Here is a 111,978-nt window from a genome sequence, read left to right on the forward strand (position 1 = left end):
GCGGCGGGGATAGCCGGACGAGCGGGAGAACGCCTTGGCCCGGTAGGGCAGCTCGCGCTCCTCCAGCAGGGAGAGCGCGGTCCGCAACGCCGGCGCGGCGTGCGCGGGGGCGGCGAGGTGGACGTAGAGGCGCAGGATGGGCCCGTCGCCGAGCACGGTGCCGGCCGAGCCGTCCACCAGGAAGAAGCCCGGCGAGAGGGTGGGCCGGATGGCGTCGGCCTGGATGAGCGCGCGGCCGATCTGCCCCGGGCCGGTGGGCGCGAAGGCGAGCGAGCGCTCCCCGGGCGCCTGCTCGGTCAGCGAGAGCACGCGGTCGGCGGGCAGCCGCACCCGGACGCCGAGCAGGTCGACGACCCAGGAGGACTCGCCCTGCTCGTAGACCGGCGCCAGGACCTTGCTCAGCCGGTGCGGGACGGCCTCGGTGAGCGCGGACTCCAGCGGCAGGTCACGGGTGCCGGGCCGGATGGTGGGGTCGTTGGCCTGCCCGATGTGGAACCGCTCGTAGAGCGCCCCGCTCAGCGCGGACCACAACGCGCGCGCGCCGTCCGCCTCGATCGTCTCGTCGCCCACGCGGGCGCGGAGCCGGTCGGGCTCGAGGTGGACCGCCTCTGCCACGGCCGCCAGGCCGGCGGCGATCGTCATTTCTTCGACTATGCCCATGCCAGCCAAAGTAAGGGGAATTCCTATTGGTCGGAGGCGGGGTGGCACCACGCTGCTGCGAAATGGCAGCACGGTGCCACGGCACTGGCGCGGGCCCGATCAGGGGGGTGATTATTGAGTTGTCCGCAAGGGCGCCGAAACAAAAAACAAAGAGTTCCGAGGAGAAATATCATGGCTGAGAAGGACCTGGTCGACGGTTACAACGCCTACACCGACTCCGAGGAGATCGCCTTCGACGAGAACGCCAACGAGGAGTCCCCCAGCACCCCGTGGTGCGTCGTGAGCATCGTGGTCACCGCCTCCGCCGGCTGCTGACGACGCCGCTCATTCGAGCCGCCGGCCGGGCGCTCCTCAGCCCGGCCGGCTCCTCCCCGGATTCTCTTTCGACCCACGCGCCGAGCGTGTTCACCATATGCTTCCGGCCCCGCCTGCCCCTGCAGGCGGGGCCGATTTCTCGTGCGCCGGCACGCCGGCACGCGGAAGGGCCCGCACCCCGGAGGGTGCGGGCCGTTCTGTCCTGCGAGGGGGCGGGTTTCAGCAGCCGGCCGAAGCGGTGACCACGATGCTGAGGACACACCACGGGCTGGTGGGGGCCTCCTCCTGGGCGTTCTCGTCGAACGCGATCTCCTCGGAGTCGGTGTAAGCCTTGTAACCGTCGACCAGGTCCTTCTCGGCCATGATGTTTTTCTCCTATGAGTATTTGTTTCTTGTTTTTGTTTTCGCGTCCTTGCGGATAACTCAATGATTGCCTGCGCAGAATCGCCTCCGCAAGCGTCTGGCAGCTTGCGGACACGCCTATTGATGGGGACGTGAAACGCCTTCATCATCTGCGAATATGCTGCGAAAAGAGAGAATCGAGGCCACCTCGCTGGCCGCCGCATCGGAAGTGAACGCGCTGCTGGAGCGGCTGGGCCTGGGCCGGCTGGAGGACGACGGGGTCAGCGCCTTCGCCGGCCGCAACAACAACTGGGCCGGCCAGACCTCGCTCGACGTGCCGGTCTTCGTCAAGCGGCTCGACGGGGAGAGCGCGGAGTCGCTCACCCGGTTCCGGCGGGTGCTCGACCTCCAGGCTCTGCTCGCGGCTCAGCCGGAGACGGAGCTGCGCTGCCCGCCGCTGCTGGCCGCCGACGAGGACAGCCGGCTGCTGGTGTTCCACTGGCTGCGCGAGGCCAAGGCCGGGAACGTGCTGGCCGCCGACGGCGAGTTCACCGTCGAGCACGCCTACCGGGCGGGGCGCGGCATCGGGGCGCTGCACCAGCTTCCGGCCGCCGCCGACACCAGCGCGCACCCGCTGCCGCCGCTGTGGGCGTTCAAGGCGATCCCGCTGTCGTTGTTCTCCGCCTCCCGCGTGGCCGAGCTGCGTTACTGGGCGTTGCTGCAGAACGACGCCGCGCTGGTCGAGGCGCTGGAGGCGCTGCGGGAACGCGAGCGGGAGGTGGCGCACCGGCCGATCCACGGCGACCTGCGGCTCGACCAGTTCCTCCAGGACGACACCGGCTTCTACGTCCTCGACTGGGAGGAGTTCCGGATGGCCGACCCGGCGCGGGACGTCGGGGCCTTCGCGGGGGAGTGGCTGCACCACGCGATCCGGAAGGTCAACTCGGACGTGGAGCAGGTCTTCGGGCCGGGCACGACGCTCTCCCACGAGCTGATCATGGAGCGGGGGGCGGCGGAGATCGCCGCTGTGCGGCCGCTGGTCGCCGAGTTCTGGCGGGGGTACCTCGACAGCGGGGTGCCGGTGGACGCGGAGCTGGCCGAGCGGGCCACCGGGTTCGCCGGGTGGCACCTGCTGGACCGGCTGCTGGCGACGGCCGGCATCCAGGTGCGGCTGCGGCCGATCGACCTGGCCGCGGCCGGGATCGGGCGCACGGCGCTGCTGGACCCGGCCCGCTTCGTCGCCACCATCGGCCTGGCCGTCCCGGTGAGCTAGCCGGAATTCACAGTTGGGCCCGGAGGGCCTTCCGGTCGAGTTTGAGCACGCTGGTGACCGGCACGTTGTCCACGAACCGCACCTCCCGCGGGTACTTCACCCGCCCGACCCGGGCACGGGCCCACTCGACGAGCTCGTCCCCGGAGACCTCCGCCCCCGGCCGGACCTGCACGAAGGCCACGACCTCCTCGCCCACGCGCGGGTCGGGCCGGCCGACCACGCCGGAGATGACCACGTCCGGGTGCTGGTTGAGCGCGTCCTCGACGTCGCGCGGGAAGACATTGAAGCCGCCGCGGATGATCAAGTCCTTCTTGCGGTCGACGACGTAGAGGTAGCCGTCGTCGTCGACGCAGCCGATGTCGCCGGTGTGCAGCTCGCCGTCGACCAGGGCCGTCGAATCGTCCGTGGTCTCGCCCCAGTACCCCTGCATGAGCGAGGCGCCCCGCACGCAGATCTCGCCCACGTCGCCGCACTCCACCGGTTCGCCCGCCGAGTCCCGGATGGTGATCTCGTAGCCGGGCAGCGGCAGCCCCACGCTCCCGACCCGGCGTCGGCCGGGCGGGTTGAAGCTGGTGACCGCGCTGGTCTCGGTCAGCCCGTAACCCTCCAGGATCTGCACGCCGGGCATCCGGCGCTCGAACTCCTCCAGCACCGCGCGGGTCAGCGGCGCCGCGCCGCAGGTGAGGAAACGCAGGTCGGGCAGGGGCCGCAGCTCGTCGCCGAGGGCGAGCAACATCTGCACCATCGAGGGCACGACCGTCCCGTACTGCACGCGTTGCTCGCGGGCCAGCTCCAGGAACGCCTTGGGGTCGAACCAGCGCATCAGCACCGCCTGCTGCGGCTCGGCGGCGTGCATCCCGGCGATGGTGACGATCAGCCCGTAGGCGTGCGAGAGCGGCACCGGCACGATCGCCCGGTTCGCGCCCTCCAGGTGGGACATGGCGTAGGCGTCGCGGGCGACGTTCCACAGGCCGCGGTGGTCGAGCATGACGCCCTTGGCCGTGCCGGTGGTGCCGCCGGTGTACATCAGGGCCGCCAGGTCGCCCGGGTCGCGCGCCACCGGGCCGTGCTCGCCGGCCTGCTCCAGCTCCTCGACGCCGGACAGCACCCGCACCTCGGCGCCGCTCGCCTCGACCGTCGCCAGCAGCTCGGGTGAGGCCACGACCAGCCGGGCGCCGCTGTCGTCGATGATGTGCCGCAGCTCGCCGGGTCCGACGAGGAAGACGACCGGGGTGACGACCGCGCCGGCCAGCCAGACCGCCTGGTAGAGCACCTGCACGTCGGGGGAGGTGGCCATCATCACGACCACGCGGTCGCCGGGCCGTACGCCGAGGGCGATCAGGCCGCCGCAGACGCGCCGGGCGCGGGCGGCCAGGTCGTGGCTACGGTGCCAGACGCCTTCGTAGAACAGCGCCTCGTAGTCGCCGAAGCGCTCCCATGACTCCTCGGCAAGTCGCCCCAAAGTCTGCGTCATGTCGTCAAACTAACGCGCTCAGGACAGATCGGCGACCCCTGTGATCCGGTGGAGGGCGAAGCGGTGCACGGCGGCCCGCGTCTCGTCGTAGGCGGTCAGGTAGCCGCCCTCCAGCCGGGCCGGCTCCAGGACGCGGCTGGTGGCGTTGCCCTGCGAGTCGGTGTAGCCGATCCACACCCGCGCGCCCTGCCGGATCGCCTCCTGCAACGCGGTGATCGTGGTGGTGGACGGCCCGCGCGGGATCTGCCCGTCCGGCGCGTCCACCGGGCCCCGCCGCTCGTCCCCGGCCCGCATCGCCCGGACGGCCGCCGCGACGACCTCCGGATCCGGGCTCCCGTTCGGTACGGCAGGCGGCCGAGCGGGCGCCTCGGTGCGGCGCGCGTCGAGCTGGCTGACGATCACGTCCCCGTCGAGCGACTCGGCGACCGGCGCGTAGCCCATCGCCCGCAGCGAGTCGACCAGCACGGCCCGCGACGTGCGCGAGGCGATCACCGTGGGCGCCAGCCGGCGCAGCCGCAGGGGAGCGGCCCGGCGGTCGGCCATCACCTGGTCGAGCAGCGCCGGGTCGTCGCAGCGCACGTAGGCGCTGGCCGTGCCGACGCGGATCCGGCCGTGCCGGCGGGCCACGTCGGTGACCAGGTAGGACAACGGCTGCGGCACCGGGGTGGCGGAGTGGCGGGCCAGCATGGACAGCAGCTCGTCGGCGCTGTGCCCGGCGTCGAGCGCCCGCCGCACCGACGGCTCGGAGAAGCGGTAGACGGTCGCGCCGCCCTTGGATTCGACCTCGGCGGCCAGCGCGAGCCAGCGGTTGAGGTCGCTGGTCAGCGGACCGGGCGCGACCGCGGTGAGGTCGGCCTGGAGCACCACGTGGTCGACCGGTTCCGGCAGCAGCGGGGCGAGCAGGGTCGCCGCGCGCTCGGTGTCGGTCAGCAGGGCGCGGCCATGCCGGGACAGCACGCCCAGGCCGGTCACGCCGACCTGCTCGGCCTCGCGCAGCGCGAACTCGATGAGCTGGTCGCGCAGCGGCCCGCGGCGGCGGGGCTGTTCCCAGGCCAGGCGTTGCTGCACCGACTCCAGACCGGGGGCGCGGCCCTCGGGCAGCACGTCCAGGGTGGCTCGGCGCAGGCCGGGCGCGGAGGAGCGGCGCAGGTCGGGGTGGAGCGCGTTGAGCGGCCGGTCGCGCTCGTCGCGCTCGCCGATCAGGCCGGGCACCCGGTCGGTGCGCAGCCACGCGGCGGCCAGCCGTACCCAGCGTTCGGCGGTGTCCTTGACCCGCCACTGGTCGTAGAGGGAGGTCGGCAGCCACTCGCCGTCGGCGGCCATCAGCCCGGCGGCGTGGGTGATCTCGACGATCAGCGCGGTGGCCCACTCCGGCCGGTCGAGCAGGGTCGCGGTGCGCTTGAGGTCGCGCACGCCGAGGCCGCCGGTGCGCAGCACGCCCGGCGGTTCGGCGCTCCAGCGCTCGCACAGCTCCTCGACCGAGCGCACCAGCTCGAAGGCCTGCGCGGCGGCGGTGCGGTCGACCAGCGAGCGGTCGCGCTCGGGGCCGCCCAGCTCGGGGGGCTCGGTGGCCAGGTCGCGGTGGACCCGGCCCTCGCGCAGGTAGAGGGCGACCTCGCGGGGCAACGTGACGCTCTCGGGACCGGTGGCGGCCAGCAGGCCGCGGGCGAGCAACTGCTCGATGGGCGAGCGGGCGCTCTCGACGGTCACCTCGCGCCGGGCGTTGGGCACCCGGCCGGTGGGCGGCCCCCAGGCGAGCTGGCTGAGCGCCGCCTGGGCCTCGGCGGAGACCGCGGCGATCAGCTCGGCGGGCTCGGCGAGCGCAGCGGCCAGCCGTTCCTTGCCGGTGCCGGCCGTGCCGGGGGCGATCTCGTCGGCCATCTCGGCGAGCTGCTCGGGCGGGTGGTGACGGAAGACGTCGGCCACCGGCGGCCCCAGCCCGGCCGGGTCGTCGAGCACCGCGGCCACCCCGGGCGCCAGCATGAGCGCGTCGTCGGGGCCGTAGACCAGGGCGAGCTCCTGGAGGTACTCGATCCGCGGGTCGGCGCCCATGATCTCGGTCAGCCGGTCACGGGTCATCGGCTCGCCCAGCACGGCCAGCGTCTCGACCACGGCCAGCGCGAAGCGGTCGAGGCGGTCGAGGGTACGGCCGATCGCCGACGGGCTGGCGGCGCGCGAGGCCAGGCCGTCGAGGTGCGCGGGCACGGGAGTGATCAGTTCGGGGCGCGCGGAGACGAGCGCCCGCAACTGCGCGTCGGAGCGCCCCCGTAGCCACTCGGTGAAGGTCATCGCCCCAGGGCGGGCTTCACCCCCGGGCGAGGTAGAAACCTTCATTCACGCAATGGTATGTCGCTGTAGTTTGAGCATGTGCAGGAGAGTGCCGAGCAGTTGGTCCTCGACTATGTCGCCAGGGTGGCCGACGCCGCGCACGGCGTGCTCCGGCCGGACCAGCGCGTCGACTTCGTCAACCGGTTACGGGCCCGCATTGAGCGCGAGCGGGCGGGCAGCACCAACCCCCGGGAGGTGGCGCGGCTGCTGGCCCGGTTCGGCGAGCCGCGCGCGCAGGTCGAGCGGGAGGTGCGCCGGCTGGCCCCGGCGGCGCAGCCGGAGAACGCGGCGGCCGTGCTGATGGAGAGCTCGGGGAACACCACCCCGTTGCCGAAGGTCGACACCACCAAGTTCCCCCGCATCATCGACGACGTGCCGCCGGGCGTGGCGCGCAGCCGCCGCGAGGCCCAGCAGCGGCTCGACCGCCGTGGCCGCCGGCCCGCGCCGCTGGTGCGCTTCCGGCAGGCGGCGATGTCCACCGCCAACCCTGCCGCCACCGACGGCCGGGACGCCGTGACCATCCTGCGCGCGCACTCGCGCGAGGTGACCGCGATGGTGGTGCTCTTCGTCGCGGCGCTGCTGGTGCCGTTCAACGTCGGCGAGCTGGCCATCTTCGAGGTGCCGCTGGTGGTCTGGGCGGTCGGCGCCTTCCTGGTGCTGCTCAGCGAGACGTGGACGCTGCGCGACAAGCTGCTCGGCATCGCCGCCGCGCCGCTCACCTACCTCGTCGGCGGCGCGCTGGTCGCCGCCGCCCGGCTCGGCGGGGCCGACCAGGGGTTCGGGCGCTTCATCACGGAGTTCTGGGCCTACAGCGGGATCATGTTCATGGTCGGCACCGGTCTGGGTGTCGTACGGCTGGCCTACAAGCTGCTCGACCCGGCCTGAGGCAGCAGCCCCCTGGCCAGGCGCACCCACGCCGCCACGAACTGGTCCTTCTCCGCGTGGCCCGGCGACTCGCCCACGGTCTCCTGGAACAGCCGGTACTGCACCACCGCGCCGCCCAGCACGGCGGCGACGCCGGCCCAGTCGACGTCGGCGTCGGCGTACTCGGGCTGGGCCTTGAACCACGTGACGATCGCGTCGAACATCGGCTGCAGCAGGCCCTCCCTGACCACCGCGACCAGCTCGGGGAACTGGCTCAGGTCGCGGAAGAAGACCCGGGTCAGCTCGCTCTCCTCGCGCACCTTCGCCAGGCCGGCCTTGCACAGCCTGGCCAGCCGTACGTCGAGCTCCTCGGCCGACTCCATCAGCCGCCGGTCGGCGAGCCCCTCGGCGACCTGGGAGCTGGTGCGGAGGGCGTGCTCGTGGATGGCGGCGGCCAGCACCTCGTACTTCGACCGGAAGTGGCGGTAGAGGCCCCCGGCGCCGGGGGACAGGCCGGAGGCGGCCTCGATCTCGGCCACCGAGGTCGCCGAATAGCCCCGCTCGGCGAACAACCTCAGGGACTCGGCGATGATCCGCTCTCGTGTCGGCCTGGTCATAGTCGTCTCAGAATACTCGCCACCACCGAGCCGATGATCAGCCAGACCACGGCGGCCAGACCGTAGTCCACGAGGGTGTTCCAGAGCGGGTCCTCGATCTGGAAGAGCCCTTCGAGGCCGAGGGTGAGCGAGCCGGCGAGACGTTCGACCGTCTGGTACCAGGAGTTGGCCGGGTTGGCCGGGACGATGGTGAAGACCGCGTAGAGGACCAGCACCAGGGCGGCCGCCCGGGTGGCGAGGAGCACGAGCGAGGCGAGACCTTCGCCGAGGCGGCGGAGGAACTGGCCGGGCGGGGGCTTCGCCGGGCGGTAGGGCCTGGCGTCGGTCTGCGGTTCCAGTGAACCACTCATAAGTGCCTCCTTACCCCCGTTCCGGCAGTTCAAAGACGTCGGTGCCGTGGTGCATCCTTCATGCGTGGGGAATGTGGGATTTGATCTGGATATGACGCTGGCCGACACCCGGTCCGGCATCGCGGCCTGCTACGACGAGCTGGCGCTGCGTCTCGGCATCGAGATCGACAGCGCGGCGATCATCACGCGGCTCGGGCCGCCCCTCGAACTCGAGATGGCCAACTGGGTCGCCGCCGAGCGGGTGGCGGAGGCGGTCGAGCTGTTCCGCAGCTTCTACCCCGAGCTCGCGGTCCCGGTGACCACCGCCATGGCCGGCGCGCACGAGGCGATCGAAGCGGTCAGGGCCAGGGGCGGCAAGGTCATCGTGGTGACGGGCAAGAACCTGCGCGACGCCGTCCGGACCGTCGAGGCGCTCGGGTTCGACGTGGACGAAGTGGTCGGATCGGTTTTCGGATCCGCGAAAGGAACGGCTCTCGCACGCTTCGGCGCCGCCGCTTATGTTGGAGACCATGTGGCCGACATCGAGGCGGCGAAGGCCGGTGGCGCCGTCAGTGTGGCGGTCGCGACGGGACCGTACACGGTCGGTGAATTGCGGGAACACGGAGCGGATGTGGCGTTGCGTGATCTGAAGGAATTCACGTCCTGGTTCGACGGGTTTTACCCGGTCGCTCTCCGGGCGTGAGGGGCATAACCTACTTCCACTCAATCATTCCGACAGTCTGAACGAGGTCCCCCTGTGCCGAGTGGCAAGGTCAAGTGGTACGACGCCGACAAGGGTTTCGGCTTCCTCACCCGCGACGATGGCGGTGAGGTCTTCGTGCATTCCTCCGCGCTGCCCGCCGGCGCCCCTGCGCTCAAGCCCGGCCAGAAGGTCGAGTTCGGCGTGGCGGAGAGCCGCAGGGGACAACAGGCGCTCTCGGTCCGGATCCTTGAGCAGCCGCCCACCCTGGCCAAGCCCAAGCCCAAGGCCAAGCGGAAGAACCCCGACGAGATGGTGGTCATCGTCGAGGACCTGATCAAGCTGCTCGACGGCATCTCGGAGACCTACCGGCGGGGCAAGCATCCGGACGGCGCGCACGCCAAGAAGATCGCCCAGGTGCTCCGGGTGGTGGCGGACGACCTCGACTGACCCGCACGGCCGGCTCTAGCGGGCCAGGCCGCCGAGCTTGCGGGCCGCGGTAGCGGCGGCGTCGGCGGGCATGCGGGCGGCGAGCGCCCGCGCCCGCTCGGCGGTCTCCGGCTTGAGCGCCCCGGCCAGCGTGCCGGCCAGGCCCTCCGGCGTGGTGGTCCCGCCCACGCCCAGCTCGGCGACCCTGCGGCCCCAGTAGTGCTGGTCGTAGCTCTGCGGGACGATCACCTGCGGCGCTCCGGCCAGCGCGGCGGCCGTGGTGGTCCCCGCACCGCCGTGGTGGACCACCGCCGCCACCCGGCGGAAGAGGGCGGTTTGGTTGACCTCCTCCACGGTCAGGCGGTCGGGGCCGTCCGAGCCGGGCGTCAGGCCCGCCCAGCCCCGCAGCACGACCATCCGGCGGCCGGACTCCCGCACCGCCGCCAGCACCGCCTCGCCGGTCTCCGGCGCCAGCGCCATGCTGCCGAACCCGACGTAGACCGGCGGCTCCCCGGCGTCGAGGAACCCGGCCAGCTCCGGCGGGAGCGGCCGGGCGTCCGGCAGGAGCCAGGCGCCGCTCTGCCACACCTCCAGCTCGGCGCCCTCAGGCCACGGGCCGAGGACCGGGTCGGCCGCCAGCCAGGGCCGGTCGGTGAACAGGTGGTCTCGCACGCCCTCGACCGGCGGCAGCCCGAGCGCGGCGCGGTGACCGTTGAGCGCCGCGCCCCACATCGCGTCCCAGTGCTCGGCGTCCCGCTCCCACAGCCTGGCGGCCGGCTCGTCCTCCGCCGCGGCGTACATGGGCGTCGGCGCGGGCGGCACCAGCGGGTTGGGCAACCCGGCGGGGCAATACCCCACATAGACGTACGGCAGGCCGAGCCGCTCGGCGACCGACCGGGCGGCGAGCTGCAGGGCGGTGGCCCCGACGAGGACGTCACACCCCTCGGCGGCCTCGGGCAGCGTGGCGAACTGGGTGCTCACCGTGGCCTCGGCGAGCTGCCGCAGCTGCTCCGGCGTCGGCCTCCCCGCCGGGCGCGGGGCGGTGGCGGCGCGCCGCACCTCCGGGCCGATCGGGACGAAGCCGAAGCCCAGGCCCTCCACCCAGGCGCCGAAGTCGGGCGGCGCGCACAGCCGGGCCTCATGGCCGAGCGCGCGCAGCTCCAGTGCCAGGGCGAGCAGCGGCTGGACGTCGCCGCGGGAACCGATCGTGGACAGCAGGGCACGCATGCGGAACTCCCCGGGTGAATGGTGTCGGCCGCGGTGAATTCCGCGCCGGCCCACGATTGTGCGGGGCGTCCCGGGGCTTGTGGCAAGCCCCGGGGTGCGCTATACGGTGAAAGTGGCGGGGAAATGGTCCCCATACGGTGAAAGTGGCGGGGAAATGGTTCCCGGCTTTTCGCGCTTTGCCCTGGGCGGCGCTACAGGCCGTGCGGGCGGGTCAGCGGCTTCGTGGTGTCGATGACGTCCAGCGGGCCGCCGGTGTCGGCCGGTTCGGGCTCCTCCGGAGGCTCGGCGGCCGCTTCGCGTTCGGCCTCGACCCGGGCGTCGCGGGCGCGGATGCGGGTGCGACGCCGTACCAGCAGCCACACCAGGCCCACGCCGAGCACCACGGCCAGCACGATCATGCCCGCCCGGCCGCTCTCGGTGAGCGACAGCAGCAGCCCGACGAGACCGCCGAAGACCCACGCGACCTGCAAGAACGCCTCAACCACGCCGAAGGTGGACGAGCGCACCTCCTCGCCGATCTCCCGCTGGATGATCGCGTCACCGGCGAGCTTGCCCAGCTCCTGGGCGAAGGCGGCGGCGAAGGCGATGGCCAGGGCCCACCAGACGTTGAAGAAGACCGCGGTGACGACGGTGGTGACCAGGGCCAGGGCCGAGGTGAGCAGCACGATGAGCTGCGGCGAGTGGTTGCGCGACCAGTTGGCGGCGGCGGCGCCGATCAGGCCGCCCAGGCCGGCGGCCCCGGCGAGCAGGGCGATGAGGGTGAGCGGGGCGAACCCGGCGATCTGGTCGATCGGCACGCCGGGTGGCGGCGTCGCCGGTTTCATCCCGGGGACATTGTTCTCCTGAACCAGGAAAAGCAGGAAGAACAGCAAAAAGCCGGAAAAGATGCGAATGCCGACGTTGGCCAGCATCGATTCGGTGACCGCGGGGCCGACGTTGAGAATGGTCCGCCAGCGCACCGGCGAAGCACCCTCCTCCTCGGTCTCCGGCGAGTCCACGTGCCGCGGCAGCCGTACCGCGTAGACCCCGGTGACGATGAAGACGAGCATCGCCAGCCGCAACGTCCAGGCCGCGCCCAGCCAGGTGGCGAGGCCGGCCGCCACCGGGACCGCGGCCCCGGCGGCCACCAGGGAGAACAGCGCGACCCTGGCGTTGGCGCTGACCAGGGTGATGTCCGCGGGCAGCACGCTGGGCATGATCGCCGCCCGGGAGACGTTGTAGGCCTTCGACAACACCAGCACGCCGAGCGCCGAGGCGAAGAGCGTGACCAGGTCGTTGGGCCCGACCGCGGCGGCCATCGCGAAACAGAGCAGGCCACGGCCGAAGAGCGTGCCGGCCATCACGTACCGCCGGCCGGAGCGGAACCGGTCGAGGATCGGCCCCACGAACGGCGCCACCAGGGCGAACGGGATCATCGTGATGACCAGGTAGAGCGCCACAGAACCGCGCGCCTCACCCACCGGCAGCCCGAAGAAGATCGTCGTCGCCAGCGCCCCGGTGACCAGCGCGTCGCCGACGCTGTGCACCGCGGTGAGCTCGATCAGCCGGCCCAGCCCCGTCCGGCCCGCGCCCTGGGCATGGGTGAGCCGGCGCGTGGCCTGCCCCACCTTGCGGGCGCCGCGTGCCGTCCCCTGCGCGGCGGCCTTCGTGCCCCGCGCGGCGCCGCGGCCGGCGCGAGCCACGCCACGACCGGCGTCGGCGAGCCCTCGACCGACCCGGCGCGACACCTCTCCCGCCTTTTCCCAACCATCCGCCACGCTTAACAGTCTTACCCGGTCGCTCCGATGGGTGACAATGAAGTGTGAGCCAACCGATGACGCGGACCAGGAGCCGTGCCGCCGCACCCGATCAGGCCTGTGTCGCCGCCGTGGATCTGGCGCGTGAGGCGGCCGAGGAGCTCGCCGCGCCGAGTCCGGTCGGTGAGCACCTCGGCTACGAGGGCGAGGGCGACCGGATCGTCACCCACTATTTCGCCTGCCTCGACCGCGCCTACCGCGGCTGGCGCTGGGCCGTCACGGTGACCCGCGCCTCGCGCGCGAAGAAGGTCACCGTCAGCGAGGCGGTCCTGCTGCCCGGCACCGGCGCCCTGCTGGCGCCCCAGTGGCTGCCGTGGAGCGAGCGGCTGCTGCCCGGCGACCTCGGCGTGGGCGACCTGCTGCCGACCTCCGACGACGACGACCGGCTGGTGCCCGGTTTCACCGATCCCGGCGACGACGACACCGATCACCAGATGGTTTTCGAGTACGGCCTCGGCCGAGCCCGCGTGCTCTCGGCGGTCGGGAAGGACCGCGCCGCAAGGCGCTGGTACACCGGCGATCAAGGGCCGCACACCCCTCTCGCGCACGCCGCGCCCGCGCAGTGCTCCACCTGCGGCTTCTACTGGCCGCTCGCGGGTTCGATGAAGTCGGAGTTCGGAGTCTGCGCTAACGAGTACGCGCCCGACGACGGCAAGGTCGTCTCGGCCGACCACGGCTGCGGCGCCCACTCCGAGGCCGCGGTCATGCCGCCGCCGGTGGAGCAGGCCGTGCCGATCCTCGACGACCTGGGCTACGACCTGCTCGACGAGGGCTCGGTGGACGAGGCGGCCTCGCCCGCCGAGGAGCTCGGCCACTCCTGAGCGCTCGCCCCGCCGCCCGGCGTCTCCGCCGGGCGGCGTTCTTGACGGTGGCGGGCGCTAGCCTTTCGTCCGCGTGGCCGACCCGTGCCACCGGGCGAGAAGGAGAGTCGTGGACGTTTTCGGCACCGATCGGATGCGGGCGGCAGTGCTCGCGGCTTGGCAGGCCTCGCCTGCGCGCTTTCGTGAGGATGCCAACGCCGAGGAGGATTTCGCCCTCGGCGGCTACCGTGACCGGCTGATCGTCGAGCTGGCCCAGAACGCCGCGGACGCGGCGCTGCGCGCCGGGGTGCCCGGCGTGCTGCGGCTGGTGCTGCGCGACGGCGTGCTCACCGCGGCCAACACCGGCGAGGCCCTCGACGCCGCCGGCGTGGAGGGCCTGTCCACGCTGCGGGTCTCGGCCAAGCGCGACGACGCGGGCGCCGCCGGACGGTTCGGCGTCGGCTTCGCGGCCGTCGTGTCGGTGTCCGACGCCCCCGAGATCGGTTCCCGTGGCGCGCCGTCGGTGCGCTGGTCCCGCGCGGAGACCACCGAGCTGGTCGCGGCGAGGCCCGAGCTCGCCGGGCAGCTCGCCGACCGGGGCGGCCACGTGCCCCTGCTGCGATTGCCCTTCGCGGGCGAGCCGCTGGCCGTGCCCGACGGCTTCGACACACTTGTACGGCTGCCGCTGCGCGACGAGGCGGCGGCCACGGCGGTCCGCCGCATGCTGGCCGAGGCGAGCCCCGCGTTGCTGCTGGGCCTGCCCGCGCTCACCCGGATCGAGATCTCGCTCGACGGGGACGAGCGGGTGGTCGAGCCCGGTGACTGGGCGCTCGGCGTGGCCTCCGGCGAGTTCACCCCGGCCGAGGTGGCCGAGCTCTTCGCCGACCGGCCCACCGAGGAGCGGGCCCGCCCGTTCTGGTCGGTCCGCTGGGCCGTACCGGTGTCCGCCGAGCGCGGCGGGGAGCCGGTGCCGCTGCCGCGCAGCGTGCGGCCGGTCATCCACGCGCCGACGCCCAGCGACGAGCCGCTCGACCTGCCCGCCCTGCTGATCGCCTCCTTCCCGATGGCCACCGACCGGCGGCACGTCGCCAAGGGGCCGCTGACTGACTTCCTGGTGGAGAAGGCCGCCGACGCCTACGTGGAGCTGCTCGGCCGGTTGCCGCGCACGCCCAAGCTGCTCGACCTGGTCCCGGCGCTGATGGGCAAGGGCGAGCTCGACGCGATGATCCGGCGGGCGGTCCTGCGGCGGTTGCCGGACGTGCCGCTGCTGCCCGCGCTCTCGGGGCCGGCGCCTGCCGTACAGACGCCGACGTTCGCCGACGCCGAGCTCTACGACCCCGACGCGGAGTGGACGGTCGAGCACCCGGTGCGCGAGCGCGGCGCCGACGGGTGGGTCGTCTCCGGACGGGAGGCGGCGGTCGTGCCCGGCTCGGGAGAGCTGCTGGCGCGCATCGCGGAGATCGTGCCCGGGCTGCTGCCGGCGGGCTGGCCGGCCCGGCACCCGGCGATGATCACGCTGGGCGTCCGGCAGGTCGGCCTGGCCGACGTCATCGACCTGCTGTCCGGCGAGGTCGTCGAGGGCCGGGAGCCGGGGTGGTGGCGCGAGCTCTACGACGTGCTCCCCGGCGACGACCACGAGGCGCTGGGGGCGCTCCCGGTGCCGCTGACCGACGGGCGGCTGGTCCGCGGCCCGCGCGGCACGCTCATCCTCAGCGGGGCCGGCGGGTTCGACCTGGCGCCGCTGGGGCTGCGCATCGTGCACCCCGACGCGGCGCACCCGCTGCTGCTGCGGCTCGGCGCGGCCGAGGCGACGCCGCGCACGATCCTGGAGGACCCGCTCACCAAGGCGGCGGTGGCCGAATCCTTCGACAACCCCGACCACGAGCCGATCGCCCGCGCGGTCCTGGCCCTGGTCGACGCGGCGGCGCTCGCGCCCGGCGAGGCGCCCTGGCTGGGCGAGCTGGCGCTGCGCGGAGCCGACGGCGAGCTGTACTCGGCGGGCGACCTGCTGCTGCCGGGCGGCGCGCTGGCCGGCATCCTCGAAGAGGGGCCGCTGGCCGCCGACGAGCTCGTGGCCGAGTACGGCCCGCGGGTCCTGGCCGCCGCCGGAGTGCTCGACGGCTTCGCGGTGGTCAACGACACCGACGTGCTGCTCGACCACGACGACTGCGACCACGACCTCGACGCCGAGGACGACTGGCTCGACGAGGTGGCCGACCTGACCGGCGACCTCGACCTGCCGCCGGTGGCCGCCGAGTTCAGCGCCGTGCGCGACCTGGAACTGGTGGCCGACTGGCCGGCCGCGCTCGCCCTCCTCACCCGGCCGCCGCTGCGGGCCGCGCTCCAGCCGCTGCGCGTCGGCGGCGTCGAGGTGCCGTCCTACACCGGCTGGTGGCTGTCCGAGCACCCCGTCCTCGACGGGCGGCGCCCGCGCGAGCTGCGGCTGCCCGGCGCCGACCCGCTGCTGCACGGCTTGTACGGCGACGCCCCCGCCGGGCTCGACGACGTGGCGCTGGCGATGATCGGCGTGCGGACCACGCTGGCCGACCTGCTCGACTCGCACGGCGGCCCCGAAGAACTCCTGGAGCGGATGGCCGACCCGGCGATCGAGCTCGACCGGGCGCAACTGCGCGGCCTGTGGATCGCGCTGGCCGCGGTCGACCCCGGACGGGTCTCACCGCCCGAGCGGGTGCGGGCCGTGCTCAACGGGCGGATCGTGGTGGCCGAGGCGGAGGACGCGGTGGTCGTCGAGGCGCCCGACCTGCTGCAGCTCGTCGCCGACCGGCCGCTGGTGCTCGCGCCGTTCGACCTGGCCGAGGCGTTGTCGGAGCTGCTCGACCTGCCGCTGGCTGGGGAGCTGGCGACCGGCGAGGTGACCTCGGCGGGGGTGGAGCGGGCGGTGCCCGCGCAGGTGCGGTCGCTGTTGCCCGCGGCGCCGGACAGCTACGTCGAGCACGAGAAGTTGCTGGTCGACGGGGTGGAGTGCGCGTGGCGGTTCTTCGACGGGAAGGTGCACTGCACCGGGGTCGACGGGCTGGCTCGTGGGCTGGCCTGGGCCACCGGGCAGTGGAACGACCGGCTCGCGGTGGCGGCGCTGCTGCGTGACCCTGATGCGGTGCCGCTGCTGCTGGCGGAGGCCGACCTGAGCTGAGCTTGCTTGGTGTGTGCGACGTGAGCCCGGTCCATGGCCGGGCTCATGGCGTTTCCGGGGGCTGGTTACGGCTGGCCTGGTTTGCGGAAGCGGCGGACGAACCAGAGGCCGAACAGTCCGCCGACGATCCCGGCGACACACGTCCAGACCCACCACGAGTACTGCGGCGCGGGTGGGAAGAGCAGCAGCGCGACCAGCGCGAGCGCCCACAGACCGGTGCCGACCAGGATGGTGGTCTGGTCGTTCGTGGCGATCGGCTCAGGATCGGGATGCCATTGCTGCTTCACGGCATCAACCCTATCTCGATCCGATCACCGGACCTTTCGCTGTTTGGCCACTCCTGTCACTCTTCGCGCGTGAATACACGCCTTGACGGATTCTTTTCGATCACCGAACGCGGGTCGACCATCTCGCGGGAGGTCCGCGGCGGTCTGGCCACCTTCTTCACGATGGCCTACATCGTCGTGCTCAACTCCTTCATCCTCGGCGGGATGGCGGACAAGGACAAGCAGTTCCTGGGTGACGTGGTCACCTCCGGGGCGCAGTTCCCGATGATCGCCGCGGCGACCGCGTTCGTCGCGGGTGTGTTGACCATCGTGATGGGCCTGGTGGGCCGCGCGCCGTTCGCCGTGGCGGCGGGCCTGGGCCTCAACGCCTTCGTCGCGTTCGGCATCGCGCCCAACATGTCGTGGGAAGACGCGATGGGCCTGGTCGTGCTGGAGGGCCTGATCATCGCGGTGCTGGTGCTGACCGGCTTCCGCACCGCGGTCTTCCACGCCATCCCCCCGGCGCTCAAGACGGCGATCAGCGTGGGCATCGGCCTGTTCATCGCGCTGATCGGCTTCGTGGACGCCGGGTTCGTGCGCGCCAACGCCGCCCCGCCGCTGACGCTCGGCATCGGCGGCGCGCTCGTGAGCTGGCCGATGTTCGTCTTCGTCATCGGTGTCCTGATGACGTTCGTGCTGGTGGCGCGGAGGGTCAAGGGCGCGATCCTGATCGGCATCGTCGCCAGCACGGTCCTGGCGCTGATCGTGGAGGCGGTCGCCAAGGTCGGCGGCGCCAACGGCGGCAAGAACCCCGGCGGCTGGCAGTTGAACACGCCGACCTTCGCCGACCTGCAGATCTTCGGCATCCCGGACCTGAGCCTGCTCGGCCAGTTCAGCCTGTTCGGGGCCTTCTCCAAGATCCCGCTGCTGCTCGGCGTGCTGCTGGTCTTCACCCTGCTGATCACCGACTTCTTCGACACGATGGGCACCGTCGTGGGCGTCGGCGGCCAGGCCGGGCTGCTGCGCGAGGACGGCACGATGCCGCGGACCAGCCAGATCCTGTTCGTGGACTCGGTGGCCGCTGCGGCCGGCGGCGCGGGCTCGGTCTCGTCGAACACCACCTACGTCGAGTCGGCGGCCGGCGTCGGCGAGGGCGCGCGGACCGGTCTGGCCAGCGTCGTCACCGGTGTGCTGTTCCTGTTCGCGGTCTTCCTGTCGCCGCTGGTCAAGGTCGTGCCCTACGAGGCCGCCGCGCCCGCGCTGGTCGTGGTCGGCTTCATGATGATGACCTCGGTCAAGAACATCGACTGGGACGACTTCGAGATCGCCGTCCCGTCCTTCCTGACCATCGTGCTCATGCCGTTCACCTACTCGATCGCCAACGGCATCGGCGCCGGGTTCATCAGCTTCGTGCTGATCAAGCTCGCCCGGGGCAAGGCCCGCGAGGTGCACGGCCTGATGTGGGTGGTGGCCGCGCTGTTCGCGCTGTACTTCGCGCTGGGCCCGATCAAGATTCTGTTCGGTCTTGACTAGGTAAGGCAGGCCCTACCGAAATTCCGGGTGCGCGCGGGGTTACGGAGGACGCCGGAAGATCGCGACACTTGGGCGGTGTCTACCACCACTGGCAGTGACTTCGCCCACCTGTCGAGGATGATCAAGGACGCCGGTCTGCTTGACCGGCGTCCTGTCTATTACCTCCTCCGGCTCGCCCTCGTCACCGTGGCTTTCGCCGGTGGCTGGCTGCTGTTCGTGTCCGTCGGCGACTCCTGGTGGCAACTCGCCGTCGCCGTCTTCCTCGCCGTCGTCTTCGCCCAGGTCGCGCTGGTCGCGCACGATCTGGCGCACCGCCAGGTGTTCCGGTCGCGGAGCAGTTCGGCCGTCGCCGGCCGGATCGCCGGGAACCTGGGCATCGGGATGAGCTACGGGTGGTGGATGGAGAAGCACAACCGCCACCACGCCAACCCCAACCACGAGGACCACGACCCGGACGTCGACCCGTCGCTGCTGGTCTGGTCGGAGGAGCAGGCGTCGCGGGCGACCGGGCTGTCGCGCTTCATCGCCCGGCGCGAGGCCTGGCTGTTCTTCCCGCTGCTCACCCTGGAGGCCTGGAACCTGCACGTCTCCGGGCTGCGCAGCCTGCGGACCATCCGCGGGCGCGTCCTGGAGGGCGCGCTCCTGCTCGCCCACTTCGCCTGGTTCTTCGGGCTGATCTTCGCCACGTTGCCGGTGGGCAAGGCGATCGTCTTCGTGCTGCTGCACCAGGCGGTCTTCGGGGTCTACCTCGGGTGCACCTTCGCGCCCAACCACAAGGGCATGCCGGTGCTCACCGCCGAGGACGAGCTCGACTATCTGCGCAAGCAGGTGCTGACCTCGCGCAACGTGCGGGGCGGGGTGGCGATCGACGTGCTGCTGGGCGGGCTCAACTACCAGATCGAGCACCATCTGTTCCCGAACATGCCCACGCCCAACCTGCGCCGGGCTCAGCCGATCGTGCGGGACTACTGCGCTTCGCTGGGCGTGCCGTACGCGGAGGCGGGGCTGATCGAGTCGTACGGCATCGCGTTGCGGCACATGCACCGGATCGGGGCCGAGCTCAGGGCGTCTTGAGCTGCTCCGCCGTACACCCTGAGCAGGCCCGGAGAGCGGGCATCATGGAAGGGCCCCGGAATCGGGGCCCTTCGCCGTGACGGATCTCACACCGGGCGGGGTATCACATGGTGAGACATGTCCGTATTTGAAGGGGAATATACGTGCGCTTTGTGATAGTTAGCAAGGGTAATGAATCATGCTAACGAATCCTCCAAAGTTGGACCTGCGCAGCGACGCGGGCCTGGCCTCGGTCCTGCGCGTGTCGCTGGCAAGGCTGACCAGGCGACTTCGACGACAAGCAGCGGCACACTCCCTGACGCCCACCCAGTTCGCGACGCTCGCCGCCGTGGAACGCCACCCCGGGATCTCACCCGGCGAGCTGGCCGACCTCGAGAAGGTGCAGCCGCCGTCGATGACACGGGTGATCGCGTGGCTCGAGGAGCGCGGATTGGTCGCGCGCACACCGCACCCCAGCGACCGGCGCCAGGTGACCGTGAACGTGACCGAGTCGGGCGAGGCGCTCCTGAAGGAGGAGCGTCGGCGGAAGGAAGCCTGGCTGACACAACGGCTGAAGGAGCTGACTCCGGAGGAGCGGGCAGTGCTACGGCAGGCCGCCCCGATTCTGGAGAAGCTCAGCAAGATCTAGGGGAACATACCCGGACCGGGATGTTCCGGTCGCTCCGTATCCACAACTACCGGCTCTTCGCCATGGGCGGCGTCGTCTCGAACGTCGGCGGCTGGATGCAGCGCACCGCCCAGGACCTGCTGGTGCTCCAGTTGACCGGGGGCAGCGGGGCGGCGCTCGGCGTCGCCACGGCGCTGCAGTTCGCCCCCATATTGCTCTTCGGCATGTTCGGCGGCGTGCTGGCCGACCGCTACCCCAAGCGGCCGTTGCTGGTCACCGCCCAGGCGCTCATGGCGGTGCTCGCCCTGGCCATGGGCGTGCTCACCGTCACCGGCGCGGTGCAGGTGTGGCACGTCTTCGTGATGGCGTTCGCGCTCGGCCTGATCTCCTGCGTGGAGGTGCCGACGCGGCAGACCTTCGTGGTCGAGATGGTCGGACGCAAGGACCTGCCGAACGCGATCGCGCTGAACGCCTCCAGCTTCAACCTGGCCCGCGTGGTCGGCCCGGCGGTGGCCGGACTGCTCATCCACGCCCTGGGGACCGGGCCGATCTTCCTGCTCAACGCGATCTCGTTCGCCGCGGTGATCTCCAGCCTGTTGCTGATGCGCAAGGCCGAGCTGAACCCAGCCGAACCCGTGCCGCGGGCCAAGGGGCAGTTGCGAGAAGGCTTCCGCTACGTCCTGCGAAATCAGGACCTCCTCATGCCGGTGCTGCTGGTCGGCTTCGTGTCGATGTTCGCGCAGTCGTTCTCCATGTCGATCGCGCTGATGGCCACCGAGGTCTTCGCCGCGGGCGCCTCCTCCTTCGGCCTGGCCTCCAGCATGTTCGCGGTCGGCGCGCTCGGCGGCGCGCTCCTGGCCGCGCGGCGGGCCCGGCCCAGCAAGAAGCTGCTGGTCGCCGGGGCGCTCAGCTTCGGCCTCTTCCAGATCGCGACGGGCATTGCTCCCTTCTACCCCCTGTATCTCCTGCTACTCGTGCCCACCGGAATCGCACTGATCACGGTGAACACGGCCGCCAACGCGAGTGTCCAGCTCGCCACCTCGGCCGAGATGCGAGGCCGGGTCATGGGCATCTACCTGCTGGTCTTCACCGGCGGAGCCCCGCTGGGCGCACCGCTGATCGGCTGGCTGTCCGACCTCGGCGGCCCGCGGATGGGCGTGGCCCTGGCCGGTGCGCTGGTCGTGGCAGGCACCGGGCTGGCCGTCCTGCTCAGCCGGGTGATCGGCGCGCGCGTCCAGCGCGCAGAATTGACCGATGAGACTCTTCGCGGCGCTGTTGCCGCCGGATGAGGTGCTCGACGAGATCGAGCGGGCGATCGCGCCGCACGTGGGCGAGGTGCCCGGTCTGCGCTGGCCGGACCGGGCGACCTGGCACATCACCCTCGCCTTCTACGGCGAGGTGCCCGACGCGGTCGTGCCCGATCTGCGGGTACGGCTGGCGCGGGCCGTACACCGGCATGCCGCCCTGGACCTGGCCTTCACCGGGTTCGGGGCGTTCGGCAGCGCGCGGCGGGCCCGGGTGTTCTGGGCCGGGGTCAGCGGCGACTCGGCGGAACGGCTGAGCGACTCGGTCAAGGCCGCCGGACGCCGGGCCGGAGTGCCGCTGACCGACACCAAGCGCTTCCACCCGCACCTGACCCTCGCCAGGGCCAGGGACGAGCAGGACCTGCGCCCGCTGGTCGAGTCGCTGGCGGGCTTTCGCGGCTCGACCTGGCGGGCGGCTGAGGTGCACCTCATGCGCAGCGTGCTGGGACCGCCGCTGGAGTACCGGTCACTGGCCTCCTGGGCGCTCGGCTGAGCCTTTTGGTAGCTGGGTCACCTGGTTGTGCGGGCTTCGGCATCCCGGGGGCTCGGCTAGGCTCCAGGGCGTGGATCGTCCTCGCCTCTGGCTGCTGCCCATCGTGCTCGGCCTGCTCCTTGTGATCGTCGTGGTCGGCGCGCTGCTGCAGTGACCTACCAGGCGTAGTCCTCCGGCGCGGTGCGGTGACCAGGGAAGATCTCGTCGAGGCGGGCCAGCGCCTGCTCGTCCAGGTCGATCTCCAGGGTCCGCATGCTGCCGTCGAGCTGCTCGATGGTCCGCGGCCCGATGATCGGTGAGACCACCGCGCGCTGCCGGAGCAGCCACGCCAGGGCGACGTCCGCGGGCTGCTCGCCCAGCTCGTCACAGAACTTCTCGTATGCCTCGATCTTGTCGCGGTGCTTGTCGAGCTCCTTGACCATGTGCTCGCTCGCCGAACGGCCCTTGTCGATCTTGCGCAGCACGCCGCCCAGCAGGCCGCCCGCCAGCGGGCTCCACGGGATCACGCCGATGCCGAGGTCCTCGGCGGCGGGCAGCACCTCCAGCTCGACCTTGCGGGTGAGCAGGTTGTAGTGGGACTGCTCGCTGACGATGCCGAACATGCCGCGCTTCTCCGCGACGTTCTGCGACTTGACGAGGTGCCAGCCGGCGTAGTTCGAGGTGCCGACGTAGAGGATCTTGCCCTGCTGGCGCAGGACCTCCATCGCCTCCCAGAACTCCTCGAACGGCGTGCTCCGGTCGATGTGGTGGGCCTGGTAGACGTCGATGTAGTCGGTCTGCAGCCGCTTGAGCGAGGCGTCGGCCGCGCGGCGGATGTGCAGGGCCGACTGCAGGTTGTCGTTGGGCCAGTCACTCATCCGGCCGTGGAACTTGGTGGCCAGGACGGTCTTCTCGCGCCGCCCGCCGCCCTGGGCGAACCAGCGGCCGACGATCTGCTCGGTGACGCCCTCGCCGGTCTTCCAGCCGTAGACGTCGGCCGAGTCGAAGAAGTTGAGACCCAGCTCGTGGGCCCGGTCCATGATCGCGAAGGAGTCCTCCTCCGTGGTCTGCGGACCGAAGTTCATGGTGCCGAGGCAGAGGGGGCTGACCTTGAGCCCGCTTCGTCCTAGGTTCACATAGTCCATGCGGTCAACCCTAAAGACCTGGAGTGCACTCCAGGCCAGAGGCCGTTTCCGAGCGACCGCCAGAGGCCGTTCTTGGTAGACCGAGAGTGGCCCGACGGGAGATCTGGAAGTTGCCCGGCGGGTTTCGCTGTTCCATGAGCTCGTTCCGGAAACTGTCGGTGCCGTCTGATGCACTGTCCCGCGTGCCCCGCCCCCAGCCCACGCCTGCGCTGCCCGACGGCCCTCAACCCACGGCTGCGTTGGTCCGCGGCGCTCAGTCCACGCCTGAGCTGTCCCGCGGGTCCCAGCCCACGCCTGGGCCGCCTCGTGGGCCCCACCGCACGCTGATCAGCGCGGCAGTCCCGATCTTCCTGTCCATGATCACCAGCCTGGTCGGCGTGCTGATCGGCACCGCAGTCCTGGGCCACCACGCCACCGCCGCACTGGTCGCCTTCGCGCTCTCCCAAGCGGTCCTCAACCCCGCCACCGCCGCCGTGGCCGGCGCCCTGCGCGGCATGTCGCCCTTCCTCGCCCCCCACCGCGGCAACCCGGCCGCCGCCCTCCCGGTGCTGCGGGACGCGCGCTGGCTGGCACTCTCCCTCGGTACGGCAGGCGCCGTGGTCGTGGCGTGCACCCCGCTCATCGCCCGGGCGTCCGGCGCACCCGCCGAGGTGCTCGCCGAACTCGGCGCACTGCCCTGGTGGCTGGCGGCCTACATCGCCGTCTTCGCGGCCAGCGGCGGGGCCGGGGCGGCACTCATCGCGCTCGGACGCAGCCGCCCGGTCTTCTGGGCCTCGCTGGCGGCGACCATCACCGAGGTGGTGCTCGCCCTGGTGCTCGTGCCCGTGCTGGGGTTGCCCGGGATGGGACTGGCCTTCCTCGCCTCCGCCCTGGTCAGCACCCAGGTCGCCGGCTTCTTCCTGCGCCGCGTGCCCGGCCTGGAGTCCTACTCCGCCTGGCCCGGCCGCCCCCGGACCGCCGAGATCCTGCGGATGGCCCGGGTCGGCCTCCCCATGGCCGGCACCACGCTGGTCAAGTTCGCCGCCCTGGCCGTCGTCACCTACGCAGCCGCCCGTACCGGGGTGGCCGGTGCGGCGGCGCATGCCGTGCTCAGCTCGACGATCGGGTTCCTGTTCCTGGGCGCTTTGGCGGTGGCCATGGCCTCCATGCCCGAGGTCGCCCGCGCCCAGACCGTCGCCGAAGCCCGCCGCGTCACCCGCGCCGCCCTCACCGTCGGCGGTGGGGTTGCCTTGGTGGGGGCCGTGGCGGTGCTCCTCTTCCAGGACGCGATCTTCGGCCTGCTCACACCTGACCCGGCGGTGCGCGGCGTGGCGGCTTCCCTGGTGGGGCTGCTCGTCCTGGCCTCACTGGCTGATGCTGTGCAGATGGTCATGGGATTCGGCCTCAGCGGCCTCAAGCGCTCCTGGTGGAGCTTGGCCAGCTTTGCCGGGTCTTACGGGGTTCTGGTGCTGGCCATCCATCCGGTGGTGTCGACCTGGGGGTTGGCTGGGATCTGGTGGGCCATGCTGGCCAACGGGGTGGTTTTGATCGGTCTGCAGAGCTACGGCTTCCACCGATTCAGCGGCCGCCTCGAAACCACCCCGCCCCCGACCACCACCCCTTCCACCTCCGCCACCAGCCCGACTCCACACTGAGCCCGCGACTCCACACTGAGCCCGGCCGATCCCACACTGAGCCCGGCCGATCCCGTGCTGAGCCCGGCCGGTCCCGTGCTGAACCAGTCGTTCCTTGCGCTGACCCGGTCGTTCCTGCGCTGAGCCCCAAGCCCGCGCAGGCACCTCGTCCATTCCTCCCTCGGCCGCCGGGCGGCCCGCGCTGAGCTCGGCTGAACTCGCGTTGGGCCCCTGGCCCCGCACGGCCACCTCGACTGCTCCCTCCCCTCAGCAGGGCCGATCCCGCGCTGAGGCCAGCCCGCTCAGCCACCTCGGCCCGCGCAGCAACCTCTCCTCCCGGCTACCTGGTCCGCTCAGTTGCCTTGGCCCTCCTCCCGCTCCACGTAGCCCGGTTCATTCCGCGTGAGTCCGGCTCGCCGGATCACCTTCCCCCGAGCCCCCTCGCTGTGCCCCGCCCTTCTCCTCCCGAGGCCCCGACGGCGGGGGCTGGATTGGACTTCGGTTGGTGCGTGCTGGCTCGGTGCTCTCAGTGCAGAGGTGGAGGTGGGCGGAGGCGGAGGAGGGTGAGGTTGGGCGCGGCGGAGCCACGGGGGCGGGTCGGGGGTCGGGCGGGGTGGAGCTTCGAGGGCGAGTGGGGTGGAGCTTCGAGGGCGAGTGGGGTGGAGCTTCGAGGGCGAGTGGGGTGGAGCTTCGAGGGCGGGCGGGGTTAAGGGGTTGGGGGTTGGGCGTCGTGGGCGAGGATGGCGAGTTGGATGCGGTTGACCATGCCGAGCTTGGTCAAGGCGCTGGAGATGTGGGCCTTGACGGCGCCGACCGAGAGGTGGAGGCGGTCGGCGATCTCGCTGTTGGAGATGCCCTCGGCCACCGCCTGGGCGACCTCGCGTTCGCGGGGGGACAGGAGGGACAGGCGGGCGCTGGCCTGGGCGGTGCGGTGGTCGCGGGTGGCGTCCCGGGTGACGTGCGAGATGAGGGTACGGGTGACGCCGGGGGACAGGACCGGCTCGCCGGCGGCGGCTTGCCGTACCGCACGGACGATCTGGTCGGGCGGGGTGTGCTTGACGAGGAAACCGGCGGCACCCGCGCGGAGGGCGGCCAGGACGGTGGCGTCGCCGTCGAAGGTGGTCAACACGATGACCTCGGGGCGGTGGCCTTGGCGGGTGGTTACGGCTCGGGTGGCGGAGATGCCGTCGAGGTACGGCATGCGGACGTCCATGAGGATCACGTCGGGGGTGAGGCGGTCGACGGCGTCCATGACGTCGGCGCCGTCGGCGGCGTCGCCGACGACCTCGATGTCGGGGTCGCCGCGCAACATCAGGCGGAGGCCTGCGCAGACCAACGGGTCGTCGTCGACGAGCAGGACCCGGATGACGTCGGCCATGGTCACAACGTAGCTCGGTGGGGGCGGGTGTGGGGGTGCCGTCTCTATGGAGCTTCGGGCCGATGGGGGGTGGGTGGGCCATCTCGCCCGGCCACCTGGCGTTCCCCCGCCCACCTGACGTTCGCAGGCCCACCTGACGTTCGCAGGCCCACCTGGCGTTCGCAGGCCCACCTGGCGTTCGCAGGCCACCTGGCGTTCGCAGGCCCACTTGGCGTTCGCAGGCCCTCCTGGCTCTGCCCCGCCCACCTAGCCCTGCTCCGCCGCCCTCATTCTCCGGCCGAATCCCGCCCCCCACCTGGCCCGTCCCTCTGGCCATCGGTCTTCCCGCCGCCCCACCTGGCGGCCCGTACCCTAAGCACCGATCAGCCCGCCGCCTCCACTTGAGCCCGCCCCCTGATCACCGATCAGCCCCGCCACCCCACCTGGCCCGCCGTGGGGTGGCGGGGGTCAGGGGGTGTGGGTGGGGAGGTGGGCGGTGAGGTGGAAGGTGCCGTTGGTGTGGCCGTGGGTGAGGGTGCCGCCTTCCAGGGTGACGCGTTCGGTGAGGCCGACCAATCCGTAGCCGCCGTTGGCTGCGGCGGGGTGGGGGCTGGGGTTGGTGATGTGGACGGTGAGGGCTGGGCCTGGGGTGATGGTGACGTGGACCGGCGCGCCGGGGGCGTGTTTGCGGGCGTTGGTGAGGCCCTCCTGGACGACCCGGTAGATGGCCCGTTCGAGCTGGGGGCGGAGACCGTCGAGGGTGGTGGGGCAGTCCAAGGTGACGGGCTGGCCTGCGGCGGAGGCGTCGGCGACAAGCGCGGGAAGGTCGGCCAGGCGGGGGTACACGGGTGGGCCGGTCAAGGGGCGGGGTGCGGGAGCTTCGGCCGGGTGGGGAGATGTGGGAGTGGCGGTCAGGTGGCGGTGTGCGGGAGGGGCGGTTGGGGGGAGGGTGGGCAGGGTCGGGTGAGGGGGGAGGGTGGGGGTGTCGTCACGGAGGATGGAGAGGACCTGGCCCAGCTCGTCCAAGGCCAGGCGGGCGTTGTCGTGGATGACGCGGACGGCGGCGTCGACCTCGGTGGGTTCGAGGGCGGGTGCCTGGCCGGCGCCGGCGCGAGCCGTACGGTAGGCAAGGGCACCGGCGTGCACGGAGAGCAGCGAGATGCGGTGGGCGAGGACGTCGTGCATCTCGCGGGCAAGGCGGGTGCGTTCGGCACGGCGGGTGTCGGCGAGACGGGCTCGGTGCTCACGCTCACGGACCTCGGCCTCACGGCGCAGGTCGATCAGGACGAGGCGGCGGCTGCGCACGATGAACCCGGCGCAGAGCGGGCCGACGAACAGCAGCGCGGTCCAGAGGATGATCGTGATGCGGCTCATGCCGGGCGGGTCGGCGAAGAGGGCGTAGTAGCTGACGCCGAGCAGGTGGAGGGCGGCGACGGCGACGGCGCGGGTCCAGGGCTGGTGCACGGCGAGGGTGAAGACGGCGACCATGGCCGCCCCGAGCGCGGCGCCGGAGAGGAACAGCGCGGGCAGGAGCAGCAGCGCGACCGCGACGGGGTACCGGCGGCGGGCCCAGACGGCCAGGCAGGCGAGCGCGCCGACCCAGGGGTTGATCGCGATCATCCACTCGGGGACGAAGTCGACGCCGGCGGGCGGGTAGCCGATGACGCCGTCGAACCACATGGCGACGGCGAAGGCGAAGAGGGCGGCGTCGGAAGCCCAGTCCCGTGGCGTCCGGCGGCGGCGGCCGGGCACGAGTTCGCCGGGCATGAGCCAGTAGGGCGCCTGGACGGGCTGGTGCCGGGGGGTCATACCGCCGAGCCTACGTTCGCCGGGCCAGGCGCACTCTGGCCGATCGGCCAGGGGTGGTGGCCGGTGGACCAGTGCGCGGCGCGGGCCGTACGGCGTGCACTGGTGGCATGACACAGGTGGTCCTGGCCTGCGAGGGCCTGAGCAAGCGGTTCGGGGATCGGGTGGCGGTGGCGGAGCTGTCGTTCACCATCGCCGAGGGGGAGACGTACGGGCTGCTCGGCCCGAACGGGGCGGGGAAGACCACGGCGATCTCGATGATCGTCGGCATCATGCGGCCGGACGCGGGCGTGGTGCGGGTGGACGGGGTGGTGCATTCGGTGCGCAACACCGCGGTGAAGGCGGTGATCGGCTATGTGCCGCAGGAGCTGGGGTGTTACCCGGAGCTGAGCGCGCGGGAGAACCTGCGCTTCTTCGCCCGGCTGTACGGCTTGCGCGGCCGGAGCCGGGTGGAGGAGGTGCTGCGCGTGGTCGGCCTGGAGGCCAGGGCGGACGAGCCGGTGTCGGGCTTCTCCGGCGGCATGGCCAGGCGGCTGAACATCGGCATCGGCCTGCTGAACCACCCCCGGCTGCTGGTGCTGGACGAGCCGACCGCCGGGGTGGATCCGCAGAGCCGCAACGCCATCCTCGACAGCGTCGGCCGGCTGGCCGGGGAGGGGGTGGCGGTGTTGTACACGACGCACTATCTGGAGGAGGCCGAGCGGTTGTGCGATCGGGTCGGCATCCTCGACGAGGGCCGGCTGCGGGCGGAGGGCACGAAGGAGGAGCTCACCGGCCTGGTCGGCGAGCCCGATCTGGAGTCGGTGTTCCTGCAGCTCACCGGGCGGGAGTTGCGGGACTGATGGGGACGATCCTGCTCAAGGACCTGCGCCAGCAGACGCGGGAGGGCACGGTCGTGCTGTTCGGGCTGGTGCTGCCGCTGGTGCTGGCGTTCGTGCTCGGCCTGGCGCTGGGCGACCAGCCGGCGGGGCCGGGGTTCGATCTGACCACGCGGCTGGCGGCCGGTTCGTCGGTGTTCTTCCTGTTCTTCGTCGTCTCCGGGATGACCGGGTTGCTGCGCGAGCGCCATCTCGGCACGCTGCCGCGGCTGCTGGCCGCGCCGGTCGGGGACGCGGCGATCCTCGGCGCGAAGCTGGTCGCGGGGGTGCTGCTCGGCCTGCTGAGCATGACCGCGCTGGTGCTGATCACCACCTTCCTGTACGGCGCGCGCTGGGGCCCGCCGCTGCAGGTGGCCGCCCTGGTGTCCGCGACCGTGCTGGCCGCGTCCGGGTTGTCGGCGGCGGTGGCGGCCTTCGCCAGGACGGCGGAGCAGGCGGTGAACCAGCAGGGCGCGCTCGCGGTGGTGCTCGGCCTGACCGGCGGCGCGTTGTTCCCGCTGCCCCGGACCGGCTGGGTGGAGTGGGTCAGCCTGCTGGCCCCGCACCACTGGTTCCTGCGGGGCCTGGAGGAGGGCGAGCCGGCGCTGCCGGTGGCGGTGTTGCTGGGAATGGCGCTGGTGACCGGGGCGGTCGCGGTGGCGAGAGCGGGAAGGACGTTGCGGCCATGAAGGTGTGGGCGATCGCGCTGGTGGAGCTGCGCCGGGCGGTGAAGGAGCGCAGCAACCTGTTCTACATGGGGCTGATGCCGCTGCTGCTGGTGTACCTGCTGGGCTCGGTCTTCGGCGACCGGACCCGGGCCGAGCCGCCGGAGCACGTCACGGCGCCGGCGATGGTGTTGATGTTCGTCTTCTTCATGTCGCTGATCGTGGCGATCAACCTGGCGGCGAGCTTCGAGTCGGGGGTGTTGTACCGGGTCTACGCCGGTCCGGTCCCGGCGGGGGCGATCGTGCTGGGGCAGGCGCTCGGGCGGGTGCTGATCGCGCTGGCTCAGGCGCTGATCATCATCGCCGGTTCGGCGGCGCTCTACGGGGTGCGGTGGGGCGATCCGCTGGGGGTGGCGGCGTTGACCGTGCTGTTCGTGCTGGTGGGGGCGGGGGCCGCGCTGGTGCTCGGGTCGGTGCTGCGGCAGCAGGGGCCGGTGTTCGCGGTCGCGATGATCGTCGGGCTGAGCCTGCCGACGCTGGGCGGCAGCCTGGCGCCGCCGCTGGAGCACATGGACCAGCCGTTGCGCACCTTCGCGCACTTGACGCCGCACGCGTGGGGGCATCTGGGGTTCGGGGCGCTTCGGGCGCCGGGGGCGTCGGTGCTCGACATTCTGCCGAGCCTGGGGGTGCTGGCTGCTTATGCGCTGGTGTTGCTCGGCGTGGGGATGTGGGCCTTTCATCGGCGGCTGGCCAGGGTTTAGGACATTTGTCGTGCCGCGCCGGGGATTCTTGGATCTGCCGGGCCGTACCGGCTGGTTCCTAAGGTCGAGGGCATGAGAGCGATGAGTGGATCGTGGTCGTGCCGTGTCCGGCTTCCGGCGCGCACGGCCTAGGTTGGTGCGGTGAGCGCTTGGCTCGAACCGCCGGACGGCCGGCCGTACCACGCCCTCGACCTGCGGCGGCTCAGCCCGTTCTGCCTGATGGTGGCCGGGCCGGTGTGGAGCACCGTCGAGGGGCACTACCGGCCCGTCTGGCTGGCGTGGACGGTCGCGGTGCTCGGCGCGGGGCTCTTCGTGGCGGTGGTGCTGCTGGCCGCCCGTGGCCGGGGGAGGGCGGCGTGGCTGCCGTTGGCCGCTCTCGGCGCGCTGTCGGCCGCGGCCTGCCTGGGCTGGGGTGCTGACTGGTTCTACCTCTTCCCGCTGGTCGGCCTGGGGTGCGGCGCCGCGCTCACCGGCCGGGCGGTGCCGCGGGTGCTGCTCGCCTGCACGGCCTTGGTCGCCCTGCTGAGCTGGCGCGACGGGGCCGGGATCGGGGAGATCATGGCTTTCGCCTGGGGCACCTTCGGCGCGGGCGCGGTGCTCGCCGCCTTCCTGCACCTGCACGCGCTCATCGGCGAGCTGGCCAGGACCAGGGAGAAGCTGGCTCGTGCGGCGGTGGCCGAGGAGCGGCTGCGCTTCTCCCGCGACCTGCACGACCTGCTCGGGCACACGCTCTCGGTCATGGTCGTCAAGGCCGAGGCCGTCCGCCGGCTCGCCCCGCGCGACCCCGAGGCCGCCGCCGGGCAGGCGGGGGACATCGAGGTTCTGGGGCGGGAGGCGCTCACCCAGGTCAGGGCGGCCGTCACCGGGTACCGCGGGCGGGGGCTGGCGGCGGAGTTGGACTCCGCGCGGGTGGCGCTGGCCGACGCCGGTGTCGCGCTCGCCGTGGAGGTGGCCGAGGTACGGCTCGCGCCGGAGACCGACGCGTTGTACGGCTGGGCCGTACGGGAGGGGACCACCAACGTGATCCGGCACAGCCGGGCTAGCACCTGCGAGATCAGCCTCGCGGGCGGAGAGGACGGCACCGTGCTGGAGATCCGGGACGACGGCAGCGCCCAGACGGCACCGGCCGGCGGTGCTCATGGGCATGGGTTGCGCGGGCTTGACGAGCGGGTCGCCGCGGCCGGCGGGACGATGAGTGCGGGGCCGCGGCCGGGTGGCGGGTTCGTGTTGCGGATCGAGCTGCCGTGATCCGGGTGCTGCTCGCCGAGGACCAGGGCATGATGCGCGACGCCCTGGCCCTGCTGCTCGGCCTGGAGCCGGACTTGGAGATCGTCGCCCGGGTGGGCGCGGGGGACGAGGTGCTCGCGGCGGCCCTGGAGGCCAGGCCGGACGTGGCGTTGCTGGACATCGAGATGCCCGGCCGGAGCGGTCTGGAGGTGGCCGCCGAGCTGCGGGAGGCCCTGCCCGCCTGCCGGGTGCTGATCCTGACCACCTTCGGGCGGCCCGGGTACCTGCGCCGGGCCATGGAGGCGGGAGCGGCCGGATTCCTGGTCAAGGACGGTCCGGTGGAGGAACTGGCGGCGGCGATCCGGCGGGTGCTGGCCGGGGAGAAGGTCGTCGACCCGGCCCTGGCCGCGGCGGCGTTGAGCGCGGGGGCCAGCCCGCTGACCGACCGCGAGCGCGACGTGCTGGCCGCCGCGGCGGACGGGGCGACGGTGGCCGACATCGCGGCGCGGCTGCACCTCTCGGAGAGCACCGTGCGTAACTACCTGTCGGCGGCGATCACCAAGACCGGCACCCGCAACCGCATCGAGGCCGCCCGCACCGCCCGGCAGCACGGCTGGCTGTAGGCGTCCCCTGGTCCGTTCCGGCTGCGCGGCTGGTTGGAAGGGCTTTTGGCGGTCCGCTCCGCGGATCGGTGCACATCCCATCGGTGATCAGTGGGCATGATGGCGGGATGGGGGATGTCCTGATTCGGGTGCTTGCCGCTGTCGTCCTGGTCTGTCTGACGCCGGCCGCGGCCTGGGCGGCCGAGCCGGACGAGGCGGGTGAGCGGCTGTTCACCTTCCGGGACGACCGGATCACCGAGTCGAGCGGGCTGGCGCTCTCGCCGACCCACGAAGGCGTCTACTACACGCACAACGACAGCGCCGCCGCGCCGGAGTTCTTCGCGGTGGACGGGCGTGGGCGGACGAAGGCGGTCTTCCGGGTGCGCGGGGCGATGGCCAGGGACTGGGAGGCGATGGCGGCCTCGACCGACCCGGCCACGGGGCGCGGGGTGTTGTGGTTCGGCGACATCGGCGACAACCAAGGGCTCTGGCAGGACATTTCGGTGTATCGGGTGGCTGAGCCGTCGGTGGTGCGCAGTACGACCCTTCCGGCGGTGCGTTACCGGTTCCGGTACGAGGACGGGCCGCGGAACGCCGAGGGGATCATGGTGCATCCGCGTACGGGGCGGCTGTACGTGGTGACGAAGGAGTTCTCGGGGGCGGTCTACGCGGCGCCCAAGCGGTTGCGGACCGATCGGGTGAACGTCCTGCGGCGGGTGGCGGCCGCGCCGCTGATGGCGACCGACGCCGCGTACGCGCCGGACGGGGAGAGCTATGTGGTCCGGACGTACTTCTCCGCCACGCTCTTCCGGGCCGATGGCGAGATGATCACGCGGGTCTCGATGCCGGAGCTGCAGCAGGCCGAGTCGGTGGCGTTCACCCGGGACGGGCGGGCTTTGCTGACCGGGAGCGAAGGGGTGGACAGCCCTGTGCATCGGGTGCCGTTGCCGGATCGGGTGCTGGCTTCGGGGGCTGAGGAGGAGCCGTCGGGGGAGGCTTCGCCGGAGCGGCCGAGCGGGCAGGCCTCCCGGGCGGCGGCCGCTGAGGCGTCGGACGGGTCGGGGGCCGCGCTGTCGATCGGGGATGTGCTGCTCTGGCTGGCCGCGGCGGCTGGAGCGGTCGGGGTGATCGTCTTTCTGGCTCGGCGGACGCGGTGAGGGTACTCGGGCGGAGTTGAGTACCTCTGCTCAAGCGGTCTGCAATCAGGTCGCGGGAGGGTGGGGGCATGCACGCGCGAAAGCTGATTTGTCCGGACTGTGGGGTGGGGTTGCCGCCCGGTGGCGTTTCGGCCTGCCCGAACTGCGGGTTGCCGCTCAGTGGGCCGGTCGCGGCGGAGCTCTGGCAGGTGGACGCGGCTTTGGCGGACCTGCGGGGGCGGCGGAACCAACTGCTCGGGCTGTTGCGGGCCGAACGTGACCGTCTGGCCAAGGAAGCCCCGCCGTTGACCCCGGCCGCCGCCGCGGGAGCTCCGGTGGTCCCCGGGGTTCCGGTGGGTGCGGGGATCCCGGCTGTCGCGCTGCCGGTGGGCGTCGGTGCGGGTCCCGGTGGCGTAGGGTCCGGCGGTGCGGGTGCCGGTGGCTTCCAGCAGGGCGTCGGGCAGGGCGTTGACCAGGATCGGGGGGAGGTGTCGCGGCGGGGGGCGCAGAACCTGCTGCTGATCCTGGGCGGCCTGCTGATGGCGGTGGCGGCGATCATCTTCACCGTCGTGAGCTGGGGCCACATCGGGCTCGCCGGGCGCGCGGCGATCATGGGTGGCTTCACCGCCGTGACGCTGGCCGCCCCGGTGGTGCTCCTGAAGCGCCACCTGACCGCCACCGCCGAGACGATCGGCGTGCTGGGCCTGGCCCTGCTGCTCCTGGACGGGTACGCCGCCCGCCGCGTCGGCCTGCTGCCCGACCTGCGGCCGGAGGTCTACGCGGCCCTGCTGGTCGCGGTGGCCGCGCTGGCGGCGGCGGTGTACGCGAGAGTGCTCCCGCTCCGCGCCCCGGCGCTGATCGCGATCGTGCTGGCCCAGGTCCCGCTCCCGCTGGCGGCCATGCATCCCGCCGGCGACACCCTGTACGCCGCGCTGGCCGCCACCGCGGTGCTCGACGCGCTGATCTGGTTCGCGCTCGCCCGCCGCGGCACGGGCTGGCGGGCGCGCGAGGTGACGACGATGGTGTGCCTCATCCTGATGTGGGGCGCCGCGCTGCTGTTCGGCCTGTTCTCGGCCCTGCTGGCCGAATGGCTCGACTACTCCCTGCCGCGCGCCGCCGGGCTGCTGGTGCTGGCGGCGATCCCGCTGGCCGTCGCACTGGTGCCGGTCCCGCTGCTCGGCGCGAAGGCCCGTGCGGCGGCGGTCCCGCCCGCGTGGCTGGCGCTGACCCTGGCCGCCGGTACGGCGGTGCACCCGCTGACCGAGGAGTTCTGGGTCGTGGTGCCCTTCGTGGCCGCCGCGCTCGCGCTCATGCTGGCCTCGATGCTGCTCCCGGCCCGCCTGCGCAAGACCGGCGCGATCACCGGCCTGGTGCTCGCCGGCGTGGCCGCGATCCCCGCCGTGCCCGGCACGCTCGGCCTGCTGCTCGCCCCGGTCCTCTGGGACGACGGCCGGGCGATCACCCCCGGCCCCGAGCACAGCCACTCCACCGTGGTGATCCTCCTGCTCTTCGCCGCCGCGTTCGCCGCCGGGTCGGTGCGGGTACGGCGGGCGCTCTGGCCGGCGTACGGCCTGGCGGTCCTCGCGGTGTTGTGCGCCCCGGTCGCCTTCGGCGCGCCCAGGCCGGTGGCCATGGCGGTGCCGCTCGTGCTGGCGGTGCTGCTGACCTTCCTGGCGTTGCGCGCCTGGGGGTTCGCCCTCGGCGCCGGGCTGGCCGCGGCCGAGGCGGTGGCCTGGTCGCTGAGCGTGCCGAACCTGGTCTACCTGGCGCTCGGCGTGCTCCTGGCCTGCTGGGCGCCGCTGTACCGGCGTCCGGCGGCGCTGGCCGGGGCCGCGGCGAGTGGGGGCGGGCTGGTCTGGGCGGGGTTGCTGGATCTCGGCGTGCCGTTGGTGGAGGGGTGTGTCGCGGCGCTGGCTGCCGCCGGGCTGCTCGCCTTCGTCGCCGAGTTCCGGCGGCGTCCGGGTGACCAGCACTGGCATCTGGGGGAGATCTTCGCCTGGACGGCGTTCGTGCCGGCCGTTCCGGCGCTGGCGGCGACCATGGAGGGGTATCGCACTCTGGACATCCCGCTGACGTCCGCGCATCCGGTGCTCCTCGGAGGGCTGGCGGTCGCGGGGGGCGTGGGGGTGTCGGCGATGCGCCGCCGCAAGACCGGGCTCTGGGCGGGGGCGGCGACGCTCGTGGGGGCCTTGCTGGTGGCGTTGGTGCCGGTCACGGTCCGCCTGCCGTACGGGCTGGTGGTGGGGTTGGTGACGGCCGGCTGCGCGGGTGCGGCGGCGGTGGCGGTGTGGCTCGGGCGCAACCCGGCGCGGGCGCCGGGCGTGGGCAACCGGGTGGCCGCCGCGGTGGCGGCCGGGTGGCTGGGCACGATCGCGGCGAGCGCGGCCGGGGCCTCGGACGGGGCGTTGCTGACCGTGCTGGCGGTGCTGGCCGCGGTCGCGGCGCTGGCGGCGTGGCTCGGGCCGGTCAAGCCGCTCGGGGTGACGCTCGCGGCGGTGCTGGCGGTGACGGAGGTCGTGGCGGTGTGGGCCGTGATCGACCAGCGGACGGCCAGCCTGGCGTGTGCCGCCGCGGCGGTGGTGGCGATCGGCGCGGGGCTGGCGGCGCGGAGCCGGGCGGTCGGTTACCTGGGCACCGGGTTCCTGCTGGCGGCGTCGTGGATCCGGCTGAGCGCCGAAGGGGTGGAGGTCGTCGAGGCCTACACGCTGCCGTTCGCGCTGGTGTTGCTCGGGCTCGGCTGGTGGCATGCGCGCGGGCGGGTGATGAGCTCGTGGCGCGTGTACGGGTCGGGGCTGTTGCTGGCCTTCGTGCCGTCGGTGCTGGCCGAGCCGACGCCGGTGCGGTCGCTCATGCTGGGGGCGGCGGCGCTGGTGGTGACCGTGTCGGGGGCGCGGATGCGGCTGCAGGCGCCGGCGTTGCTGGGCGGGGTGACGCTGGCGGTGGTGGCGGTGCGGGAGCTGTCGCCGTGGATCGCCGACCTGGTCTCGGTGATGCCGAAGTGGATCCCGATCGCCGTGGGCGGGCTGGCGCTGCTGGCGATCGGGGCCACCTACGAGGCACGGCTGCGCGACGTACGCCGCCTCAAGGCCGCGGTCACGCGCATGACCTGAAAACCCAAGGACTGGTCAGGCTCGGCGGCGGCGCATGGTTTCGGTGAAGCCCTCGCCGCGCAGCGCCCGCTCGACCACCTCGATCGAGCGGGCCAGCCGGACCAGCCGCGGCCCCTCCTCGCGGTAGACGTCGAGCACCGCCTCGACCGCGTGCGGCGGCAGGTGCGGCTTGAGCTCGACGGCCGCGCCGCGGTACCCGGCCCGCGCGGCCTCGACCGCGGAGTTGACGTGATGGATCGCCATCCGCGCCAGCGCGAGCGGGAAGCGGCGCAGCACCTCGTAGGCGCGGTAGTCGGGCGGCACGGCGTCGAGCAGCCAGGTCACGGCGGAGGTCTCCCAGTCGGGCGCGCTCGGCGGCCGGACCTCCGGCGGCCACTCTGGCGGCAGGTACATGGCTCCTATCGTACTCGTGTTCGACTTGAGCGAAGAGCAAGTAAGCGCTAGCTTGCGATCATGAGAGTGCTGGTCACCGGCGCATCCGGCTTCGTCGGCTCGCACGCGGTGGCCGCGTTGCGCGCCGCCGGCCACGACTGCCGGCTCCTGGTGCGCGACCCCGAAAGGGCCGCCCGGGTGCTCGGCGGAGGCGACGGGCTCGTGCGCGGCGACATCCGCGACGCGGCGGCCGTCCGGCGCGCCCTGACCGGATGCGAGGCCGTGCTGCACGCGGCGGCCGACATGGGCGTCACCGGCCGCGCCGCCGACCTGGCCGGGGCCAACGGCCAGGGCCTGGAGAACGTGCTGGGCCAGGCGGTGGAGCTGGGCCTCGACCCGGTGGTGCACGTCTCGACGATCGCGGTGTTCGTCCCGCCGGCCGGGCCGCGCATCACCGCCGCGAGCCCGCTGGCCAGCCCGCGCAACGCCTACGGCCGCTCGAAGGTGGCCGGCGAGCGGTCCGCCAGGGGGCTGGGCCGCGTCACCATCGTCTACCCCGGCGGCGTCGCCGGACCGGGTCAGCCGCGGCTCGACGCGCTGAACGAGGGCATCCGCGCCGGCGTCCGGCAGGGCTGGCCCCTGGTGCCCGGCGGGGTGGGCGTGATCGACGTGCGCGACCTGGCCGACGCGCTGGCCGCCTGCTTCGACGGGCCCGGCGAGCCGCGCCGGGTGCTGCTCGGCGGGCGGTTCGTGACCTGGTCGGAGATGGCCGACCTCTGCGAGGCCGTCACCGGCCGCCGCATCCGCCGCTACCGGCTGCCGCCCGCCCTGCTCAGAGGGCTCGGCAGCACGCTCGACCTGCTGAAGAAGGTGATCCCGATCAGTTACCCGCTCACCCGCGACGCCGCCGAGATCATGCTGACCAACGTCCCGGTCGCCGAGGGCGAGGAGGTGGCGCTCCGCCCGGTGAAGGACACGATTTCGGACACATTGCGCTGGCTCGCCGCCGAAGGCCACCTGAAAGCCTCGGAAATCGGCACACTTGCCCCGTGACCAGAGAGAGGATCGGCGTCGTCGGCGCGGGACTCGTCGGCCTGGCGGTCGCGCGCGAACTCGCCCGCACCCGGGACGCCGAGGTGACGGTGCTGGAGAAGGAGAACCGCGTGGCCGCCCACCAGAGCGGCCACAACAGCGGCGTGGTGCATGCCGGGCTCTACTACCCGCCGGGCTCGCTCAAGGCGACCCTGTGCCGCGAGGGCGTGGCCATGCTCCGGGAGTACTGCCGGGCGCACGGCCTGCCGTACGAGGAGGTGGGCAAGCTGGTCGTCGCCTCGACCAGGAGCGAGCTGGCGGGGCTGCGCCGGCTGGCCGAGCGGGCCAGGGCCAACGGGGTGCCGGAGCTGGCCGAGCTCGACGCGCTGGGGTTGCGCGAGATCGAGCCGAACGCGGTGGGCGTGGCCGCGGTGCACTCGCCGCGCACCGCCATCTGCGACTTCCCCGCGGTCGCGCGGCGGCTCGCGCAGGACGTGGCCGAGCTGGGCGGTTCGGTACGGCTCGCCCACCCCGTGCGAGCCGTGCGGGAGCGGGCCGGCCGGGTCGAGCTGATCGCGGCCCGGCGGCGCTTCGCCTTCGACCGGCTGGTGGTCTGCGCCGGTCTCAGCTCCGACGCGCTCGCGGCGATGACCGGCCGGCCGGGCGAGGTGCGCATCGTGCCCTTCCGCGGCGAGTACTACGCGCTCCGCGGCGGCTCCCGCGACCTGGTGAAGGGCATGATCTACCCGGTGCCCGACCCGCGCTACCCCTTCCTCGGCGTGCACCTGACGCGGCACATCGACGGCGAGGTGCTCGTCGGGCCGAACGCGGTGCTGGCGCTGGCCTACGAGGGCTACCGCCGGCGCGACGTGCGCGATGTCCTGGACATCGCGCGCTGGCCGGGCGCCTGGCGGATGGCCCGCCGGCACTGGCGGACCGGCCTGAAGGAGGTCTACGGCTCGCTGGCCAAGGGCGCCTTCGTCCGGGCCGCGCAGCGGTACGTGCCCGCGCTGACCGCCGCCGACCTGGAGCGGAGCCACGGCGGGGTGCGCGCCCAGGCGGTCGCCCGTGACGGCTCGCTGGTCGACGACTTCGCCCTGGACGTGCACGGCCCGATCGTGCTGGTCCGCAACGCGCCCTCCCCGGGCGCGACCTCGAGTCTGGCGATTGCCCGACATATTGCCGGAATTGTTCCGGCACTCACCCGGTGAGGCATCCTGTAAGCGATGGAAGCGCGACTGCTGGTCGTCGAGGACGACCCCAACATCCTCGAGTTGCTCGCCGCGAGCCTGAGGTTCGCGGGCTTCGACGTCGACACGGCCGGCACCGGCCTGGAGGCGGTGGCCGCCGTGCAGCGGCACCGGCCCGACCTCATCGTGCTCGACGTCATGCTGCCGGACATGGACGGCTTCGAGGTCGTCCGCCGGCTGCGGGGCACCGGCACGTGCACGCCCGTCGTCTACCTGACCGCGCGTGACGCGGTCGAGGACAAGATCCGCGGGCTGACCATCGGCGGCGACGACTACGTCACCAAGCCGTTCAGCCTGGAGGAGACGGTCGCCCGCATCCGCGCGGTGCTCCGCCGTACCGGCGGGGACGCGCCGCCACCGCCGCCTCGGCTCACCTTCGCCGACATCGAGCTCGACGAGGAGAGCCACGAGGTGTGGCGCGGCGGCCGGCCGGTCGCGCTGTCGCCCACCGAGTTCAAGCTGCTGCGCTACTTCATGAGCAACGCCGGGCGGGTGCTGTCCAAGCCGCAGATCCTCGACCACGTCTGGGACTACGACTTCCGCGGCGAGGTCGGCATCGTGGAGTCGTACGTCTCCGTGCTCCGCCGCAAGATCGACAACCGGAACCCGCGGCTGATCCACACCCTGCGCGGCGTGGGCTACGTGTTGCGCACGCCGCCGGAGCCCTGATGCGTGCCCTGCCGCTGCGCATCAAGCTGACCGCCCTGACGCTGGCGCTGCTGGCGGTGGCGCTGGTCTTCATCGGCGTCAGCAGCGTCTCGATGTTGCACACCTACCTGATCCAGCGCGTGGACCAGCAGCTCGACCTGGTCATGCACAAGTCGCAGGCCAAGCTGGCCAAGGCCGTCGGGCCCGACCAGTTCACCGTGCTGGAGGCCGACACCATCGTGCTGCTCGGCCGCCGCGACGGCCGGTGGCAGTCGCTGGTCCGTGACGTGCGCGACGTGGACGGCCTGCCCAAGCCGGTGCTGCCCGAGTCGACCTTCGGGGAGAACATCACCGTCCGGGCGGCCAAGGGCGACGGCGAGTGGCGGGTGAAACAGCACCTGCTCCCTCAGGGACGCCTGGTCGTCGCGGTCGACCTGCGCGAGGTCGCCGACATCACCCGCCAGCTCGTCCTCATCGAACTGCTCGCCGGCGGCGCCATCCTGCTGGTCCTCGCCGTCGTCGGCGTCGCCACCGTACGGCGCAGCATGCGCCCGCTGAACGAGATCGAGAACACCGCCCAGGCCATCGCCGCCGGCGACCTGAGCCGTCGCGTGCCCGACGGCGACCCCCGCACCGAGGTCGGCCGCCTGGCCAGGGCCTTCAACAGCATGCTCACCCAGATCGAGGCCGCCTTCCAGGCCCGCTCGGAGTCGGAGGTCGCGGCCCGCCGCTCGGAGGACCGGATGCGCCGCTTCGTCGCCGACGCCTCCCACGAGCTGCGCACCCCGCTCACCTCGATCCGCGGCTTCGCCGAGTTCGCCCGACAGGACCCCGACGCCGACACCGCCGGCATGCTCAAGCGCATCGAGGAGGCCGCCGCCCGGATGGGCGTGCTGGTGGACGACCTGCTGCTGCTGGCCCGCGTCGACCAGCACCGCCCGCTGCGCATGCACCCGGTGGACGTGCTCGCCCTGGCCGCCGACGCCGTGCACGACGCCCGCATCCTCGCGCCCAGCCGCGACATCCGCCTCGACGTGGTCGGTGGCGCCGCGCTCATCGTCTCCGGCGACGAGGTGCGGCTGCGCCAGGTCGTCGGCAACCTCGTCTCCAACGCGCTGGTGCACACCCCCGACGGCACGCCCGTGGTGATCCGCGTCGGCCAGTCGGGCGAGATGGCCTTCCTGGAGGTCGCCGACCAGGGGCCCGGCCTGTCGCCCGCCCAGCTGGAACGGGTCTTCGAGCGCTTCTACCGCGCCGACACCGCCCGCTCCCGGCGCTCCGGCGACGATCGGGGCAGTGGCCTCGGCCTGGCCATCGTCGACGCGCTCGTCGCCGCGCACGGCGGCACGGTCGGCGTGACCAGCGCCCCCGGCGAGGGCGCGACCTTCCGCGTGGAACTCCCACTCGCCTTGGAGTGAGGCTTCAGCTTCCTCTCAGATCCGTTTGCCATGCTGCGAGGGTGACAGAGGCGTTGATCCTCGTCGTGGACGACGAGCCGAGCATCAGAGACCTGCTCTCGGCCAGCCTGCGCTACTCCGGCTTCGACGTGCTGACCGCCGCCGACGGCTACGAGGCCATCGAGGCGGCCGAGCGCGTCCACCCCGATCTTGTCGTGCTCGACGTGATGCTGCCCGACCTCGACGGGTTCGAGGTGGCCAAGCGGCTCTCGGCGCCGGTGGTCTTCCTGACCGCGCGTGACGCCGCCGAGGACAAGCTGCTCGGGCTCGGCATCGGCGACGACTACGTGACCAAGCCGTTCAGCCTGGAGGAACTGCAGGCCCGCATCCGGGCGGTGCTCCGCCGTACCAGGGGAGAGGTGGTCTCCGGGGTGCGGCTCCAGGTCGCAGACCTGGTGCTCGACGAGGAGGCGCACGAGGTCTGGCGGGCCGGCCGGCAGGTACGGCTGTCGCCGACCGAGTACAAGCTGCTGCACTACTTCATGACCAACGCCGGCCGGGTGCTGTCGAAGGCGCAGATCCTCGACCACGTCTGGAACTACGACTTCGGCGGCGACGCCGGCGTGGTGGAGTCCTACGTGTCGTACCTGAGGCGCAAGGTGGACGACGTCGAACCCCGGCTGATCCACACCTTGCGCAGTGTCGGCTACGTCCTGCGCGAGCCGCCAGCGTAGCGTGGAGCCATGGACCTGCTCGGCGTTCTGCGTGCGCTACGGCAGCGGCTCGGCGGCGAGCTGTTCCCGCTCGACGTCGGCGACGCCGCCGCCGACCGGCGGGCGGTCGCGGAGCTGATCGGGCAGCTCGACGACTACCTGCTGCCGCGCCTGGCGACGATCGACGCGCCGCTGCTGGCCGTGGTCGGCGGCTCGACCGGCGCGGGCAAGTCGACGCTGGTCAACTCGCTGGTCGGCGGCGAGGTCAGCGAGCCGGGCGTGCTGCGCCCGACCACGCTGGCGCCCACGCTGGTGGTGAGTCCCGCCGACGAGCCGTGGTTCATGGCCGCCAACGTGCTGCCCGGCCTGGCCCGCACCACCGGGCACGCCGAGCCGGGCTCGCTCCGGGTCGCGGTGGCCGCCTCGCTCCCGGCCGGGCTGGCGTTGCTGGACGCGCCCGACATCGACTCCGTGGTGACCGCCAACCGCGAGCTGGCCGCGCAACTGCTCGCCGCGGCCGACCTCTGGCTCTTCGTGACCACCGCCGCCCGCTACGCCGACGAGGTGCCCTGGAGCTTCCTGCGCTCGGCCCGCGAGCGCTCGACCGCGCTGGCCGTCGTGCTCGACCGGGTGCCGCCCGAGGCGCTGGAGGCGGTCGCCGCCGACCTGTCCAGGCTGCTGACCGAGAACGGGCTGGGCGGCACGCGGCTGTTCACCGTGCGCGAGGAGGCGCTGCCGAGCGAGAAGGCGATGTTGTCCTTCGCGGCGGTCGCGCCGATCTCCGACTGGCTCGGCGAGCTGGCCCGCGACGCCGCCGAACGTGGCCGCATCGTGCGCCAGACGCTCTCGGGCGCGCTCGACAGCGTGGCCGACCGGCTGCCCGGCCTGGCCGCCGGGGTCGAGCGGCAGCGTGCCGCCCTGGACGAGCTGCGCTCGATCGTCGCCGAGGCCTACTCCGGGCAGGCCTTCGACGAGGGGCTGGCCGACGGCTCGCTGCTCCGGGGCGAGGTGCTGGCCCGCTGGCAGGACTTCATCGGTACCGGCGACCTGATGCGCGCGCTCGAATCGCGGGTCGGCTGGCTGCGCGACCGGATCGTCGGCGTCTTCACCGGCCGTCCCACCGCCTCCGCGCAGCTCCGGGTGGCCCTGGAGAGCGGGGTCGTCACGCTCATCCGTGGCGTCGCCGACCGGGCCGCCGAACAGAGCGTCGAGGGCTGGTCGGCCGCGCCCGGCGGCGCCGAACTGCTCGACCGGGGCGGCGCGGTGGCCGCCACCCGGCTCGGCCGCGCCTCCCCGGACGTCGGCGAACGCGCCGAGGCGCTGGTGCGATCCTGGCAGGAGTACGTGCTCGCCCTCGTGCGCGAGGAGGGCGCGGCCCGCCGGACCACCGCGCGGGTGGCCTCCTTCGGCGTCAACGGGGCCGGGCTGCTGCTCATGCTCGCCGTCTTCGCCTCGACCGGCGGCCTCACCGGCATCGAGGTCGGCATCGCGGGAGGGACCAGCGTGCTGTCGCAGAAGGTGCTGGAGGCCGTCTTCGGCGACCAGGCCGTCCGCACCCTCACCGCCAAGGCCCGCGCCGACCTGCGCGAACGGGTCCGCGGCCTGCTGGCGGAGGAGGCCGGGCGCTTCACCGCGCTGCTCGACGGCCTCGAACCCGACGCCGAGGCCGCCCCGGCCCTGCGAGAGAGCGCGACCGCCCTGCGCGAGCGCGGGGAGGCGATGTGAAGCTGCTGCGCCGCAAGGACGGCCCCTCCCTCGACGACCGCCTGGCCGCCCTCACCGAGGCGGCCGACCTCGCCGACGGCCGCCTGCCCGCCGACCTCGTCCTGGCCGCCCGTACGGTGACCGACCGGGCCGGCGTACGGCGGAGCCTGTCGGTCGACCACACCGTGGCCGCGCTCGCCGGAGCCACCGGCAGCGGCAAGTCCTCGCTCTTCAACGAGCTGGCCGGGGCCGACCTCGCCCAGGTCGGCGTCACCCGCCCGACCACCTCCACCGCCCGCGCCGCGCTCTGGGACGGCGACGGGGCCGGGCCGCTGCTGGAGTGGCTGGCGGTGCCCACCCGGCACGCGGTCGAGGGGGACGACCTCGGCGGGCTGATCCTGCTCGACCTGCCCGACCACGACTCCATCGAGCTCGCCCACCGGCTGGAGGTCGACCGGCTGGTCGAGCTGGTCGACCTGCTGGTCTGGGTGATGGACCCGCAGAAGTACGCCGACGCCGCCGTACACGAGCGCTACCTCCGGCCGCTGGCCCGCCACCGGGACGTGCTGGTGGTCGTGCTCAACCAGATCGACCGGCTGCCGCCCGACGCGGTGGCCCGCTGCCTGGGCGACCTGCGGCGGCTGCTGGAGGAGGACGGGCTGTCCGGGGTGCCCCTGCTCGGCGTCTCGGCGCGGACCGGGGCCGGGGTGGCCGAGCTGCGCGCCATCCTGGCCGAGCGGGTGAACGAGCGCCGCGCCTGGTCGGCCCGGCTCGCCGCCGACGTCACCACCGCGGCCGACACCCTGGCCGGCGCCTCACCCCGCGACGCCGACCCCGACTCGGGCGCGCGACCGGCGGGCAGCCTGGACAAGCCGCTGGTCCGGGCGCTGTCGGAGGCGGCCGGGGTGCCGCTGGTGGTGGAGGCCGTACGCAAGGCGCACACCCACCGGGCGGTGACGGCGACCGGCTGGCCGGTGACCCGATGGCTGCGGCGCTTCCGGCCCGACCCGCTCAAGCGGCTGCGGATCGGCGCCGGCTCCTCCGGCCGGACCTCGCTCCCGGCCGCCTCGGCCGTGCAGACCGCCCGGGTGGAGACCGCCATCCGCGACCTCACCGGCGCCGCGTCGGCCGGGCTGCCCCAGCCGTGGGCGGCGGCGGTCAAGCGGGCCGCCACCGCGCACGCGCCCGAACTGCCGGACGCGCTCGACCGGGCCGTCGGCGGCGTCTCCCAGCAGGTGACGCGGCGGCCCCGCTGGTGGAGCTTCGTGGGGGCGCTGCAGTGGCTGATCCTCGGGGTGGCGGTGGCCGGGCTGTTGTGGCTGGGAGTGCTCTTCGCGGTCGACTGGCTGCGGTTGCCGGAGATGCCGGTGCCCACGGTGGGCGACCTGCCGTGGCCCACCGCGCTGCTGCTCGGCGGTGCGCTGGCGGGGGTGCTGGTCGCGGTGTTGTCCCGGTTGGCCGCGTGGGTGGGCGGCCGTCGCCGGGCCGCCCGGGCCGCCCGCGAGCTGCGCCGGGCCGTCGCCGCGGTGGCCGCCCGGGACGTGCTGGAGCCGGTCGAGGCGGAACTCGGGCGCTACACCGCCTTCACGGAGGCAGTACGGCGAGCAGGTTGATGGTGGTCAGTCGAGGAGGTTCTGCTCGACGGTGAGGTCCTGGGGCGGGTGCCGGGTCAGCTCGTCGAGGAGCGGGCGCAGCAGCGGGTGCTTCTCCGCGCCTCGCCGTACCGCGGCAAAGACCCGGCGCTCGGGGCCCGCCGCCGGCCGGACGACGACCTGCGAGAGGTCGAGGTCACGCAGGGCCAGCCGCGGCACCAGAGCCACCCCCGCCCCCGCCCCGACCAGCGCCACGACCGCGCGGAAGTCGTCGGAGTGGTGCGCGAAGTCGGGTGTGAAGCCCACCCGCTCGCAGGCCACGGTGATCACGTCGTGCACGGGGTTGCCCGGGTAGGGGCCGATCCAGTCCGCGCCCGCCAGGTCGGTGAGCCCGTCGGAACCGGCGTGGTCGTGCGGCAGGACCAGGTCGAAGGGCTCGGAGTACAGCGGCAGCCGGAACAGCCGCGGGTCGGAGGAGTCGGGGGCGCCTCGGTACTCGACCGCCAGGGCCAGGTCGGCGGCCTCGTCCAGTAGCAGGCTCAAAGCCTGGTCGCCCTCGGCGTCCCGGACGTGCACGCGCAGGCCCGGCGCGACCTCGCGCAGCGTCCGGACCGCCGGGGCCAGCACCGCGCCGATCGCGGTGGCGAACGCCGCCACCGTCACCTCGCCCACCTGGCCGCTGGCGTAGGCGGCCACCTCGGCCTCGGCCCGTTCGAGCTGGGCCAGGACCTCGTTGGCGTGCGCCAGCATGATCCGGCCCACCGCGGTCAGCCGTACGCCCCGGCCGTCGCGGGTGAGCAGCCGGTGGCCCACCTCGTGCTCCAGCGCGCCGAGCTGCTGGGAGACGGCGCTCGGGGTGAGGTGCAGGGCTGCGGCGGCGGCCGTCACCGTCCCATGGTCGGCCACCGCGCGCAGGGTCCGCAGGCGCCGGGTGTCTATCACGGGGCTGAGTCTACGGATTCCCCGCTGCAGATCCTCGGTCGTCAGCCGCGGGCTGTGATGAAGGCCTCGACGGCCCGGTCGACGTCCTCGGCCGAGTGCGCCGCCGAGAGCTGCACGCGGATGCGCGCCTGCCCCTGAGGCACCACCGGGTAGGAGAAACCGATCACGTAGATCCCCAGGTCAAGCAGACGGTCAGCCATCGCGGAAGCCTTGGCGGCGTCCCCGATCATGACCGGCGCGATCGGATGGTCCCCCGGCAGGATGTCGAACCCGGCCTCGGTCATCTTCGTCCGGAACCGCTCGGTGTTGGCCCGCAGCCGCTCCCGCGCCTCGCTCGTGGTCTCCAGCAGGTCGAGGACCTTCAGCGAAGCCGCAGCGATCATCGGCGCCAGCGAGTTGGAGAACAGGTACGGACGTGACCGCTGCCGCAGCAGGTCGCAGATCTCCTTGCGCGCCGACACGTAACCACCGGACGCACCGCCCAGGGCCTTGCCCAGGGTGCCGGTGATGATGTCGACCCGGTCCATGACCCCGTGCAGCTCGGGCGTGCCGCGTCCGGTCGGGCCGACGAAGCCGACGGCGTGGGAGTCGTCGACCATGACCATCGCGTCGTACTGCTCGGCCAGGTCGCAGATCTCCCGGAGCGGAGCCACGTAACCGTCCATGGAGAAGACGCCGTCGGTCACGATGAGCTTGCGGCGGGCCGTACCGGCTTCCTTGAGCTTGGCCTCCAGATCGGCCATGTCCCGGTTGGCGTAGCGGAAGCGCTGGGCCTTGGACAGCCGGATGCCGTCGATGATGCTCGCGTGGTTGAGCGCGTCGGAGATGACCGCGTCCTGCGCGTCGAGCAGCGTCTCGAAGACGCCGCCGTTGGCGTCGAAGCACGAGGAGTACAGGACGGTGTCCTCCTGGCCGAGGAAGTCGGCCAGGCGCGCCTCCAGCTCCTTGTGCACCGACTGGGTGCCGCAGATGAAGCGGACCGAGGCCATGCCGAAGCCCCAGCGGTCGAGCGCGACCTTGGCCGCCTCGATGACCTCGGGGTTGTCGGCCAGGCCCAGGTAGTTGTTGGCGCAGAAGTTGAGCACCTCGGCCGAGCCGACGCCGACCGAGGCGTTCTGCGGCGTGGTGATGACGCGCTCGGGCTTGAGCAGCCCGGCCTGCTCGATCTCGTCGAGGGTCTCGCGGAGCTGGCCGCGCACGCTGTCGAACATCAGTTGCTCCAGTCCATGATGACCTTGCCGGTGCGGCCGCTGGCGGCGGTGTCGAAGGCCGCGTCGAAGTCGCGGTAGGAGAAGCGGTCGGTGATGACCGGGGACAGGTCGAGGCCCTTCTCGAGCAGGACCTGCATGTTGTACCAGGTCTCGTACATCTCGCGGCCGTAGATGCCCTTGATGGTGAGCATGGAGGTCACCACGGTCGCCCAGTCGACGGCGAACTCCGCGGCGGGCAGGCCGAGCATGGCGATGCGGCCGCCGTGCGTCATGTTCGCGATCATGTCGCGCATGGCCGCCGGGTTGCCGGACATCTCCAGGCCGACGTCGAAGCCCTCGCGCATGCCGAGCTGCGACATGCCCTCCTGGAGACTGCTCTGCGCGACGTTGAGCGCGAGGCTGACGCCGAGCTTGCCGGCCAGGTCGAGACGCTCGGAGCTGACATCGGTGATCACCACGTTGCGCGCGCCCACGTGCGTGGCGACGGCGGCGGCCATCAGCCCGATCGGGCCGGCGCCGGTGATCAGCACGTCCTCGCCGACCATCGGGAACGACAGCGCGGTGTGCACCGCGTTGCCGAACGGGTCGAAGATCGCGGCGATGTCCGGGTCGACCGGGATGCGGTGCACCCACACGTTGCTCGCCGGCAGCGTCACGTACTCGGCGAAGGCGCCGTCGCGGTTGACCCCCAGGCCGACGGTGTTGATGCACAGGTGGCGGCGGCCGGCCATGCAGTTGCGGCACTTGCCGCAGACCAGGTGCCCCTCGCCGCTGACCAGATCGCCGACCTGGATGTCCTCGACGCCGGGCGCCACCTCGACGACCTCGCCGGAGAACTCATGGCCCACGATCAGCGGGAGCCGCAGGGTGTTCTTCGCCCAGTCGTCGTATTTGCGGATGTGGAGGTCGGTGCCGCAGATCCCCGTCCGGAGGACCTTGATCAGCACCTCGCCGGGGCGGACGGTGGGCTCTGGCACGTCCACCAACCACAGGCCCGGCTCGGCCCTCTCTTTGACCAGCGCTTTCATAGTGAACCATCTTCCTCCAGGGCACCGTGGTGGTGTCCATCGAGGCTTTCTTAACTCCCCCCTCAGATCCGCTTCACGCGCTGGGTTGTCGGGGTTTTGGGTCGCCGTAGGGGGTTCTTGTCGGACAGGGGCAGGTTCCGCCGTACGGGGGGCTCGCCGTATTGGTTGGGTGGGGGGTCGGGTTTCTGAGACCCGCCACCGCCGCACCCCCGCTTCCGCAGCTCCCGTCGATGGATTATTGAAAGTTGTTTTGTTAAGTAGGATGGTCAGGTGCACCAGCAGAGTGGCGACGCCTCCCTCCTGCGGCGGCTGAACACCGCCGCCATCCTCGGCAGCCTCCGCACCGCGGAGGTGGCCACGTTGACCGAGCTGGCCAAGGCCAGCAGGGTCTCCCGGCCGACCGCCGAGGCGATCGTGGAGGAACTGCTGGGCGAGGGCTGGGCGGAGGAGTGCGCGGAGGAGCCGGGGGAACGCCAGCGGGGCCGTCCGGCCCGCCGGTTCCGGTTCCGGGCGGCGGCGGGGCACGTGGCGGGCGTGGGGATCGGACACACGAGCGTCCGGGTGATGGTGACGGACCTCAACGGCGAGCCGGCCGCGGCGGGCCGTACGCCGATGGCGTCGGGAGCCCCGGCGGACGAGCGGCTGAACGCGGTGTGCGAGCTGCTGAGCCGTACGGTCGCCGAAGCGGGCCTGGAGACCGCCCAGCTCGCCTACGTGGGCGTCGGCACGACGGGTGTGGTGGACGGCGCCGGCCGGGTGGTCAAGAGCATCGTCCTGCCCGGCTGGAGCGGCCTCGACCTGCAACGGGAGCTGTCCGACCGGTTGCCGGTCCCGGTGATGGTCGAGAACGACATGCGGCTGGCCGTCCTCGCCGAGCACTGGCGCGGCGTGGCCCGAGAGGCCGAGAACGTGGTCTACCTGTTCACCGGCGACCGCGTGGGCCTGGGCCTGCTGATCGGCGGCCGGCCGTACCGGGGGGCGCACGCCGCCTCGGGGGAGATCGGCCGCCAGCCCAACGACAACTGGGCGGGCCTGCGGCACGTGATCGACTACGCGATGGCCGTGGAGCCGGGGGAACTGCGCGGGGCACGGCAGAGCGCGGAGTTCGCCATCGCGCGGGCCCGCGCGGGTGACGGGAAGGCGCTGGAGGCGGTCCGGTCGTTCGGCCGTGGGCTGGGCGCGGGGCTGATCCCGGTGGTCAACCCGTTCGACCCGGAGATCGTGGTGATCGGCGGCGCCCTCGCCTTCGCCGGTGACCTGCTGGTGGAGCCGATCCAGGAGCTCCTCGACGAGTACTGCCTCTACCCGCCCCGCGTGGTCGCCTCGGGGCTCGGCAGCGAGTGCGTGACGCTCGGCGCGGTCCGGATAGCCCTCGATCAGGCCGAACGCCTGCTGTTTACGCAGACGGCTTGAAAAAATCAGTTACCAAATGGTCTCAGCCAGATCGCTACGCCGCATCAGTTGTCCAAAACGAGCGTATTTACTCTAGTTGCTTGCATAAATGAGCGTTAACCTCCAGGCAATCGTCATGACCTGGAGGTGAGACGTGGCCGCTGCCACGACGGCCCCACCCGTGGACCTGCCGGCGCCGGCAGTGCCCGCGCCGCCGCGCCGGACCCTGCGCGACCGGCTGCGACGCGACTGGACGCTGCTCCTGCTGGCCGCGCCCGGCGTGCTGTACTTCGTGATCTTCTTCTACGTCCCCGTGCTCGGGAACGTGATCGCGTTCAAGGACTACGCGCCCTTCCTCGGGATCAACGGCAGCCCGTGGGTCGGCATCGACAACTTCGTGATGCTCGTGGCCGAGCCCGAGTTCTGGACCGCGGTCGGCAACACCCTGCAGATCACCGCGCTCCAGCTCATCCTCTACTTCCCGGCCCCGATCTGCCTGGCGCTGCTGCTGAACTCGCTGGTCGGCCACCGGATCAAGCGCTTCATCCAGAGCGTGGTCTACCTGCCGCACTTCCTGTCGTGGGTCGTGGTCGTCGCCATGTTCCAGCAGGTCGTCGGCGGCGCGGGCACGCTCACCCAGTTCCTGAACGAGCACGGCGTCACCATCGGCAACCTGATGTCCAACCCGGACACCTTCAAGCTGCTGGTCACCGCGCAGGTGATCTGGAAGGACACCGGCTGGGGCACGATCATCTTCCTGGCCGCGATCACCGCGATCGACGTCAACCAGTACGAGGCCGCCGCGCTCGACGGCGCCGACTGGAAGCGCCGGCTGTGGCACGTGACCCTGCCGGGCATCCGGCCGGTCATCCTCATGCTGCTCATCCTGCGCCTCGGCGACATCCTCAGCGTCGGCTTCGAGCAGATGGTCCTGCAGCGAGACGCGGTCGGCCCGGCGGCCTCCGAGGTGATCGACACCTACGTCTACTACCACGGCGTCATCAACGGCGACTGGGGGATGAGCACCGCCGCGGGCCTGATGAAGGGCCTCATCGGCGCGGCGCTGATCTACGCGGCCAACAAACTCGCCCACCGTTTCGGAGAACAGGGGATCTACCGATGAGGCCGCCGTGGATGGAACGCCCGACCATCGCCGGGCGCACCCTGAAGTTCGTCGTCCTGACCGCCATCACGCTGGCCGTGCTCTACCCCTTCGGCCTCGCGCTCGGCACCAGCCTGACCGGCAAGGCCGAGAGCGTCGCCAACGGCGGCAGCTACGTGCTGTTCCCGAGCGACCCGACGCTGGAGGCCTACAAGGTCATCCTCTCCGGCGGCACGGTCACCAGGTCGGTCCTGATCAGCATCGGCATCACCCTCGTCGGCACCGCGCTCAGCCTGGCCTGCACGGTCTTCCTGGGCTACGCGCTCTCCCGGCGCGGGGTGCTGTTCGGCAAGCCGATCCTGCTGATGGTGCTGGCCACCTTCCTGTTCACCCCCGGCATGATCCCCAGCTACCTGATGGTCAAGGAGCTCGGGATGATCGACACCTACCAGGCGTTGATCGTGCCGGTCCTGGTCAACGCCTTCAACGTGGTCGTCGTCCGGGCCTTCTTCCAGAACCTGCCGGAGGAGCTCTTCGAGGCGGCCCGCATGGACGGCTGCTCGGAGTGGCGGATGATGTGGCGCATCGCGCTCCCGCTGTCCAAGGCGGTGATCGCCGTGGTCGGCCTGTTCTACGCCGTCTCCTACTGGAACACCTTCTTCAACGCGATCCTCTACCTCAACGACCAGACGAAGCACCCGATCCAGGTGGTGCTCCGCCAGTACATCTTCCGCGGCAACGCCCAGGCGGGCGCGGACATCGGCGTCATCAGCAGCCTGCCGACCGCCTCGGTCCAGATGGCGGTCCTGATCATCGCGCTGATCCCGATCGTCGCGGTCTACCCCTTCCTCCAGAAGTACTTCGCCAAGGGCGTCCTCACCGGCGCCATCAAGGGCTAACAGCCCTCCTTCGTCGGTCTGTCAGCCCAAGGGCTGGCTGCGTTTATGGAGAACCAATGCATTCTCGTCGTGGTTTCCTGGGTCTCGTCGCCGCGGGCGTCACCGTCGCCGGGCTCGCCGCGTGCAGCGGCGAGGGCGGTACGGCAGGCGTCAAGAAGGGTGGCGCGGACCTGTCCAAGAAGCTGCAGCTCCCCACCTTCACCGCCGCCAAGATCCCCACCCCCGACCTGCCCATCGACGCCGGCCAGGACCCGGCGTACCTGAAGTACCCCGAGACCCTGGTCAAGTCGGTCGCCACCCCGCCCGGCGACGGCAGCAAGATCACCGCGTTGACCCAGACCTGGGACGTCGCCCCGCCCACCGTGGACAAGAGCGCCTACCTGCAGGCGCTCAACAAGGCGCTCAACGCCCAGTGGGAGATGAACATCGTCGTCGGCGACGGCTATCCCGACAAGTTCAACGCCATCATCGCCTCCGACGACCTGCCCGACCTGGTGTGGTTCCCGCCGAACCAGGGCCTGCAGCGCGTCCCCGAACTGCTCGAGGCCAAGTTCCACGACCTCACCCCGCACCTGTCCGGCGACGCGATCAAGAAGTACCCGAACCTCGCCAACCTGGGTGACACCGCCTGGAAGTCGGCCGTCACCAACGGCAAGATCTTCGGCGTCGCGGTCGCCTACAGCCGCTTCGGCCAGGTCTTCCTCACCAACCGGGAGTTCTGGAAGCCGGTCGGCGGCGACAACGCCTTCACCAGCGCCGACGACTTCCTGGAGAAGGCCAAGACGCTGATCGACCCGAAGAAGAACAAGTACGCGCTGGAGCCGGCCTACGCCAACGCCGTGCACATGTTCAGCCACTGGTACGGCGCGCCGAACACCTGGAAGCTGGAGGGCGGCAAGCTGACCCACCAGTACGAGACCGCCGAGTACCAGGCCGCCATCGAGTTCGCGATCAAGTGCTACAAGGCCGGCCTGTTCTGGCCCGACCCGACCCTGACCACGATCAAGGAGAAGGCGGCCAACGGCCAGATCGGCGCCTACATCGAGTCCTTCCCCGGCTTCCTCAACGACTCGCGCAGCCAGAACTTCGACCTCGGCGTGATCGTGCCGTTCGCGGCCACCCCGACCTCGAAGCCGGTCTTCAACATGGCGCTCGGCTCGGTCGGCTTCACCTCGATCAACAAGAAGGTCGACGCCAAGCGCGTCGAGATGCTCCTGCGCGTCCTGGACTTCATGGCCGCCCCGTTCGGCACCGAGGAGAACCAGCTCGTCAACTACGGCGTCGAGGGCACCCACTTCACCAAGTCCAACGGCGACCTGGTCTTCACCGACCGGGGCAAGACCGAGGTGCCCACCACCCAGCAGCCCATCTCCTTCGTCATCGGCTCGCCCGCCGCGCTGTTCATCCCGGGCAAGGCCGACCGCACGAAGCTGATCCACGACTTCCAGACCAAGGTCGCCCCGATGGTCCAGCAGCGGGTGACCACCGGCCACTTCTCCGACACCTTCACCCAGAAGAACGGCGAGCTGTCGACCATGGGCAACGACATGGTCAAGGACATCGTCGCGGGCCGTAAGTCGATGTCGGACTGGCCGGAGTTCGTCAAGTCGTGGATGGCCAAGGGCGGCGCCGCGATGAAGGCCGAGTACGAGGCGTCGATCGCCAAGGGCTGACGGCCTGCCGTACCAATCGAGAAGGGAACGAAGTGGAAGACCTGCGTATCGGAGTGATCGGCCTCGGCCTGCGGACCAACCTGGCGTTGGCCGCGCACCGGCCCGGCAAGGGGTCGGTGGTGTCGGCGCTGTGCGACTCCGACCCCGCAGTGCTCAAGCGGCAGGCCGAGCGGTTCGAGGCGGACCTCCTCACCGAGGACTACCGCGACCTGCTCGACCGGGCCGACATCGACGCGGTCATCGTGATGACCCCGGACGACACCCACGAGCAACTGGCGGTGGACGCGCTGCGCGCGGGCAAGCCGGTCTACCTGGAGAAGCCGCTGCACATCACGGTCGAGGGCTGCGACAACATCCTGCGCGCCGCCTACGAGACCGGGACCAGGCTCTACGTGGGGCACAACATGCGCCACATGGGCGTGGTCCGGCTGATGCGCGACATCATCCGGAAGGGGGTCATCGGCGAGCCGAAGACCGTGTGGGTCCGCCACTTCGTCTCCTACGGCGGCGACTACTACTTCAAGGACTGGCACGCCGACCGCACCAAAACGACCGGCCTGCTGCTGCAGAAGGCCGCGCACGACCTGGACGTCATCCACTGGCTGGCCGGCGGGTACACCACGCGGGTCAACGCGCTGGGCGACCTGATGCTCTACGGCGACCTGCCGCGCCGCGAGCCGGGCACGCCGCGGCCGGAGGGCTGGCTGCGCGAGTTCGAGTGGCCGCCCACCGAGCGCCGGAACCTGAACCACGTGGTGGACGTCGAGGACGTCTCGGTGATGAACATGCGCCTGGACAACGGCGTCATCGCCGCCTACCAGCAGTGCCACTTCAGCCCCGACTACGTGCGCAACTACACGGTCATCGGGACCGAGGGCCGGCTGGAGAACTTCGGCGACGGCCCCGGCGACACGGTCAAGGTCTGGAACACCGGCCCGACCGGCTACCGCGAGGACTGCGACATCGCCTACCGGGTGCCGGAGGCGCAGGGCGGGCACGGCGGGGCCGACCCGGGGATCATCGGCGAGTTCTGCCGGTTCGTCCGCGAGGGCGGCGTCACCGACACCTCGCCGGTCGCCGCGCGGATGAGCGTGGCCGCGGGGTACATGGCCACGATGTCGCTGCGGGACGGCGGCATGCCGTACGACGTGCCGGCGCTCGACCCCGAGCTGATCGCCTACTTCGAGGCCGGTCAGATCCGGGCATGACCTACCGGCTCCGCTACCAGGTCCTGCCCGGCCGCGACCCGCGCGAGCTCGCCCGCTGGTGCGCCGAGCACGCGATCCCCGAAGTCGTCCTGATCTACGGCTCCGAGGAACTGCACTCCGGGCACCCGGCCGGGGTCGGCGAGGACCTGTGGTTCGAGCACGTCGCCGGGGTGAAGCGCGTGCTCGACGCGCACGGGATCGGTGCGAGCCTGAACCCGTGGGTGACCGTCGGGCACGCCGACCGGGGCCGCACGCAGGATCTCGGCTTCGCCCCGATGGTCTCCCCGTCGGGCGAGGTCGCGACCGCGACCGCCTCCTTCGCCTGCCCGGTCTGGCGTGACTGGCTGGCCGGGCACTACGGGCGGTTCGCCGCGCTCGGCTTCCGCGTGCTGTGGCTGGAGGACGACTTCCGCTTCCACAACCACGGCCCGCTGACCTGGGGCGGCGGCTTCGAGCCGGAGATGCTGGAGCGTTTCGCGCTGCTCGCCGGGGAGAAGGTCGGCCGCGCCGAGCTGGTCGCGGCGATCACCGCCGCCGGCCCGCCGCACCCCTGGCGGGCGCTGCTCCAGCGGACCTGGCGTGAGGCGCAGCTCGAAGCCCTCGACCTGGTACGGCAGGCGGTCGCCGGCCGCGCCGAGCTGGGCCTGATGAGCTCGGGCCTCGGCATCGCCTCGGTCGAGGGCCGCGACTGGGCGGAGCTCTTCGACCGGGCCAAGGTGCACCGCCCGCACTTCGCCGCCTACAGCGACACCCCCGGCAAGTCGCTCGCCTACTCGATCGCCATGCTCGAACTCCAGCGCGGCCTGCGCCCCGCCGGGGTCGAGGTGACGCCCGAGATCGAGAACTGGCCGCACACCGAGTGGACCAAGTCCGACACCCAGACCTGGTCGGAGATGGTCACCGCCCGGCTGTCCGGCGCGGACGGCCTGCTGCTCGACGTGCACCCCTTCGTCACCGGCGACCCGGCGCGCTACCCGCGCGTCGGCACCATGCTCGACCGCTCCCGCCCCGCGCTCGACGCCACCGCCACGCCCGACCTGCAGACCATCGGCGTCGGGATCCCGTGGTGGCCGGACACCGCGGCGCGGATCTGGGGCGACGGCACCCTCGACGGGCTCGCCGCCGACCCGCTGCGGGCCGCCCGCTACCTCCTGCCGTACGGCGTGCCGGTCCGGGCGGGTCTCGCGCCGGTCAGCGCGGTGTTCGGCAAGGTCGCCTGGGGCGTCCCGGACGAGGCCGTCGAGGAACTGCTCGCCGGCGGGGTGCTGCTCGACGGGCACGCGGCGCTGGTGCTGACCGAGCGCGGGTACGGCTCGCTGCTCGGCGTCGAGGTCGAGGAGATCGCCGAACGGTTCACGCCGGCTCGCCTGCCGTACAGCATGGAGCGCGTCGCCGACGGCGGCGCGTTGCTGAGCGTGAACGTGCAGCCCGCGGTGGCCCGGCTGGCGGCGGTTCCCGGGGCGGAGGTGTGGACGCAGCTTCTCAGCCCGCGCGGTGAGCACTGGGGTGAGGGGCGGGTGGCCTTCCGCAACTCGCTCGGCGGCCGGGTGGTCACGCTGGCCGCCTGCGAGCCTGAGGAGCTCGGGCGGTGCGACGACGGGCAGCGCCTGGCGCACCGGGCGGTGCGTTTCCTCGGCGGCGAGTTCCCGCTGGTCACCGGCGGGCCGCTGCTCATGCCGCAGTACGCCGTGGTGGGCGGGCGGCACCGGCTGGCCATCGCCAACGGCTCCGCCGACCCGGCCCGTCCTGTGGTGACCGGCACCGGGTCGATGCAGGCGACTCTGTTGGAGCCGTTGCGGGAGCCTCGCCCTGTGCCCATCCACCAGCAGTCCGGAAATTTCGTGATCGACGCGGATGTGCCGCACCGGGGATATGTGATCGTGGAATGGTGAAGAACGAGCGTCCCTTCGTCGTCCCCGCCCTCCAGGAATGGACCGGTGGGGAGGGCGTCTTCGTCCCCGGCGTCGTCCGGCGCGAGCTCGCGCCCACCGGCCTGGGCGACGAGGGCTACCGGCTGGAGATCACCCCCGACGCGGCCACCGTCACCGCCGAGACCGAACGCGGCCTCATCCACGGAGCCGCCACCCTGGACCAGCTCCTGGCCCGCGGCCCGGCGCCCTGCGGGGTGGCCGAGGACTGGCCGAACTACCCCGTCCGCGGTTACCTCCTGGACGTCGGCCGCCGCTACGTCACCCCCGAGCTGATCCACCGCCTGCTGCGGCTGATGGGCCGCTTCAAGCTCAACGAGCTCCAGCTCCACCTCAACGACAACGAGATCAAGCCCCCGGACGGCGACTGGAACCGCGCCCTGCACGGCTTCCGGCTGCGCTCGGCCGCCTTCCCCGGCCTGGCCTCGCCCGAGTCCTACTCCCGCGCCGACTGGGACGGGTTCGAGGACCTCGCCGCCGCGCACGGCATCACCCTGGTCCCCGAGATCGACGCCCCGGCCCACGCCCGGTCCTTCATCGCCTACGACCCCTCTCTCGGGCACGACGGCGGCGACTCCGACCACCTCGATCTCGCCAACCCCGCCGCGACCGAGCTGGTCAAAGCCGTGATCACCGAGTTCGTGCCGTGGTTCCGCGGCCCGGCCGTGCACTTCGGCGCCGACGAGTACTACCAGAGCAAGGAGCTGTGGCAGCGCTTCTTCAACGACATGGCCGCGCACATCCGCTCGCTCGGCAAGCAGCCCCGCGCCTGGGGCGGCTTCACCCGGCTCTCCCCGACCGGCGACACCACCGGCTTCGACCCCGACGTGGTCGTCAACAGCTGGAACAACGGCTTCTACGGTCCAGAAGGGGCGCGCGGCGACACCTACCCGCTGATCAACAGCAACGACGCCCTGCTCTACCTCGTCCCCGAGGCCGACTACTACCACGGCCACGGCCTGGACAACGAGTGGCTCTACGACCACTGGGAGCCGCACGTCTTCGCCGACGGCGAGCGCCTCGACCCCGGCGACCCCCGCCTGCTCGGCGCCATGCCCGCCCTCTGGAACGACCTCGTCCGCGCCTCCTACCCGCAGGAACGCATGTACGAGCTGATCGAGGACAGCCTGCCGGTGCTGGCCCAGAAGATGTGGAGCGGCTCCAAGGCGGGCCTGCCGTACGCGGAGTTCAGCAGCCGAGCACGGCCCTGATCGCCGGGTCGTCGAGCTCGTGCCCGGGCCCGTCGGCAGCACCCGGTCCGCCCAGTGCACCGCGACCGGTCCGGCCGAACCGCAGGTAGCTCATCGGCGGCCGATCACCGTGGTGGTCTCGTACTCCTCCGACTCCTCCGACCAGGCGGTGAAGCCCTGCGCGGTGAGGATCTCGACCGCGACGGGGGCCTGACGGGCGGTGGTCTCGGAGAACAGGTGGCCGCCGGGGGCCAGCCAGGCGGGGGCGTCGGCGGCGACGCGGCGGAAGACGTCGAGGCCGTCGCCGCCGCCGTCCAGGGCGACGGGGGCCTCGTGGTCGCGGGCCTCGGACGGCAGCAGGCCCAGGTCTGCGGTGGGGACGTAGGGGACGTTGGCCAGAAGGAGGTCGATCCGGCCCCGGAGCGCGCCGGGCAGGGCGGCGAACAGGTCGCCCTCGTAGACGAGCGGCAGGTTCTTGCGGGCACACCGCACCGCGGCCGGGTCGATGTCGGCGGCGTGCACCTCGACCTCGACGGAGGCGGCCAGGGCTGCGCCGAGCGCGCCGGCGCCACAGCACAGGTCCACGGCGAGCGCGCCCGGCCGGGCGAGGGCGGCGGCCTGCCGTACCAGGAACTCGCTGCGGCGGCGGGGGACGAAGACGCCGGGGTCGACGACGATCCGGAGGCCGGCGAACTCGGCCCAGCCCACGACCTGCTCCAGCGGGTGGCCGGCGACGCGGCGGGCGACCATCTCCTCCAGCTCGGCGGGTGAGCCGGCGGCGGCCGTGAGCAGGTCGGCCTCCTCCTCGGCGAAGACACATCCAGCGGCGCGAAGCCGTTCCACGAGAAGCACCGGGGGAGTCTAGCGGCCCAGGTCGTAGGTGAGATGGGTGGCCAGCGCCGAGTGCCGGCAGCGCACCGGCGTCAGGTCGGCGGCGAAGCCGCCGTCGAAGAGCGGGGTGCCTCCGCCCAGCACCACGGGGGCGATGTGCAGGGTGAGCCGGTCGACCACGCCGGCGCGCAGGCACTGCCGGATCACGGTGGGGCCGCCGCCGATCAGCACCGGGCGCTCGCCGGCGACCGCGGCGGCCTGCGTGAGCGCGCTGTCCAGGTCGGAGAGGTAGGTGAAGCCGGCCGGCAGGTCGTCGGTGATCCGGCTGGTCAGCACGAAGATCGGCATGGGGTAGGGGTTCTCGCCGCCCCACTGCTCGCCGTCGTCGAACATGCCGCGCCCGACGATGACCGCGCCGGCGTCGACCAGGTCGGCGGCGGCCTCGGCGTCGGCGCGGGTGGCCTCCTGGCCGGAGGACGGGGAGTCGTAGGTCCAGGGCCCGCCGAAGATCCAGTAGTGCAGCCGTTCGCCGCCCTCGCCCAGGCCGCGTCCGGGCCGGGGGTCCGGTCCGGTCACGAAGCCGTCGAGCGAGACGGTGATGTCAGCGTGGATCCTGGTCATGGCTCCTCCTCGGGTACGGGTGTCGGCGAGACAGACACCCGCACCGGGCGGAACTCATCGCTCGGATTCGTGCCGGGCGCGCTCCCGCTCCAGGTCGGGCAGCGGGGAAGGCTCGGGGACGGCGGAGCCCAGCGCCCGCGGCCCGGTCTCGGCCTCCTGCGCGTCGGCGACGGCGGAGGCGGCGGCCCGCTCCGCCTGCTCGATCTCGCGCCGGGCCGCCTCGCTGGAGTCGTCCCCCTCGTCGCGGGTGGCCGCCGAGCGGGGCAGGTTCTCGGTGAACGCCTTCGAGATGCCCTGCAGCGCCGAGGTGACCTCCGAGGGGATCACCCACATGGTGTTGCCCTGCCCCTGGGCGAGCTGGGGCAGCACCTGGAGGTACTGGTAGGCCAGCAGCTTGGGGTCGGGGTCGTTGCGGTGCACGGCCTGGAAGACCTGGTCGATGGCGCGCGACTGGCCCTCGGCCTCCAGGATGGCGGCGGTGCGCTGGCCCTCGGCCCGCAGCACGCGGGCCTGCTTGTCGCCCTCGGCGGTGAGGATCTGCGACTGCCGCTGGCCTTCGGCGGTCAGGATGGCGGCGCGCTTGTCCCGCTCGGCGCGCATCTGCTTCTCCATCGCGTCCTTGATGGTCTTGGGCGGGTCGATCGCCTTGATCTCGACCCGGTTGACCCGCAGGCCCCACTTGCCGGTCGCCTCGTCGAGCACGCCGCGAAGCTGGGAGTTGATGGTGTCGCGCGAGGTCAGCGTCTTCTCCAGGTCCATGGAGCCGACCACGTTGCGCAGCGTGGTGACGGTGAGCTGCTCGACCGCCTGGATGTAGTTGGCGATCTCGTAGGCGGCCGCGCGCGGGTCGGTGACCTGGAAGTAGAGCACGGTGTCGATCTCGACGACGAGGTTGTCCTCGGTGATCACGGGCTGGGGCCGGAAGGACACCACCTGCTCGCGCAGGTCGATCATCGGGTAGACGCGGTCGATGTAGGGGATGACGAAGTTGAGCCCGGGCTTGAGCGTGCGGTGATAACGGCCCAGGCGCTCGACGTTGCGCGCGCGGGCCTGAGGCACGATGCGCACCGAGCGCAGCACCGTGATGGCGGCGAAGAGGATGAGCAGGATCCCCACGATCAGGAGGGCGTCCATATCAGTACTCCCGTGGATAGACGAGGGCGGTGGCGCCCTCGATCTCGATGACGTCGACGGCCGTGCCCGCAGGGATGACCAACGTCTCGTCATAGGCGCGTGCCGACCACTCCTCGCCCCCGATGCGCACCCTGCCCTCGCGTCCGGTGACCTCCTGGACGACGTAGGCGGGCTTGCCGACGAGCGCCTCGACCCCGAAGCGCTGGAGTTGTGGCTGGCGGATGTGGCGCATGGCGATCGGGCGGATCACCAGGATCCCCGCCGCGGAGGACAGGGCGAACACCAGAAGTTGCACGGGAACGGGCAGGCCGAGCGCGGCCACGCCCGCGGTGAGCAGCGCCGCGGTGCCGAGCAGGCCGAGCGCGGCGGTCAGGGTGAAGAGCTCGGCGATGCCCAGCACCACCGCGAGGACTAGCCAGATGATCCATTCATCCATGGGTCGGCCCTCCTGAAGGAAGAACGGACCTGCCTTCGCAGTTGGTTCCCCACTGTCCACCGTATGCCCTGCGCAGGGCTGATCCCAGAACGGATATCAACTCGTAGTGGTCGGGGGTGGCGGCGCCGGCTCGACCCAGCCGTTCTTGGGCGCCGGGTCGTACAGCGCGCTGCCCTGGATCCACTTGTCCCACGGCAGTTGCCAGAAGCCCCAGCCGTTGTGCCATTCGAGCTCGCGGTCGGTGCCGGTGATGGTGACCGGGTCGCCGCGCAGGGAGCTGTCGAAGAACCAGGCGGCCTGGTCGGGGCGGGAGTTGATGCAGCCGTGGCTGACGTTGACCCGGCCCTGCGCCCACACGTTGTCCTTGGCGTGGACGTACTCGCCGCTGTTGGAGATGCGCACGGCGTGGTCGATCAGCACGTCGTAGAAGCCGGGGTCGCCCTTCGTGCGGCCCGGCGAGATCATCCGGACCGGGTGGCCCTTCTCCATGGTGAGGTGCACGCCGCTGGTGGTGGTGTACTCCCTGGTGGTGGCCATGCCCGCGCTGATCGCCATGCGCTGCACGACGCGGCCCTCGCGGCGCACGGTCATCTGCTTGGTGATCGTGCTGACCGTGCTGATCTGCTTGCGGCCGACCGCGAACTCCAGCTCGTGGTCGGCGGTGCCGAACACGCCGGGGGCGGCCCGCACGCCCGTCAGGTGGGCGACGACGCGGACCGGCTGGCGGGGGGCCCAGTAGTGCCGGGTGCGGTAGACGGCCTGCTGGTCGCTCACCCAGCGCCAGGCGCCCTCGACCGGGGTGGCGGCACGCACTTCGAGGGCCCGCTCGACCGCGGCGCGGTCGCGGATCGGCCGGTCGAAGGTGACGATGATCGGCATGCCCACGCCCACGGTCTCGCCCGGCGCCGGCACCACCGAGGCGATCTTGAAGGTCTCGGGGGCGGGCCGGGTGCGGAAGCGGCCCGCGGCCAGCGTCGAGACCTGGCCGCCGGCCGCCTTGGCGGTCACCGAGTACTCCGTGCCCGGGGCGAGGGTCCAGTCGGAGCGCCACGTCGTGCCGGTCGGGTCGAGCCGGCCGGGCACCGGCGTGCCGCCCGCGTGCGCCTGCACCTGGGCCAGCGTGCCGCCCTGCGCGCGGATCACCAGCCCGCGGTCGGGCCGGGCCCGCTGGCTGTCGAAGGCCGGCCAGACGGTGACCACGGGCGGGGGCGCCTGCGGCGTCTCGGCGGTGACCGAACTGCATGCGGTGAGGGCGACGCAGCAAGCCGCGGCGAAGACCGCGCCGAGCCGGGGCACGCGCATCTGCTCTCCTGTTGTCAAAGACCGGGGAGAGACCAGAGTAGCGGCATGTCACGACTCGGGCACGCGGAGTCACCTATACGATTTTTCCGGACACCTCGCCCAGCGACAGCTCGCCGATCCGCGCCGACAGCGTCACCACGTCGCCGTCCTCCAGGAAGGTGCGCACCGATCCGTCGGCCAGCTTGATCGGCTCGCTGCCGTTCCAGGTCAGCTCGATCAGCGAACCGCGCTGCTCCCGCTCCGGCCCGGAGATCGTCCCGCTGCCGAACAGGTCGCCGGTGCGCAGCGAGGCGCCGTTCACCGTCAGGTGCGCGAGCATCTGGTCCGGCGTCCAGTACATGCTCGCGTACGGCGGGCGGCTCACGACCTCGCCGTTGAGCGAGACCTCCACCTCGATGTCGAAGCCCCAGTCCGCCTTGCGCTCCAGGTAGGGCAGCGGCTCCGGGCTCTGGGCCCGGCCGGGGATCCGCGGCAGCGCCTCCAGCGGCGTGATCCACGGCGAGATCGAGGTGGCGAACGACTTGCCCAGGAACGGCCCGAGCGGCACGTACTCCCACGCCTGGATGTCGCGCGCGCTCCAGTCGTTGAGCAGCGTCACGCCGAACACGTGGTCCTCGAAGGCGCCCGCCGGGCTGCCCAGCTCGGACGGCACGCCCACCACGAAGCCCAGCTCCGCCTCGATGTCCAGCTTCGCGCACGCCCCGAAGACGCCCGCGCGGAGCTGGCCGTGCGGGCGGCGCACCGGCGTGCCCGACACCACGACGGTGCCCGAACGGCCGTGGTAGCCCACCGGCAGGTGCCGCCAGTTCGGCAGCAGCGGCTCGGCGTCGGGGCGGAAGATCCGCCCGATGTTGGAGGCGTGGTCCAGCGAGCAGTAGAAGTCGACGTAGTCGGCCACCTCGATGGGCAGGTGCAGGCTCACCTGGTCCAGCGGGACGAGGTGCTCCTCCACCAGCGAGCGCGAGGAGGCCAGCTTCTCCTGGATCACCGCGCGGGTGTCGTGCCAGGCCGTGCGCCCGCGCGCCATGAACGCGTTGAGGCTCCCGGTCGCGAACACCTCGTCGTGCAGCGCCGCGGCCAGGTCGAGGACCCGGTCCTCGAAGCGCACGCCGACCCGCGGCGCCTGGCCGGGACGCGAGAAGACGCCGTAGGGCAGGTTGTCGATTCCCCAGCTCATTGCTTGTCCACCAGTCCTAGTGCGATCAGGTCCTCCACCGGCGCGCTGGTGCTGCAGGAGCCGTAGGAGACCAGCAGCCGCCGCGCCTGCTCGGCCGTCTCGTCCGGTACGGCTTGCGCCAGCCGTACCAGGCCGCCGACGTCGGTCGAGGTCAGCACCGGCACGGGGTCGCGCCCCTCGACAGCCTCGCAGACGGCGAGCACGAGGTTGAGGAAGCCGTGCCGGTCGACGCCGAGCGCGGGGTCGAAGTGCCGCACCGCGTGGTGCAGCCCGGCGGTGGCCTTGAAGCGGATGCCGCGCTCGGCGCAGTGCGTGACGAAGCCGCCGAGCGCCTGCGCGGTGGGGAAGGCCTCGGCGGTCAGGCCGCCGCAGCGCACCTTGAGCCCGGCGCCGTCCGGCAGCTCGACGGGCAGCCGTTCGGGGGCGACCTCGACGAACACCGCGGGTCCTGCGGGCAGGGCGGGCAGGACGCCGTCCGGCGGGAGCCGTACCTCGACCAGGTCCACGGGCAGGCCGTCGAGCGCGGGCGGCTCGGCGGTGTCCATGATCAGGCCGATGCGGCCGGGCCGTACCGGGGCGGCACGCAGGTCGTCGAGGCGGCCGGCCGGGCACAGGAAGCGGTGGGTGAGCACCGGGCTGCCCGCGGCGCGGTCGCTCGCGTGCCGCTCCAGCGCCTCCGGCAGCGGCAACGCGGTCGGCGGGAACAGGCCGGCGTCGTCCACCAGGGCCTGGAACAGCCGGTTCATCGGGCCCAGGTCCAGGCGTAGCCCGGGTCCTCGCACGACAGCGCGCCCTGGCCAAGGTCGAGCGGGCGGAAGGTGTCGACCATGACCGCCATCTCGCTGGTGTGCGTCGCGCCGGCCTCGATGACCGCCTCGACCGCGCCGGGCTGCGGGCCGTGGGTGAAGCCGGCCGGGTGCAGCGAGATCGAGCCGACGTCGATGCCGGAGCCGGCGCGGGCGGAGTAGTCGCCGCCGACGTAGAACATGAACTCGTCGGAGTCGACGTTGTGGTGGTTGTAGGGGATCGGCACTGCCTCGGGGTGGAAGTCGAGCGGGCGCGGCATGAACGAGCAGACCACGAAGCCGGGCCCCTCGAAGGTCTGGTGCACCGGCGGCGGCGCGTGGGTCTTCTTCACCACGGGCTCGAAGTCGTCGATGTTGAAGACGAACGGGTAGAGGCAGCCGTCCCAGCCGACCACGTCGAAGGGGTGGTTGCGGTAGACCAGCCGGGTGAGGCCGCCACGGGTGCGGACCAGCACAGGCACCTCCTCGCCCTCGACGATGAGCGGCTGGTCCGGGGCGCGGAAGTCGCGCTCGGAGTAGGGCGCGTGCTCCAGGAGCTGGCCGAACTGCGACAGGTAGCGCCGGGGCGAGCGGATGTGCCCGGCGGCCTCGATGACCAGGGCGTTGACCCGGCCCTTGGGCACCCAGCGGTGGATCGTGCCGGTCGGGATGACGACGTAATCGCCCGCGCCGACCTCCAGGGCTCCGTAGCTGGACTCGAAGCGCGCCGAGCCGGCCTGGATGTAGACGCACTCGTCGCCCTTGGAGTTGCGGTAGAGCTCGCTGGGCTGGTCGGTGGTCGCGTACGACAACCGGACGTCGTTGTTGCCGCTGAGCATCATCCGCCCGGTGACCAGGTCGCCCTGGGAGGCGAGGTCCTGGGTGCGGAAGTGCCGGGGGGAGAGCGGCAGGTTGGGCTGGAGCGTCTCGGACAGCAGCGGCTCGACCGCCTCGGCCTTGACGATCGCGGTGGGCAGGTAGCGGTGGTAGAGGAGCGAGGAGTCGGAGGAGAAGCCTTCCTCGCCCATCAGCTCCTCGGCGTAGAGCCCGCCGTCCGGCCGGCGGAACTGCACGTGGCGCTTGCGCGGGACCTCGCCCACGAGACGGTAGTGCGGCATCTGCCCTCCTCCAGCGCGTCCGCTTAGCGGACGCTCATGTCCTCTATAAGGACCATCCTAGGCCAGGGCGGCGGCCAGTTCCACAGCCGCGTCCAGCACGTTGTCCCCGTCCGGCAAGGGCCCGAACGTCACCACCCCCACCGAGGCCTCCAGCCAGGGCACGCCGACAACGGGCGCCGCGACCCCTCGCGCGCCCTCCTGCAATTGCCCCTCACTCACGAAATACCCCGATTCCCCGGCCCGGAGCGCGAGGATCGCCTGCCCGGCCGCGCCACGGCTCAGCGGATGGCGCGCACCCTCCCGGTAGGCCACGTGCAACGTCGTCCACGACGGCTCGACCACCGCCACCGCCAGCCCGTCGTCGCCCTCGGCGACGGTCAGGTGCGCGGTCGCGCCCACCTGCTCGGCCAGCTTCCGCAACACCGGCAGCGCCGCCGCCCGCAACAACGGCTGGACCGCCTGCGCCAGCGCGAGCATGCCGAACCCCAGGTGCACCCGGCCTTCGGTGTCGCGCCGCACGAAACCCTCCTGCAGGAGCGTGGTCAGCAGCCGGTAGATCACCGGCCGGCTCAGCGCCAGTTCCTTCGCCAGTTCGGTGGGCGTCAGGCCGCCGCGCCCCTCGGCGAGCAGGCGCAGCAGGCGTAGCCCGCGTTCAAGGGTCTGTGCTGATTCGGCGGCCATGAGGTCGATTATCGGGCCGCCTGAGTGGTGGCTTGATGACCTAGGCGTGGGGGTAGGAATGCGCTTAGTCACGAAAGGGGCAGGAGGGGGAGGGTGCGGACGATGTGGCTCGGTTTGCTGTCCGCGGTCTTGCTGGCCGTGCTGGCCATCCCACGCTTGCCGGATGTCGACGCCTCCACCTTCATGGTCAGGGACACGCCCGTCAGCCGGGGGATTCCGCCGCCGCCCACCCAGCTCGTGGAGAACGTCTTCGAGGTCTCGGAGGGCATCCCGGTCGACGACCGGCTGATCCCGCTGGAGGAGGGGGTGGCCTTCCGCCCGGCCGAACTGGCCCCCGGGGTGCGGGTCGACGAGCTCGGCCACCTGCGCGGCACGCCGCTGCGGCCCGGCTCCTACACCGATCCCGTGTCGATGTGCCGGGGCCGGTTCTGCGTCCAGGACCAGGTCACCCTGGTCGTGCACCGCAACGTGTCGTGGCAGCCGGGCGAGCTGACCTTCCCCGGCCGGGTGGGCCAGCCGGTCGAGGGGCGCATCCCGATCCTCGGCGGGCCCGGCAGCGTCCTGGCGACCTTCACCGTCACCGACTCGGCCGCGCTGCCGCCCGGGGTCGTCATCGGCCCCGACGGGTACGTCAGCGGGGTGCCTGAGCGGCGCGGTGTCTACGAGGTGCCGGTGCGCATCTGCCTGGCGGGCAACTGCGCCGGAGTAGTGGTCACCCTCATCATCGTGTGACACGCTTTGTCGCCATGAAATCGGTCATTGTGGTCGGTGCAGGGATTTGGGGATCGTCGCTGGCATTGCGGCTGGCCGAAACCGGGTGGCAGGTCACGCTCGTCGAGCAGCACACCCCGGGTCATGTCCGGCAGGCCAGCGCGGGTGAGACCCGGCTGCTGCGCAGCGCGCACGGCACGGACGAGTGGTACGCCCGGCTCTCCCGCACGGCCCGGCAAGGCTGGCTCGACCTGGGCGAACGCATCGGCGAACCGCTCTACCACGAGCACGGGACGGTGTGGTTCGCCCGCGAGGAGCACGGCTGGGAGCGGGCCAGCGCCGGCGTCCTCGGCTCGCTCGGCATCCCGCACGAACTGCTCGACCCGGCAGACGGGCGCCGGTTCTTCCCGGACTTCGCGCCCGATGGGCTCGCCTTCCTGCTGTGGGAGCCCGAGGCCGGGGTGCTCAGGGCCCGCCGGGCCACCCAGGTCATCGCGCGGCTGGCCGTCCAGGCCGGGGTGCGGCTGGTCACCGGGCGGGCCGTGCCGTACGGCGAGGCCATCTCGGTGGCCGGTGAGGTGCTGCGGGCCGACCGGGTGGTGTGGGCGGGCGGGGCCTGGTTGCCCGCGCTCTTCCCGGAGTTGCCGCTGGTGGTGACCAAGCAGGACACCCTGCACTTCGACGTGGCCTGGCGGGGGACGCCGGCCTGGGTGGACTACGACGTCTCGGCCTACGGGCACGGCGATGTGGACGGCGTGGGCATGAAGTGCACCTCCGACGCCGAGGGCCTGCCGTACGAGCCGGAGGAGGGCTCGCGCACGGTCGACCCGGAGAGCGTGGCGGCGGCCTCGGCCTACCTGGGCCGGCGCTTCCCCGCGCTGGCCGGGTCGCGGGTGCTGTTCAGCCAGGTCTGCCAGTACGCGCTGACGCCCGACGCCGAGTGGATCATCCACGAGACGGCGCCGGGGGTGTGGGTGCTGGGCGGCGACTCCGGGCACGGCTTCAAGCACGCGCCCGCGCTCGCCGGCTACGTGGCGGGGCTGCTGGACGGCGAGTACGCGCCGGAGCCGCGGTTCGGCCTGCACGAGCGCACACCGGCCCGCGGCCTGCGGACCAGCGGGTTCACGGACGGCTGAGCCGGTCCGCCTCAGGGGCGCGCAGGTTGCGCACGCCGGGCGACAGCAGCGCCGCCAGGCAGGCAATGATCACGATCGCCGCGCAGCCGACCAGCGCGCCCTTGGGCCCGATCGCGATGCCCACCGGCCCGGCCAGCATCAGGCCGATCGGCCCGAACATCAGCGAGCCGAGCGCGTCGTAGGAGCTCACCCGCGACAGCGCCTCGCCCGGGATCTCCCGCTGCATGGTGGTCTGCCAGAGCACGCCGAAGACGTCGAAGCAGACCCCCATCAGCACCGCGCCCAGCACCACCAACCACAGCGGCGCCGACAGCCCGAGCAGCAGGTACGGCATGGCCGTCGGGATGGTCAGGCAGGTCGCGACCAGGATCGGCCGGCTGGGCCGCAGCCGCAGCGACACGAAGACGCCCAGCAGCGTGCCGACCGCCTCCCCGGCCAGCACCGCCGACCAGGCCGCCGGGCCGCTCTCGCCCAGCTCCTGGTCGACCAGCATCGGCCCGAGCACGCCGTGCGCGGCCTGGATGGCCAGCAACATGATGGAGAACTGGGCGACCACCACCCACAGCCACTGCCGGGAACTGAACTCCCGCCAGCCCTCGCGCAGGTCCTTCAGCACCGAATGCCGTTCCCCGGGCTTGCCCGCCGGCGCTTCGCCGGCCGGACGCAGCTTGAGCTGGGCGATGCACACCCCGGCGACCGCGAAGAGCAGGCCGCTGATCATGAGCGCCCACCCGCCGCCGACCAGCACGACGGTGCCGCCGCCGAGCACGGCCCCGAGGATGCGCGAGGAGTTGGCCCCCAGCGCCAGCAGCGCGTTGCCGGTCTGCAGCCGGTCGACCGGCACCACCTCGGGGATGATGCCCTGCAGCGCGGGGAAGAGCAGCGCCATCGCGATGCCGCTGACCGCCGCGGCGGAGGCCAGGGCGGGCAGCGGCGCCCAGCCGGTCAGCAACATCACGCCCAGGCCGCAGAAGGCCAGCGCGTTGGCCGCCTCGCCGGCCATCATCACCCGCTGGCGCGGCAGCCGGTCGGCGACCACCCCGCCCACCAGCATGAACAGCACCATCGGCAGCGACTCGGCGGTCAGCACGACCGACAACGTGGTGGCGTTCGCGCCCGGAAGCTGCAGGACGCCGAAGGCCAGCGCGACCGGCGCGAAGGTGCTGCCCAGGGTGGAGATGGTGCGAGCCGTCAGCAGGAGGGTGAAGCGGTGGTCCTTGAGCAGGGACAGGTCCTGCTGAAAGCTGTGCATTCTCGCCATTCTTCCGAGGCTGTCACGTCGTGTCGCGCCATTTTTCAGCGGGTGGTCACCTTCTTGACCGGCGTTTGTGTGGATCTCCGGTACGAGGATGGATAGTGTGCTGAATGCCCTAATGTCCCCCCAGGAGTGGCGCGCATGACCAAGAGGAAGATCCTCATCGTCGGACTCGTCCTGGCCCTGCTGGGCATCGTCGCTCCGGCCTCGGCCCACGCACAGCCCGCCCGCCCGTGCGAGGACCTGCCCCCGGGCACCCCCTCGTTCGTCGTCTGCACCTGGCTGGCCACCCCCGAGGAGGCCGCCGAGATCGCCCGCTTCTGGCTCGGCAACGACGGCGAGAACATGAAGGCCGCCGACCCGAACCCCGGCAAGTTCGGCGTCTGCGAGGGCATCACCTGCAACACCGAGGGCGACGGCGTCGCCCACGAGATCGGCGACCCGGACGTCCCCGAGGCGACCGACGACGAGGGCAAGCCCGAGTGCGCGCAGGGCGAGACCTGCTACACCGACCCGGACGAGATCTCCCAGGCCGAGGTGGAGAAGGCCGCGCTGACCCCGGCCGGGCAGAGCGCGAAGAACGCCACCGGCACCGGCCTGCGCACCTGGATCGACACCGAACTGTCCGACGACTGGAAGAACGGCAAGCTCGCCGAGGCGGTCAAGCGCGTCGGCGCCCTGGCCGCCCAGCCCGGCGTCGTCGGCATCCGCTTCGCCACCCAGCTCGGCTACGACTCCCGCGCCTTCGCCTCGGCGGAGGAGCTGGAGAAGTTCGTGACCGAGACCTCCGCCTCGCTGCGCGAGGCATTGCCCGGCAAGAAGCTCGCCGTGCACACCGTCCTGCCGGTGCTCGGCTGCGGCGCCGACGAGGCCTGCAAGGGCGAGCTGGCCAAGAAGTACCCGCTGCTGAACCCGGACGCCTTTGGCGCCTTCCTGGCCAAGTCGCTGATCGACCAGCTCGGCCTGGACAACGGCCACCTGGCCACCGAGTACGCCGCCTGGAAGATCGACGCCGTCACCGCCCAGCGCAACCAGTCGATCGAGATCCGCGCCAAGTCGTGGGACGCCTACGGGCACATCGCCGCCGAGGACGCGACCTTCACCGCGGCGGGCTCCTCGGCGCTGACCGAGGAGCAGGCCACCAAGGCGATCACCGAGCGCGTGGTCGCCCCACTGCAGTCCGACGCGGCCGAGAGCGTGGTGCTCTGGACCCGCTGGCAGGCCGCCGACGGCACCGTGCACCGGGTGCTCGGCGAGAAGCTGGCCGACAACGCCACCTGGGGGCAGTTGCGCAAGCTCGCCGCGGTCAAGCCGCGGCTGGCCACCATCTACGACCCGGCCACGCCCGAGGTGGACGTGACCGGCGACCTGAAGAAGCTGGCCGAGGTCTTCGGCCAGGTCTACCTGCGGGCCGAGTAGCCGCTAGCCGCCCTGCGCGGACGGCAGCACGCCGAGCGGCAGCGGGGCGGGCGGCACGGCGTCGGGGATGCCCGGCGCCGGTCCGGCCGCCGCGTCCGGCGTCTCGGGCAGTTCGCTCGCCGGTCCGCCGCCGGGCAGGCCGAGAGCGGTGAGGATCATCGGGAACGAGCTCGCGAACGCGCGGTTCCAGGCCGGCCAGGAGGCGGGCCTGGCCGGGCTGAGCGTGTGCTCGATGCCCAGGGCGCCCAGCCGCCGGCTGATCGCCCCGGCCCCCTCCCCGGCCAGATAGACGCCCAGCCCGCGCAGCCGGGGCGCCAGGACCAGCGGATCGCCGCCCGTTCCCGGGCCGGTCAGAGGTCCGCCGTAGGCTCCGGCGAAGCGGAACAACGCGGGTACCGCCGTCGCGTACGCCAGGGCCCCGTAGCCGCCCTCGCCCTGCCCGGCGACCGCCCGGCGGCGACCGGCTCGATACTCCCGCTCCAGCAGCCGGCGCAGCTCGCGGGTGTGGAAGGCGGCCCATCGCGCGTCGGCGTAGGAGGCGTCCCGGCCGGCGTCCGGCATGACCACGATCGCCTCGACGCCCTCGGTCATCGCCGCGACGTCGCTCATCCTGGTCCAGGCCGTGTAGTTGTCCGCGCGGCCGTGCAGTAGGTAGAGCACGGGCCAGGTGCGGATCCGGTCGGTCTTGCTCCAGCCGGGCGGCAGCAGCAGCCGGACCGGGACCAGGCGGCCGGTGGCGGGGGAGGAGACCAGCAGGTCCAGCATGCGCGGCCCGGTCCAGCGCTCGCGCACGACGCTTGCCGTACCGGGGAGGGCGGGCCGGCCCGGGGTGAAGCGCGGGTCACCGTCGTTGGGCGGCACCGCGGCCGGCGGCGCGGCGCTGGGCCGCGGCGAGGCCGGAGGGGGAGGGTCGGCGAGTGCGGGCAGGCCGGTCAACGCCAGGCACGCCGCACCCGCCAGGGACAGCAGGACACGCACCAACGGTCACCAGTCGAGGAAGTTGCCCAGCTCCTGCTGGTTGATGAGTCCGTCCCCGTCGAGGTCGAGCTGCTTGACGGCGGCCTCGGCCCGCTCCATGGTGATCGGCTGGCCCAGCACCTCCATCAGGCGCACCAGCTCGGCGGGGGAGATCAGGCCGTCGTTGTCGACGTCGATCAGCTTGAACGTGACCTCGTAGTCGCTCATAGGTAGGCACCCTAGTGCCGAAAGCGGTCAGGTGTAATAGGACACATGCTCATCGCATCAGCGCCTAATTTGCGCGATATCGGGGGACACCGCACGACCGATGGTGGAAAGGTGCGAACCGGGCTGGCCTACCGATCGGGGGCGCTCAACCTGCTGGGCCCCGACGACCAGCGGCAACTGCTCGAAGCCGGGGTCCGCCGCGTCTGCGACCTGCGCACCGCCACCGAGCGCACCGACGGGCCCGACCTGCTGCCCGAGGGCGTCGACTACCTCGTCTGCGACGTCCAGCGCTCCGGCGGCCACGGGGCCGACATCGCCGCGCTCTTCTCCGCGCCGGAGGGGGCGGAGGCGCTCAGCTCGCCCGAATCGGCCGAACGGTTCCTCACCGAGGTCTACCGGGCCTTCGTCACGACCACCGACGCCCACGACGCCTACCGCGACCTGTTCCGCGCGCTCGGCGAGCCCGGCACCCTGATGCACTGCACCGCGGGCAAGGACCGCACGGGCTGGGGCGCGGCGGTGCTGCTCACCCTGCTGGGCGTCGACCGGGCCACGGTCACGACCGACTACCTGGCCAGCAACGAGCACCTGGCCGCCTCCTACGCCGGGATCTACGACCTGGTGCCCGAGCCGGAGGTGGTCCGGCCGCTGCTGGAGGTACGGCAGGTCTACCTCGACGCGGCCTTCGACACCGCCGCCCAGTTCTACGGCGGCGTCGAAGGCTACGCCCGCGAGGCACTCGGGCTCGCGGAGGCCGACCTGGCCGCCCTCCGCGAGCTCTACCTGGACTAGACGACCGCTCCCGGCCGCACCTTCTCGCGGGGGCGGACGGGCGCGGGCTCCTTCGCCCTGGCCTCCAGCTCGATCGCCATCGGCCCGGCGACGAAGCACGACGACAGCGTGCCGGTCACGATGCCGATCAGCAGGGCGATGGCGAAGTCGCGCAAGGAGTCGCCGCCCAGCACGGCCAGCGCCGCCAGGATGAACAACGCGCCCAGGCCGGTGTTCACCGTGCGCGGCACGGTCTGCAGGATCGCGGTGTTCACCACCCGGCGGAACGGCTCCTTGCCCGAGCGCAGCTCACGGACCCGGTCGAACACCACCACCTTGTCGTTGACCGAGTAGCCGATCACGGTCAGCATGGCCGCCAGGAAGACGCCGTCGATCGGCTTGCCCAGCCAGGCGAACGCGCCGAGCACCACGGCCGCGTCCACGAACAACGCGGTCACCGCCGCCGTGGCCAGCGTCCACCGGAAGCGGATCGCCAGGTAGAGCAGCTGCGCGGCCAGCGCCACGCCCAGCGCGATGAGCGCGCCCTGCCGCAGTTCGGCGCCCAGGGACGGGCCGATCAGCTCGTCGCGCACCTTCGGGCCGAGCGCCTCGCCGATCCTGGCCGCCTCGTCCGAGCCCAGCTCGCCGGTCCGTACGGTGATCCGGCCCTCGGCCGCCTGCACCACCGCGTTCGGGAAGCCCACGTCGCTCACCGCCTGCCGGGCGGCGTCCGCGCTCTGGGCGGTCGCGAACTCCATCACCCGGCCGCCGGTGAACTCTACGCCGAAGTTGAGCCCGCGCACCGCGAGCCCGGCGAAGGCGACCACCAGCATCAGCCCGGCCACCCCCAGCCAGAGCCGGCCGCGCCGCAACACGAACGGATTCCGCGCGGCCAGCCAGGTCCGCAACCGGCCGGGCGAGGCGAGGCCCGACCAGCGCGCCGGCATCCGGCCCGCGGCCCACTGCGCCAGCACGCGGGTGATCACCATCGCGGACACCAGCGACGCCAGCACGCCCAGGGAGAGCGTCACGCCGAAGCCCTTCACCGGGCCGGAGGCCAGCCAGAACAGCAGACCCGCGGAGAGCAGCGTGGTCACGCCCGAGTCGGCGATGGCGCTCCACGCCTTGCCGAAACCGCGGTCCAGGGCGCGGCGCAGGCCCGCCTTGCCGTACTCCTCCCTGGCCCGCTCGAAGACCAGCACGTTGGCGTCGACGGCCATGCCGATCGCCAGCACGAACCCGGCCAGACCCGGCAGGGTCAGCGTGGCCCCGAGCGCGACGAGCGCGGCGTAGGAGAGCAGCCCGTAGACGCCCAGCGCGATCGCGGCCAGCAACCCGGTCAGCCGGTAGACGAGCACGATGAACAACGCGGTGAGCGCCAGGCCGATCACCCCGGCCTGCGCGCTCGCCTCGATCGCGGCGGCGCCCAGCGTCGGGCCGACCGTGCGCTGCTCGACGATCTCCAGCGGCACCGGGAGCGCGCCGCCCTTGATCAGGACGGCCAGCTCCTCGGCCTGCTGCGCGGTGAACTGCCCGGTGATCGTGGTCGCGCCGCCCGCCTGGCCGGCCCGGCAGGGCGTGTCCGTCCCGACCATCGGCGAGGAGATCACCTCACCGTCCAGGACGATCGCCACCCGGCGCTCCGGCGCCTCGTACGGCTGGCAGGCCGCCTCGCCGGTGAGCCGCTGCCAGGGCCCCGGCTCGCGGAAGTCGACCGTGACGAACCAGCCCGGGCCGCGCTGCGGATCGGTGCGAGCCTCGGCCCCGGTCACCCCGTCGCCCGAGATCACCGCCGGACCGGCCGACAGCGGCCGGCCGTCCTCGTCGGTCAGCGCCTGCCCGCCGGAGGCGAGCACCGGGTGGAAGGACAACTGCGCGGTCTTGCCGATGACCTCGGCCGCCTCGCGCGGGTCGAGCACGCCGGGCAGCTCGACGATGATGCGCCGCTCGCCGGACCGCACGAGCGTGGGGTCGGCGACGCCGAGCGCGTCGGCCCGCCGGGCCAGCACGTCACGGGCCCGGTCGACCGCCTCCGCGTCGGCGCCGTCCTGCGCCTCGAAGACGATCTGGGTGCCGCCGCGCAGGTCCAGCCCTAGGCGCGGCGACATGGTGAATGCGACGAACAACGAAAGGGCGGTGACGGCAAGCGCCATCACCGCACGCCAAACAGACATGCGAAAGCCTCCACATGATCAGGAAAGGAAAAGACGCCGGATCAGGCGGAGGCGGGCGGGGCTCGGGCGGGGCTGGCCAGGCGGTCGGCCATCACCGGGGTGGCGGGTCGCTCCGCCGTACCGGTGGAGACCGGGAGGGCCGGCGACGGCGGGCCGGCGGCGGGGACGGCGGCGAAGCCCGCCTGCGGGCCCGCCTTGGTCCCCGGCTGCGCGGTCATCGGGACCTGCGTCGCCTGGCGGTGCTGGGCGCCGTCCTGGACGGCGGTCTGGGCCGTCGGGGCGAACGCGGCGGCGGGCGGATGGACGCCCGTGCCGAAGAAGATGGAGGACAGCAGAAGGACCAGCGCCGCGGGCAGTCTGATCCTCACGCGTTCACCGTACCCGTGTTCGGGGTAGCGGGTGCCCTATGCCGCGCTACGGGCTTCATGCTTCCCACGAACAGGTAAAGCCGAAACACCTGCTGGACGCCGTGATCGCGGCGGAGCAGGCGGGCTTTTCGGCTTTCATGTCCTCCGACCACTTCTCTCCCTGGAGCGCCAGGCAGGGGGAGTCCGGCTTCGCCTGGTCCTGGCTGGGCGCCGCCCTGGCCAGCACCTCGCTGCCCGCGGGGGTGGTGACCGCGCCCGGGCAGCGCTACCACCCGGCGATCACCGCGCAGGCCATCGGCACGCTGGCCGCCATGTTCCCCGGCCGCTTCTGGGCCGCGCTGGGCAGCGGCGAGGCCTCCAACGAGCACATCACCGGCGACCGCTGGCCGCCGAAGGCCGAACGCAACGCCCGGCTGCTGGAGTGCGTCGAGATCATCCGGGCGCTCCTCGCCGGCGAGGAGGTCACCCACCACGGGCTGGTCACCGTCGACCGCGCCCGCCTCTGGACCCTGCCCGACGAGCCGCCGCTCCTGGTCGGCGCCGCGGTCAGCGAGGAGACCGCGCGCTGGTGCGCGCAGTGGGCCGACGGCCTCATCACCGTCGGCGGGCCCAAGGCCGCCGACGTCCTGCGCGCCTACCGCGAGGCCGGCGGCCGCGGACCCGCGCGGGTGCAGGTGCACCTGAGCTGGGCGCCGACCCAGGAGGAGGCGGTACGGCTGGCGCACGAGCAGTGGCGGTCCAACGTCTTCCCGCCGCCGGCGTGCTGGGACATCGACAGCGTCGAGGTGTTCGACGCCGTCTCCGCCGGGGTGAGCGAGGCCCAGGTGGCCGAGGTCGTCCAGATTTCCAGCGATATTTCACACCATCGGGAGATGCTGGAGCAGTATCGCGACTTTGAGGAGATCTTCCTCCACCACGTCGGGCAGGAACAGCTTGCCTTCGTCGAAGCCTTCGCGGAGATCGTCAAATGAGACTCACCCAAACCTCTGACCTGTGGTGGAAGAACGCCGTCGTCTACTGCCTCGACGTCGAGACCTTCAAGGACGGCAACGACGACGGCATCGGCGACTTCCGCGGCCTCACCCAGCAGATCGACTACCTCGCCGGACTAGGCGTCACCTGCCTGTGGCTGATGCCGTTCTTCCCCACGCCCAACCGCGACGACGGCTACGACATCACCGACTTCTACTCCATCGACCCCCGCCTGGGCACGCTCGGCGACTTCGTGGAGTTCATGCGCACCGCCAAGGACCGCGGCCTGCGCGTCATCGCCGACCTCGTGGTCAACCACACCTCCGACCAGCACCCCTGGTTCAAGCAGGCGCGCTCCTCCAAGGACAACCCGTTCCGCGACTGGTACGTCTGGTCCGACACCCCCGAGCCGGACGACCCGAAGCAGGTCGTCTTCCCCGACAAGGAGAACTCCTTCTGGGAGCTCGACAAGGACAGCGGCCAGTACTACCTGCACAGCTTCTACAAGCACCAGCCCGACCTGAACGTCGGCAACCCCCAGGTGCGCGACGAGATCACCCGCATCCTCGGCTTCTGGATGGAACTCGGGCTGTCCGGCTTCCGGGTCGACGCCGTGCCGTTCCTCATCCAGAACGTCAGCCCCAAGCTGCCCGACCCGCACGACTTCCTGGCCGACCTGCGCGCCTTCATGAGCCGCCGCGAAGGCAGCTCCATCCTGCTCGGCGAGGTCAACGTCCCCTACGACGAGGCCCTGACCTACTTCGGCGACGGCAACGGCACCGAACTGACCATGTGCTTCGACTTCATCGCCATGCAACGCGCCTGGCTGTCCCTGGCCCGCTCCGAGGCCGAGCCGCTGGCCAGCGCGCTCCGCGAGCGCCCCAAACCGCCCAAGGACTGCCAGTGGGCGATGTTCCTCCGCAACCACGACGAGCTCACCCTCGACAAGCTCACCGACGAGGAACGCCAGGAGGTCTTCGACGCCTTCGGACCCTCGCCCGACATGCAGATCTACGGACGCGGCCTCCGACGCCGCCTGCCCACCATGCTCGGCGGCGACCTGCGGCGCATCAAGATGGCCTACAGCCTGCTCTTCTCCCTGCCCGGCACCCCCGTCATCTTCTACGGCGAGGAGATCGGACTCGGCGAGAACCTCGAAGCCGAAGGCCGCATGGCCGTCCGCATCCCCATGCAGTGGGCGCCCGAAGGCGGCTTCAGCAAGGCCGAACCCGACCGCGAGATGCCCGGCGGCGCCTACGCCCCCGAACGCATCAACGTCGCCGCCCAGAAACGCGACGGCGACTCCCTGCTGCGCTGGTTCCAGCTCCTCATCGAGCGCTACCGCGAATGCCCCGAACTCGCCTGGGGCGAGAAACGCGTCCTCGACTGCGACCACCCCGCCGTGCTCGCCCACCGCTGCGACGCCGACGGCGCCACCGTCCTGGTCGTCCACAACCTGTCCGACACCGCCGCCGACATCGAGCTCACCCTCGAAGGGCTGGCCCACTGCCGGCTCACCGACCTGCTGACCGACGCCGTCTTCGACGTCGGCGAGGACGAGCGGGTGGAGCTTCCGCTCGACCCGCACGGCTCCCGATGGCTGAGAGCATCCGCCCCTGACGTCCCCCCAGAGGATGCTTCGGTGAAATCTCAGTGATCACATCGAATCCACATTCCGGGTGATTTCACGGCGCGAGAGCTGCTTTAACCTCACGGCATGACCCCCGCGAGACCCGCGTGTTGAGACAACGGGTGCTGAGACACCGCGTCTTGACTCACCCCGTCCTGAGACACCGCGTACCCCCCACGCCGCTCGACTGGACGATCGCCGTGGCCGTCCTGGTCTTCGCCCTGGCCGAAGAACTCGGCGACGGCGGAGGCCGCCCGTTATGGCTGGCCGCCGCGGTGACCGCCGGTGTCCTCGTGCTGGTACGGCGGCGCCTGCCCGCCACCGTGCTCGCGGTCTACAGCGCCCAGTTCCCCGTCACGCTCTACTTCGGGAACGGCGTGCCGGCGGCCTGGGGCTGGTACGTCGAGCTGCTCCTGCTGTTCACCCTCATGGCGGAGGCCGCCTTCCCCAGCAGGCGGCTCCTGCTCGGCCTGGGCTGCGGGGCCTTCGCCATGGTCAGCCTGTTCGTCTTCAGCCCCACACCCATCGCGGTGGGCGACGTCACCATCGCCTTCTTCATGGCCGCCATCGCCTGCGGGGCGGGCGTCGCCGTACGCCGCCACCAGGAGACCGCGCTCGCCGCCCACGAACGAGGCGAACTCCTCGCCCGCCAGGCCGTCGTCGAGGAACGCAACCGCATCGCCCGCGAACTCCACGACATCGTCGCGCACAGCGTCAGCGTCATGACCATGCAGGCGGGGGCGGTCCGGCTCATGCTCAAGAAGGAGCAGTCCACCGAGCGGGAAACCCTCACCCTCGTCGAGGGCGCCGGCCGGGAGGCGGTCGAAGAGCTCCGCCGTATGCTCGGCCTGCTCCGCACCCCCGGCGACGACGAGCGCACCCCGCAGCCCGGCCTCGAACGCCTGGAGGAACTCGTCGAGCAGATGTGCATCGCCGGCCTCGACGTCCACCTCATCGTCCACGGCCACCCCGTGCCCCTCTCCCCGGGACTGGGGCTGTCGGTCTACCGCATCGTCCAGGAGTCGTTGACCAACACCCTCAAACACGCCGGCCCCACCAAGGCCACCGTCACCCTCTCCTACCGGCCGCGCGAACTCCGGGTGGACATCGAGGACGAAGGCCTCACCGGCAAGCCCGGCCCGCCGGGGCACGGCCTTATCGGCATGCGGGAACGTGTCGCCCTCTTCCACGGCCGCCTCACCGCCGGCCCCGCTCCCCAGGGTGGGTACAGCGTCCGGGTGGACTTGCCCCTCTGACTACAGGGTCCTTCGTTTTGAGCGCGCAACTACTCGGACCTTCGCTCTGGGCGCGCTTCGCGCGTTTCGGCTTGGGCTCCTCTCATGGGGGAGCCGAGCTCCCCCAGACCCCCTAGCCGGGGGCCTCCCGGCCCCCGGACCCCCGTGTCTTGGGCGGTCTCTGGATGGGGGGCGTTGGAGTGGCCGGACTGGATGGTCGAGACGAGGGCTGTTGGGCTGTGGGAGGGTTTGGCCGAAGTGAGATTCACCCTGCGATAGCCGTCGGGAGGTGGCAGGTGGCGGGTCACCGGTTGTCGAGGTGTGCAGCGGCCGTCATGGCGGCCGTCGCAGCACTGGCCGCCTCTGGATGTGGAACACCAGCCCGTACCACGGCACCTAAGTCCGCCACACCGGAAGCGTCCTCGTCGCGCTCACTGGAACTGGAGATCACGCGACGGGAGGAGAAGGACGACACCCCCAACCCCGGATCGGGCCCGGGTGACCCCCGGCTGGCGAAGGCCCTGCTCGCTCGCTTCCAGGATGCGCAGGAGCGCCCGGGCCTGCCGGGAGCCGTCGTTGCGCTGCCGGTGACCGACCTGGAGTCGCTCTTCATACCGTTGCGCCAGCACAGCACCGCCTTCTTGGAACGGGAGGAGTGCCACAAATGGACCATCGGGCTGTGGTTCGAGGTCCTGCAGCGGTACAACACCCCCGGCGTGCAGATGGCCGTCACGACCCTCAGCGAACGCGACTCCGTGGCAGGGCTGCAAGAAAGGCCCGAGGCGGCAGTCTTCAGTGAGGCGATCATCACCGGTCCCCGCGCCATGTTGGACCGTCTCGGCGATCCGACCCTGCCTGCGGCATGTCGCCACCTGTCCGACGCCGCGGTCGGAACGGGGAGCATCCAGCCGCTGGCCGTTCCACCCCTGGGCGAGCGCTCCTGGGCCTATCGGGTCACCGGCAGCGGGGAGGTCCCGATCTGGCACTGGGTGGCGGTGATCCAAACCTCCCGCTACGTGCTGGAGATCCGGATCCCGAACCAGCAACCGAGCCCGCGTGTCGATCCCGCCGTGCTCCTGCCGCACATCGCCCAGGAGGCTTACACCAAGGCGGAGGCGGCATACCGCTAGCTGCCGCACCGCGCCATCGGTGTCTGGGCACACCGATAGCGCATCAAAAGGGCGGCATCCTACGGTGCTCGCGTCCCGGACGTTCCTACCTGAGGAGTGCTTCATCCATGCGAGTTCCGTTCATCGGCGTATCCGCCCTGGCCTTGGCGGCGGCGCTCCTGACGCCCGGTGCGGCGAGCGCCGCCGTCAACCCGGACGACCCCACGACGCTGGGATCGGGTGGCTGCTACTCGGTGTCGGTCACCCGGCAGGACCGCGTCGCCGTGGCCTACATCAACCTCAACGGCTGTAAGCCCAAGCACGCCATCCGGGCCGTCATGATGTGCATCCACGTGAGCATCCCGCAGAAGTACTACGGCCCCTGGAAGCGCAACGCGGGAGAGTTCAGCGCCACGAACTGCCCCACCGGGTCCAAGGTCGCGCGCTATGGCTACCAGTACGGGAGTGGAAGCGGCCCCATCCACTGGAACTAGTGCTCCCACCGGTGCGGGCGAACGTACCGCGCGCGACTGGCCTCGCCTGAGAGCGGATGGTCGAACGAACCAGCGGCAGGTGCGAGAGAGTGAACGGACGAGGATTGACGCCGTCACCGAGCGGGTCCTGCCCTCGTGGCCAGGTCTACACGGGGTCGGACGCTTCGACGACGGTGACCTGCCAGGGCAACACGTCGAGCACGGGAGCCCACCGCTCGCGGTCCAGCGTGAGGATGGGGAAGTCCAGGTAGCGGCTCACCGCGACGACGTGGGACGCGGACAGGTCAGGGGCGTCGCCCAAGTGCTCGGCGATGGCGGCGATGCGGAGGGTGTGGTCCAGGTTGGCCACCACGTCCAGCAGGACGTTGGGCAGGTTCTCCACCAAGCCGTTGAGCGTGTCCTGCTGGCGGGGGCTGAGGCCGGCCTGGGCGTGCGCGAGCGTGACGGCGGGGACGCTCATGCGTTCGGCGGCGAAGTCCAAGGCGGCGACCAGGTTGGCCGTCATGTCGTCCCCGCGCGCCAGCTCACGCAGGAACAGGTCGTCCAGGACGTAACCGCTCACGTGCCGTCCTCGTCGAGGCGGTTCTGCCGGAGCAGGCTCAGGCTGTCGAAGATGCGCTTGGCCCGGGCCACCGCCTCGGGGTTGCCCGCCGCCTCGGCCAGGCGGCGTTCGGCGGCTTCGCGTCGCCGGTGGACGGTGGCCTGGTGAGCGTCGTAGAGGAACTCGAGCGCTTCGGCGGCGGTGACGGTGCGTCCGCGCTCGCGGGTGAGATCGGCGACGACCTGGTTGAGCTGGTCGCGGACGCGCTCGGGGACCTTGATGCTCGTCATCGGCTCAGGCATACCAGAATTCTACCGTGGTAGAGCTGAAGTATGCGGATCAGCTTGAAGTTCCGGGCAGGCGCGAGGTGCCTGCCCGGAAGTGGCGGGAGCCGCCGTCTAGCGCGTGCGTGGCACCAGGCGCAGCACGATCGCTGCTGCGGTCAGGCACACCACCCCCGCGACCGCCATGCCGGCCGAAGGGCCGGTGGCGGCCATGACGCCGGTGGCTGCTGCCAGGGTGAGGGTTTCCAGGCTGATCCGGGCGGTGTTGAACAGTGCCGCGCCGGCTCCGCCTCGGTCGGAGGGGACGTGCTTGAGGGCCTGGCCGTCTGGCACGCCTTCGGTGAGGCCGAGGACGGCACCGGCGACTGCGGCGGCGATCAGGAGGGCGGCGAGGTGGGTGGTGAACAGGAGCAGGGCGGACGCGGCTGCGCCGGCGAGGAGGGCGCCGGTGACCAGCTGACGGGCCCAGCGCCGGGCCAGGCGGGAGGCGATGAGCGGCAGCAGGGTGGACGGCACCGTGAGCAGGCTGAGGATGAGGGCGGCCTCGCCTGGACCCACCCGCTCGGCGGCGCCCAGTTGGGGGAGTACGGCCAGGCCGACTACGAGGAGGCCCATGAAGGCGCCGGTGGCCACCGCGTAGGCCCGGTAGGCCGGGATGCGGAGGAGGTCGAGCGGGATGGCCGGGTGTTCGGCTCGGCGCTCGACGCGGACGAGGAGCAGTGCGGTGATGAAGGCGAGGAGTAGAAGGAGGCCCGGCACCCACCAGGGGATTCCGGAGCCCAGGCCCAGGCCGAGGGCGGTGACGACGGCCGAGATGGTGACACCGAAGAGCACTGCGCCGGCCAGGTCGTAATCGCCACGAGCACGGGGGGTCCGGAGGCCGGGGAGGCCGAGGGTGGTCAGGGCGGCCAAGGCGGCGACTGCGCCGGGGACGACGAAGACGAGGGGCCAGCCGCCCAGGGCCATCAGGCCTTGGGCGACGAGGGGGCCCATGGCCAGGCCGCCGCCCATGACCGCGCCGATGTAGCCGTAGACGCGGCGGCGGTCCTCGGGCGGGTAGACGGCCAGGACCATCGACGAGGCGCCTGCGGCGCACATCGCCGCTCCGAAGCCGGCGACCGTACGGAGGGCCACCAGGGAGAGCAGGTCGGGGGCGAAGGCGGAGGCCGCGCCGGTGGCTGCGACCACGAGGTTGCCCAGGGCGAAGAAGCGGGTGCGGGCGGTGCGGTCGGCCATGGTGCCGGCGAGGAGCAGGGCTGCGGCGAAGATGCCGTTGTAGGCGAGCACGATCCACGGCCCCAGGGCGGTTGGACCGGGCAGGTGGCGGGTGACGTCGGGGACGACGGCGGTGGCGCCGGTGATGGCCAGCGGGAAGACGGCGTCAGAGACGAGGGCGGCCCACAGGACACGCCGACGGTGACGTCGGGACAAGGTGAACACGGAGTGCGCTCCGGAAAGAGGAGTTCCGAGCGCCACGGGGGCGCTCCTGGCCAGAGGTCAGGAGCGACGGCGAGTGTCTGGTTTTCGCGCCGCCGCTCTCAGCGACGGCGCACCTTGTCCGTTTTCGGCACGCGGACACGGTAGCAGCTCTCGGGAGCCGCCTTCATCGGGGTTTTCGGGCGCGAGAGCTCATGAGGGCCCGGAGGAGGTCTCGAAGGCGCTGGCGAGGAGGGGGATCGGGTCGGCGGGGAGGTCGTGTCCCGATCGGGCGGTGGGCCAGGTGGAGAAGCCGTCGTCGGGCCAGCGCGGGATCACGTGGAAGTGCAGGTGGAAGACCGACTGCTCCGAGCCTGGGCCGCTGGCGTGGAGGAGGTTGACGCCGCTGGCGCCCAGGCGGGTGCGCATGGCGTGGGCGACCTGCTGGGTGAGGGCCATGGTGGCGGCCAGCGCGGGCGCGGGGATGTCGAAGAGGTCGGCGTGGTGGGCGACCGGGATGACGAGGGTGTGCCCCGGCGCGATGGAGTCCAGGGGGGCGAACGCGCAGGCCTCGGGGGTGCGGGCGACCCAGCGGGCGGTGTCGCGGTGGAGCAGGTCGCAGAAGACGCAGGTCATGAATCAACGATCCCAGACTTGAAGTTCGTGACACGAACCAATATGGTTCGTAACGCGAACAAATTGGTTCGTGAGGCGAACTTACGCACAAATGGAGAAGTGATCATGAGTCGCAAAGTTGTCGTCGTGGGTGGCGGGTACGGTGGGGCCGCGGTGGCCAAGGCGCTGGATGCGGAGGCCGAGGTGGTCCTGATCGACCCCAGGGACGCCTTCGTCAACTCGGCCGGTTCGCTGCGCGCCCTCGCCCAGCCGGACTGGGCGGGTGCGATGTTCTTCCCCTACGACCAGTGGCTGAAGCGCGGCACGGTGGTACGGGACCGGGTGGTCGCGGCGGACCCCGAGGGGGTCACGCTGGCGTCCGGGCAGCGGGTCGAGGCCGACTACCTGGTCCTGGCCACCGGTTCCAGCTACAGCTACCCGGCCAAGCCCGCCTCCGACTCCACCGAAGCGGCCCTGGAGGACCTGCGCGAGACGCACAAGGAACTGGCCGGGGCGGAGCGGGTGCTGATCCTGGGCGCGGGGCCGGTCGGCATCGAGCTGGCCGGCGAGATCAAGGAGGTCTGGCCGCACAAGCACGTGACGCTCGTGGACCCGGCGCCCAGCCTGCTGGCCGCCTTCCCGGAGGAGATGCGCCAGGACCTACGCCGCCAGCTCGACGAACAGGGGATCGAGCTGCGGCTGGGCCACGGCCTGGCGACGCCGCCGCCGATCCCGGCCGGTCGGGCGGGCGGGTTCACGGTCACGACCACCGCGGGGGAGGAGATCGCGGCGGACATCTGGTTCCAGGCGTACGGCGTGCGGACCAACAGCGACTACCTCGCCGACGGCAGGCTGACCACGCGCACGCCGCTGGGGCAGGTGCCGGTGACCGAGACGCTCAACGTCGCCGGCCACGACCACGTCTACGCGGTCGGCGACCTGACCGATGTCCCGGAGGCCAAGATGGCCGGGTACGCGATGCAGCACGCCGAGGTGGTGGCCGCGAACATCCTGGCCCAGCTCCGCGGCGAGCGCCCGGCGGCGACCTATCGGCCGCTGCCGTACCCGATGATCCTGCTCCCGCTGGGGCCGCGCGGCGGGGTCGGCCAGTTGCCCGGCCCGGACGGGCCTTCCGTGGTCCCGGCCGAGACGGTCTCCGCCTACAAGGGCGCCGACCTGTTCACCGGCCGCTTCACCCAGGAGTACGGCGGAGCCGCCTGACCCGCCCGAGGAGTGCCCCGAAAACGAGCCCTACGGCTGGCGCAACCCCGCGGTGAGCAAGTGCCCGCTCACTCCCAGCAGGGACGGCACCGACTCCATAGCCCGCTGCGCGTCGAGGGCCTGAGCCCGCCGCTCCGGATCGTCGAGCCACTCGTTGACCGGCGTGTACAGCCAGAGCGTCCCCTCCAGCCCGTACTGCGTGACCCCGCCCAGCCCCGCCTCGGCGAACTCCACAGGCACCTCCTCCGGCGAGTGGAAGTACGCCACGAACCCGCCGGGCGAGCGCATGGCCCCGGTGTCCGCGGCCGAGCGAGCGGCCACCCGTTCGACCTCGGTGAAGTAGGAGCCGGTCCGGAGCGTGTCGTGCACCCCGGCGAACCGGTTGATCGTCGCCGCCGCGACCACCCCGCCCGGCCGTACCACCCGATGGGCCTCGGCCAGCGCCCGCACCCGGTCGGCACGGTCGGCGAGGTGGTACAGCGGCCCCAGGAGCAGGGCCGCGTCGACGCTGCCGTCGGGCACGGGCAGGTCTCGCGCGTCACCCAGCCGCGCGGTCACGCCGGGCAGCTCGGCGGCCCGCTCCACGTGCAGGGGCACCGGGTCGAGCAGCTCCACCTCGTACCCGTCGGCGGCCAGCCATTCGGCGTGCACGCCGGTGCCGCCGCCGACGTCGAGCACCCGGGCCGGCGCGGGCGGCAGCACCCGGCGCAACACGTCCTGCGTGCGCCAGAACTCCAACCGGCCGTGGCCCTCGCGCAGCCGGGTGTGCTCACGGTCCTGGGCGTAGTAGGCGAGCAAGGTTTCGCGAGTCACCGTCATGCTCGATCATGACCCGGCGCGCGGGCGCCGGGCAACGCGTTATCCGAGCTCCTCGAACAGGGTGAGCTGCAGCCCGGCCGGTCCTTCCAGCCGGGAGTTGAGCGAGTTCCAGGGGGTGCGGACCGGCTCGGCGACGACCTCGGCCCCGGCCTGCGCCAGCCGTACGGTGGCCTCGCGGGAGTCGGACACCTCGAAGGCCACCCGGATGTGCCCCGCCACGCGGCGTCCGACCTCGACCTCGTCGATGAACTCGGCGTGCCCGGGGTCGGTGATCTCCAGGGTGGCGCGGCCGGCCTCCAGGATGGTGACCCGCCCGTCGGGGGAGGAGTAGGCGGCTCGTTCCGGCAGTCCGAGGACGTCGCGGTAGAAGTGCAGGGCGGTCTCGTAGTCCTCGGCCGTCACGACCAGGCGGAGTTCTTTCACGCTCATGAACAGCGACAAGCCGGGCCGAGCCCGCGCTATTCCGCCGGGTTCTCCAGCCAGGCGACGATGTGCCGGACGAAGCTGTCGGCGTGCGCGATGGGGCCGCGGTCGAGGGCGGCGACCAGGTGGGTGATCCCGAAGGTGGCGTCCCAGACGCGGGCCCGCCGGTAGGTGCCGGGGTCGACGGCGTCGCGGACGTTGGCCCAGCCGTGGATCCAGCCGAGGAAGGCGGCGTCCACCGCCGGGTCGAAGAGCTTGGCGCGGTCCCAGTCGAGTACGCCGATCAGCTTGCCGTCCGGGCCCCAGTGCACGTTGTGGCCGCCGAGGTCGCCGTGGACGAGTGCGTCGGGGACCTCCTCCAGGGCCAGGGCCGCAGCGAGTCGCCGTTCACCGTCCTCGCGCCACTCGGCGGGCAGGCGCGGGATGACCTCGCCGGCGAAGATGTCCATCCAGCGTTGCCCGCCCGGGTAGCCGCGTGGCGCGGGGACGACGGCCCGCAGTTCGGGGGTGACGGGCAGGTCGCGCAGGGCGGCGAGCAGGTCGGCGAACCGCGCCGGGTCGCCGACCCCGTCCGGGAGGGCGGTGCCGTCGAGCCAGGAGAGCGCGACCGCCGCGCGCTCGCCGAAGCGGGTGACCGGGGTGAGCGGCTGGGGCACCTCGAAGGGGAGCCCGGCGGCGGCGATCACCCGGAGCAGTTCGGTGCGGGCGGGCAGGGCCTCGGCCTCGGTGGGCCGCCGGCTCACCCTGACGGCGGCGACGCCGGGCAGCAGCACCACGTCGTGCAGCCCGCCGGTGAACAGCCGGGCCCGGTCGAGCCCGACCCCCGGCAGCAGGGCCTCGGCGATCTCCAGCAGGTCGGGCGTCATCCGCCCAACCTAACGTCCCGGCTGCTCAGAGGTACGAAGGCCCGGTCACCCGGTGCCGGAAGGTCCACCACACCCACGCCTGCGAAGCCACCAGGAACGGGATGATCCCGGCGATCACCGGAGCCAGGAAGGCCGGTCCGGTGGCCTCCAGCCGCACCGCACCACCGGCGATCACCACCAGGGCCGCCAGCGCCGCCGAGGTCAGCGCGTAGGCCCGCCACCCGGCCGAGCGCCCGGCCAGGACCGAGGCCCGCTCGCGCAGTTCCCCCCGCAGTCGCAACGAGGCGAAGGCCAGCCCGTGCACGGCCAGCAGCAACGCCACCAGCAACCCCGGCAGCAGGGCGACCGGCCCGCCCAGCCCGACCAGCGCGTCGCCGAGCAGGAGCCCGAGGCTGATCGCCAGCCCCCAGCTCCCGGCGACGATCGCCCCGTCCCAGACCAGCCGCCAGGTCGCACCGCTCAGCCGGCCGCGCAGCCACAGCCCCATGTCGCGGACGACCCAGGCGGCCAGCAGCCCGACGACTACCGCGTAGTTGCCGCTCAGCAGCTCGCCCTCGCCGGTCGGGAAGAGCCCGGTCAGCACGCCGGCGGTCGCCACCAGCCACACCTCGTTGCCGAGGAAGAACGGCGCGATGGCCGCGATCACCTCCCGCCGCTCGCCGGAGGTGCGCCCGAGGTACGGCAGGAGCATCCCGACCCCGATGTCCGCCCCGCCGAGCACGAGGTAGCCGATGGCGAAGAAGGCGAGGATCAAGGCTTCCATGAGGGCTCCTCAGTAGGTCAGGGCGGGTTCGGCGGCGGCCGGCAGGCGCTCGGCGCCGAGCATGACCGCGCCGGGCTCGCGCCGGGCGGTGCGCGCCAGCAGCCAGTAGTTGATGACGATGAGCACGCCGAACACGGCCGAGAAGGTGATGAGCGAGGTCAGCATCTGCCCGCGGGTGACGTCGGAGACGGCGTCGGCGGTTTTGAGCAGCCCGTAGACGGCCCACGGTTGCCGGCCGAGCTCGCGGAAGAGCCAGCCGCCGATGGTGGCGACGAACGGCAGCGGGATGCAGGCGATCAGCAGCCAGTGCCAGCCGCGCCAGCGGGCGACGGCGCCCTTGAAGAGCATGAGCACCGTGCTGAGCATCGAGACCAGCGCGAGCACCGCGTAGACCACCAGCATGACCAGCGCCGAGGTCGAGACCACCTCGACCGGCGGCAGGTAGTCGCCCGGTCCGTGGAGTGCGACCGCCTCGGCCTGCGCCTCGGCCAGCCGTTCGGAGCTGCCCACCCACGCGGCCACCTTGGTGGGCTGCAGGCTCTCGAAGGAGATGCCGCCGAAGGAGGCGGTCAGGGTGAGCGCGGCGAGGGAGAACCCGACGCCGAGCCGCAGCGACTTGCGGAAGAACTCCTGCTCGTGGGTGCGCCTGCGCAGGTGGTAGGCGCTGACCCCGGCCATGAAGAACGAGCCGACGACCAGCCCGGCGCCCAGCACGTGCCCGAAGGCGTTGATCGCCGCCGGGTTGGCCAGCAGCGCCCCGAAGTCGGTGAGTTCGAGCACCCCGCCGCGCAGCTCGTAGCCGACCGGCTGTTGCAGGAAGCCGTTCGCGATCATGATCCAGAAGGCCGAGGCGTAGGCGGTCAGCGTGACGATCCAGATCAGCGCCAGGTGCGCCCAGCGGTTCAGCCGGTTCCAGCCGAAGATCCACAACCCGAGGAAGGTCGACTCGACGAAGAAGGCGACCAGCGTCTCCAGCGCCAGCGAGGCCCCGAAGACGTTGCCCGCGAAGTGCGTCAGCCCGCTCCACGACAGCCCGAACTGGAACTCCATCACCAGGCCGGTCACGATGCCCATGGCGTAGTTGATGACGTAGAGCTGTCCCCAGAAGCGCACCATCCGGGTGTGCACCGGGCTGCCCGACAGGGTGGCGCGCGTCTGCACGATCGCCACCAGCGTCGCCAGCCCCAGGGTCAGCGCCACGAAGAGGAAATGGGCCCCCGCGGTGAGGGCGAACTGCAGCCGGGCGAGCTCTACCGTGTCCATGCCCCGATGGTGCTGGTACGGCTCCCGCCGCCGCGTCATGCCGGCGCGGGCACCGGCCCTACTCCGCGGGAGTTACGCCGCGCCCTGCCGTACCACTCAGGGGGTAAGCCAGCCGGGCGTGATCATGCCCGCCTCGTAGGCGAGCACCACGAGCTGGGCCCGGTCGCGGGCGGCCAGCTTGGTCATGATCCGGCTGACGTGCGTCTTCGCCGTGGCGGGGGACAGGATCAGCCGGGCGGCGATCTCGTCGTTGGACAGGCCGTGCCCGACCAGCACGAGCACCTCGCGCTCGCGTTCGGTCAGCCCGTTGAGCTCGGGACCGGGCTCGGGACGCTTGACCCGGCCGGCGAACTCGGCGATCAGCCGCCGGGTGACCGACGGGGCGATGAGCGCGTCGCCCCGGGCCACGACCCGGACGCCGTGGATCAGTTCGGCGGGCTCGGTGTCCTTGACCAGGAAGCCGCTGGCCCCGGCGCGCAGCGCGCCGTAGATGTAGTCGTCGAGGTCGAAGGTGGTCAGGATGATCACCTTGACCTCCGCCAGGCGGGGGTCGGTGACGATGCGCCGGGTCGCCTCCAGGCCGTCGAGCTCGGGCATGCGGATGTCCATGAGCACGACGTCGGGGCGCAGCTCGCGGGTCAGTTCGACGGCCTTGGTGCCGTCGCCGGCCTCGGCGATGACCTCGATGTCCTCCTCGTCGCTGAGGATGGAGCGGAAGCCGGCACGCACCAGCGTCTGGTCGTCGGCGAGCAGAACTCGGATCATTTCCCTCATTCTTCCTTCAGCGGCAGCGTCGCCACCACCCGGTACCCGCCCTCGGGCCTCGGCCCGGCCTGGAGGCTCCCGCCGAGCGCGGCGGCGCGCTCGCGCATGCCCTGCAGGCCGAACCCGGAGCCGTCGGCGTAGTTCGCCCCCGGCCCGGCGTCCTCCACGCTCAGCACCAGGGCGGCCGGCTCGCGGGTGACGGCGAGCGAGGCGGTGTCGCCGCCGGAGTGCCGGGAGACGTTGGTCAGGGCCTCCCGCAGGATGCGGGTCGCGGTGAGGTCCACCTCGGCGGGCAGGTCGGCCAGCGAGCCGGTGACCGTCGTGGTCACCCGCAGGCCGCTGTCGCGGGCCAGTTCGTCGAGGCGGGCCAGGCTGGCCGCCGGCAGCGTGGGCAGGTGTTCGTCCACCTGGCGCAACATGCCGAGCGTGCTGCGGAGCTGGCGGAGCGTCTCCTTGCTGGTCTCCTTGATCGTCTGCAGCGCGGTCTCGGCGTCCTCGGGGCGCTTCTTCAGCCCGTGCAGCGCCGAGCCGGCCTGGACGTTGATCATCGAGATGTTGTGCCCGATGACGTCGTGCAGCTCGCGGGCGATGCGCAGCCGCTCCTCGGTCTCACGCCGCCGGGCCTCCTCCTCCTTGGCGTGCTCGGCCTGGAGCAGGCGTTGCTCGACCTCGTGCCGGTAGGCGCGGCGGTTGCGCACGTAGGCCCCGGCGGCGATGGTGACCACCACGCCCTCGGCGATGGCCAGGAAGCTGGTGTTGTCGATGTGCCGCGGGCCGCCCATCTCGCCCAGGCCCATCGCCAGCAGCGCGGTCGCCCCGGTGGTGATCGCGGCCAGCAGGTAGCCCTGCTCGGCGGCGGTGTAGAGGGCGACGATCGGCAGGATGATCAGGGGGCCGTCCATGCTGGCGTACGGGTAGTACGCCAGCGTCGCGGCGGTGACGACGACCAGCGCGGCCACCGGGAAGCGCCCACGCCAGAACATCGCGCCGCACGCCACGAGGGGCAGCACGAAGTCGAGGAGCTCGGGGGTGCGTTCGGGTCTGAGTACGAAGGTCAGGGCCGTGCCGAGCACGACCGCCGCCACGACCACGATCGTCGTGATCCGCATACGCGTCACCCTAACCTGGGTAGGGGACAGGCATGTCAATCAAGGATCAACTGCGCGAGATCGACTCCGACCTCGCCAGTCTCAAGGCCACCCGCGACGAGCTGCGCGAACAGGTGGGCGACCCGGACGCCGGGGACTACATGGACCGCTCGTTGCTCCTGCAGCAGCTCGACGAGCAGGAGCGGCGCATCGGGGAGATGCAGGCCAGGCGGGAGGAGCTAGCCAAGCGCCTTGACGCGTAGCGGAGCGCCCACCTCGTGCAGGTGCCGCAGCGCCTGGCCGTAGGACGCCAGCAGGCCCGTCTCGCAGTAGTCGACGCCGAGCTCGGTGCAGTAGGCCCGGACGATCGGCTGCGCGCGGCGCAGGTGCGGGGTGGGCATGTTGGGGAACAGGTGGTGCTCGATCTGGTAGTTGAGGCCGCCGAGCGCGATGTCGACGAACACCCCGCCGCGCACGTTGCGCGAGGTCAGCACCTGCTTGCGCAGGTAGTCGAGGGTGGTCTCGCCGGTGATCGTGGGCATGCCCTTGTGGTTGGGCGCGAAGGTGCAGCCCAGGTAGAGGCCGAACAGGCCCTGGTGCACGATGATGAAGACGATCGCCTTGACCGGGGAGAGCACGGAGAAGATCAGCCCGAAGTACCACACGAAGTGGGCGGTCAGCAGTGCCGCCTCCAGCCAGCGCTGGCGGGCGTTGGGCCGCAGCAGCGCCTTGAAGCTGGCGATGTGCAGGTGCCAGGCCTCCAGGGTCAGGATCGGGAAGAACAGGATCGCCTGGTACTTGGCGACGAAGCGCGGCAGGCCGCGGCTCTCGGCCAGTTGGTCGCGCGACCACACGATGACCGAGGGCGAGACGTCCGGGTCGTGCTCCTCGTGGTTGGGGTTGGCGTGGTGGCGGGTGTGCTTGTCGGTCCACCAGTCCCAGCCCAGGCCGACGCCCAGGTTGCCGAGCAGCCGCCCGACCAGCGAGCTGGGCCGGCGCCGCCGGAAGACCTGAAGGTGCCCGAGGTCGTGGGAGACGAAGCCGAACTGCGCGAAGACGATCGCGAAGTAGACGGCGACGGCGATCTGCCACCAGGTGTCGCCCGCCCAGACGAACAGCGCCACCCCGGCCGCGAAGGCCAGCAGCCAGGCGCCGATCCGCACCGCGTAGTACGCCGGGCGCCGGTCAAGGAGCCCTTCCTCGTTGATCCGCCTCGCCAGGCGGGCGAAGTCACTTCCCCGCGCCTCGACCGCGCTTCTCGCCATCGAACCTCCCCAAATCGTGCTTGCGTTCTCGACGTAAGCACGTGGGTGATCGACGCCACGGGCCCCACCGACACTGTACGGCACGACTCGCCGTTCCTTACTGGGGCGAATTCGGCGGAAAGGCAACTGAGTCAGTCGCGGAAGATCACCTCGCCGGGCTGCACGATCTTCGCTCCGGCCCCGGCCAGCTCCTGCTCGACCCCGGCCGAGATCTCGGTCGCCGGCCGCCCGTCGTCGTAGGTGCCGTGGGCCCCGCTGACGAGCTGGACCTCGTGGCCGCGCCGGAGCGCCTCCAGCCCGGTCTCGCGCACGCACCACTCGCTCTGGAAGCCGGCCACCACCAGCCGGTCGCCCGCCGCCAGCAGGTCGCCGAGCTTCGTGCCGGTGAAGGCGTCGGGCACGAGCTTGTCGACCACCGGCTCGCCGGTCAGCGGCGGGTGCACCAGTTCCCACCCGTCGGTGCCGGGGCGGTCGGGGTCGAGCTCGCCGCCGTTGTTGCGCACGTGCACGACCCGGGCGCCGGCCGCGCGGGCACGTTCCAGCAGGTCCTCGATGGCCGCCCCGACCTCGGTCGCGCCCGGCGCGGGCGTCGGCGGGAGCAGCATGTTGCGCTGGACGTCGATGAGCAGAAGTGTCGTCATGCGAACACGCTATCGAATCAGCGACTCCGGTGTCAGCCGTCCGGTCAGAAGCAGCAGCAGGGTCGCGGTCGGCGCCTCGATCAGCCGGCCCTCGCCTTCGGTCCAGGTCGTGTCGGTGGCGACCAGCCGGTAGCCGGCCAGGTCCTTGCGCGGGTGGAACAGCCGCTTGCGCGCCCACAACCGCTCGCAGCCGGCCCGCGCCGCCTCCGCCGGCGTCTCCCGCGTCTGCCCCAGCGGCCGGGTGACGTCCTGCCAGTGCACCAGCACGTCGGTCAGCGCCTCGTACACCGTGGTCGTCGGGGCCAGCCGCCGCGACTCCGCCGCCCGCCGCATATCCGCCACCAGCCGCTCGTACGGCAGGCGAGCCTTCTCCCGCGCGGCGTCGCGGATGATCACGTTGAGGTCACCGCGGGCCCGGATCGCCGGCCCGAACAGCTGCCACCACCGCACCTCGGTCGCCAGCGGGACGTGCGCGATGACGTCGCGCACCCGCCACTCGGTGCACAGCGAGCGGCTCTCCCACTGCTCGGGCGAGAGGCCCTCGGCCCAGTCCGCCAGCTCGTGGCGCTGCCGGCGGATCTCCTTCCTGATCTCTTCCTCGGTCACGTCGCCCTCCCGGCACGGTAGACGGCCACCGGCCGCAGCAGCGCGGACGGATCGGTCAGGGGGTCGCCGTCGACGGCGACCAGGTCGGCGTCGTACCCGGGCCGGATCCGGCCCTTGCGGTCGCCGACGCGGCACACCCGGGCGGCCACCGAGGTGACCGCGCGCAGCAGGTCGAGGGGGGCATAGCCGATGCCGGCCAGCTGCTCCACCGCGTGCGGGAGCACCCCGTGCGGCTTGGGCGGCCCGACGCCGGCGTCGGTGCCGATCACGAAGGGCACCCCGCAGGAGTACAGCGCCTGCATGTTGGCGATCAGCTTCGGCAGGAGCGCGACGATGCGCGGCGGGGGCGGCCCGCCGACCGGGACCACGCCCGCGGTGACGGAGACCACCGTGCCCGCGCCGGCCAGCTTGCCGAGCAGGTCGAAGTCGGTCTCCACGGAGTCGGCGGTGAGGAAGGAGCAGTGCTCGACGGTGTCGAACCCGGCCTCCAGCGCGATGGCCACCCCCGGACGGCCGTGCGCGTGCCCGGCGATCGGCAGGCCCAGCGCGTGCGCCTCCTCGGCCGCCGCCCGAGCCTCGGCCAGGGTGAACTGGGCCAGGTGGGAGTGGGTGCCCTCGGTCATCTCGCCGCCGGTGAGCATCATCTTGACCACGTGCGTGCCGCGCCGGGCCCGCTCGCGCACGGCCTCGCGGATCTCGGCCTCGCCGGAGACCTCGCCGCCGAGCCACCAGCAGTGCCCCCGCACCGTGGTGATCGGCGGGCCCGCGGCCAGCACCTCGGGGCCGCCGGTGAGCTGCAGCGCCAGGAAGCCCCGGTCGCCCAGGTCCCGCACGGTGGTCACGCCCGCGGCCAGGTGCCGCGCGGCGGACTCGCGCATCAGCTCCAGCAACTCCTCGTCGCCGGCCGTGGTGAGCCGGGCGATCGGGTCGGGCCCGGCGTCGAAGGCCAGGTGCACGTGGCAGTCGACGAGGCCGGGCAGCAGCGTCGCCCCGCCCAGGTCGACCCGCGCGGAACCGCCCCGCGCCACCTCGGTGACGCGGCCGTCCCCGACGGTGACGACCTGGTCCTCCAGGAAGTCGTGGCCGTCGAAGAGGCGGCCGGCACGTATCGTGAGCATGCGACCACGGTCGCACGCCCGGCCGGGCGTGCGCCTGAGTAAGGGTTACTCAAGTGTGGCGAGCCGGTCGAAGAGCTCGATGGCGGCGTGCCGTACCTCCTCGGGGTTGAGCCCGTCCAGGGTCTGCCGGGCATGGGCGGCGTCGCGCGTGGTGGCGAGGGTGATGGCGACCGAGTGCGCCGCGGCCCGGTCGAGCGAGCCGGCGGGTGCCCGGTCGGCGAGCTCCTGAGCGCTGGTGGCGAGGTCGAGGTTGTCCTTCACGGTGGCTCCTTCCGGGGGGAGCCCATCACATCATCCCCGCCCGTCCCAGATCCAGCGGAGTCACGTGCTGGCCGCGTCGATCCAGTGGTCGAGGACGGCCGCGGCCCGGCCGGTGTCGACGGCCGTCGCCGCGCGGTCCATCGCCGCGGCCAGCCGTACGACGAGGTCCCGGGGCGTGGGCGCGCCCTCGGCGGCCACCAGCGCGGCGGCGGCGTTGAGGAGCACGATGTCGCGCACCGGACCCGGCTGCCCGTCCAGCAGCGCCCGGGTGACCGCGGCGTTGTGCGCCGGGTCGCCGCCGACGAGCCGGTCCGGCGTGGTGTACGGCAGGCCGAGGTCGGCGGGGTCGAAGCCGGTCTGCGTCACCGCCCCGTCGCGGACCAGCCAGACCGTGGACGGCCCGGTCGTGGTCAGCTCGTCGAGCCCGTCCTCGCCACGGAAGACCAGCGAGGAGCAGCCACGGCGGGCGAACGCCTCGGCCAGCACCGGGGCGAACCGCGCGTGGGCGACGCCGACCGCCTGGGCCCGGGGCCGGGCCGGGTTGATCAGCGGGCCGAGGAAGTTGAAGACGGTCGGGATGCCCAGCTCGCGCCGGGCGCGCGAGGCGAAGCGGAAGGCCGGGTGGTAGAACGGCGCGAACAGGAAGGTGATGCCGACCTCGGCGGCCACCCGCGCGGCCCGCTCGGCGGGCAGGTCGAGCGGCACGCCGAGCTCTTCAAGCAGGTCGGCGGCGCCGCAGGCGGAGGAGGCGGAACGGCCGCCGAGCTTGACCACCCGGGCGCCGGCCGCGGCGGCGACGATGGCGGCCATGGTGGAGACGTTGACGGTGTTCGCCCGGTCGCCGCCGCTGCCCACCAGGTCCACCAGGTCGCCGGGGACGTCGATCGGGGTGGCTTCGCGCAGCAGCCGGTCGGCCAGCCCGGCGACCTCGTCGGCGGTCTCGCCCTTGGCGCGCAGGGCGACGGCGAACGCGGCGATCTGGGCGTCGGCGGCGGCGCCGGTCATGATCTCCGCCATCGCCCAGGAGCTCTCCGCGGCGGTCAGCGAGTGGCCGGAGAGCAGTCGGGTGTAGAGCGAGGGCCAGGTCATGTCATGCCTTTCGGAGGTCGAGCCTCGACGAAGGGCATGAGAAAGGCCGCCTCACCGAGGCGGCCGGGACATCACGGGGACCGCCTAGGGGGCGGGCCACCAGCGACGGTTCGTGATCACGTGTGCGACCCTATCCCATGCCGGGGAAATACGGCGAGGCCGCATGGTGTTGAGCTGGACGTTGAAACTTCAACTAGTTCCACGGGGAGTGGTTCGGCATGATGCAGTTCGGGATCTTCACCGTCGGTGACGTCACCACCGACCCGACGAACGGACGCACGCCGAGCGAGCACGAGCGGATCAACGCCATGGTCGCCATCGCGCTCAAGGCCGAGGAGGCCGGGCTCGACGTCTTCGCCACCGGCGAGCACCACAACCCGCCCTTCGTCCCCTCCTCACCCACGACCATGCTCGGCTACATCGCGGCCAAGACGGAGAAGCTGCTCCTGTCCACCGCGACCACGCTGATCACCACGAACGACCCGGTGAAGATCGCCGAGGACTTCGCGATGCTCCAGCACCTGGCCGGCGGCCGGGTGGACGTGATGATGGGCCGCGGCAACACCGGCCCGGTCTACCCCTGGTTCGGCAAGGACATCCGCGACGGCATCCCGCTGGCGATCGAGAACTACGCCCTGCTCCGCCGCCTGTGGACGGAGAAGGTGGTGGACTGGGAGGGCACCTTCCGCACCCCGCTGCAGGGCTACACCTCCACGCCCGCGCCGCTCGACGGCGTCGCGCCGTTCGTCTGGCACGGCTCCATCCGCAGCCCGGAGATCGCCGAACAGGCCGCCTACTACGGTGACGGCTTCTTCGCCAACAACATCTTCTGGCCGAAGGAGCACTTCCAGAAGCTCATCCGGCTCTACCGGCGGCGCTTCGCCCACTACGGGCACGGCACCGAGGAACAGGCCATCGTCGGCCTGGGCGGCCAGGTGTTCATGCGCAAGAACTCCCAGGACGCCGTCCGCGAGTTCCGGCCCTACTTCGACAACGCCCCGGTCTACGGGCACGGCCCCTCCCTGGAGGAGTTCATGGCCGAGACCCCGCTGACCGTCGGCAGCCCGCAGCAGGTCATCGAGCGGACCCTGAAGTTCCGCGAGCACTTCGGCGACTACCAGCGCCAGCTCTTCCTGGTCGACCACGCCGGTCTGCCGCTGAAGTCGGTGCTGGAGCAGATCGACCTCCTCGGCGAGGAGGTCGTGCCGGTGCTGCGCAAGGAGTTCGCGATCGGCCGGCCCGCCTCCGTGCCGGACGCCCCCGTCCACCCCCGCCTCAAGCAGCTCGTGAAGGAGTCCCGATGAAGCTCGTCGTCGTCTCGGCCGGTCTGAGCGTGCCCTCGGCCACCCGGCTGCTGGCCGACCGGCTGGCCGAGGCCACCGCCGGCCGGCTGCCCGGCCTGGAGGTCCAGGTCGTGGAGCTGCGCGACCTCGCGGTGGAGATCGCCAACAACTTCGTGACCGGCTTCCCCGCCGCCAAGCTCCGCGCCGCGATCGACGCGGTGACCGAGGCCGACGCGCTGATCGCGGTCACCCCGATCTTCACCGCCTCCTACAGCGGGCTGTTCAAGTCGTTCTTCGACGTCATCGACGACACCGCCCTGGTCGGCAAGCCGGTGCTCATCGCGGCCACCGGCGGTACGGCCCGGCACTCGCTGGCGCTGGAGCACGCGTTGCGGCCGATGTTCGCCTACCTGCGTGCCGTGGTCGTGCCGACCGCCGTGTACGCGGCGTCGGAGGACTGGGGCAACAGCGACGGGCTCGCGAGCCGGATCGACCGGGCGGCCGGAGAGCTGGCTGCCCAGCTCGAAGGGCGGCCCGCGGCCAAGCCGGCCGAGGAGTTCGTCGCCTTCGAGCAGCTCCTGAACGGGCAGAACGGCAACCGCCGGCACCTGCGCGCGGACAACGTCACCGGATAGCCGGCTAGCCGGGCGTGAGGGCGCGGCGGTAGACCGCGATGCGGTCGGCCGGGCTGTCCAGGCAGCAGCTCGCGCACTTCCCGCCGTCCTCGGCGGTGTAGTAGAGGCAGCAGGTGTTGCGCAGGTAGAACAGCCCCGACCGGTCGCCCTCGGCCAGCCGTACCACCTGGCCCAGGCGGTCGAAGTCGGCCGGAGCCGCGGCCAGGAACCGCTTGTAGGCCGCCTCCAGCAGGTCGACGTCGGCGTCCGGCCGCCGGCTGGCCGCGCAGAAGGCCATCGCGCAGCCGAAGGCGGCCCCGCCCCTGAGCTGGCGCATCCCCGCCTTGGTGGCGGCGCGCATCGAGCCGGCCAGGGGTTCGAGGTGCTCGCCGAGCACCTGGCGGACCACCAGGTCCAGCCCGCGCCCGAGACGGGCCTCCCGCACGGCGACGGCGTCGAAGCCGTGCTCCGCGCCGAGCCGGATCAGCACGTTGCCCGGCCCGAGGTCGGGGAACTCGTCGAACAACGCCCACGACAGCAGCGCCGAGGTGGTCACCGTGCTGGCGTAGACGGCCATCACGGTCAGCGCGGTGGCGTGCGCCGAGACCTGGCCGCTGGCCATCCGCTCGGCCTCCAGCACCGCCGCGAGCTCGGGCGAGGCGGGGTCGAGCAGCCGGTCGGCGGGGATCCAGCTCCCGTCCGGGTCCGGCTCGACCGTGAGCCGGAACCGCTCGCCGTACCCGGCCAGCTCGGCCAGCGTCTCGTCGAAGCCACGCATGGCCTTCATACCCCCTGGAGGTTCCGGTGCCGTCGGCGGAACCCTAGCACCGGCTCACCAGGCGCAGCGGAAACCCATGTGCCCGGTGGCCGAGTCGGGGGTGTTGGCGGTGCGGGCGGCCACCCGGTAGCGGTTGCAGTAGGAGTCGTGGCACAGGTACGAGCCGCCACGGATGACCTTGTGCGTGGCGTCCCAGGCGTCCGCGGTCCACTCCCAGACGTTTCCCACCATGTTGTAGAGGCCGTAGCCGTTGGGCTGGAAGGACTTCACCGGCATCGTGCCCCGGCTCGGCGCGGTCGGGAAACGGCCCTGCCAGATGTTGCACCGCGCCCGGCCGCCCGGCGCGAGCTCGTCGCCCCACGGGTACCGCTTCCGCTCCAGGCCGCCGCGCGCGGCCCGCTCCCACTCCGCCTCGGTCGGCAGGCGCTTGCCCGCCCAGGAGGCGTAGGCCCCGGCGTCGTGCCACGACACGTGCACGACCGGGTGGTTCTGCCGGTCGGCGATGCTCGATCCCGGGCCCTCCGGCGACCGCCACGTGGCCCCCTCGACCCCCACCCACCAGGGCGCCTGCGGCACCGTCGCGTCCATCACCCCGCGCGAGGCGAACTGGCGGAAGACGAACGACCAGCCGATCCGCTCGGCCTCGGTGACGTAGCCGGTCGCCTTCACGAACGCGGCGAACTTCGCATTGCTCACGCAGACCGGGTCGATACGGAACGGCTCCAGCCGTACCTCCCGCACCGGGCCCTCGCCGTCGCCGGGCCGCGCGTACTCGTCCTCGTTGCCCATCAGGAAGGTCCCGCCGGGAATCGGCACCATCCCGCTCGGCGGCTCGCCGCCGCTCCGGTCAAGTCCACGGTACGGCGCAGCCGCGGCGGGCAGCGCCTCCGCGACACGAGCCGGAGAGCAACAGGCCTGCTGGTCGGTCATGCGGACTACCTTATGGTGGCCGGTACGGTATGAAATGACCATGCAGTTGCCGGACCTCACCCCCGCCTGGCACCGGCCGGAGGTGCTACGGGCCGGCCTGGTCGCGCTCTGCCTGGCTCTGGCGGTGCACCTGCTGCCCGGCCTGCCCTCCGCTTCCGGCCACCCCACCCTCCTGGCCGCCGCCTCCGCCCTCGACCGCCCGGCCACGGCTGGGCCGTACTTCCAGGTGCGGCTGACCGTCACGCAGACCTTCGACCTCGGCGGCTACCGGCTGCGCGAGACCTTCAGCACCGACCGCGTCTACGACCTGACGCTCGGCAAGATGGCCGAGCGGCTGCTGCCGCCGCGCCTCGTGCCCGAGGACGAGGCGGCCTGGGCCCGCGCCGGCCGGCCGATCCCGGCGGCGGCGCTGAGCAGCGGCTCGATCGCGCCGGAGCCGGTGGTGCGGCGGTGGCGGCGGCACGACGGCTGGAAGATCGGGCCGATGACGCTCGACGGCGTCCAGGTGCGCGGCCTCGACCCCACCGAGGCGTCGCTGCGCCGCTGGATCGACGCCGGGCTCACCGACCTGCTGACCGCGCCGATCTCGCCCGCCCTGCGGGCCCGGATCTACCGCGACCTCGCCGGCCGGCCCGGCTTGCGCGTGGAGCGGGTGAGCTTCGACGGCCGCCCCGCCGCGCGGGTCCGGCTCGGCCCGGCCGACTTCCACCTCGACCCGGCCACCGGCGCCTACCTGGGCACCCAGCAGGCCGGCGACCCCGCCCGCCCCGATCTGCCGATCGGCTACCGGCAGCGGGTGGACCACCTCGGCTTCACCGAGACCCCGCCTTTCGAGATTCCCGCCTGAAGGCGGTCACACTTTCGCGGCGGCGTCCGTCAGAGAGATGACGGGAAGATTCGATAGGGAGTCACCACATGATCGACAGTTTGTCCTCCGCCGTCCGTGGCCGCGTCCTGCTCGCCGGGCAGGACGGGTTCGACCAGGCGGCCCGCGCCTGGAACCTCGCCGTGGCCCAGCAGCCGGCCGCCGTCGTGGAGGCCGCCGACGCCCAGGACGTCGCCGCGCTGGTCCGCTTCGCCCGCGAGGCCGGGCTCGTCGTCGCCGCCCAGCCGAACGGCCACGGCGCCAACGGCAACGCCACCGGCGCCATCGTGCTGCGCACCCACCGCCTGGACGACCTGCACGTCGACCCCGACACCCGCACCGCCCGCGCGGGCGCCGGCGTGAAGTGGGGCGCCGTCCTGACCGAGGCCGCCAAGCACGGGCTCGTCGCCCTGGCCGGCAGCTCGCCGGTGGTCAGCGTGGCCGGCCTCACCCTCGGCGGCGGCGTGAGCTGGTTCGGCCGCAAGTACGGCTGGAGCGCCGACTCGGTCGTAGCCTTCGAGGTCGTCACCGCCGAGGGCGAGCTCGCCCGCGTCACCGCCGGCACCGACCCCGACCTGTTCTGGGCCCTGCGCGGCGGCGGTGGCGACTACGCGCTGGTCACCGCCATCGAGTTCCGCCTGCACCCGGCGCCCGTGCTGTACGGCGGGCGGATGGTCTGGCCCGGGACGCAGGCCGCGCCCCTGCTCGACCGCTTCCGCGAGGTCACTGCAACCGCGCCGGACGAGCTCGCCCTCTGGTACAGCGTGGTGCAGTTCCCCGGCCAGGACCCCATGGCCGTCCTCGACCTCACCTACCTCGGCGACGCCGCCGAAGCCGCCGAACTCCTGCGGCCCTTCGAGGCGCTCGGCGCCCCCGTGCACGACAGCCGCGGCCTGATCTCGGCCGCCGACCTGGGCGCCATCACCGCCGAACCCACCGACCCCTCGCCCGGCAAGGCCCGCGCGCTGCTGCTCGACTCCCTGGACGACGTGCCCGCCGTCCTGCTCGACCAGCCGCTCGCCCCGCTCGTCGGCTTCCAGGTGCGCCACCTCGGCGGCGCCTTCGCCCAGCCGTCCGACAGCCCGCACGGGCCGCTGACCGAGCCTTACCTGCTGTACCTGCTCGGCGTGGTCTTCTCGCCGGACATCGCCCCGGCGCTCGACGCCCGCCAGCAGGCCGTAACCGACGCCCTCGCCACCCACGCCGGGCCGCGCAAGCCGTACACCTACCTGTCCGGCACCGACCGCGCCGCCGACGCCTTCAGCCCGGACTCGCTGGAGCGGCTGCGCCAGATCAAGCAGGCCCGCGACCCGCACGGCCTCATCCGCGCCAACTTCCCCGTCCTCGACTGACCCACCAGGCATCCCCCGGGGCCGACACCGGAGAGCAAGGACATCTGAAACCGTGCCCGGGGGCTGACACTGGAGGCATGGACATCACCTTGGTGCTGGGAGACCTGACCGACCAGCACGCCGACGCCGTCGTCAACGCCGCCAACTCCACCCTCCTCGGTGGCGGCGGCGTCGACGGCGCCATCCACCGCCGCGGCGGCCCCGACATCCTCGCCGCCTGCCGCGAGCTCCGCACCACCCGCTACCCCCGCGGCCTCCCGCCCGGCCAGTCGGTAGCCACGCCCGCCGGCCGCCTCCCGGCCCGCTGGGTCATCCACACCGTCGGCCCGGTCTACTCCCGTGAAGAGGACCGCTCCGCCGTCCTGGCCTCCTGCCACCGCACCGCCCTGCACGTCGCCGACGAGCTCGGCGCCACCAGCGTGGCCTTCCCCGCCATCTCCACCGGCGTCTACGGCTGGCCCCTGGACTCCGCCGCCCGCATCGCCGTGGACACCGTCCGCACCACCCCGACCCAGGTGACCGACCTCCGCTTCGTCCTGTTCTCCCCGGACGCCTACGCCGCCTTCGCCAGAGCCCTGGACTCCTAGCTCACGGTACTAGAGCGGGCTGACGCGGCGGTGGAGGAGGCAGAACTCGTTGCCCTCCGGGTCGGCCAGGACGTGCCAGGAGACGTCCGGGCCCTGGCCGACGTCGATGGGGCGGGCGCCGAGGTCGAGCAGGCGGCGCAGTTCGGCCTCCTGGTCGCGGTCGGTGGCGTTGAGGTCGAGGTGGAGGCGGTTCTTGACGGTCTTGGGGTCGGGGGTGCGGGCCAGGATCAGGGTGAAGGGGGACTCGGGGGAGCCGAGCTCGACCAGGTCCTCCTCCTCGGCGATGACCTCGAAGCCGAGGACCTGGCGCCAGAAGACGGCCAGGCTCCGGGGGTCCGCGCAGTCCAGGGACAGTTCGGTGATGCGGCAGGCCATGGTCCAGTATGCACACACGAGATCACCACGGCCGGGTTCCGTCGGGTAGGGTCGAGGGGTCGCGTGTCGCCGGCCGGGAGGACGGGGGCGGCATGGAGGCACCGTACCTGGGGATGATGTCGTGTCTACACACTTCACAGGCCGCACCTGAGCTAGCCGCGCTTCGCCGCGCCTCCACTCACGCCCGATGACGCATCGCCCGTGAGCCTTCTCTCTAAATGATCTTTGCGCCGTTTTCGCGTGGGCCCATGCTTGGCCGCGCGGGCGGTCGCTTCGTGTACCCGTCTGGAGTCTTCTTTGTCGTTCACGCACATCCCCGTCACGTCCGCCGAGGCCGCCGAGGTCACGGCCACCATCATGGCCATGCAGGCCGAGCCGCCCGTCCTGCCCGCCGACGCCGACCTCACCCCGGTGCTGCCCGGGCTCGCCACCTGGGTCACCGCCCCCGGTACGGCCGGCCGTACCGGAGTGACGGTCTACGTCCACGGCGGCGGGTTCGAGTACACGAACCCGCACCTGGAAACGGTCATGGCCTACCGCCTGTCGGCGGCCACGGGCCGGCCCGCGCTCCGGGTCGAGTACCGGCTCGCGCCCGAGCACCGGTACCCGGCCGCCCTCGACGACGTGCTCGCCGTCTACCGGGCCCTGCTCGACCGGGGCGTGCCCGCCTCGGAGATCATCCTGGCCGGTGAGTCCGCGGGGGCCACGCTGGTGCTGTCGGCGCTGCTCGTCCTGCGCGAGGCGGGCGAGCGGCTGCCCGGCGGCGCGCTGGCCGTCTCCCCGCAGACCGACCTGGCCCTCACCGGCGCGTCCATCGACGCCAACGACGGCAAGGACTTCGTCAACCGGGCCGTCCTCGACCACGTCCGCACGCAGTACCTCGCCGGGGCTAGGCCCGACGAGGCCCCCCAGTCCCCCCTGTACGGCAAGCCGCACGGCCTGCCGCCCCTGTTGCTGGTGGCGGGCACCGCGGAGGTGCTGCTCGACGACGCCCGCCGCTTCGCCGAGGCGGTCGCCGCGACGGGCGGCCCGGTGGAGCTCGACCTGTACGAGGGCCTGCCGCACGCCTTCCACGCCACGATGCTGGCCGCCACGCCGGGCCCGGTCGCGGCGACCCTGCTGCGCCGCATCACCGAGTGGACGGAACGTTTGCCGCAAATCGGGTGATGATCGCCCTGTAGAGCACCTTGAGCTCGGCAGAAGGGCGCCTCCCTCATGCGGTGGGACTCACTCGGCTGGCGCGACCCGCAGTTCCTGGCCTCCCGGCCCAGCGGCGAGCGGGTGCGCCGGTTCGTGGCCATGTTGCTGATGCTGCAGCGCCTCAGCTACCTGCTGCCCGCCGCGTCCAGCCTGTTCGCCGTCGAGCAGCTCTTCATCGACCGGGGCCGGAACGCGGCGCTGCTGGGTCTGGCCCTGGCCTGGAACGTCACGCTGTTCCTGTGGGTCGCACGGCGCGGCTGGTTCGCGCCGTGGGCGGTGGTCATCGACGTGGCGGTCACGTGCGTCCTGCTCGTGGGGGTGACCGGGGGCTGCCTGCCGGAGTCCGGCACGTGCGAGACCAACTGGTCCTCGCACGCCCTGCTCGCCACCGGGGCGCTGATCGGCGCGGTGAGCGAGCGGCCGGCGCAGTTCGCCGCGCTGCTGCCGCCGATCGTGGTCTACGCGCTCGCGCACGCGGCCGACCTGGGCCAGCGCTTCCCGGCGGCGCTGGAGCTGGCGGTGCGGGTCAACAGCTACGTCTGGTTCGCGATCATCGTCTTCTTCATCCGCCGCTACCTGGCCGCCCAGGCGACCCGGCTGGACCGGCAGGTCGAGCAGCGGCTGGCGGCCGAGGCGGCCGAGGCAGCCGAGCGGGCCCGGCTGGCGCACTACCGGGAACTGCATGACACGGTGCTGGCGACGCTGATCGCCATCGCCCGCGGCGGGCTCGACCACCACACCGAGGAGGTGCGGCGGCGATGCGCGGCCGACGCGGCGTACGTGCGGGCGCTGCTCCGGCAGGACGCGGCCGGGCCGGCCAGCGGTTTGAGCAACGGCCTGGCGCGGGCCGTGGCCAGGGCGGCCGGGCTCGGCCTGTGCGTGAGCTACGCGGCCGAAGGGGTGCCAGAGGACCTGCCCGCCGAGGTGGCGACGGCGATGACGGAGGCGGCGACGGAGGCGCTCAACAACGTGGCCAGGCACTCGGGGGAGCGGGAGGCCTGGCTCACCGCCGTCGTGCTGGACGGCGTGGTCACCGTACGGGTGGTCGATCGGGGCGCCGGGTTCGAGCCGGCCGGGATGACGCCCGGCTACGGGTGGGGGTCCTCGATGGCCGGGCGGATGCGCGAGGTGGGCGGCGCCGCGACGGTCATCACGGCGCCCGGCGAGGGGACCTGCGTGGAGCTCAGGTGGCCAGACCGTCCTCTCTGACCCGGTCGGCCAGTTCGAGCTTGGTGTAGGCGGGTCGTCCGGCCCTGCGGTACTTGTCCTTGACGCGTTCCAGGTAGTTCTTGGCGGTCCCGGGCTGCACCCCGGCGCTGCGCGCGGCCGCGGTGAGGGTCATGCCGGAGGCGTAGGCGAGCAGTACGGCCCGCTCCTGGGGCGAGAGCACCGGCCGGTCGCTGTCCCGGTCGGCCAACCAGCCCAGGGCGAGCTCGGGGGAGATGGTCACCTGCTCCCGCGCCACCTCGCGGATCTTCCGCACCAGCGCCACCAGGTCGTGGTCCTTGGTGATGTAGCCGCTCGCCCCGGCCTCGACCATGCGCCTGGCCATGTCGCCCGAGGTCACCGCGCTCACCACGAGCACGCGGCGATGCAGGCGCACCAGCGTGCGCACGTTGTCCACCGGGTCGGAGCGGTCGGCCAGCAACAGGTCGAGCAGCACGACGTCGGCCGGCGCCCGTTCGGTGGCGAGGAGTTCGGCCACGGTCGCCGCGCAGCCGGCCAGCCGTACGTCGGGGACGCCGGCCAGCCAGGCGGCGAGTCCCTCGATGAGCATGCGGTCGTCGTCGACCAGCGAAACGGTGATCACGACCGTCTTTCTCATATCCCGATTGACCTGTCAAGTGCGCAGTTATGGCGGCTACCGGTCAACGAACTCGCGGCGGATCCTGACGCCAAGTCCGACATGTCCGACCAAGGAGGAAGCATGACCGTGACCCTCGACAGGGCCGAGGAGATCATCGCCGCCTGGCGGGCGGGCGAGGAGCCGGACAGCCCGGCCGGCCCGCTGCTGCCCGGCCTGTACGCCGAGTCCGAGATCACCATGACCGGCCCCGGCTACTCCGGCAAGTGCGGGACCGCCTGCTCGGGCTCCTACACCCGCTACTGCTGCTGAGCGGGGGCGGGAATCCATGGCCGGTGAGTTCGACCCCCCGTTGGACGTGCTGCTCGGACCGGCTCTGGCCGACCTGGAGGCCCGGCTGGGGGCGCTCACCGGCCTCGCTCCGGCCGAGCGCGACGCCATCCTCGACGGCGCCACGCGCTCGCTCGACGAGGACGTCCGCCGGAAGATCACCCGGTTGCTGGTGCTGGAGCTCAACGCCGCCCGGCTGGCCGGCCGGCTGACCGGCGCCGACCCGGCGGCGAGGTGGGCGGAGTGGAAGCGCTCCGTCGCGGAACCCGCCTTCTGGCAGGCGCTGGCCGAGCCGTACCCCAGCCTGCTGCCCAGGCTCGCGACGGTGATCGGCAACCGGTGCGAGGCGGCCCACCGCTTCGCCGCCAGGTTCGCCGCGGACCGCGCGGCGCTGGCCACGCTCCCCGGCGCGCCGTGGGGCGCGCTCACGCGGGTCGACTTCGGCGCCGGCGACAGCCACCGGGGCGGCCAGAGCGTCATCCTCGTGCACGGCGAGGACGGCCGGGTCATCTACAAGCCGCGCTCGCTGGCGGTGGACGCCGCCCTCGCCGGCCTGCTCACCCACCTCGGCCTGTCCACCATGCGCGTGCCCGCCGTGGTGACCAGGCAGGAGTACGGCTGGGCCGAACACATCGAGCACCGCCACTGCGCCGACCCCGCCGAACTGCGCGGCTTCTACCGCGGCATGGGCCACTGGCTGGCCCTCATGCGCCTGCTCGGCGGCAGCGACCTGCACGCGGAGAACCTCATCGCCGCCGGTCCGAACCCGGTGGTCGTCGACTGCGAGAGCCTGTTCACCCCCGTCGTCAAAGCCCGGCCCTCAGGGTACGGCGAGGCCTTCGACCTGGCCGTGGAGCTGGTCGACACCTCGGTCATGCGCACCGGCCTCCTGCCCGGACGCGGCGTGGCGCTCGGCTGGCGCGGAGTCGACATGTCGGCGGCCGGCGCGCTGCCCGGCCAGCAGCCGCAGATCGAACTGCCGATCGTGCTCGGCGCGGGCACCGACAGCCCCCGGATGGGCACCGAACGGGTGGACCTGCCGCCGGCCGCCAACCACCCCAGCCCGTCGCCGGTCCTCGGCCAGTACTGGGACGTGATCCTCGCCGGGTTCGACGAGCTCGACGAGCGGCTGGGCGAACTCGACCGGTCCGGCAAGCTGGAACCGCTGCTGTCCGGCTTCGCCGGCTGCCCGGTCCGTGCGGTGTTGCGCTCCACGGAGTCGTACGCCGAGCTGGGCCGCATGCTCTGGCACCCCGCCGCGCTGCACGACGAGACCCCGGCGCGGGCCAAGGCCGCCGCGTTGCTGGCCAAGATGTCGCAGAACGTGCCCGGCGCGCCGGGCGACGCGGCGATCATCGCGGCCGAGGTGGACGAGCTGTGCCACGGCGACATCCCGATGTTCGACACCACCCCGCGGTACGGCGTGCTGACCGGGCCGGCCGGGACGCGCTGCGGCCCAGAACGCGACCTGATCGCCGAGGCGCTCGACCGCTGGCGGGCCCGCGAGCACGGCCTGGACCGCCGCGTCGCGCAGGCCGCCCTGGTCAGCGCCTACCTCAGCGAGGGGTGGATGCCCGAGGACGCCCGCCTGGTCACCGGCCCGCTCCGCACCACCGACCTGGACCAGCGGCGACGGGCCGCGGCGGCCGGCATCATGCGTGGCGTCCTCGACAGCGCCGTCCGCGGCGCCGACGGGACCGTCACCTGGATCACGCCCACCCTCAACCCGACCGGCTGGGCCGTCCAGCCCCTGTCCACCGACCTGTACGGCGGGGCGCACGGAGTGGCCCTCCTGCTGGCCGCCTACCTTCGGGAGAGCTCTTCCGGGCGGGCTGAGCCGGTTGACGGGGTGCCGGAGCTTCTGGAAGCGGTCCTGCGCACCCTTCGCCGGACGGAGGACCAGGACGCGGCCAAGCGGGGGGAGGCCATGCGGCTGCGGCCTGACCCGCCTGGGGCTTACCTGGGGGTTGCCTCGCAGGTTTGGGGGTGGCTGCTGCTCCGCGACCTGGATGTCACCGATCTGGACGCTTCTCGTGATGAGGCGCTGACCAGGGCTGTGGCCCTCGCCGAGTTGCTGCCTGCCGCGATCGAGGCCGATGACAGCTACGACCTGCTCTCCGGCATGGCGGGAGCGATCGTCCCCCTCCTACGCCTGGCCGAACGAACCGGCCAGACCCGATGGTCCGACCTCGCCCACTCCATCGGCACCCGCCTCGCCGGCCTGGCCGTCACCCGGTCCGGAGGCGTCTGCTGGCCCAGCCCCCGCTTCCCCCAGGGCCTCGGCGGCCTGGCCCACGGAGCCACCGGCATCGGCTGGGCCCTGTCCCGCCTCGACGGCTTCCAAGAGCTCGCCGAGGCCGCCTTCACCTACGAGGAAACCCTGTACGACCCCCGCCAGCTCGGCTGGGTGGACCTGCGAGGCGACGGCTTCACCGCAGCCGCCTGGTGCCACGGCGCGGGCGGGGTCGGCCTGGTCGCCGCCGACCAGCTCGGCCGCACCGGTGACGAGATCTGGCGCGACCGCCTGGCTCGGGCCGCCGCCTCCTGCTGGGCCGACGGCACCGGCTGGAACCACACCCTCTGCCACGGCGACCTGGGCTCCTGGGAGGTGATCGAGCTGGCTCGCGCCGCAGGGGTCGCCCCGGTGGCGCAGGAACGGCTCGCCGCGCACATCCTGGGCAGCCTGGAAACCAACGGCCCGATCAGCGGACTGGCCCGCGACGCCTTCTCACCCAGCCTCCTGCCCGGCCTGGGCGGCGTGGCCTACCAACTCCTCCGCCTCCACCCCGAAGCCCACCTCCCCTCCCTCCTCCTACCAGATCTTCCCTCCCCGGATCGCCTCCCTCCGGAGCCGATGTGACCGACCCTGCCCCCGACACCCCGGCCCCCACGGACGAGATCGTCGCCCCCTACTGGCATCTCGACCGCCAGGAGGGCCCAAGCCGCACCCTCGCCATAGCCCCCATCCTCCGCCTGATCTGGACCGCAGGCCCCCGCCCGGCCCTGGCCATCGTCCTCCTCCAACTGACCGCCGGCGCAGCCACCGCCAGCGGCCTCCTCGCCACCACCTCCGTCCTCCACACCCTCCTCACCGCCCCCGACCGCCTCCCCGCCGCCCTCCCGGGCCTGGCCCTGCTCGCCACCCTCCTGACCCTCCGCGCCGCAGCCGAGGCCGCCGTCGAGATGGCCCGCGCCCGCCTCGAACCCGCGCTCCGCCGTACCGCCGAGGAACACCTGATGGCCGCCGCCCTGGGCGTACAACTGGGCGACTTCGACGACGTCGACTTCTACGACGGCCTCCACCGAGCCCGCGACCGCGGCCTGTTCCACCTCGACCGCGCCGCCGCCAATCTCGTCGACCTGGTCGGCGCCGCCTGCGGGGTCGTCGCCGCCGCGGTCGGCCCGGCCGTCCTGCACCCGCTGCTCCTGCCGATCCTGCTGGTCAGCGTCCTGCCCGAGTCCTGGGCGGTGCTCAGGGCCGCCCGGCTCGGCTACGCCGGGATGCGCAGCATGGTCACCCTCAACCGCCGCGTCGAGCTGCTCGGCGAGCTCGCCACCGGCCGTGAGCCCGCCGCCGAGTTGCGGGCCTGCCAGGCCGAGCCGTACGTCCTGGCCGAGTACCGGCAGGCGGCCGACCAGCTCAAGGCGCAGGAGACGCGGGTGGGCCTGGCGATGGCGCGCACCCGTACCCTCGGCCGGGCCGCCGGTGGCCTGGCGATGCTCGGCGTGCTGGCCGTACTCGGGGCGATGTTGCAGGCGGGCTGGCTAGCCCTGGCCGCCGCGGGCACGGTCGTGATCGCCGTCCGGGTGGCGGCGGCCGCGCTCAAGCAGCTCGCCCAGGCGGCCAATCAGCTCTTCGAGCAGGTCATGTACGTCGCCGACTACCACGACTTCCTCGCCGACGCCGCCGCGCGCCGCCGTCCCTCCGGTGGTACGGCAGCGCCCCGCGCCCCCGAGCGCATCACCCTGCACGGCGTCACCTTCACCTACCCCGGCGCCGGACGGCCCGCGCTGAGCGACATCGACCTCACCATCCACGCCGGCCAGACCATCGCCCTGGTCGGCGAGAACGGCTCCGGCAAGACCACCCTCGCCAGGCTGCTGGCCGGCCTCTACCGACCGACCTCCGGGACCGTCCGCTGGGACGGCCTCGACACCGCCGGCCTCGATCCGGTCACCCTCGCCGACCGGGTCGTCCTCGTCCCGCAGCACCCCGTCCGCTGGCCGCACGACGCCCGGACCAACGTCCGCATGGGCCGCCACGACCGCCGCGACCCCGACGACCAGGCCCTGACCGAGGCCGCCTCTCTCGCCGCCGCCGACACCGTCATCGCCGACCTGCCGCAAGGCTGGAACACCCTGCTCTCCAAGCAATTCAGGGGCGGCCACGAGCTCTCCGCCGGCCAGTGGCAGCGCCTGGCTGTCGCCCGCGGCCTCTTCCGCGACGGCCCCCTGCTCATCTGGGACGAACCCACCGCCCCACTTGACGCCAAGGCCGAGTACGCCGTCTACGAGACCCTCCGCAAGATCGCCGGCGAACGAACCGTCCTGCTCATCACCCACCGTCTCACCTCGGTACGGCACGCCGACCGCATCTTCCTCCTGCACCGCGGCCGCATCACGGAGGCTGGGACGCACGACGAACTCCTCGCCCTGTCGGGCCACTACGCCGAGCTCTACGCCCTCCAAACCGGCACAACCCCCCAGCAATGCCCATGAGCCCCTTTGAAACGGCGGCCCGCCCATGAGGCTGATCCACCTTCCTGAAACGGCGGCCCGCCCATGCGGCTGATCAACCCGGGAGACCCCGGCTACCAGGCCAGACGCAAGGCCTTCCTGAACACCGCCCACCCCGAACAACTCCCCACCCTGATCGCCTGCTGCGAAATCGAGAGCGACATCCCCGCCGCCCTGGCCCTGGCCCAATCCCACGGCCTGCCGTACGCCATCCGCGGCGGCGGCCACAGCTTCGCCGACCACTCCTCCACCACCGGCGTCCTCATCGACCTGAGCCCGCTGAAATCCATCGACCTGGACCTCAAGGCCGAAACCGTCCGTATCGCCCCGGGCGTGCAGATCGGCGAACTCGCCCGCCACCTCGCCCCCCACAACCGCCTCGTCCCCTGCGGCTGGTGTCCCACCGTCGGCGTCATGGGCGCCGTCCTGGGCGGCGGCTACGGCGTCTTCAGCCGCCTGTACGGCCTGGGCGCCGACCACCTGCTCTCGGCAAGCGTCCTCCTCCCGAACGGCACCCACCTCGACGCCGACCCCGACCTCCTCTGGGCCCTGCGCGGCGCCGGCGCCGCCCGCTTCGGCGTCGTCACCTCCATGACCCTCCGCACCCGCCCGGCCCTCCCCGCCACCGCCGTCCAGGCCGTCGTCGACTTCTCCCACGCCGCCGCCCTCATCGACACCTGGCAACACTGGGCCCCGTCAGCCCCGGACGAGGTCAACCTCGAACTCGCGATCGCCGCCCCCGACGACCCTGACGACCCGCCGTACGCGGTCCTGTTCGGCGTCGTAGCCGACTCCGAGGCCAGAACCCGCACCCTCCTGACCGACCTCCTGGACCCCGCCCGCGCCTCCCTCACCCGCCTGTCCCCAGCCGAAGCCGCCTGCCACCACTCCTACGCGGACGGCGGAGGCGGCGCCGCCACCACCCTGCCCCCCGGCGAACGCCCCGGCCTCCGCCTGAACAAGTCCGGCTTCTTCCCCGGCCCGCTCCCGAGATCCGCCATCGAGGACCTCCTCACCCGCCTGGTGACCGACCGCGTCTACGGCGAGATCCGCGACCTCGAACTCGTCCCCTGGTCAGGAGCCATCGCCCGCGTCGCCCCCACCGCCACCGCCTTCACCCACCGCACGCCGAGCTTCCTCCTCAAGCAGTCCGTCCAGCTCGGCTTCCGCGCGCCCACCCCGCGCCGCGAAGAGGCCCACGCCTGGCTACGCCGAGCATGGGCCCCCTTGCAACCATGGTCGACCGGCGTCTACCCGAACTACCCCGACGTCGACCTCCCCGACGCCCTGCCGGCGTACTACGGGGACAACCTGCCCCGCCTGCGCAAACTGATGGAGATGTACGGCAAAGCAGTGCCGGGGACACCGCCCGTCCACGACCCGCAAGCGCAGAGCCGCAGCTACAACGCCGCAGGAGCTCCCTCGGCCCCGTAAGCACTCCCGAAGACCTGAGTAGCCACCCGCTCCGCGTGCCCGAACCACCCCGCGACCGCCTCCGGCCCGAGCACCGGAAGCCCGGCCGCCGCCTTCCGAATCCGGGAGAGCGCCTGCTGCCCCCGGTCCGCAACAGCATCCAGGTCGTAGCCGACGAGCTGCCCATGCCGCTTACGCACCACACCCCCGATCAGCACGGTGTCCACGTCAGCAGCCGTGGACTGGAGCACGACCGAGCCGACGGGATGGCTGGAGGGCACAAGCCTCAGCTTCGGCTTCACGATGATCACATCCGCCTGCTTTCCCGGCGTCAGCGAGCCGATGCGATCCCCAAGGCCGAGCGTCTCCGCACTACCCCGGGTGCCCCAGCTCAGGGCGTCCCGTACGGTCAGCTCGACCGAGGACGGCATGCGGCCGGTCCGGTGGACCCGGTCGTGGTCGAGCATCCGCTGGGTCTGCAGCCCGAGCCGCAACTGCGAGAACAGGTCGCCCGAGCCGACCGCCACGATGTCGGTGCTGATCCCCGGCAGGATCCCGTGGTCGAGCGCGGGACGGATGGGCGGGATGCCCATGCCCATCTGCATCTCGGTCTCCGGCGCGATCGTGACCCGCCCGCCGGTGTCGGCCACGAGCTGCCACTCGTCACCGACGAGAGCCGGACAGTGGATGTGCACGTGGCCCGGCCGCAACAGCCCGTGATCGCGGAACTCACGAAGCCCCTTGAGCAGGATCGACGAGGTGGCCGCCGCCGTATGCGACGCGGTCAGCACGTCGAGCTCGGCGGTCAGCCGGAACTCCGCCACGCTGTCCGCGAAAGGAAGCGTGCCGAAGTCGCTGAGTAGGATGCCCATGCTCGATAGCCCGCCCCAGCCGTAGGAGCGGAACCGCTCGGCGTCCTTGAGCCGTTCGGCATGCGAGGCGAACCCGGCCGGCTCGAAGGCGAAGGACTGGAAGCCGTACGAGTACACGTGCCTGATCCC

The 111,978-nt window shown here is 72.3% G+C and carries 108 protein-coding genes (2 of these 108 cut by a window edge); 56 read left to right on the top strand and 52 right to left on the bottom strand.

Features of this window, described 5'->3' with window-relative positions:
- Positions 1-642 carry the 5' portion of a T3SS effector HopA1 family protein gene (locus AB0I67_RS13195; protein ID WP_357922345.1) on the bottom strand. The gene continues 339 nt to the left of window position 1, outside the view, so only the first 642 of its 981 coding nucleotides appear in the window; it begins with the start codon at positions 640-642; its stop codon lies off the left edge, out of view.
- Between the two features lie 189 nt (positions 643-831).
- Here AB0I67_RS13195 and AB0I67_RS13200 point away from each other — a divergent pair, with 189 nt between their 5' ends.
- Entirely contained in the window at positions 832-975 is a 144-nt protein-coding gene (locus AB0I67_RS13200) for an LxmA leader domain family RiPP (protein ID WP_357922348.1), read from the top strand.
- A 219-nt stretch (positions 976-1,194) separates the two neighbouring features.
- Here the strand turns inward: AB0I67_RS13200 and AB0I67_RS13205 are convergent, their stop codons facing one another.
- Positions 1,195-1,338, bottom strand: coding sequence for an LxmA leader domain family RiPP (locus AB0I67_RS13205; RefSeq protein WP_357922351.1), 144 nt, complete (start codon positions 1,336-1,338; stop codon positions 1,195-1,197).
- Between the two features lie 157 nt (positions 1,339-1,495).
- Here AB0I67_RS13205 and lxmK point away from each other — a divergent pair, with 157 nt between their 5' ends.
- Positions 1,496-2,590, top strand: coding sequence for a class V lanthionine synthetase subunit LxmK (lxmK, locus tag AB0I67_RS13210; protein ID WP_357922354.1), 1,095 nt, complete (start codon positions 1,496-1,498; stop codon positions 2,588-2,590).
- 7 nt (positions 2,591-2,597) lie between these two features.
- On the opposite strand, the gene AB0I67_RS13215 is transcribed toward lxmK, so the two are convergent.
- Positions 2,598-4,064: an AMP-binding protein gene (locus AB0I67_RS13215; RefSeq protein ID WP_357922356.1), complete on the bottom strand. Its 1,467-nt coding sequence runs from the start codon at positions 4,062-4,064 to the stop codon at positions 2,598-2,600.
- A gap of 18 nt (positions 4,065-4,082) precedes the next feature.
- Positions 4,083-6,398 carry a helicase C-terminal domain-containing protein gene (locus tag AB0I67_RS13220; protein WP_357922359.1) on the bottom strand — a complete coding sequence of 772 codons (2,316 nt, stop codon included), beginning with the start codon at positions 6,396-6,398 and terminating at the stop codon, positions 4,083-4,085.
- Positions 6,399-6,431: 33 nt separating this feature from the next.
- Here AB0I67_RS13220 and AB0I67_RS13225 point away from each other — a divergent pair, with 33 nt between their 5' ends.
- Positions 6,432-7,277, top strand: coding sequence for a hypothetical protein (locus tag AB0I67_RS13225; protein WP_357922362.1), 846 nt, complete (start codon positions 6,432-6,434; stop codon positions 7,275-7,277).
- Here the strand turns inward: AB0I67_RS13225 and AB0I67_RS13230 are convergent.
- Together AB0I67_RS13230 and AB0I67_RS13235 are read right to left on the bottom strand one after the other, a co-directional pair.
- A complete protein-coding gene (locus AB0I67_RS13230) occupies positions 7,253-7,873 on the bottom strand; it encodes a helix-turn-helix domain-containing protein (protein ID WP_357922365.1) in 621 nt (206 codons plus the stop codon). The genes AB0I67_RS13225 and AB0I67_RS13230 overlap by 25 nt on opposite strands.
- Positions 7,870-8,223, bottom strand: coding sequence for a hypothetical protein (locus AB0I67_RS13235; protein ID WP_357922368.1), 354 nt, complete (start codon positions 8,221-8,223; stop codon positions 7,870-7,872). Before AB0I67_RS13235 ends, AB0I67_RS13230 begins: the two co-directional genes overlap by 4 nt.
- 73 nt (positions 8,224-8,296) lie before the next feature.
- Between AB0I67_RS13235 and AB0I67_RS13240 the strand changes: the two genes are divergently transcribed.
- Both AB0I67_RS13240 and AB0I67_RS13245 read left to right on the top strand, forming a co-directional pair.
- On the top strand, positions 8,297-8,905 hold the full coding sequence (locus AB0I67_RS13240; RefSeq protein WP_357923315.1) for an HAD family hydrolase: 609 nt from the start codon (positions 8,297-8,299) through the stop codon (positions 8,903-8,905).
- Positions 8,906-8,959: 54 nt separating this feature from the next.
- Entirely contained in the window at positions 8,960-9,352 is a 393-nt protein-coding gene (locus tag AB0I67_RS13245) for a cold-shock protein (protein WP_357922371.1), read from the top strand.
- Between the two features lie 15 nt (positions 9,353-9,367).
- On the opposite strand, the gene AB0I67_RS13250 is transcribed toward AB0I67_RS13245, so the two are convergent.
- Both AB0I67_RS13250 and AB0I67_RS13255 read right to left on the bottom strand, forming a co-directional pair.
- Positions 9,368-10,558, bottom strand: a complete 1,191-nt coding sequence (locus AB0I67_RS13250) for a glycosyltransferase (RefSeq protein ID WP_357922373.1) — start codon at positions 10,556-10,558, stop codon at positions 9,368-9,370.
- A gap of 191 nt (positions 10,559-10,749) precedes the next feature.
- The gene (locus AB0I67_RS13255; protein ID WP_357922376.1) at positions 10,750-12,285 is read right to left on the bottom strand and encodes an MFS transporter; all 1,536 of its coding nucleotides are present in this window, start codon (positions 12,283-12,285) and stop codon (positions 10,750-10,752) included.
- Between the two features lie 86 nt (positions 12,286-12,371).
- On the opposite strand from AB0I67_RS13255, the gene AB0I67_RS13260 reads away from it, so the two are divergent.
- A complete protein-coding gene (locus AB0I67_RS13260) occupies positions 12,372-13,175 on the top strand; it encodes a DUF3027 domain-containing protein (protein WP_357922378.1) in 804 nt (267 codons plus the stop codon).
- Positions 13,176-13,284: 109 nt separating this feature from the next.
- Positions 13,285-16,305, top strand: coding sequence for a hypothetical protein (locus AB0I67_RS13265; protein ID WP_357922381.1), 3,021 nt, complete (start codon positions 13,285-13,287; stop codon positions 16,303-16,305).
- A gap of 65 nt (positions 16,306-16,370) precedes the next feature.
- Here AB0I67_RS13265 and AB0I67_RS13270 read toward each other — a convergent pair whose 3' ends face one another.
- Positions 16,371-16,592, bottom strand: coding sequence for a DUF2530 domain-containing protein (locus AB0I67_RS13270; protein ID WP_357922384.1), 222 nt, complete (start codon positions 16,590-16,592; stop codon positions 16,371-16,373).
- 69 nt (positions 16,593-16,661) lie between these two features.
- On the opposite strand from AB0I67_RS13270, the gene AB0I67_RS13275 reads away from it, so the two are divergent.
- From AB0I67_RS13275 to thpR, 5 genes are all read left to right on the top strand, one after another.
- Positions 16,662-18,104, top strand: coding sequence for an NCS2 family permease (locus AB0I67_RS13275; RefSeq protein ID WP_357922387.1), 1,443 nt, complete (start codon positions 16,662-16,664; stop codon positions 18,102-18,104).
- Positions 18,105-18,221: 117 nt separating this feature from the next.
- Positions 18,222-19,178, top strand: coding sequence for an acyl-CoA desaturase (locus tag AB0I67_RS13280; protein WP_357923317.1), 957 nt, complete (start codon positions 18,222-18,224; stop codon positions 19,176-19,178).
- 178 nt (positions 19,179-19,356) lie between these two features.
- On the top strand, positions 19,357-19,806 hold the full coding sequence (locus AB0I67_RS13285; RefSeq protein ID WP_357922390.1) for a MarR family transcriptional regulator: 450 nt from the start codon (positions 19,357-19,359) through the stop codon (positions 19,804-19,806).
- Between the two features lie 20 nt (positions 19,807-19,826).
- Positions 19,827-21,074, top strand: coding sequence for an MFS transporter (locus AB0I67_RS13290; protein WP_357922392.1), 1,248 nt, complete (start codon positions 19,827-19,829; stop codon positions 21,072-21,074).
- Complete coding sequence (gene thpR, locus AB0I67_RS13295) at positions 21,040-21,582, top strand: RNA 2',3'-cyclic phosphodiesterase (protein WP_357922394.1); 543 nt, start codon at positions 21,040-21,042, stop codon at positions 21,580-21,582. The genes AB0I67_RS13290 and thpR overlap by 35 nt, the downstream gene beginning before the upstream one ends.
- A gap of 155 nt (positions 21,583-21,737) precedes the next feature.
- Here the strand turns inward: thpR and AB0I67_RS13300 are convergent, their stop codons facing one another.
- Positions 21,738-22,706 (bottom strand): aldo/keto reductase, encoded by a 969-nt coding sequence (locus AB0I67_RS13300; RefSeq protein ID WP_357922397.1) that lies wholly within the window; start codon positions 22,704-22,706, stop codon positions 21,738-21,740.
- Between the two features lie 356 nt (positions 22,707-23,062).
- On the opposite strand from AB0I67_RS13300, the gene AB0I67_RS13305 reads away from it, so the two are divergent.
- Positions 23,063-24,340 carry an MATE family efflux transporter gene (locus AB0I67_RS13305; protein ID WP_357922400.1) on the top strand — a complete coding sequence of 426 codons (1,278 nt, stop codon included), beginning with the start codon at positions 23,063-23,065 and terminating at the stop codon, positions 24,338-24,340.
- A gap of 685 nt (positions 24,341-25,025) precedes the next feature.
- Here the strand turns inward: AB0I67_RS13305 and AB0I67_RS13310 are convergent.
- Both AB0I67_RS13310 and AB0I67_RS13315 read right to left on the bottom strand, forming a co-directional pair.
- A complete protein-coding gene (locus tag AB0I67_RS13310; protein ID WP_357922403.1) occupies positions 25,026-25,697 on the bottom strand; it encodes a response regulator transcription factor in 672 nt (223 codons plus the stop codon).
- A 447-nt stretch (positions 25,698-26,144) separates the two neighbouring features.
- Positions 26,145-27,485 carry a histidine kinase gene (locus tag AB0I67_RS13315; RefSeq protein WP_357922406.1) on the bottom strand — a complete coding sequence of 447 codons (1,341 nt, stop codon included), beginning with the start codon at positions 27,483-27,485 and terminating at the stop codon, positions 26,145-26,147.
- A 107-nt stretch (positions 27,486-27,592) separates the two neighbouring features.
- On the opposite strand from AB0I67_RS13315, the gene AB0I67_RS13320 reads away from it, so the two are divergent.
- The 7 genes from AB0I67_RS13320 to AB0I67_RS13350 all read left to right on the top strand — a co-directional run bounded on the left by AB0I67_RS13320 (position 27,593) and on the right by AB0I67_RS13350 (position 35,840).
- Positions 27,593-28,324, top strand: a complete 732-nt coding sequence (locus tag AB0I67_RS13320) for an ABC transporter ATP-binding protein (protein ID WP_357922408.1) — start codon at positions 27,593-27,595, stop codon at positions 28,322-28,324.
- Positions 28,324-29,028, top strand: coding sequence for an ABC transporter permease (locus AB0I67_RS13325; RefSeq protein WP_357922411.1), 705 nt, complete (start codon positions 28,324-28,326; stop codon positions 29,026-29,028). Before AB0I67_RS13320 ends, AB0I67_RS13325 begins: the two co-directional genes overlap by 1 nt.
- Positions 29,025-29,765 carry an ABC transporter permease gene (locus AB0I67_RS13330; protein ID WP_357922414.1) on the top strand — a complete coding sequence of 247 codons (741 nt, stop codon included), beginning with the start codon at positions 29,025-29,027 and terminating at the stop codon, positions 29,763-29,765. Before AB0I67_RS13325 ends, AB0I67_RS13330 begins: the two co-directional genes overlap by 4 nt.
- 141 nt (positions 29,766-29,906) lie before the next feature.
- Positions 29,907-31,013 (top strand): sensor histidine kinase, encoded by a 1,107-nt coding sequence (locus AB0I67_RS13335; protein ID WP_357922417.1) that lies wholly within the window; start codon positions 29,907-29,909, stop codon positions 31,011-31,013.
- Positions 31,010-31,615 carry a response regulator transcription factor gene (locus AB0I67_RS13340; RefSeq protein WP_357922420.1) on the top strand — a complete coding sequence of 202 codons (606 nt, stop codon included), beginning with the start codon at positions 31,010-31,012 and terminating at the stop codon, positions 31,613-31,615. The genes AB0I67_RS13335 and AB0I67_RS13340 overlap by 4 nt, the downstream gene beginning before the upstream one ends.
- Positions 31,616-31,722: 107 nt before the next feature.
- Positions 31,723-32,751 (top strand): hypothetical protein, encoded by a 1,029-nt coding sequence (locus tag AB0I67_RS13345; RefSeq protein WP_357922423.1) that lies wholly within the window; start codon positions 31,723-31,725, stop codon positions 32,749-32,751.
- Between the two features lie 188 nt (positions 32,752-32,939).
- Positions 32,940-35,840 carry a hypothetical protein gene (locus AB0I67_RS13350; RefSeq protein ID WP_357922426.1) on the top strand — a complete coding sequence of 967 codons (2,901 nt, stop codon included), beginning with the start codon at positions 32,940-32,942 and terminating at the stop codon, positions 35,838-35,840.
- 15 nt (positions 35,841-35,855) lie between these two features.
- Here AB0I67_RS13350 and AB0I67_RS13355 read toward each other — a convergent pair whose 3' ends face one another.
- Positions 35,856-36,233 (bottom strand): hypothetical protein, encoded by a 378-nt coding sequence (locus AB0I67_RS13355; RefSeq protein WP_357922429.1) that lies wholly within the window; start codon positions 36,231-36,233, stop codon positions 35,856-35,858.
- Between the two features lie 60 nt (positions 36,234-36,293).
- Here AB0I67_RS13355 and AB0I67_RS13360 point away from each other — a divergent pair, with 60 nt between their 5' ends.
- Genes AB0I67_RS13360 through AB0I67_RS13390 form a run of 7 tightly spaced genes read left to right on the top strand, consistent with a single transcriptional unit; the run spans position 36,294 to position 44,569 of the window.
- Positions 36,294-37,265 (top strand): NAD-dependent epimerase/dehydratase family protein, encoded by a 972-nt coding sequence (locus AB0I67_RS13360; protein ID WP_357922432.1) that lies wholly within the window; start codon positions 36,294-36,296, stop codon positions 37,263-37,265.
- Entirely contained in the window at positions 37,262-38,455 is a 1,194-nt protein-coding gene (gene lhgO, locus AB0I67_RS13365; protein WP_357922435.1) for an L-2-hydroxyglutarate oxidase, read from the top strand. The genes AB0I67_RS13360 and lhgO overlap by 4 nt, the downstream gene beginning before the upstream one ends.
- 15 nt (positions 38,456-38,470) lie before the next feature.
- Complete coding sequence (locus AB0I67_RS13370; protein ID WP_357922438.1) at positions 38,471-39,163, top strand: response regulator transcription factor; 693 nt, start codon at positions 38,471-38,473, stop codon at positions 39,161-39,163.
- A complete protein-coding gene (locus AB0I67_RS13375; RefSeq protein WP_357922441.1) occupies positions 39,163-40,560 on the top strand; it encodes a HAMP domain-containing sensor histidine kinase in 1,398 nt (465 codons plus the stop codon). The genes AB0I67_RS13370 and AB0I67_RS13375 overlap by 1 nt, the downstream gene beginning before the upstream one ends.
- 41 nt (positions 40,561-40,601) lie before the next feature.
- Positions 40,602-41,273: a response regulator transcription factor gene (locus tag AB0I67_RS13380; protein WP_357922444.1), complete on the top strand. Its 672-nt coding sequence runs from the start codon at positions 40,602-40,604 to the stop codon at positions 41,271-41,273.
- 9 nt (positions 41,274-41,282) lie between these two features.
- Positions 41,283-42,977 carry a GTPase domain-containing protein gene (locus tag AB0I67_RS13385; protein WP_357922447.1) on the top strand — a complete coding sequence of 565 codons (1,695 nt, stop codon included), beginning with the start codon at positions 41,283-41,285 and terminating at the stop codon, positions 42,975-42,977.
- The gene (locus AB0I67_RS13390) at positions 42,974-44,569 is read left to right on the top strand and encodes a GTPase (protein ID WP_357922450.1); all 1,596 of its coding nucleotides are present in this window, start codon (positions 42,974-42,976) and stop codon (positions 44,567-44,569) included. Before AB0I67_RS13385 ends, AB0I67_RS13390 begins: the two co-directional genes overlap by 4 nt.
- A gap of 6 nt (positions 44,570-44,575) precedes the next feature.
- Here AB0I67_RS13390 and AB0I67_RS13395 read toward each other — a convergent pair whose 3' ends face one another.
- From AB0I67_RS13395 to tdh, 3 genes are read right to left on the bottom strand one after another with little or no spacing between them, the layout of a single operon-like run.
- Complete coding sequence (locus AB0I67_RS13395) at positions 44,576-45,490, bottom strand: LysR family transcriptional regulator (protein ID WP_357922452.1); 915 nt, start codon at positions 45,488-45,490, stop codon at positions 44,576-44,578.
- A gap of 41 nt (positions 45,491-45,531) precedes the next feature.
- Positions 45,532-46,701: a glycine C-acetyltransferase gene (locus AB0I67_RS13400; protein ID WP_357922455.1), complete on the bottom strand. Its 1,170-nt coding sequence runs from the start codon at positions 46,699-46,701 to the stop codon at positions 45,532-45,534.
- Entirely contained in the window at positions 46,701-47,729 is a 1,029-nt protein-coding gene (gene tdh, locus AB0I67_RS13405) for an L-threonine 3-dehydrogenase (RefSeq protein WP_357922458.1), read from the bottom strand. The genes AB0I67_RS13400 and tdh overlap by 1 nt, the downstream gene beginning before the upstream one ends.
- Before the next feature lie 270 nt (positions 47,730-47,999).
- On the opposite strand from tdh, the gene AB0I67_RS13410 reads away from it, so the two are divergent.
- The 7 genes from AB0I67_RS13410 (at position 48,000) to AB0I67_RS13440 (ending at position 57,142) form a co-directional block, all read left to right on the top strand.
- Positions 48,000-49,142, top strand: a complete 1,143-nt coding sequence (locus AB0I67_RS13410) for an ROK family protein (protein ID WP_357922460.1) — start codon at positions 48,000-48,002, stop codon at positions 49,140-49,142.
- A gap of 133 nt (positions 49,143-49,275) precedes the next feature.
- On the top strand, positions 49,276-50,244 hold the full coding sequence (locus tag AB0I67_RS13415; protein ID WP_357922463.1) for an ABC transporter permease subunit: 969 nt from the start codon (positions 49,276-49,278) through the stop codon (positions 50,242-50,244).
- Positions 50,241-51,122 carry a carbohydrate ABC transporter permease gene (locus AB0I67_RS13420; RefSeq protein ID WP_357922465.1) on the top strand — a complete coding sequence of 294 codons (882 nt, stop codon included), beginning with the start codon at positions 50,241-50,243 and terminating at the stop codon, positions 51,120-51,122. The genes AB0I67_RS13415 and AB0I67_RS13420 overlap by 4 nt, the downstream gene beginning before the upstream one ends.
- Positions 51,123-51,178: 56 nt before the next feature.
- A complete protein-coding gene (locus tag AB0I67_RS13425; protein ID WP_357922468.1) occupies positions 51,179-52,795 on the top strand; it encodes a hypothetical protein in 1,617 nt (538 codons plus the stop codon).
- A 32-nt stretch (positions 52,796-52,827) separates the two neighbouring features.
- The gene (locus AB0I67_RS13430; RefSeq protein WP_357922471.1) at positions 52,828-54,003 is read left to right on the top strand and encodes a Gfo/Idh/MocA family oxidoreductase; all 1,176 of its coding nucleotides are present in this window, start codon (positions 52,828-52,830) and stop codon (positions 54,001-54,003) included.
- Positions 54,000-55,895: a hypothetical protein gene (locus AB0I67_RS13435; RefSeq protein WP_357922474.1), complete on the top strand. Its 1,896-nt coding sequence runs from the start codon at positions 54,000-54,002 to the stop codon at positions 55,893-55,895. Before AB0I67_RS13430 ends, AB0I67_RS13435 begins: the two co-directional genes overlap by 4 nt.
- The gene (locus AB0I67_RS13440; RefSeq protein ID WP_357922477.1) at positions 55,889-57,142 is read left to right on the top strand and encodes a glycoside hydrolase family 20 protein; all 1,254 of its coding nucleotides are present in this window, start codon (positions 55,889-55,891) and stop codon (positions 57,140-57,142) included. The genes AB0I67_RS13435 and AB0I67_RS13440 overlap by 7 nt, the downstream gene beginning before the upstream one ends.
- A 90-nt stretch (positions 57,143-57,232) precedes the next feature.
- On the opposite strand, the gene AB0I67_RS13445 is transcribed toward AB0I67_RS13440, so the two are convergent.
- From AB0I67_RS13445 to AB0I67_RS13485, 9 genes are all read right to left on the bottom strand, one after another.
- Complete coding sequence (locus AB0I67_RS13445) at positions 57,233-57,973, bottom strand: putative protein N(5)-glutamine methyltransferase (RefSeq protein ID WP_357922480.1); 741 nt, start codon at positions 57,971-57,973, stop codon at positions 57,233-57,235.
- Between the two features lie 9 nt (positions 57,974-57,982).
- Positions 57,983-58,573, bottom strand: coding sequence for a dihydrofolate reductase family protein (locus tag AB0I67_RS13450; protein WP_357922483.1), 591 nt, complete (start codon positions 58,571-58,573; stop codon positions 57,983-57,985).
- 54 nt (positions 58,574-58,627) lie between these two features.
- Positions 58,628-59,707, bottom strand: coding sequence for an SPFH domain-containing protein (locus AB0I67_RS13455; protein WP_357922486.1), 1,080 nt, complete (start codon positions 59,705-59,707; stop codon positions 58,628-58,630).
- A 1-nt stretch (position 59,708) separates the two neighbouring features.
- The gene (locus tag AB0I67_RS13460) at positions 59,709-60,143 is read right to left on the bottom strand and encodes an NfeD family protein (protein WP_357922489.1); all 435 of its coding nucleotides are present in this window, start codon (positions 60,141-60,143) and stop codon (positions 59,709-59,711) included.
- Between the two features lie 96 nt (positions 60,144-60,239).
- Positions 60,240-61,445: an Ig-like domain-containing protein gene (locus AB0I67_RS13465; protein ID WP_357922492.1), complete on the bottom strand. Its 1,206-nt coding sequence runs from the start codon at positions 61,443-61,445 to the stop codon at positions 60,240-60,242.
- Positions 61,446-61,518: 73 nt separating this feature from the next.
- Positions 61,519-62,622 carry a fumarylacetoacetase gene (fahA, locus tag AB0I67_RS13470; protein ID WP_357922494.1) on the bottom strand — a complete coding sequence of 368 codons (1,104 nt, stop codon included), beginning with the start codon at positions 62,620-62,622 and terminating at the stop codon, positions 61,519-61,521.
- Complete coding sequence (locus tag AB0I67_RS13475; RefSeq protein ID WP_357922497.1) at positions 62,619-63,368, bottom strand: hypothetical protein; 750 nt, start codon at positions 63,366-63,368, stop codon at positions 62,619-62,621. The genes fahA and AB0I67_RS13475 overlap by 4 nt, the downstream gene beginning before the upstream one ends.
- Positions 63,365-64,525: a homogentisate 1,2-dioxygenase gene (locus AB0I67_RS13480; RefSeq protein ID WP_357922500.1), complete on the bottom strand. Its 1,161-nt coding sequence runs from the start codon at positions 64,523-64,525 to the stop codon at positions 63,365-63,367. The genes AB0I67_RS13475 and AB0I67_RS13480 overlap by 4 nt, the downstream gene beginning before the upstream one ends.
- A gap of 57 nt (positions 64,526-64,582) precedes the next feature.
- Positions 64,583-65,206, bottom strand: coding sequence for a helix-turn-helix domain-containing protein (locus AB0I67_RS13485; RefSeq protein ID WP_357922503.1), 624 nt, complete (start codon positions 65,204-65,206; stop codon positions 64,583-64,585).
- A gap of 102 nt (positions 65,207-65,308) precedes the next feature.
- Here AB0I67_RS13485 and AB0I67_RS13490 point away from each other — a divergent pair, with 102 nt between their 5' ends.
- Positions 65,309-65,938, top strand: coding sequence for a hypothetical protein (locus tag AB0I67_RS13490; protein WP_357922506.1), 630 nt, complete (start codon positions 65,309-65,311; stop codon positions 65,936-65,938).
- Between the two features lie 14 nt (positions 65,939-65,952).
- Positions 65,953-67,053, top strand: a complete 1,101-nt coding sequence (locus tag AB0I67_RS13495; RefSeq protein ID WP_357922509.1) for an FAD-dependent oxidoreductase — start codon at positions 65,953-65,955, stop codon at positions 67,051-67,053.
- Here AB0I67_RS13495 and AB0I67_RS13500 read toward each other — a convergent pair.
- On the bottom strand, positions 67,040-68,305 hold the full coding sequence (locus AB0I67_RS13500; RefSeq protein ID WP_357922512.1) for an MFS transporter: 1,266 nt from the start codon (positions 68,303-68,305) through the stop codon (positions 67,040-67,042). The genes AB0I67_RS13495 and AB0I67_RS13500 overlap by 14 nt on opposite strands.
- A gap of 144 nt (positions 68,306-68,449) precedes the next feature.
- Here AB0I67_RS13500 and AB0I67_RS13505 point away from each other — a divergent pair, with 144 nt between their 5' ends.
- On the top strand, positions 68,450-69,727 hold the full coding sequence (locus tag AB0I67_RS13505) for a hypothetical protein (RefSeq protein WP_357922515.1): 1,278 nt from the start codon (positions 68,450-68,452) through the stop codon (positions 69,725-69,727).
- Positions 69,728-69,730: 3 nt separating this feature from the next.
- Here the strand turns inward: AB0I67_RS13505 and AB0I67_RS13510 are convergent, their stop codons facing one another.
- Both AB0I67_RS13510 and AB0I67_RS13515 read right to left on the bottom strand, forming a co-directional pair.
- The gene (locus AB0I67_RS13510; RefSeq protein WP_357922518.1) at positions 69,731-70,705 is read right to left on the bottom strand and encodes an alpha/beta hydrolase-fold protein; all 975 of its coding nucleotides are present in this window, start codon (positions 70,703-70,705) and stop codon (positions 69,731-69,733) included.
- A gap of 6 nt (positions 70,706-70,711) precedes the next feature.
- A complete protein-coding gene (locus AB0I67_RS13515) occupies positions 70,712-70,912 on the bottom strand; it encodes an EF-hand domain-containing protein (RefSeq protein ID WP_357922521.1) in 201 nt (66 codons plus the stop codon).
- Between the two features lie 45 nt (positions 70,913-70,957).
- Here AB0I67_RS13515 and AB0I67_RS13520 point away from each other — a divergent pair, with 45 nt between their 5' ends.
- On the top strand, positions 70,958-71,704 hold the full coding sequence (locus AB0I67_RS13520) for a tyrosine-protein phosphatase (protein ID WP_357922524.1): 747 nt from the start codon (positions 70,958-70,960) through the stop codon (positions 71,702-71,704).
- Here AB0I67_RS13520 and secD read toward each other — a convergent pair.
- The gene (gene secD / locus AB0I67_RS13525; RefSeq protein WP_357922527.1) at positions 71,701-73,857 is read right to left on the bottom strand and encodes a protein translocase subunit SecD; all 2,157 of its coding nucleotides are present in this window, start codon (positions 73,855-73,857) and stop codon (positions 71,701-71,703) included. The two genes, AB0I67_RS13520 and secD, sit on opposite strands and share 4 nt — an antisense overlap.
- 41 nt (positions 73,858-73,898) lie before the next feature.
- Positions 73,899-74,225: a hypothetical protein gene (locus AB0I67_RS13530; RefSeq protein WP_357922530.1), complete on the bottom strand. Its 327-nt coding sequence runs from the start codon at positions 74,223-74,225 to the stop codon at positions 73,899-73,901.
- Between the two features lie 38 nt (positions 74,226-74,263).
- On the opposite strand from AB0I67_RS13530, the gene AB0I67_RS13535 reads away from it, so the two are divergent.
- From AB0I67_RS13535 to AB0I67_RS13555, 5 genes are all read left to right on the top strand, one after another.
- Positions 74,264-75,196: a TIGR03885 family FMN-dependent LLM class oxidoreductase gene (locus AB0I67_RS13535; RefSeq protein ID WP_357922532.1), complete on the top strand. Its 933-nt coding sequence runs from the start codon at positions 74,264-74,266 to the stop codon at positions 75,194-75,196.
- Positions 75,193-76,854 carry an alpha-amylase family protein gene (locus AB0I67_RS13540; protein ID WP_357922534.1) on the top strand — a complete coding sequence of 554 codons (1,662 nt, stop codon included), beginning with the start codon at positions 75,193-75,195 and terminating at the stop codon, positions 76,852-76,854. The genes AB0I67_RS13535 and AB0I67_RS13540 overlap by 4 nt, the downstream gene beginning before the upstream one ends.
- 113 nt (positions 76,855-76,967) lie before the next feature.
- Positions 76,968-78,083 carry a sensor histidine kinase gene (locus tag AB0I67_RS13545; protein ID WP_357922537.1) on the top strand — a complete coding sequence of 372 codons (1,116 nt, stop codon included), beginning with the start codon at positions 76,968-76,970 and terminating at the stop codon, positions 78,081-78,083.
- Between the two features lie 314 nt (positions 78,084-78,397).
- Complete coding sequence (locus AB0I67_RS13550; protein WP_357922540.1) at positions 78,398-79,192, top strand: hypothetical protein; 795 nt, start codon at positions 78,398-78,400, stop codon at positions 79,190-79,192.
- Between the two features lie 107 nt (positions 79,193-79,299).
- Positions 79,300-79,665, top strand: coding sequence for a hypothetical protein (locus AB0I67_RS13555; protein ID WP_357922542.1), 366 nt, complete (start codon positions 79,300-79,302; stop codon positions 79,663-79,665).
- Positions 79,666-79,810: 145 nt separating this feature from the next.
- Here AB0I67_RS13555 and AB0I67_RS13560 read toward each other — a convergent pair whose 3' ends face one another.
- The 4 genes from AB0I67_RS13560 to AB0I67_RS13575 all read right to left on the bottom strand — a co-directional run bounded on the left by AB0I67_RS13560 (position 79,811) and on the right by AB0I67_RS13575 (position 82,542).
- Positions 79,811-80,227, bottom strand: a complete 417-nt coding sequence (locus AB0I67_RS13560; protein WP_357922545.1) for a hypothetical protein — start codon at positions 80,225-80,227, stop codon at positions 79,811-79,813.
- The gene (locus tag AB0I67_RS13565) at positions 80,224-80,508 is read right to left on the bottom strand and encodes a hypothetical protein (protein WP_357922548.1); all 285 of its coding nucleotides are present in this window, start codon (positions 80,506-80,508) and stop codon (positions 80,224-80,226) included. Before AB0I67_RS13565 ends, AB0I67_RS13560 begins: the two co-directional genes overlap by 4 nt.
- 96 nt (positions 80,509-80,604) lie before the next feature.
- Entirely contained in the window at positions 80,605-81,930 is a 1,326-nt protein-coding gene (locus AB0I67_RS13570) for an MFS transporter (RefSeq protein ID WP_357922551.1), read from the bottom strand.
- 189 nt (positions 81,931-82,119) lie between these two features.
- Positions 82,120-82,542 (bottom strand): HIT family protein, encoded by a 423-nt coding sequence (locus AB0I67_RS13575; protein ID WP_357922554.1) that lies wholly within the window; start codon positions 82,540-82,542, stop codon positions 82,120-82,122.
- A 105-nt stretch (positions 82,543-82,647) separates the two neighbouring features.
- Here AB0I67_RS13575 and AB0I67_RS13580 point away from each other — a divergent pair, with 105 nt between their 5' ends.
- Positions 82,648-83,742 carry an FAD-dependent oxidoreductase gene (locus tag AB0I67_RS13580; RefSeq protein WP_357922557.1) on the top strand — a complete coding sequence of 365 codons (1,095 nt, stop codon included), beginning with the start codon at positions 82,648-82,650 and terminating at the stop codon, positions 83,740-83,742.
- Positions 83,743-83,772: 30 nt separating this feature from the next.
- On the opposite strand, the gene AB0I67_RS13585 is transcribed toward AB0I67_RS13580, so the two are convergent.
- The 7 genes from AB0I67_RS13585 to AB0I67_RS13615 form a co-directional block, all read right to left on the bottom strand.
- Positions 83,773-84,555, bottom strand: a complete 783-nt coding sequence (locus AB0I67_RS13585) for a class I SAM-dependent methyltransferase (RefSeq protein ID WP_357922559.1) — start codon at positions 84,553-84,555, stop codon at positions 83,773-83,775.
- 45 nt (positions 84,556-84,600) lie between these two features.
- Positions 84,601-84,990, bottom strand: a complete 390-nt coding sequence (locus AB0I67_RS13590; RefSeq protein WP_357922563.1) for a VOC family protein — start codon at positions 84,988-84,990, stop codon at positions 84,601-84,603.
- Between the two features lie 29 nt (positions 84,991-85,019).
- Positions 85,020-85,850, bottom strand: a complete 831-nt coding sequence (locus AB0I67_RS13595; RefSeq protein WP_357922565.1) for an aminoglycoside phosphotransferase family protein — start codon at positions 85,848-85,850, stop codon at positions 85,020-85,022.
- A gap of 25 nt (positions 85,851-85,875) precedes the next feature.
- Entirely contained in the window at positions 85,876-86,613 is a 738-nt protein-coding gene (locus tag AB0I67_RS13600; RefSeq protein ID WP_357922568.1) for a cytochrome d ubiquinol oxidase subunit II, read from the bottom strand.
- Between the two features lie 9 nt (positions 86,614-86,622).
- Positions 86,623-87,876, bottom strand: coding sequence for a cytochrome ubiquinol oxidase subunit I (locus AB0I67_RS13605; RefSeq protein ID WP_357922570.1), 1,254 nt, complete (start codon positions 87,874-87,876; stop codon positions 86,623-86,625).
- A 96-nt stretch (positions 87,877-87,972) separates the two neighbouring features.
- A complete protein-coding gene (locus AB0I67_RS13610) occupies positions 87,973-88,641 on the bottom strand; it encodes a response regulator transcription factor (RefSeq protein WP_357922573.1) in 669 nt (222 codons plus the stop codon).
- Between the two features lie 5 nt (positions 88,642-88,646).
- Positions 88,647-89,750: a histidine kinase gene (locus tag AB0I67_RS13615; protein ID WP_357922576.1), complete on the bottom strand. Its 1,104-nt coding sequence runs from the start codon at positions 89,748-89,750 to the stop codon at positions 88,647-88,649.
- 32 nt (positions 89,751-89,782) lie between these two features.
- Between AB0I67_RS13615 and AB0I67_RS13620 the strand changes: the two genes are divergently transcribed.
- On the top strand, positions 89,783-89,992 hold the full coding sequence (locus tag AB0I67_RS13620) for a hypothetical protein (protein ID WP_357922579.1): 210 nt from the start codon (positions 89,783-89,785) through the stop codon (positions 89,990-89,992).
- On the opposite strand, the gene AB0I67_RS13625 is transcribed toward AB0I67_RS13620, so the two are convergent.
- The 6 genes from AB0I67_RS13625 to trpD form a co-directional block, all read right to left on the bottom strand.
- Positions 89,969-90,994: an acyl-CoA desaturase gene (locus AB0I67_RS13625; protein WP_357922582.1), complete on the bottom strand. Its 1,026-nt coding sequence runs from the start codon at positions 90,992-90,994 to the stop codon at positions 89,969-89,971. The two genes, AB0I67_RS13620 and AB0I67_RS13625, sit on opposite strands and share 24 nt — an antisense overlap.
- A 131-nt stretch (positions 90,995-91,125) precedes the next feature.
- Positions 91,126-91,635, bottom strand: a complete 510-nt coding sequence (locus AB0I67_RS13630; RefSeq protein WP_357922585.1) for an isochorismatase family protein — start codon at positions 91,633-91,635, stop codon at positions 91,126-91,128.
- A gap of 9 nt (positions 91,636-91,644) precedes the next feature.
- Entirely contained in the window at positions 91,645-92,241 is a 597-nt protein-coding gene (locus AB0I67_RS13635; protein WP_357922587.1) for a maleylpyruvate isomerase family mycothiol-dependent enzyme, read from the bottom strand.
- Complete coding sequence (locus AB0I67_RS13640) at positions 92,238-93,359, bottom strand: amidohydrolase family protein (protein ID WP_357922589.1); 1,122 nt, start codon at positions 93,357-93,359, stop codon at positions 92,238-92,240. Before AB0I67_RS13640 ends, AB0I67_RS13635 begins: the two co-directional genes overlap by 4 nt.
- Before the next feature lie 45 nt (positions 93,360-93,404).
- The gene (locus tag AB0I67_RS13645; protein ID WP_357922591.1) at positions 93,405-93,620 is read right to left on the bottom strand and encodes a hypothetical protein; all 216 of its coding nucleotides are present in this window, start codon (positions 93,618-93,620) and stop codon (positions 93,405-93,407) included.
- 60 nt (positions 93,621-93,680) lie between these two features.
- On the bottom strand, positions 93,681-94,709 hold the full coding sequence (gene trpD / locus AB0I67_RS13650) for an anthranilate phosphoribosyltransferase (protein ID WP_357922594.1): 1,029 nt from the start codon (positions 94,707-94,709) through the stop codon (positions 93,681-93,683).
- Between the two features lie 221 nt (positions 94,710-94,930).
- Here trpD and AB0I67_RS13655 point away from each other — a divergent pair, with 221 nt between their 5' ends.
- On the top strand, positions 94,931-96,013 hold the full coding sequence (locus AB0I67_RS13655) for an LLM class flavin-dependent oxidoreductase (protein ID WP_357923319.1): 1,083 nt from the start codon (positions 94,931-94,933) through the stop codon (positions 96,011-96,013).
- Positions 96,010-96,627, top strand: a complete 618-nt coding sequence (locus tag AB0I67_RS13660; protein ID WP_357922597.1) for an FMN reductase — start codon at positions 96,010-96,012, stop codon at positions 96,625-96,627. The genes AB0I67_RS13655 and AB0I67_RS13660 overlap by 4 nt, the downstream gene beginning before the upstream one ends.
- 4 nt (positions 96,628-96,631) lie before the next feature.
- Here AB0I67_RS13660 and AB0I67_RS13665 read toward each other — a convergent pair whose 3' ends face one another.
- Positions 96,632-97,393 (bottom strand): (2Fe-2S)-binding protein, encoded by a 762-nt coding sequence (locus AB0I67_RS13665; protein WP_357922600.1) that lies wholly within the window; start codon positions 97,391-97,393, stop codon positions 96,632-96,634.
- Between the two features lie 45 nt (positions 97,394-97,438).
- Positions 97,439-98,314 carry a formylglycine-generating enzyme family protein gene (locus AB0I67_RS13670; RefSeq protein ID WP_357922603.1) on the bottom strand — a complete coding sequence of 292 codons (876 nt, stop codon included), beginning with the start codon at positions 98,312-98,314 and terminating at the stop codon, positions 97,439-97,441.
- A 40-nt stretch (positions 98,315-98,354) separates the two neighbouring features.
- Here AB0I67_RS13670 and AB0I67_RS13675 point away from each other — a divergent pair, with 40 nt between their 5' ends.
- The 3 genes from AB0I67_RS13675 (at position 98,355) to AB0I67_RS13685 (ending at position 101,118) form a co-directional block, all read left to right on the top strand.
- Positions 98,355-99,161 (top strand): hypothetical protein, encoded by an 807-nt coding sequence (locus AB0I67_RS13675; RefSeq protein ID WP_357922605.1) that lies wholly within the window; start codon positions 98,355-98,357, stop codon positions 99,159-99,161.
- 68 nt (positions 99,162-99,229) lie between these two features.
- Positions 99,230-100,531, top strand: coding sequence for an FAD-binding oxidoreductase (locus AB0I67_RS13680; RefSeq protein ID WP_357922608.1), 1,302 nt, complete (start codon positions 99,230-99,232; stop codon positions 100,529-100,531).
- Positions 100,532-100,608: 77 nt separating this feature from the next.
- Positions 100,609-101,118 carry an O-acetyl-ADP-ribose deacetylase gene (locus tag AB0I67_RS13685; RefSeq protein WP_357922611.1) on the top strand — a complete coding sequence of 170 codons (510 nt, stop codon included), beginning with the start codon at positions 100,609-100,611 and terminating at the stop codon, positions 101,116-101,118.
- A 9-nt stretch (positions 101,119-101,127) separates the two neighbouring features.
- Here the strand turns inward: AB0I67_RS13685 and AB0I67_RS13690 are convergent, their stop codons facing one another.
- Positions 101,128-101,493 (bottom strand): VOC family protein, encoded by a 366-nt coding sequence (locus AB0I67_RS13690; RefSeq protein WP_357923320.1) that lies wholly within the window; start codon positions 101,491-101,493, stop codon positions 101,128-101,130.
- Between the two features lie 297 nt (positions 101,494-101,790).
- Between AB0I67_RS13690 and AB0I67_RS13695 the strand changes: the two genes are divergently transcribed.
- Together AB0I67_RS13695 and AB0I67_RS13700 are read left to right on the top strand one after the other, a co-directional pair.
- Positions 101,791-102,660 (top strand): alpha/beta hydrolase, encoded by an 870-nt coding sequence (locus AB0I67_RS13695; RefSeq protein ID WP_357922614.1) that lies wholly within the window; start codon positions 101,791-101,793, stop codon positions 102,658-102,660.
- Between the two features lie 48 nt (positions 102,661-102,708).
- A complete protein-coding gene (locus AB0I67_RS13700; RefSeq protein WP_357922617.1) occupies positions 102,709-103,902 on the top strand; it encodes an ATP-binding protein in 1,194 nt (397 codons plus the stop codon).
- Here the strand turns inward: AB0I67_RS13700 and AB0I67_RS13705 are convergent.
- Complete coding sequence (locus AB0I67_RS13705) at positions 103,877-104,518, bottom strand: response regulator (RefSeq protein ID WP_357922620.1); 642 nt, start codon at positions 104,516-104,518, stop codon at positions 103,877-103,879. The two genes, AB0I67_RS13700 and AB0I67_RS13705, sit on opposite strands and share 26 nt — an antisense overlap.
- 102 nt (positions 104,519-104,620) lie before the next feature.
- Here AB0I67_RS13705 and AB0I67_RS13710 point away from each other — a divergent pair, with 102 nt between their 5' ends.
- The 4 genes from AB0I67_RS13710 to AB0I67_RS13725 all read left to right on the top strand — a co-directional run bounded on the left by AB0I67_RS13710 (position 104,621) and on the right by AB0I67_RS13725 (position 110,998).
- Positions 104,621-104,809, top strand: a complete 189-nt coding sequence (locus tag AB0I67_RS13710) for a DUF6229 family protein (protein WP_357922623.1) — start codon at positions 104,621-104,623, stop codon at positions 104,807-104,809.
- 16 nt (positions 104,810-104,825) lie between these two features.
- Positions 104,826-107,687 carry a type 2 lanthipeptide synthetase LanM family protein gene (locus tag AB0I67_RS13715; protein ID WP_357922626.1) on the top strand — a complete coding sequence of 954 codons (2,862 nt, stop codon included), beginning with the start codon at positions 104,826-104,828 and terminating at the stop codon, positions 107,685-107,687.
- A complete protein-coding gene (locus tag AB0I67_RS13720) occupies positions 107,684-109,546 on the top strand; it encodes an ATP-binding cassette domain-containing protein (RefSeq protein ID WP_357922629.1) in 1,863 nt (620 codons plus the stop codon). The genes AB0I67_RS13715 and AB0I67_RS13720 overlap by 4 nt, the downstream gene beginning before the upstream one ends.
- Positions 109,547-109,609: 63 nt before the next feature.
- Complete coding sequence (locus AB0I67_RS13725; RefSeq protein ID WP_357922632.1) at positions 109,610-110,998, top strand: FAD-binding protein; 1,389 nt, start codon at positions 109,610-109,612, stop codon at positions 110,996-110,998.
- Here the strand turns inward: AB0I67_RS13725 and AB0I67_RS13730 are convergent.
- A protein-coding gene (locus AB0I67_RS13730) for an amidohydrolase family protein (RefSeq protein WP_357922635.1) crosses the window boundary here: on the bottom strand, positions 110,965-111,978 show its 3' portion. It continues 435 nt past the right edge of the window; 1,014 of the gene's 1,449 nt are visible here — the last part of the coding sequence; its start codon lies beyond the right edge, outside the window; the stop codon is at positions 110,965-110,967. The genes AB0I67_RS13725 and AB0I67_RS13730 overlap by 34 nt on opposite strands.

It is taken from the genome of Nonomuraea sp. NPDC050310 (genome assembly GCF_040655795.1).
Lineage (GTDB): Bacteria > Actinomycetota > Actinomycetes > Streptosporangiales > Streptosporangiaceae > Nonomuraea.

Coding starts and splice junctions, on each gene's coding strand:
- AB0I67_RS13220 (WP_357922359.1), bottom strand. CDS start 6,398: ATGAAGGTTTCTACCTCGCCCGGGGGTGAAGCCCGCCCTGGGGCGATG.
- AB0I67_RS13655 (WP_357923319.1), top strand. CDS start 94,931: ATGCAGTTCGGGATCTTCACCGTCGGTGACGTCACCACCGACCCGACG.
- AB0I67_RS13600 (WP_357922568.1), bottom strand. CDS start 86,613: ATGGAAGCCTTGATCCTCGCCTTCTTCGCCATCGGCTACCTCGTGCTC.
- AB0I67_RS13620 (WP_357922579.1), top strand. CDS start 89,783: ATGTCAATCAAGGATCAACTGCGCGAGATCGACTCCGACCTCGCCAGT.
- AB0I67_RS13550 (WP_357922540.1), top strand. CDS start 78,398: ATGGCGGCCGTCGCAGCACTGGCCGCCTCTGGATGTGGAACACCAGCC.
- AB0I67_RS13505 (WP_357922515.1), top strand. CDS start 68,450: ATGACCAAGAGGAAGATCCTCATCGTCGGACTCGTCCTGGCCCTGCTG.
- AB0I67_RS13670 (WP_357922603.1), bottom strand. CDS start 98,314: ATGACCGACCAGCAGGCCTGTTGCTCTCCGGCTCGTGTCGCGGAGGCG.
- AB0I67_RS13440 (WP_357922477.1), top strand. CDS start 55,889: ATGGTGAAGAACGAGCGTCCCTTCGTCGTCCCCGCCCTCCAGGAATGG.
- AB0I67_RS13455 (WP_357922486.1), bottom strand. CDS start 59,707: ATGGACGCCCTCCTGATCGTGGGGATCCTGCTCATCCTCTTCGCCGCC.
- AB0I67_RS13495 (WP_357922509.1), top strand. CDS start 65,953: ATGAAATCGGTCATTGTGGTCGGTGCAGGGATTTGGGGATCGTCGCTG.
- AB0I67_RS13580 (WP_357922557.1), top strand. CDS start 82,648: ATGAGTCGCAAAGTTGTCGTCGTGGGTGGCGGGTACGGTGGGGCCGCG.
- AB0I67_RS13630 (WP_357922585.1), bottom strand. CDS start 91,635: ATGACGACACTTCTGCTCATCGACGTCCAGCGCAACATGCTGCTCCCG.
- fahA (WP_357922494.1), bottom strand. CDS start 62,622: ATGAGCTGGGGAATCGACAACCTGCCCTACGGCGTCTTCTCGCGTCCC.
- AB0I67_RS13640 (WP_357922589.1), bottom strand. CDS start 93,359: ATGCTCACGATACGTGCCGGCCGCCTCTTCGACGGCCACGACTTCCTG.
- AB0I67_RS13605 (WP_357922570.1), bottom strand. CDS start 87,876: ATGGACACGGTAGAGCTCGCCCGGCTGCAGTTCGCCCTCACCGCGGGG.
- trpD (WP_357922594.1), bottom strand. CDS start 94,709: ATGACCTGGCCCTCGCTCTACACCCGACTGCTCTCCGGCCACTCGCTG.
- AB0I67_RS13235 (WP_357922368.1), bottom strand. CDS start 8,223: ATGAGTGGTTCACTGGAACCGCAGACCGACGCCAGGCCCTACCGCCCG.
- lxmK (WP_357922354.1), top strand. CDS start 1,496: ATGCTGCGAAAAGAGAGAATCGAGGCCACCTCGCTGGCCGCCGCATCG.
- AB0I67_RS13425 (WP_357922468.1), top strand. CDS start 51,179: ATGCATTCTCGTCGTGGTTTCCTGGGTCTCGTCGCCGCGGGCGTCACC.
- AB0I67_RS13700 (WP_357922617.1), top strand. CDS start 102,709: ATGCGGTGGGACTCACTCGGCTGGCGCGACCCGCAGTTCCTGGCCTCC.
- AB0I67_RS13230 (WP_357922365.1), bottom strand. CDS start 7,873: ATGACCAGGCCGACACGAGAGCGGATCATCGCCGAGTCCCTGAGGTTG.
- AB0I67_RS13290 (WP_357922392.1), top strand. CDS start 19,827: ATGTTCCGGTCGCTCCGTATCCACAACTACCGGCTCTTCGCCATGGGC.
- AB0I67_RS13500 (WP_357922512.1), bottom strand. CDS start 68,305: ATGCACAGCTTTCAGCAGGACCTGTCCCTGCTCAAGGACCACCGCTTC.
- AB0I67_RS13565 (WP_357922548.1), bottom strand. CDS start 80,508: ATGCCTGAGCCGATGACGAGCATCAAGGTCCCCGAGCGCGTCCGCGAC.
- tdh (WP_357922458.1), bottom strand. CDS start 47,729: ATGAAAGCGCTGGTCAAAGAGAGGGCCGAGCCGGGCCTGTGGTTGGTG.
- AB0I67_RS13325 (WP_357922411.1), top strand. CDS start 28,324: ATGGGGACGATCCTGCTCAAGGACCTGCGCCAGCAGACGCGGGAGGGC.
- AB0I67_RS13490 (WP_357922506.1), top strand. CDS start 65,309: ATGTGGCTCGGTTTGCTGTCCGCGGTCTTGCTGGCCGTGCTGGCCATC.
- AB0I67_RS13385 (WP_357922447.1), top strand. CDS start 41,283: ATGGACCTGCTCGGCGTTCTGCGTGCGCTACGGCAGCGGCTCGGCGGC.
- AB0I67_RS13315 (WP_357922406.1), bottom strand. CDS start 27,485: ATGACCCCCCGGCACCAGCCCGTCCAGGCGCCCTACTGGCTCATGCCC.
- AB0I67_RS13345 (WP_357922423.1), top strand. CDS start 31,723: ATGGGGGATGTCCTGATTCGGGTGCTTGCCGCTGTCGTCCTGGTCTGT.
- AB0I67_RS13420 (WP_357922465.1), top strand. CDS start 50,241: ATGAGGCCGCCGTGGATGGAACGCCCGACCATCGCCGGGCGCACCCTG.
- AB0I67_RS13710 (WP_357922623.1), top strand. CDS start 104,621: ATGACCGTGACCCTCGACAGGGCCGAGGAGATCATCGCCGCCTGGCGG.
- AB0I67_RS13540 (WP_357922534.1), top strand. CDS start 75,193: ATGAGACTCACCCAAACCTCTGACCTGTGGTGGAAGAACGCCGTCGTC.
- AB0I67_RS13435 (WP_357922474.1), top strand. CDS start 54,000: ATGACCTACCGGCTCCGCTACCAGGTCCTGCCCGGCCGCGACCCGCGC.
- AB0I67_RS13400 (WP_357922455.1), bottom strand. CDS start 46,701: ATGTTCGACAGCGTGCGCGGCCAGCTCCGCGAGACCCTCGACGAGATC.
- AB0I67_RS13375 (WP_357922441.1), top strand. CDS start 39,163: ATGCGTGCCCTGCCGCTGCGCATCAAGCTGACCGCCCTGACGCTGGCG.
- AB0I67_RS13465 (WP_357922492.1), bottom strand. CDS start 61,445: ATGCGCGTGCCCCGGCTCGGCGCGGTCTTCGCCGCGGCTTGCTGCGTC.
- AB0I67_RS13310 (WP_357922403.1), bottom strand. CDS start 25,697: ATGGCCGACGTCATCCGGGTCCTGCTCGTCGACGACGACCCGTTGGTC.
- AB0I67_RS13330 (WP_357922414.1), top strand. CDS start 29,025: ATGAAGGTGTGGGCGATCGCGCTGGTGGAGCTGCGCCGGGCGGTGAAG.
- AB0I67_RS13285 (WP_357922390.1), top strand. CDS start 19,357: ATGCTAACGAATCCTCCAAAGTTGGACCTGCGCAGCGACGCGGGCCTG.
- AB0I67_RS13260 (WP_357922378.1), top strand. CDS start 12,372: ATGACGCGGACCAGGAGCCGTGCCGCCGCACCCGATCAGGCCTGTGTC.
- AB0I67_RS13215 (WP_357922356.1), bottom strand. CDS start 4,064: ATGACGCAGACTTTGGGGCGACTTGCCGAGGAGTCATGGGAGCGCTTC.
- secD (WP_357922527.1), bottom strand. CDS start 73,857: ATGTCTGTTTGGCGTGCGGTGATGGCGCTTGCCGTCACCGCCCTTTCG.
- AB0I67_RS13575 (WP_357922554.1), bottom strand. CDS start 82,542: ATGACCTGCGTCTTCTGCGACCTGCTCCACCGCGACACCGCCCGCTGG.
- AB0I67_RS13715 (WP_357922626.1), top strand. CDS start 104,826: ATGGCCGGTGAGTTCGACCCCCCGTTGGACGTGCTGCTCGGACCGGCT.
- AB0I67_RS13475 (WP_357922497.1), bottom strand. CDS start 63,368: ATGAACCGGCTGTTCCAGGCCCTGGTGGACGACGCCGGCCTGTTCCCG.
- AB0I67_RS13320 (WP_357922408.1), top strand. CDS start 27,593: ATGACACAGGTGGTCCTGGCCTGCGAGGGCCTGAGCAAGCGGTTCGGG.
- AB0I67_RS13625 (WP_357922582.1), bottom strand. CDS start 90,994: ATGGCGAGAAGCGCGGTCGAGGCGCGGGGAAGTGACTTCGCCCGCCTG.
- AB0I67_RS13610 (WP_357922573.1), bottom strand. CDS start 88,641: ATGATCCGAGTTCTGCTCGCCGACGACCAGACGCTGGTGCGTGCCGGC.
- AB0I67_RS13535 (WP_357922532.1), top strand. CDS start 74,264: ATGCCGCGCTACGGGCTTCATGCTTCCCACGAACAGGTAAAGCCGAAA.
- AB0I67_RS13300 (WP_357922397.1), bottom strand. CDS start 22,706: ATGGACTATGTGAACCTAGGACGAAGCGGGCTCAAGGTCAGCCCCCTC.
- AB0I67_RS13480 (WP_357922500.1), bottom strand. CDS start 64,525: ATGCCGCACTACCGTCTCGTGGGCGAGGTCCCGCGCAAGCGCCACGTG.
- AB0I67_RS13250 (WP_357922373.1), bottom strand. CDS start 10,558: ATGCGTGCCCTGCTGTCCACGATCGGTTCCCGCGGCGACGTCCAGCCG.
- AB0I67_RS13515 (WP_357922521.1), bottom strand. CDS start 70,912: ATGAGCGACTACGAGGTCACGTTCAAGCTGATCGACGTCGACAACGAC.
- AB0I67_RS13690 (WP_357923320.1), bottom strand. CDS start 101,493: ATGGCCTGCCGCATCACCGAACTGTCCCTGGACTGCGCGGACCCCCGG.
- thpR (WP_357922394.1), top strand. CDS start 21,040: ATGAGACTCTTCGCGGCGCTGTTGCCGCCGGATGAGGTGCTCGACGAG.
- AB0I67_RS13595 (WP_357922565.1), bottom strand. CDS start 85,850: ATGACGCCCGACCTGCTGGAGATCGCCGAGGCCCTGCTGCCGGGGGTC.
- AB0I67_RS13590 (WP_357922563.1), bottom strand. CDS start 84,990: ATGAGCGTGAAAGAACTCCGCCTGGTCGTGACGGCCGAGGACTACGAG.
- AB0I67_RS13280 (WP_357923317.1), top strand. CDS start 18,222: ATGATCAAGGACGCCGGTCTGCTTGACCGGCGTCCTGTCTATTACCTC.
- AB0I67_RS13555 (WP_357922542.1), top strand. CDS start 79,300: ATGCGAGTTCCGTTCATCGGCGTATCCGCCCTGGCCTTGGCGGCGGCG.
- AB0I67_RS13200 (WP_357922348.1), top strand. CDS start 832: ATGGCTGAGAAGGACCTGGTCGACGGTTACAACGCCTACACCGACTCC.
- AB0I67_RS13450 (WP_357922483.1), bottom strand. CDS start 58,573: ATGACCAGGATCCACGCTGACATCACCGTCTCGCTCGACGGCTTCGTG.
- AB0I67_RS13665 (WP_357922600.1), bottom strand. CDS start 97,393: ATGAAGGCCATGCGTGGCTTCGACGAGACGCTGGCCGAGCTGGCCGGG.
- AB0I67_RS13355 (WP_357922429.1), bottom strand. CDS start 36,233: ATGTACCTGCCGCCAGAGTGGCCGCCGGAGGTCCGGCCGCCGAGCGCG.
- AB0I67_RS13360 (WP_357922432.1), top strand. CDS start 36,294: ATGAGAGTGCTGGTCACCGGCGCATCCGGCTTCGTCGGCTCGCACGCG.
- AB0I67_RS13725 (WP_357922632.1), top strand. CDS start 109,610: ATGCGGCTGATCAACCCGGGAGACCCCGGCTACCAGGCCAGACGCAAG.
- AB0I67_RS13615 (WP_357922576.1), bottom strand. CDS start 89,750: ATGCGGATCACGACGATCGTGGTCGTGGCGGCGGTCGTGCTCGGCACG.
- AB0I67_RS13685 (WP_357922611.1), top strand. CDS start 100,609: ATGGACATCACCTTGGTGCTGGGAGACCTGACCGACCAGCACGCCGAC.
- AB0I67_RS13660 (WP_357922597.1), top strand. CDS start 96,010: ATGAAGCTCGTCGTCGTCTCGGCCGGTCTGAGCGTGCCCTCGGCCACC.
- AB0I67_RS13705 (WP_357922620.1), bottom strand. CDS start 104,518: ATGAGAAAGACGGTCGTGATCACCGTTTCGCTGGTCGACGACGACCGC.
- AB0I67_RS13485 (WP_357922503.1), bottom strand. CDS start 65,206: ATGGCCGCCGAATCAGCACAGACCCTTGAACGCGGGCTACGCCTGCTG.
- AB0I67_RS13520 (WP_357922524.1), top strand. CDS start 70,958: ATGCTCATCGCATCAGCGCCTAATTTGCGCGATATCGGGGGACACCGC.
- AB0I67_RS13205 (WP_357922351.1), bottom strand. CDS start 1,338: ATGGCCGAGAAGGACCTGGTCGACGGTTACAAGGCTTACACCGACTCC.
- AB0I67_RS13680 (WP_357922608.1), top strand. CDS start 99,230: ATGATCGACAGTTTGTCCTCCGCCGTCCGTGGCCGCGTCCTGCTCGCC.
- AB0I67_RS13675 (WP_357922605.1), top strand. CDS start 98,355: ATGCAGTTGCCGGACCTCACCCCCGCCTGGCACCGGCCGGAGGTGCTA.
- AB0I67_RS13370 (WP_357922438.1), top strand. CDS start 38,471: ATGGAAGCGCGACTGCTGGTCGTCGAGGACGACCCCAACATCCTCGAG.
- AB0I67_RS13460 (WP_357922489.1), bottom strand. CDS start 60,143: ATGGATGAATGGATCATCTGGCTAGTCCTCGCGGTGGTGCTGGGCATC.
- AB0I67_RS13305 (WP_357922400.1), top strand. CDS start 23,063: ATGATCACCAGCCTGGTCGGCGTGCTGATCGGCACCGCAGTCCTGGGC.